This is a genomic window from Orbaceae bacterium lpD01, from assembly GCA_036251705.1.
In the GTDB taxonomy this organism is placed as follows: domain Bacteria; phylum Pseudomonadota; class Gammaproteobacteria; order Enterobacterales; family Orbaceae; genus Utexia; species Utexia brackfieldae.
Genome location: CP133959.1, coordinates 749,728 through 865,070 on the forward strand (window position 1 = coordinate 749,728; position 115,343 = coordinate 865,070).

A 115,343-nucleotide genomic window follows, 5' to 3' on the forward strand; every position below is an offset into this window, starting at 1 on the left:
CGCAGCAACTTAGCTCGCAGGTCAGTTTTGAATGGGGGGATGCCTTTGATGAGACTTCACTGGCCGCTTTACCTCAGGACCGAACTATCGCGATTGCCTCTGGTTTTTATGAGCTATTTGACAACAATGTACAAGTCATACGTTCTTTAAAAGGGGTCGCACAAGCCTTAGCCGTGGGCGGGTTTTTCATTGTCACTACGAAAATATGGAATCCTAATTTAGAATTTATGGCCCGCGTATTGTCTAGTCATAAAGATGGTCAAGCTTGGACATTAAGGCGTCGGCATCAACTTGAAATCGATCAACTACTGGCTATTGCCGGTTTTCATAAAGTGGCCCAGCGGATTGATGAATGGGGAATCTTTACCGTAACGTTAGTGCAGAAGGTGAGCCGTCATCTATAGGCTTACTGATGTTTAAGTCCCGACAATGGTGGATACCGATTGAGCAGAAATATTATTTTAAGCTAGCCATTTGGGGGGTATTGAGCGCCAATAATGAGCCACTTTATCCTGTGCCTAAAGGCGGGTTGATAACCGGGTGGGTGACGGTGAGCCGCTCATTAGCCAGACATCAGCCTCATTATTGCGCAGGAAATGATAAATATGATGTCGCTATTGCGCTATTTAGGGATATCCTATTCAGCAAAAAATCAGAAAGCGATTGGAAAACGATCAGAAAATAATCAGAAAATAATCAATGAAGTATTAATGCGCCGATCTATTTAGGAGTATAGCCAAATAAGCTTTTACCCGAGACCCGCACCAAATCCCCCAGCTTTTGCCTTGCCTATGAAAATATGCTAGGTTACCAAAACTCACTTAAAATTTTAAACATATCATAATGATAGTGATAAATGACGTATTGCATGGGCTCAATATAACATCTGCGCGGATGGTTTGCTGAGTCATGTTTTATGCGGTTATACCTGCTCATTGATGAGCATTGATTCTTCATCATTTTTTGTCAGTATTAAGATAAGGATTTGCGTTATGGAAAAGGATAATCATACGGCCCCTTTGCCCGATCAACGTGCTGTTGAACCACATGTTGATGACGTGGCACCACCAGATGTTCAGATTCAACCCTCGGCTAAACATACCTATCCCGGACAGGAGCCTTATGCGCCGGGTTCGAAAAAGTTGCCAAAAAATATCAATGCCAAACTGGAACAACTTGAACAGGTACGTTGTGATGATAATCAACAAGCACTGACCACCAGTTTAGGCGTCAAAATAGCCAATAATCAAAATACCTTATCGGCAGGCGTCAGGGGACCATCTTTACTTGAGGATTTCATCTTTAGAGATAAAATGATCCATTTCGATCGTGAGCGTATTCCTGAACGCGTAGTTCATGCCAGAGGCGCTGGTGTACATGGCTATTTTGAACTATATCAATCACAGCAGCGCTATACCAAAGCCAATTTTTTAAATGACACCAGTGTGAAAACGCCGGTTTTTGTTCGGTTTTCAACGGTGCAGGGTTCAAGAGGATCGGCTGATACGGCACGCGATGTGCGCGGTTTTGCCACTAAATTTTATACGCAGGAAGGAAACTTTGATATCGTTGGTGTCGATACGCCGTCCTTCTTTATTCAAGATGGCATGAAATTCCCTGATTTTGTGCACGCGATTAAACCTGAACCCATCAATGAAGTACCGCAAGCGCAAAGTGCCCACGATAGTTTTTGGGACTACGTCTCTTTACAACCTGAAACGCTGCAAAATGTGATGGTGGTGATGTCCGACCGAGGTATTCCACGTAGTTACAGCAATATTGAAGGGTTTGCGATACATACCTATAAGCTGATTAATCAACAGGGTGAGTCTCATTTTGTCCGTTTCCACTGGAAGCCGCTCGCGGGTGCATGTTCACTGCTTTGGGATGAGGCACAGGTGATTATGGGGCGTGATCCTGATTTTCATCGTAAAAACTTATGGGAGTCGGTCGAAGCCGGTGATTATCCCGAGTTTGAGCTCGGCTTACAAATCTTTACTCAAGCCGAGGCTGACCAATTTGATTTTGATTATTTAGATGCGACCAAGTTTATTCCGGAAGCTTTAGTGCCCGTGCAAAAAGTGGGGAAAATGGTCTTGAACCGTAATCCTGATAACTATTTTGCCGAGACCGAGCAGGTGGCTTTTTGTCCGTCTAATATTGTGCCGGGGATCGATTTTTCCGATGATCCGATGCTGCAAACCCGCGCCTTCTCTTATACCGATACCCAGCTGCACCGTTTAGGCGGCGCTAATTTTAATCAAATTCCAATCAACAGACCGGTATGCCCTTTCCATCATCATTTGCAAGATGGCTATAGCCAAACGCAAATTTCGACTAATCCGGCCAATTATGAGCCAAACTCTATCAATAACAACTGGCCCAGAGAAGCACCGCAAGCGTCAAGTGCCGGTGGATTTGATACCTATCCTCAGCCAGTGCAAGGCGAGAAAGTCAGGCAAAGAAGTGATACTTATGTGAACTTCTATGCCCAGCCGCGCCTGTTTTGGTTGAGCCAAACTGAAGTCGAACAGCAACACATTATTGCCGCGTTTAGTTTTGAGTTAAGTAAAGTTGGCCGGCCTTATATCAGAGAACGCGTTGTGGATCTGTTAACACGCGTCGATACGGAGCTGGCCAAAGCAGTGGCGAAGAACTTGGGGATTACACTGAGTCAAGTGCAGCAATCCAGAGCGATGCCGCAGCACATCAATGGCCTGAAAACCGATCCAAGCTTGAGCTTATATGCCCGTGGTGCTATGCCAGTGACGGCGCGGAAAGTCGCGATTCTTGCGGCGGATGGCGTTTGCGGTGAATCAGTTAATGCCATTAAACAAGCCTTTATGCATGCACATGTCTATCCGATGTTACTTGCCCCGCATATGGGGATGATCAATACGCAGCAGGGCGAACAGTTAAAAGTCGATGGTACGATTGAAGGTAACCCATCTGTCTTGGTCGATGCAGTGATTGTTCCGAGTGGTAACGGCAATATTGATACGTTACTGGCTGATGGCAATGCCCGTTATTATCTGTTACAAGCCTATAAACATTTAAAAGCGATAGGCCTACAGGCGGATGCCAAGAAGTTATTTGAGCGTGATCAGTTAAATATCGATGAAGGGGTGCTAATCACCGATGATGCAGCAAAACTTGCTCAGCAGCTATTGGATAAAATGACGTTTCATCGTGTATGGGCACGGGAAGCCCATGTGGCTGAGGTGCCAGCTTAATATGAGATGAGGCAAGTAGATATCGCTGCTGGATAACGAGCATAGTATATGGTTATCTCTGCGGCGAATTCACGTTAACCTAGTGCAAGGTGATCGGACTATGTCAAAACAAGATATCTATCAGATGCAAGATCCGCAAACGCAATTTTATCACGATAAGTATCCACAGCAGCCACAACCGGTCCCTGGTTTACAGTCAACCATGCAGCCAATACCGGATTGTGGTGAAAAAAGCTATCGTGGTTCGGCAAGATTAGCGGGTCGTAAAGCGTTGGTGACAGGAGGCGACTCAGGTATTGGTCGTGCTGCCGCGATTGCTTATGCCAGAGAGGGCGCCGATGTCGCGTTGAATTATTTACCAGCAGAAGAGAGCGATGCGCAAGCAGTCGCGGCGTTAATCAAAGCGGAAGGTCGTCAAGCGATTCTGATTCCGGGTGATTTGAGTGATGAGGCGTTTAACCAACAGATGGTTAAACAGGCACATCAACAGCTGGGCGGTTTAGATATTCTGGCTTTAGTCGCCGGTAAACAGCAGGCGGTTGATGATATCCTGAATTTATCCACCGAGCAGCTAGAAAAAACCTTCGCCATCAATGTCTTCTCGTTGTTTTGGACGATAAAAGCGGCACTGCCATTGCTGCCAAAAGGCGCCAGTATTATTACTACCTCATCGATTCAAGGGTATCAGCCTAGCCCGATATTACTGGACTATGCCTCAACTAAAGCCGCGATTATCGCGTTTAGTCGTGCATTAGCCAAACAGGTCGCGTCAAAAGGAATCCGCGTCAATATTGTGGCACCAGGGCCGATTTGGACGCCCTTACAAGTGTGTGGCGGTCAGCCGCAAACCGCGATTCCTGAATTTGGGATGAGTACCCCCCTTGGCCGCAGTGGTCAGCCAGTCGAGTTGGCCAGTCTGTATGTATATCTAGCCTCACAAGAGTCTAGTTATATTACGGCGGAGGTTTTTGGTGTGACGGGTGGTAACCATTGTGCTTAACGATAAACAGAATAAATAGCCTTTAGATGAAGGCATATAATCGATTTTGCGTCGATTGCATGCGTTTTTAAGTCTAACAGCGTATGAGAGCAGATATTAATTTTCGACCAATCTTTTAGAAAAATAACAAATCTCTAAAAGGTTATTTATTTAAAATTCTAAACAGGAGATGACAATGAGAATAGATTGCAAACGAATATCTTGGGGGAGCATTATCGCGGGGCTGTTTACCGTGATAGCGGTGTCGATATTACTATCTTTATTAGGGACCAGTATCGGTTTGGCGATGATTGATCCTAAGTCCAGTGATCCAACGCATGGTGTGAGTATGGCATTTATCCTGTGGAGCGTCCTGTCATTTATGATTAGTCTGTTTTTAGGCGGCTATGTAGCAGGAAGACTGGCAGCCAGCACCGGGGCAATCCATGGCTTTTTGGTCTGGGCAACCACGCTGGTGGTTTATTCCATTTTCACTGCCGTGCTTGGTATCGGCATTATTAAGATGGCGGGTAGTGCGGTGAGTATGGCAGGCTCAACGGCCAAAGAGCTCGTTTCGGGCAGCGCTTCGGCGGTGGGGCAAACTATTGCCGGCGCCGGTGACGCTTTCAAAAATACCTTTTCAAAAATTGATATTGATACGGATATCAATAATATTGATATGAAAAATGATGTCAAAACAGCACTGAAAGAGACGGGTATTGAGACACTTCAACCTGATTATCTACAAAAACAGCTAGATCAATCAGCTAAAGATCTACAAAGTGCCATAAAAAGTATTGCAATGGATCCTACTGATACGGATGAGGTGCTCGCTAATTTGCATAAACAGCTAAAAACCCGCCTTGATAGCATCACTGGTGATATTGATAAACAATCGGTTGTCGATGCGCTGCAAAAAAATAGTGATATGAATAAGCAGGAAGCTGAAAAAGTGGTGGATAACTATCTAGCTGCGCGCGATAAAATCAAACAAACCGTGCAAGATCGTTTAGATGATGCGCAGCAAGCGTTACAAAAAGCACAGGCGAAATATGAACAGTTAAAAGAGCAAGCGAAAGAGAAAGCGGCACAGATTGCATCTGAAACCGCTAAATTAACCCTGTGGACTTTCTTTGCTTTTATCCTTGGCGCTATTTTGAGTGCGGTTGCCGGCTGTATCGGGGCTCGACATACGCAACGTGAGGTCAATTACCCTCAATAAAGACCTAAAATAGTAGGCAGTTATGGCAAATACGCTTTATCTCTCCTTGGATGAGTGTTGCTGTCATAGCTGTCCTCTTTTTTGCAGGCAGCAGCTGAGATGATCTAAGCGCAATCTTGCCCTGATTCGTTAACTTCGCGCGCACTGAACTGACCAATATCGTTTCGCTAAATTCAGACTGTCTACTGATTCGCAATGTGTTCTCTGAGTGCACGTTTGCGTATGATTATCGTGATGGTTATTACTCCATAAAGGCTGCTTTTAAGCGCTGTAAGAATAGTTCGGCAGGTTTTGAAAAGATCTGATACTTTTTCCAGACAATATCCACATGAGATTCTAAGCGTGGCGTCAAAGGCCGAAAACAGAGTGGACTGTCTCCACTGGTATTCACCAGCTTATCAAGACATAACGCGTATCCCATGCCTTTTTCCACCATGGACGTGGCATTAAAAATTAAATTATAAGTGGCGATAATATTGAGTTTGGCAAGATCCCGTTTTAACCAACGTGCCAGACTGTCCGCCACATTTTTTCGTTTAGACATCATCAGTGGTAACGGCCATAAATCTTCTGCCTGAACGGTTTGCTGCTTAGCGAGTGGGCAATCTTTGCGCATTAATACGCCCCAGGTATCTGTTACCGGTATTCGCCTGGACTCATAGTGACTGATGTTGGCCGGCTCAATCAATAGACCAAAATCTAATAAGCCTCGATCAATTGACTCGGCCACTTTGAGACTATCGCCACTAAAGATATGTACGCGTATCTGTGGATAGTCTTTTTGTAAATCGCAGATAACATCGGCGATAAGTCCCATGGTATAGGTTTCTCCGCCGCCAATGTGAATATCGCCGCTGATGAGGTTGTTGGTGCTCGAAAATTCCGCCTCAGTTTTGTTCACCAGCTCGAGTATCTCCTCGGCGCGTTTGCGTAAGCGTAACCCCGCTTGCGTCAGGGTAATACCGCGTTTACTGCGGATAAAGAGTACACTGCCGAGCTGCGTTTCTAACTCACTGAGTTGTCTGGATAATGTGGGTTGGGTCAGATGTAAATACTTTGCCGCCGCTGTTACACTCTGTTCTCTGGCCAGCACTAAAAAAGCCCGCAGTGCTTTAATATCCATGATGCTCTCCTTGTCCTTTCTTTAAAGATAGCTCTCAACAGCAGCTTTAAACGACATTTTTAGACGATATCTTTAAGCGACCTCAGTAAGCTATCGTGAGTTAATCTTTGCTTTTTATGTATGCTTTTTACGTATGATAAGTCATAAAATATAACTATTTTACATGTTTAAGCAGTGAATTTATACTGCTGATACTGACAAGTAAGCATGGTTCATGCCAAAAGCGCATACTAAGCCCGGCATATCAGCAATCGAAAGTATATTGATTGTTCTGGTATCGGCTGAAATAGCAATAACCGCTAGCGCTATACGCATGCTCAACTGCGTAGATATAAATGATGTGTACCATAGCTATCATTCTGAAGGAGAATAACGATGGAAAAGGTGACGGCAGGCCGAGACGCCCTCGGTGAGTTTGCCCCCCAATTTGCTCAGCTTAATGATGATGTTCTGTTTGGTCAAGTCTGGTCCAGAGAAAAGCAGCTCTCGGCCCGGGACAGAAGTATGGTGACTGTTACTGCGTTACTGGCTAGTGGTATCTTAGATAGCGCGTTACAGTATCATTTGCAAACCGCTAAAACCAACGGTATTACCAAGCAGGAGATTGTTGAGATAATTACGCAGGCCGCATTTTATGTCGGATGGCCAAAAGCCTGGGCGGCTTTTCGGATGGCAAAAGCGATTTGGATCGATTAATCTGATTGTATGGAGGCGATATGGAGTATATCAAATTGGGTAATACGGATATAAGCGTATCACGTTTTTGTTTGGGGTGTATGAGCTTTGGTGATCCGGCCAGTGAAATGCATGCATGGACCCTCAATCCTGCCGAGAGTGAAACCATCATTAAACATGCGCTTGATTTAGGCGTCAATTTTTTCGATACAGCGAATGTTTATTCGGCGGGAACCAGTGAAACCTATCTGGGACGGGCACTGAAAAAGAGCGTCGCCCGTGACAAAGTCATCATCGCCACCAAGGTTTACTTTAATGAAGGTCATCTCGGTAAAGCGGCGATTGAGCGGGAGATTGATGCTTCGCTGCAAAGGCTAGGCACCGATTATGTGGATCTCTATATTATCCACCGTTTTGATCATCATACGCCGATAGAGGAGACCATGGCGGCACTGGACAACCTGATCAAAGTGGGTAAGGTGCGCGCATTAGGCGCCTCGGCCATGTATGGTTATCAGTTTTACAATATGCAGCTGGCCGCTGAGCGCGGCGGCTGGTCGCCGTTTGTCTCAATGCAAAATCATTACAATTTACTCTATCGTGAAGATGAACGAGAGCTGATCCCGATTTGTCAGCAACAGCATATTGCTTTGACGCCCTATAGCCCACTGGCGGCAGGTAGACTGTCGCGTCTGGCGTGGCAATCAGAGACTTTACGTAGTCAAACAGATAAAACCGCTAGCGCTAAATATGATAGTACGCAAACCACTGATGCCGATATTGTGCGTAGAGCTCATGAGCTGGCAGAAACCTATGGTGTCACCATGACACAGATCGCACTGGCATGGCAACTGGCAAAAGGTGTGACAGCACCGATCATTGGTGCAACTAAGCGCAAATATATTGATGATGCCGTCGGCGCACTGCGGGTGTCGCTCTCACAACAAGATATTGATTATCTTGAGGAACCTTATACGCCACATCGTGTGGTCGGCGCGCTTTAAACCCTAATGAGTATGAGAACAATAACTATGAAGATTATCGAACCAGCAGAATTTGAACAAGCCAATGTTTTTGGTACTGGCGCAGCGAATACCGCTTATGCGCAGTACTTTCAGGGACACTCGTTTCTTCAGCCATTAACCGATCCGACTCAAGTCTGTGTATTTCTAGCTAACGTTACTTTTGAACCAGGTTGCCGCAATCATTGGCATATTCATCACGCCACAAAAGGGGGCGGACAAATTCTACTCTGCACGGCGGGGAGTGGCTGGTATCAGGAAGCTGGCAAACCGGCGATCAGTCTTGAACCAGGATCGGTTATCACCATCCCCGCAGGCGTCAAACATTGGCATGGCGCTAAGGCCGATTCATGGTTTAGTCATATTGCGGTAGAAGTACCCGGGGAAAACACCCACAATGAGTGGTGTGAACCGGTTTCTGAGCAGGCCTATCAACAGTTGCGATAAGGTTTGCTTATTGTCTGTTGGCGCGGCTAGCCACAGGCTGGGCGCCAATATATTAAGTGGACTGATTGAGTCTATTGCTGTTGGGCTGTAAGGGCTGATCAAGATCAATATGGCTGGGATTAACCCCATTGATATCAGCTGATCATTGCGCCGTGAATTGTGGATTTGTACTGGGAGAAAATCGCAATAGTGCTCATAAACTGAGTCTATTGATGATGATTGTAGTGCAAAAGTGCAGGATTCAGTCCTGTTGATCAGTCTGTGTCGCTGATTATCACACTAACAGTGAGCAATAGCCGGATATCGTTTATGCCGCATTAACCGTTGAGGATAGGCTTTATTGGGTCAGACAGGCTATCAAGATAGATAGCTCTGTCAGCGGATTAACAGCGAGGAGCACTATCGATGATGACCTTTCGCGGTTTGCCTAATGGAGATTTCAGGTTCTGGGCTAAAATCACCCCAAATAGTGATAAACTACCGCCAATCAGGTGGTAGCTGTAAAGAGTCTCATGCAAAAAGAGCACCGAAATCACCGCTGTAAACACTGGGGTTAAGTTTAAAAATAGCGAGGCTTTATTGGCCCCCAGTTTTAATACGCCGACTATCCAGGCAAAAGGCGCGATAACCGAGGCAGGAATCCCCGCATAAAGAACTAACCAGATATTATGCGAATTTAAGGTTAACGCTTTTGCCATTAAAAAACCGGGTAAGAGCACCAAAGCGCCAAATATGATCTGCATATAGACGGAGTGCCAGCTGGAGATAGCCAAGGCCCACTTTTTGGTTAATACGCCATACAGTGCATAAGAGAGTGCTGCCGCAAACATCATCAGCTCGCCTTTTCCTATCCCCATTTCGAGTAGTTTCATCGGCTGTCCATGACTCACCAGCCACACTAAACCGAAAAACGATAACAGACTACCAATCAGCACGCCTAGCGTGGGCGGCGTTCTGAGAATAAACAGGCTTAATAAGATGGTTAATAGGGGAATAACCGACATCATAATGCCAATGGTTAACACACTGATGGTATAAGCGGCATAATAAGCGAGGCTTTGATATAACGCCATGCCGAGCAAGCCCAATACAAATAGTTTGCCTAAATAGGGATAAATTTGCTGGCGCTGACGAATCACCCCTTTTAAGATAAAGGGTGTCAGCAAGAGCCATGCCAGTAACCAGCGATAAAAAGAGATGACTGCCGGGTCAATAGCACCCGCAGAGAGTTTATTAACCACCGCATTGCCGGCCCAAATAATAATCGCAATCAACGGATATAAGTAAGCCATCTGCGAGATCCTTTTGAAACAAGATAATATGGCGCCTAGTTTAGCTGGTCTGAGTGAATTAATGTCACCAAAAGCAGACAAAAATTGCTATAATCAGACAATTTTCTAGCCAGAGTGTTATTGATCATGCAGCCAAAACAACGCTATGCGTCACGCGAGTCTTATCCTAATAGTTTGCTGTTTTTTCGCAGCGAAGACGTTAATGCGAATACCGAGTATCTCACTCATCATCATGCCTGGGGACAGATTATCTGTGTGAAATCCGGGGTTTTTGTCTTAAATGTAGCAGGGCAGCGTTTTATCACGCCGTCAGGATTTGCCTTATGGATTCCACCTCATATTCAACATTCCAGCCATAATCAAGCGCCAACGCGGTTCCGTTCGATTAATATCAATGATTGTCAGATGATGCCAACTCAGGCCTGTTTACTCAGTTTAACCGGTATCAGCCATGCAATTATTGATTCATTTTTTGATCGAAAAATCACCGTACCTCAGTCAGCGCAAGATTTACGCCTTTGTCAGGTATTAATTGACCAACTGCTGAGCGACCCCTGGCAACATACCTATTTACCCAGTAGTCACGACAAATACCTGATGCCTATTTTTAGCGCGCTGGAGCGCAATCCTGCCGATAACGCGACATTGGCCGAGTGGGCCAAGCGCGTTTATACCACAGAGCGGACACTGGCCCGTCGTTGTCAAACCGAACTGGGTATCACCTTTAACCAGTGGCGTCAGCGTCTGCGTTTTCTGTTTAGTCTCTCTTTACTCGAACAGGGTAAGTCGGTACAAGATATTGCTTTTGCGGTCGGATATAGCTCGGTCTCCGCTTTTATTACCATGTTCAAACAGATCGCTGGCGTGACACCCGATTGCTATCGACATAACGCCAGTCGTCAGCGCAGTATCAAATAGCTTATCACCCTAATAGACCGGCGTTATCTGGCCGATTAACTCGTGGCTGAGTAGGACAACCCGGGATAGGGTAAGAGGCCTCGTTGCTGGGTAGAGCATCCAGATCAAAACACAAAATCAAAAATTAATATCATAGGTTAATTGATCAAAGCGTCAGTGATAGCTGCTTTTTTATTGGGCTTTTTTAATTTTTGCCGATGTTTTAAGCTGTAGCTTATCACACAGTGGCACTCAGTTTCATCGGATGTTATTGCGTAAAATATTGAGGTAAAAGCGCCAGCTTGCCGCTGTCAATCGAGAGTATGACTTCGATGCAACCGGTTCAGTAATAAACAATATTGATTTATTCAGGATAAACCTATTATCAATAGGGCCGGTAAAAGGTCGATTTGACGATTTTTGACAACTAGGTCTACAATATCAAGCTGGTGATATGCGGTGATTGAGAAGCCGTTTATTGAGTCGATGGCTGATCTGATAGTTCATCATCCAAAGCGAAAGGAGTGTTTATGAAGAACAACAACGTGCTGGTATTGGGTGCCGGTGGCATAGGCGGGTATTTTGGTGGACGTTTGGCAGAAGCTGGGCAAGCGGTGACGTTTCTTGTGCGCGAGTCGCGACAAAAAAAGTTACAACAAAACGGTTTAACCCTGAAAAGTCAGTTTGGTGATGCCCATATCAGCGTCAAGGCGACCACTGCAAGTCAATTAAACGCGCAGTATGATTTTATTATTCTTGCCTGTAAAGCGTATGATTTAGCCGCCGCTATCGAGAGTATCGCACCCGCAGTAGGAGATTCAACGGCCATTATTCCCTTGCTCAATGGTGTCGCGCACATAGCACAGCTCAATAGCCGATTTGGCGCAGAAAAAGTGTTAGGTGGTAGCGCTAAAATTCAAGTTACGATGAGTGAACAAGGCGATATTGTGCATTTAAATGATTGGTGTGAGTTGACTTTTGGCGAGCAATCTTCTGAAATGAGTCCTCGCGTACAACGGTTTCAGCAGTTATTTGAACATGCCAAAGGGGTTAAGATAAACGCGGTTAACGATATTATGCAGCAGATGTGGCAAAAACTGGTCCACCTCTCTACGGCAGCGGCGATGACATGTATGATGCGTGCCAGTGTTGGCGAGATTGTCCGAACGCCAGCGGGGAAAACACAATTTTTAGCTTTACTCGACAACAATGCGCAAGTCGCCAGTTATCATGGTTATCCACCTAGTCAGGCTTTTATGACCCTGTATCAACGTATTTTTTCTGATCCGCAGTCAACCTATACGACATCAATGTTGCGCGATATTGAACACCATAATCGCATTGAAGCTGACCATATTATTGGCTTTATGTTGGATAAATCGATATCCGCCAATATGGATTGTCTCACATTACAGCTGGCTTATACCCATGTAAAAGCTTACGAACAGCGGCGATTATGTGCGCAAGATTAATTTTTAGGGGATATCCTTGGCCGATTGCGGCTAAACAAGCGGGTTTAATCATCGATACATCGCTATTTGTCCTAAGCGAGAAATATCATGCGAGGATAAATGAGGCACGCTAAGTACCGTATCTATGCATAAAAAAGAGCGCGGGCTAGAAAAATCTCGTCGACTATCACCAATAGCAGGGTACCTGGTTTCAGGCGCGATGATAAAAGCGCGGTAAAGATAAAACAGCGGCATAAATATATTCAATCCATAAAAACACTCAATCAGAAAACGAATACATATCACCTTTTTAGCTCATATTTTATGTATAGTGATTTATCAATAATTTTCTTGCTATGAAATAAAAGTTTGATGTAAGAAATAAAATCTAAATTTGCATCTTTAACTAATTGAAAATAAAAAAGTTATTCTAATTTCTCGATCGTTGAGATACATCTGGGCAAGACAAGACAAGGATATCAACAGACGATCCTTTGACTCACCGGTTAACGACTTAAGCATGACGGTTTTTTCAAGACGCTGTTGTCTGCCTTGCCCTGTATTAACGAAGTTCAGATAATACAGGAGGCTGATTGTAATTTGACGATATTACCCAAGCACTCAGCTAAAAGGACTATTGCAGCAAACTGCACTCAATTCTGATTATACCGACGCTTCAGCAATAAATGCGCGCAATTGTGGGGCAATCGTATTGGCTAAGATCGCAATATTATTTTTGACTAATTCATACGGTAATGCTCCGGTATCCACATGGGCCAGAAACTGCTGCTGACGGTAAAGTTGATATTGGCATTTTAGCTTGACCAGTATGGTTGTTGGTGAGCCAATTATCATGGCATTGTCAACGGCGAGTGACTGGCGTAAAAAATCAATACTGACTGAGTCGGCACGCAGTTCTTGCATCATGCCATTCAAATAGCGATAGAACTCTTCAATCGCCTACTCATCACTGTGCACACCGTATGGAACCAGCTGGTTGTACAAATTGGCATGTCTTGCGCCTGATAACCTGCCGCCGCTGCGGTTTGTCGATAAGCATCAATGGCGGTTTTAAAACTTAGCGAGCTGCCGGCGAGTGTGATTAACATCATCAGTAGTCCAAGCTTTGCTGCGGCAATCGCACTCTGGCTATGCCCACCTACCGCATGCCAGATGTTGAGTTTGTCACTCAGCGGTTTGGGATAAATATGTGCATCGATTAAAGCCGGGCGGAATTCACCTTGCCAGTTGATCGGTTGATGCTGCGCGGTCGCTTGATTGATCGTGGTCAGCAGATCGCGTTTTTCATCAAACAGAGCCTCATAATCACGCGCTGAGTAACCTAATAAATCAAAACTGCCAATATGGGAATCACGTCCCACGACGATATCCGTGCGTCCATCCGAGATGAGATCGAGGGTGGCGAAATCTTCAAAAACTCGAACAGGATCTAGAGTACTGATCACAGTGACTGAACTCATGAGCGCAATACGGGTTGTCGCTTGATCAATTGCGCCTAATATCACCGTATGGGCCGCGCTGACAAAGCCTTTTTCATGGCTCTCACCGAGGGCATAAATATCCAGCCCTAATGACTCGGCTTGTATTGCCATATCAATGAGCTGTTTGATTCATGTTTGTTCGGTCGTTTTTGTCTGGGTCAGGGGATTGGTCAAATGGGCACCAATCGATGAGATACCTATTTTAAACGAGACATCATGAGGATTACGCACTTTATTATTCCTTTTATTCCTTGCGGTTATTTTTATTTATAAGTGATTTGAGTTATTTTTATCTCATAGAAGCTGCGAACTTAAGATAGATATTTATCTAAGTCAACCTATTCAAAAAATTGGTATAAACACACGATGAGTGCATAGCGTGATGTGACTTGATTTTTTATTCGTCGAATAAACTCAACATGTCGATGCTTGATTAATTCGTCTCATAAAGATTGGCGATTTGTTGAATAATCTGACTTAACTGTTTGTCTGTGGCAGGTGACCAAATTGCCACCAGAGTTTGGATAATTCCTTTATTGCCAAGATCACTATTAAAGCAGGTAATGGGTAGTGAATGGGTCCCAAACAGATGTTTAGGTAATAGACCCCAGCCCTGTTTTTCAATAAGTAGTTGTTTAAGCAGGTTAATATCTGTGACGATTTGTATGGCATCGGCGACCTTGATTGACGCAATGGTTTGGGCTGCCGGTTGAATAAAGGGCAAAAGTTGGTTGGATGAAGCGAGCTCAAGCATTGAGATGGCGGTCGGTTTGGCCATGAAAAAATCTTGGTGTGCGTAAATCCCTAATTCGACTATACCGATGGCACGCCATTTAAAATCAGCATTAATCATACGATTGACTGCCGGATAGAGACCAATATCCGCTTGACCGGCCAGAATGATTTTTTCGCCCAGATGCCGCTCGATATTGAGCAAATTAATCTTAATTTGCTGCTCGGCAAAATAGGCGATTAATTGCTGAATGAAGCGTTGGGCTGTAAACAGGTCATAACAAATAGTGAGGGTTTTTCGGTTATCGTTGGGGATTTGTCTGGCTTGTTGATTAAAACAGTTTGCTTCATGCAGGAATAACCGTGCTTGTGCGTAGAGCTGGTGGCCCTCTTTGGTCAGTTCTAACGGGCGCTTTTGACGATTGAAGAGGATATAACCTAAGTTATCTTCCAGTGTCTCAACCAGTTCGCTGACCGTTGTGCGGCTTTTTTGTAATCTTTTCGCGGCAGTGGATAGGTTATTGGTCTCGCAAACGCAGGCAAAGGCTTCAATTTGGGCAAGAGAAAAAGGGATGCTAGACATGATCTTTTGTATGGTAATGTTGGGTTTCCCTACAATAACCGATTTGCTGAAAATCACAATCATTTTTAATATAGCCTTATTAATCGGAAATCAATAATAAGGAGTGAGTGAATGAAGATAAAAAAGGGTTTACTGGCAGCGTGTTTGACGATGATGCTACAGGTGAATGCAGCAGCGGTGAATGCTGAATGTGGCGTGGTAGACTTAACCTGTCCAGATCTGGTTGATGCCCATCCGCCTACCGTAAAGGATATGCTGACATGGGATCAGCATGACAGAGTGATTGGTTTTCGTAACGACTATCGCTCTTACACGGGGGATGTATTCAAAGCGCGTGCGGATGCACAGCCCTTACCTAAAGCATTGAAAAGATTAGCCGATACCGCTTATGTGTTTAATGATCACTCTTATACCCTGAGTGACTATCTTGTACGCAATAATGTCACCGGTCTACTGGTCATTAAAGATGGTAAGATTGCTTATGAGTATTATGGGCAGGGAAACAACAATACCACCCTGTGGACATCTCGTTCGGTTGGTAAGTCAGTGGTGTCGACATTGGTTGGCATTGCACTGAAAGAGGGTAAGATTGCATCTCTGGATGATTTAGTGGTGAAATACAATCCGGATGTGAAGGGGACGGTGTGGGAAAATGTGACGATTCGCCAGTTATTACAACACACTTCAGGCGTTGAGTGGACTGAGAATTATACCGACCCAACCTCTGATTTTGCACAGCTCACCCAGTGTGAAGCGGGTGGCCATGCCTATGCGTGCGTGAATCGATTGATTAAATCAAAAAATCGAAAGGCTGATGCGAAACCGGGCGAGGTTTGGTTATATTCATCAGGCGGCGCCTGGCTGCTAGGTGACACACTGGAAAAAGCCACCGGCGTCTCGATAGCGACTTATTTGCAGGAGAAAATTTGGCAACCTGCTGGTATGAACCGTGACGGGGTATGGCATAGTTACCAGAAAGGTCAGCATGATGTAGGTGCCCATGGTTTTAATGCGACACTGGAAGATTGGGGTAAATTTGGTCTGTTTATCGCTAATAATGGCGTATTACCTGATGGCCGCAGCGTGCTGCCGGATAATTGGGTTAAACAGGCGAGAACCTGGAATCAGGCTAAGAATTCCGTCAGCGCTAAGCATCCTGAAGGTATTTATGGCTATGAGTGGTGGAATAATAGTGTGCCAGCGAATTACTCAGGTCAGTATACCAATAAGTTAACCAGTCATGATACGCTTTGGGCATTAGGGATTTTTGGCCAAATGATAGTAGTTAATCAGCCTGAACATCTGGTTATTGTGCAGTGGTCAACCTGGCCTGAAGCTGAACCGCCTTTTGACGCTCAGCCGTTAGAAGCAGCATTAATGTTTAATGCGATTGCGGATAAATTGTATCATCAATGATTCAAAAGCTAGTCTGCTGATGAAAAGTCAGCAGACTAGTGATCTGATTATTTGATATTAATGTTCAATCTTATGGCTAAGTTGTCTCATCCTTCATTAATTGGCAAATAACCAGATACAAAAACGATCTCACACACCATGTCACTCTCTTAAGCGCCCATAACTAAAACATTGCCATTTTTTCTTACAGTTAAGCATAATATGACTCAATCTGATTTTTTTATCTGCCGCGCATATCACCTTTTCCTCTCTTCAGAACAGATAAGATTTGAATGAGTCAGGCCACTGTTAATAATGAGGCTGGTTTATTCTGTTATCAAAAACGTCACAAGATATAAGGGGTGATGTTGATAGCTACTGTTAGCCCATATTCACTATTTTAGGATAGGTTGTCAGGGAAATTAGGGTAAGTTTGAGCTAGGTCTCATTTTTAAAAATTCGTACAAATATCCTGTTAATCGTACAAATGTCTCCTATAAAATCCATAAACTTTCTTTTAAGCTTGCCAGGCAATGTCAGCATATATCAACAGGAGTAATATATGAGTATTAATCGATGGAGTCAGTGGCAGCTGATAGTGAAAGCCGCCGTGCTATCAGCATTATGTATCTCAACCTATTCGATGGCAACAACCACATCATCAGTCTCACCACCCAAATATATTTTTTATTTTATTGGTGATGGCATGAGTTTTCCACAAGCAACGGCCTTAGGGATCTATCGAGGCACCGTTGATAATCAATTTATCGGCACCGTTAAACAGCCCACACCCAATAATCCACCGAAAGCCCTTATGCCTATATTTGCCAGTTTTCCGGTATTAGGGGCCGCGACAACCTATGATGCCTCTGATTTTATTACTGATTCAGCGGCGGCGGCAACCGCGCTGGCAACAGGTTATAAAGCCCTTGATGGTGGCGTAGGGGTCGATGCGTTTAATCATCCTCATCCCTCGATTGCTACGCTATTGAAACAAAAAAATAACTATAAAGTAGGTATCGTGACGACGGTGTCACTCGATCATGCTACGCCGGCGGGGTTTTATGCTCACCAAACCAGCCGAAGTAAGTATTATGAGATTGGTCTGGACTTGATCAAGAGTGACTTTGACTATTTTGGCGGCGGTGGCTTTAAAAAACCGAATGGCAATGAGGGTAATCAGCCCAATATCATCGATTTAGCGCAACAATCGGGTTACCACTATATCCATTCTAAAGCCGATTTTGAGGCATTAACACCACAAGATGGCCAAAAAGTGTTAGCGGTCAATGCGATTTTTGATAACCCAGACGATGCCGCGCTCGATTTTTTGATTGATCAACAAAAAGATGATCTTAGCTTAGCGGATTATACTAAAAAAGGCGTTGAGCTATTGATGAATGACACCGGTTTTTTTATGCTGGTTGAAGGCGGAAAAATTGACTGGGCCGCTCATGCTAATGATGCCGCCACGCTGATTCATGATGTCAAATCACTGGAAGATGCGGTTCAGGTTGCCCTCGATTTTTATCAGCAGCATCCTGATGACACGTTGATTATTGTCACCGGTGATCATGAAACCGGCGGGTTTGGGATCGGTTTCGGCGCCACCGGTTATGATACCTATTTCAATGTCTTGTCTAGCCAAAAGATCTCCGGCGCGAAATACGCCCGGGATTATGTTCGTCATTATCGTGATAAACAAGTCGCCTTTGAACAAGTGCTGCAAGATCTGGAGGGATTATTTGGCTTATATCAAATGAGTTCTCCCAAAGCACAGGACAATCTAAGAGCGGTTTTATCGGATCGTGAGATAGCGATTATTCATAAAGGCTATTTAGAGAGCTTAGTGCCTTATGATAAGCGCCCTTACCGTAAAACCGATAGCTATATCATTGAGTACTCCTATTATGATCAGGAGCCGCTACAAATTGCGGTGACGCATGTTTTGAACAGTAAAGCGGGTCTTGGCTGGACCACCACAGCGCATACCGGGCTCCCCGCCGCGGTTTATGCCAAAGGTGTCGGTCAGGAACTGTTTAGCGGTTTTTATGAAAACACCGAAATCCCGAAAAAGATTATGTCACTGACTTTGGCTAACTAATTGATCTTAAATTCGTCAGTCGGTAATCCTTCGTATTGAGAAATACGAAGGATTCACCCTGTACAGTGAGCGAGATAGCGAGGGTTTGATGTCGATAAGTGGAATTGATTGTGCGTGCATGTATTAGGGGCAATGATAATCCAGATCATGGGTAAACACGCGGCAATTCAATCCCCGTTTATGTATCGACATTGGCCGGGCAACATCAAGTGGAACAGAAACATCGGCTTTTCTTTCCATCATCAATGAGTCATCTGTCATGAAATTATCGAAAATAATATTTAGTCATAAAATTCTGCCGACCTTAATCGCCTTGGTGATAATTCTGGTTATGCTGTTTCTGCCTAATCAATATGAAAATCCGGTGTATAAGCATCATATCAGAGTCACCGCGACAGTCTTATCGGTTGATAATTCGCTGGTCAATCATATTGGACTGATTACCTATGGCGATCAAATTGGTGAAGTTGAGGTTAGCACGGGCATCTATAAAGGTCAGCGATTTAAAGCCAGTAACATGTTATTAGGTAAGCTCGAATCAGATAAACTGTTTAAGGCTGGTGATAAGGCGCTGATTGTGATGCAACCTAACTTAGACAATAGCGAGATCGTCAAAGTGACGATGGTGGATCACTATCGATTACATTTTGAATCGATTCTGGTGATAGCCTTTGCGATATTACTGATTGTTCTAGCCGGTTGGCTGGGTGTCAGAGCGATTGTTTCATTTGTCTTTACGGTGCTTGCCCTTTGGAAAGTCTTGATTCCGGCCTTTTTAATGGGCTATCACCCGGTCATGGTGGGCATGTTATTTACCTTAATTCTCACCACCCTAATTACCATGTTGGTGTATGGTTTTGGTCGTTGTTTCCTAGCGGCTGTGTTAGGGTCTTTTTTAGGTATCATCATTACCGCCGGCATGGCGATCTATTTTGTTGATGTGTTTAAAGTGCATGGCGCCGTGATGTCTTTCTCGGAAAATTTACTCTATTCAGGGTTTTCTACACTTAATTTGAATCATATTTTTATCGCCAGTATTTTTATTGCTTCTAGCGGTGCGGTTATGGATGTCGCGGTGGATATTACTTCCGCGGTGAGTGAGGTGGTCGAAAAAAAACCGGATATCAGCAAATTTGAAGCAATCAAATCAGGCCTAACGGTTGGCCGGGCGGTGATTGGTACGATGACCACCACGTTATTATTAGCCTATTCAGGTGGCTATCTGGCTCTCTTAATGGTATTTGTCGGGCAAGGCGTGCCGTTAACCAATATTCTCAATTTTAATTATGTTTCTGCTGAAATTTTACATACCATGGTGGGCAGCTTTGGATTAATTACGGTGGTACCTTTTACCGCCATCACCAGCGGAGTGTTATTAGCCGGTTTGACATCCACCGTACGCGACTAAGTCTGCTTTAGGATCAAAGCAGGGGCAGCCCCTTCATTTGAATTGATGATGCTGCAGCAAAGTGGATTCACGAGCACCGTCAATTTCGGTCGGTGTGTAAAGCGTATGAGCGAGTAACCGATATGGATGGACTTGGTCTGTCTGGCAGATGATGTTTATCGACCAATCAATGAAGATTCACTGCTGCGCAATATACCATCAGCAATGAAAATAGCTTTATCGCGACAGGCCGCTTTGCCATGTTTTATAAGCTCATTCGTTTCATCGGTAAGTGCTTAATGATTTGCGGAAATAACCGGCAGTGATTTGATTTATTATGATACGATAACTCAAGTTTTATGACGCGTCATTTAGGGTAAGCATACGTATGAGCAGATTGAATAAAAAAGGATTTAAACAATAGGGCATTTAGGATGACAAGACTAAATATTTTGGCTGTGACTGCCTGTATTAGCGGCGTGGCATATACCTATATGGCGGCGGAATATATTGAAAAACTCGCGTTACAGGAAAACTGGCGTGTAAAAGTTGAAACGCAGGGCGCTTTGGGCATTGAAAATCCGATTGATGAATCAGATATTTTGAAAGGCGACTTAATCCTGATTATTAGCAATAAGCAGATTGATCACAAAGCTCGGTTTCAACAAAAGCGCTGCTTAGAGATCGATATCAATCAGTTTCTGTTACAGGATAAAGTGGTTTTACTTAAACAGATTAAAAAAGTCCTCAGTCAGCCGGCCGGATTTTAGGTCACGCTTTAGCCAGAAGCATGATATTGGCCGGCTAACCCGCTAATCTGGCGCACGAAATAGGTTCGCTAACGATCTTATGTAATTGACTGTATTTCATGAACTATATTTAGTGAATTATCCATAATGAACTATCTTTGATGAACTAGATTGAATCGTTAATATTGAATCGGCAGTATCATGCCTGTCATCTTCTCCTTTTGCTGATTAGATGAGGTTAAACTTTATCATAAATCTTACTGTGATACTGTTTACGATATTCCGAGGGCGACCGATCGGTTTTTTTTCGAAACACCCGGCAGAAATAGTTACTATCCTGAAAGCCGGAGGCCACCGCAATTTCTTTGATGGTGTGGTCATACTGTTTTAATCGGGTTTTGGCATGTTCAAGTCGGGTCTGAATAATATACTCATTCAAACCAATATTGCCCTCTTTTTGAAACAGTGCCGAGAGATAATTGGGCGAGATATGGAACAGCTGGGCCAATAAATTGCGGCTAATCTCCTCCTGAAAATGGTGATCAATATATGATCTGACTGCTTCAAATAAAATGGTTGTTTTGGGCTTAGTTTCGAATTGACTGGTGAGTAGTTCAAGCGAGTGACTTAACAGACTTCGGATCAGGAGATTGGCTGTCTTGTGACTACGTTTTTGATCATAATTCATTGATAACTCGATTAATGTTTGAATCATAAAGCTGCCAATTCTGGGCCCACGCCGTCCGGTATTGCACTGTTCAAGGGATAAAAACTCGGTACCATTCCAGTGTAGTAAACTCAATCCTAATTGCTGCTTACCAAATAACAGACTTAAGGTGGTCACAGGTGTTGACCAGGTCGGTTTATTCCAACTTCTTGGACAAACAAATAACATATCATTGGCGAATAAGGTCTTCTCAATCACTTGATTATCCTGATGCCAACTCATCTCCTGACTGCCCTGAACAATCATCTCAAGGCGCGGAAAATTGACCTGATAAGCCAGTTTCGGTGGCACGGCTGAATCATAACTGGAACAATAGCAGTTTTTGATGACTCTGCTTTCATCGACCAACTCCGATATCACACTCTCAATCGATAAGGGCATCATGGTATATTGCCTCGCGGTTATATTCAGGGGGGGGAAATCACGGATGCTTTGCTAAATCATATCATTTAATGAAGGCGATGGATGTCCTCATCTTCATCTATTTTCAGCAGATGGTTATCGATGCATGATGGGTATTGTGCTTCGATGCATGCAGCGCCGCCACTCATGATAGGATGCCTGAAACCGAACAAGCTATTTTAGCCAAACTGAATTGCGAAAAAAGTGCCGGTTTATCCGTTATCTGGCTTCAGCACGATTGCAGTTGTGACCATTCACTATCCTTTATCTTTGCGCGAAGCAGTGAGTGAGTTAAGCGGTGGCCGATATGATACACCCTGTTTTAGTATGAGGACGCCATAGGGTGATGACTGACCCATCTCAGTTTGACCTGGTTTATGCTTCTCAATAATTCACTCCACACATAGCCCATCATGATGAACAATCAGGCTTTCGATCCGCTGTAAGTCAAGGCGTTATTCACACAGGACAGGGATGTTTATCGGGTGAACTAATAAGTTTGTGATAGTTAGATAGTGATAGTTATCACGTTTTATAAAAAAAGATAAATTATTTTCTTTTTACGGTGTAATATATTTCGAACGAAAGTTGAATTATAAGGGAAACATATGGAACTCTATCTGGATACGGCGGATATACAAGCCGTTAAACGTTTACTACCGATTTTACCGATTAAAGGGGTTACCACCAATCCCAGCATTGTCGCCAAAGCGCGCAGACCGCTGTTTGCGGTACTGGCCGAGCTACAAGATATTTTGGGGCCGGAAGGACAGCTCTTCGCCCAAGTGATTGCCAGTCAGGCCAAGGAGATGATCAAAGAGGCGGAAAAACTCAGCGCTCAGTTCCCCAGCCTGATAGTAAAAATTCCGGTGACGGCACAAGGATTAATCGCGATTAAAACCTTAAGCGCACAGGGTATTACAACCTTAGGTACTGCGGTTTATGGTGCAGCGCAAGGCTTGCTCTCTGCGCTAGCTGGCGCCGAGTATGTGGCACCTTATGTGAATCGGATTGATGCCCAAAGTGGCAGCGGTATTGCGGTAGTGAATGAGTTACAGACCTTATTATCGCTGCATGCCCCTGATACCATGATACTGGCGGCCAGCTTTAGAACCCCGCGGCAAGCACTGGACTGCTTGTTAGCCGGGTGTGAATCGATTACGTTGCCGGTGGATGTGGCCGAGTTATTGATTGCTGATCCTGCGGTGGATGCCGCGATACAGAAATTTGCAGATGACTGGCAACAGGCCTTTGGCTCGTTAACCCTTTAAACGAAGGTCTGGCCTTTTCAGATGTTAGACTAATACTTATCCGTTGTGCTATCTTACGCTGCACGGTTAACACATCGGTACGGCTCATATCGATGAATGCCTTTTTAGCTAATACAGGCAACCTCTCTTTATGCCGATACCGCGCTATCTGAATATAAGTACTTTGTCGTCGGTTAAGTAAAGCTGCGATGTTGTGGCACAATTAAAGTAATTATGCTTTTAATCAGGTATAATACGAGCCTATTTTATGACTTTTTATCACGAAGAGCGCCTGTGAATTCATTTTCCTCCTTACCTTTAAAACAAACATTATTAGATAATTTAGCGTTAATGGCATTTACTGCCATGACACCGATTCAAGCGAAGGCGTTGCCATTAGTTTTAGCCGGCAACGATGTCATAGCGAGAGCGAAAACCGGTAGCGGCAAAACCGTTGCATTTGGTTTAGCGCTGTTATCTAAGCTGGATGTTAAGCAATTTACTACACAGGCGCTTGTCATTTGCCCAACACGCGAATTAGCCGATCAGGTCGCGAATGAAATTCGTCGCTTAGCGCGTCTGATGAGTAATGTCAAAGTATTAACATTGTGTGGCGGTGTTCCCGTTGGGCCTCAGATTGGTTCTTTAGCGCATGGCGCACATATTATTGTTGGCACCCCAGGAAGACTCGCTGATCATTTGCAGCGGCAATCGCTAGATTTAAAACAGTTAAATATGCTCGTGCTTGATGAGGCTGACAGAATGCTCGAAATGGGATTTGAAGAGGATATTAATCGTATTCTCACCGCCTCGCCAATATCTCGTCAAACACTGCTTTTCTCTGCGACCTATCCTGATACCATCATGAAAATGAGTAAAAAGATCCAGAACTCGCCGGTGATGATCGCGACTGATGAACAAAATAACGAGATTGAGCAATATTTTTATGAAATTGAGAACCATCAACGTGATCAAGCATTAGCTAAAATCATTAATCTCAACCCTTGTGAATCAACGATTGTCTTTTGTAACACTAAAGTTGCCTGTCAAAGCATCGAGTCCTACTTAAATAAACTAGGCTATAGCGCTATCGCCTTACATGGCGACTTAGAGCAGCGTGAACGAGAACAGGTATTATTTCAATTTGCCAATAAAAGCTGTGCTATTTTGGTCGCAACGGATGTGGCTGCGCGTGGTTTAGATATTAAAGAATTAGATGTGGTCATTAACTATCAAATTACCCCCGATCCTGAAGTGTATGTCCATCGAATCGGTCGGACCGGGAGAGCGGGTGCAAAAGGATTAGCGATCACCTTAGTTGCCATAAATGAAGTTGTTAAAGCCAATGCGATTGAAAAGGAATTGAACGTTAAACTCACCTGGAAATCATTAGCCAATTTAACCATTGATACCGCAAACATGGTGAGGCCAAGTATGCAAACACTATGTTTGACGATCGGCCGTAAAAATAAAGTCAGACCTGGCGATATTCTTGGGGCGCTAACCAAAGATGCCAATTTAGACAGCCAAAATATTGGTAAAATGAATATTACTGAACTGTATACTTACATTGCGATTAAACACACCGCCGTAAAACAAACGCTGTCTTATTTTCAACAAGGAAAAATTAAAGGCAAAACGGTGCGAGCACGTAAATTATAAAATGGTTAAAGTAAACAGCTTGATTGTGATTATCGGGCCTAATCAGCCTATTTATCACATGCGTGAGCAATCAACCACAGTAAGCTATCATCGCGATTGCCAGATACCCTTGTCGGCGTAGGATCTGCAGTCGCTTTGGAAAAATGTCACGGGGATAAATATCATCATCTTTACTCTCTACTCATCAATGATATGGTTATTCCTACTGAGATTGGTCGACATTGTTCGGCAATGGATAACGGCTCGTTGTTCTATCTTTCGAGAATTCAGCACCACATATCATGTCCATAATCTATTCCAATAGTTTAATCTTAAGCTCAAAAACTGAGCCTTCCCAAAAAAACTAGCATAGATATTTCTAAGATATATCTAACGTTTGAGGGGATTGCTAATCATGCTAATTACTAATCTCAATGACGCTCCATCTTCATCACTCAACCTATAAGGCTTATCTTCAGGTTGAGCAATCTATACTACTTTTTCCGATAATGGCGCCATGGCCTGCTAAAACCCACGCATAAATAATAACTCATAGCCCGATAATAATCGCGATGGACAACAAACAGAGGAATAAAGAAAAACATAGCCTTCAAATAGTACCCAAAAATCATGAATAACTTAAACCCAGATGGGCTTATTTGGGGCAAAATTCTCAGCTGATACAAGCAGAAATAAAAGTTGACTAAAAGAAAGGGGAATAATAACACGATGAAAATCAGCGCAATAGATTAGCAAGAAATAAAAAATTCGAATTTGCGCCGGATATTTTAATTGTATATTTACGATGTAACCACTTGAATTTAGATGATTTTTTTTGATATGTAAAAGAATTTGGAGCCGGAAACGTAATTCTCATTCGTGCTCCCATTATTTGATAATTAAACGAATTTTCATCGCAGCAATACTGCGATGCCCGTCATGATGTACGAATTGATTTTTTAGTATCAATCTTTATTGATTTGTATAATCAAAAACCAATCATTACTCCTAACAAACTCACGGCAAAGGGGGATTTTTCACTTTTTATAATACCTAAGTAAAATTTCCGTCAACCAGTCAAATACCTTTAACACATGAGTCGAAGTCATAGTGCGTTGTGGTCTATATAGATACATCTGCCAACATTTTCGAGGAATATCAGAAAATAATTCCATTAACCTACCGCTTTCAATGTGCTCGTTACACATATAGTCAGCAATTAACGAGCAAGTCATTCCTGACAAAGCGGCAGAGAGTTCGCTATAAGGATCATCAGTAGAGAAACGCAATTGTTTGGGGAATAAGTGTAGTTCATCATTGAGTGGCCAGCCCCATGAACGACCGGTATCAACATTGATGAGGTTACTCACTGGGAAACGTTTTTGTAGGTCCTCTAAATCTTCCGGCGGTCCTAGTTTTGCCAGTAGCAGCGGTGAAATGACGAACTTATCCTGCATTTCAACGATTTTGCGTATGATCATCAACGGGTCAGGCTCAAAACCGATACGCAAACCAATATCAATCTGATTTCCGACTAAATGTAGTTTGGCGGCATCCACGCGCCAATCTATCCGTAATTCGGGATAATCCGCACACCTTTCTGCTAAATCCGCCAGAATCGCATCGTTTTCGGGTAACCTTGGCACAGTAATGCGCACAATTCCGCTCATAGCGCTTTGTTTTTGCTTAGCTGTGGCAAACAATTTTTCTCCGTTAAGCAAATACTGCTGTGCTTGTGGCAAAAAACGCTCACCAAACTCGGTAAGCTGCATGTTGCGGGTATTGCGCACAAACAGCAGCGTTCCTAATTCCTCTTCCAATTCGGCGATCATGCGCGTGACAACCTGCGGCGATACTGACATTCGCACAGCCGTTTCACGAAATTGCAAGGTCTCAGCGGCAATGCAAAAGTATTTCAAAGCGTCCAATCGATTTAACACAATTATTCCTACTTTACGAATTATCAATTCCAGATTTATTCATTGTATCAGAGTAATCTCCCTATGATAATAAATACATCGGAGTTAACAGGCGCAAATTTGGTAAAAACTGACCATACATTTCACTAATAATTTAACGCTCAGGAGTTTCTATGGAAAACCCACTTTCCCGCAGAAAATTTTTACAGACTGGTATTGCTTTATGTGTTGGTCTTACTATCCATACCGCCACTGTAATCGCCAGTCCTCAATCCGAGACAAATACAGGAGCACTTAGCATGCAACATATTCAAGATTGGGACAAAACTTTCCCCAGAAGCAATAAAGTTGATCATCAGAAAGTTAATTTTAAAAACCGCTATGGCATCACACTAACCGGAGATTTATATACACCTAAAAATGTTGATAACCAAAACTTGCCGCAATTGTTTTAAGCGGTCCGTTCGGGGCGGTAAAAGAGCAATCCTCAGGCTTACATGCGCAGATTTTGGCCGAGCGCGGTTTTGTAACGCTGGCGTTTGATCCTTCTTTCACAGGTGAAAGCGGCGGTGAAGTGCGTAATGTAGCATCGCCTGATATTTATAGCGAAGATTTCAGTGCGGCAGTAGATTTTATCGGTTTGCAACCTTTTGTTGACCGCGATCGTATCGGCGCATTAGCTATATGCGGTTTAACCGGAATGGCAATCACTGCGGCCTCGAGCGATTCCCGCATCAAAGCATTGGCAACCTCGGCAATGTACGATATGTCACGTAGTATGAGCAAAGGTTATCATGATTACTATACGCCGGAACAACGCCAAAAAGTGGTGGATTACCTGAGTCAGCAACGCTGGGTGGATGCAGAAAAAGGCAAATTTGCCACGGGGTTGCACGAAGTACCGTTCGATGAAAGCGGCAATATCATCAAGGCCGATCGCCTTTTCCCCGATGAATTGCCTGCGGATGCTGATCCCGTATCAAAAATCTTTTTTGACTATTACAAAACGCCGCGCGGTTTCCATCCACGCTCTATTAATTCGACAACCGCTTGGACAGCAACCACGCCGATGTCCTTCTTTAGCTTTCCGCTAATGGACAACATTAAACAAATTTCACCTAGACCGATTTTATTAGTAACCGGCGATAAAGCGCATTCGCGTTACTATTCGGAGGATGTTTATCAAGCTGCCGCTGAACCTAAAGAATTGGTTGTTGTATCTGACGCCGATCATGTGGATTTATATGACAATCTGGATAAAATTCCATTTGACAAGTTTGAACAATTCTTTAAAGAAAACTTGAAATAACGGCTCTTAGAGGAGCAGTATAAAGATACTGCTCTCATTTATGGTACACCAGCGATGATTGTTGTGATCACAAGGCCGATTGTTATATATGACTCTAGAGGTTGTGATGATCTTGTCTGCCTTTTAAAAAAATACAGTGGTAAATTATTTATCAATATCAGTCATGTTTTTCATTACGGTCAAGCGCGTCGATTTTGACCATTACTTGGTCAGTAAGCTCAAAATCGAATATATCCAGATTTTCCCTAATATGATCTTGATTACTCGATCCCGGTATGGCAATGACGTTTTTTTTAGACTCCACCTGTGGATAACTTGAGCGGAGGATTTATTATGTGCTAGCGCAATCTTCGAGATAATCGGATTATTGAGCGAATCTGCTGTATATCCGCGCCCACCTAAGGGATACCAGGCTTGCACAACAATTCCCTTGCTTTGTATGTATGCAATCACAGGGTTATCCTGATAATACGGGTGTATTTAAGGTCTAAGGCGGGATAGGTGCCGAAGGAAATCTTGGCTTCCTTGCTTTGCCATGTGAAACGGCAGTACCAGCTCCTGGTGCCATTCTTGGCAACAAACAGGAACAGGTCGTCAAAATCACCGATGGCGTAAGCTTTGCTTTGGGTTTGACTTGTCGGATTGCCGTCTCAGTCAGTGGCATATCGTTCTCCCCTTGTTTATTACCATGCCAGAAGGCAGGCAAACACAGATACTCACTGGAAACACTGCTTCAAGGAACGATGTCCGATTTGCCAGAATCGATGTACGAAAAATTTCCGGACGAGAAGATATTTGGGTGGACGCCGATAGACGACCTAGGGATAATTTGGCCTTTACTTTCAGAGACCTAAAGACTATTACAGATTCCAACATACAAGATGTTGGAGCGGGAAACGAGGTTCGAACTCGCGACCCCGACCTTGGCAAGGTCGTGCTCTACCAACTGAGCTATTCCCGCTTAAAGAGGTGCTTGTGAAGAAGTGGGAGCATTATACAAAATCTATTTATACTGGCAAGTCCTTTTTTTACTTTTTTGGTGCTACTGCTGGTTTTTTGTCTTTTTCCAGCTTAAAACTTCAAAAATACCAAATAAAAACAGGCGTAATACGCGGAAACGATCCTGTGCGCGCTCTTGTCGGGTTAAGGTGGCGCTGAGTAACCAGGCTTGCAGGCCATGAGTAATCACAAAGGCGGCTAAGGCGATATTGGCAATAAAGTTGGCCGGTGCGGGGTAGGGGGCAAACAGATTCCAGACTAAAAAAGTCCAAATCAGTAGATAAATCAGGCGGCCTAGCAATATAATCATAAGGATTACTCTTTATCAGTTGAAGGTTGGTATTGAAATAGTCTGGAACAGACTTGTCCAGCTTGTTTTTGGCGATGGCGCTGCCAGCTTATCGGTAGATTGAGCGGGGCGTGATGCTGCTCTGTCTCAATATAGATCCAGGCCGCAGGCGCCAGCCAGCCATATTCGCTGAGTAAGGCGATGGTTTGCGGCACCAGTCCCAACCCAAAAGGCGGATCGATAAACACCAGATCAAACTGCATGGAGGCCGGCTTGGCCAGCCAGGTTAAGCTGTCGGTCTGTATAATGCTCATCTGCTCAGCGGCTAATTTCTGCTGATTGGCCATCAGCTGACTGGCCGCGGCTCTCTCTTTTTCTAGTAAGATGGCTTGTCTGGCGCCACGGGAAACCGCTTCAAAACCGAGTGAGCCGCTGCCAGAGAAGCAGTCCAGACAATTACTGCCATCCAGATACGGCGCCAGCCAGTTAAATAGTGTCTCTTTGCTGCGATCGGTGGTCGGCCGTAAGCCTTGACTGGACAGCACGGGCAATTTGCGGCCACGCCAGCGTCCGGCAATAATGCGAATCTCGCCTTTCAGTGCCATTGGCGCGGCAGAATGGGCGGCTGTTTTAGGCTGTGCTCTATTCGTTACTTTACGGGATGTGTTATTGCGCATTGGGCTAAGTTAATTGTTCCATATCGGGTCAGCTTGACCGCGTTGCTGGCGCGGTCAAGCGTGTTACAAACTTCATCAGAGATTAGAATAGTTCAGAAGCGTTACCATTTTCATCAATGACGCGCGTGCCGATCTCTTTTTGTGCGTAGACTTTCGGTTCGGTGCCTTTAATAAAGTATTCGGTCATCTGTTCAGATTCCGGACGGGCTAATAGACCGGTCTGTTTATCAATAGTCACTTCAATAATATTATCTGGCACAGTATCAGGTTTAACCGGCTCACCCGCCAGCGCGACTTTCATATAGTCAACCCAGATTGGATTGGCAGTTTTCGCGCCACCTTCAGCGACCACCGCTGACGGTTTATTAATACTGGTTGGTGCCTGACCTAACTGGCGGCGATGATCATCAAAGCCCATCCAGACTGTTGTGACCAGATCATCACCAAAGCCGGAGAACCAGACATCTTTGGATTGATTGGTGGTCCCGGTTTTACCGCCCACATCACTGCGGCCAAGTGCACGCGCTCGCCATGAGGTGGCCAGCCAATTGCTACCAGGTTCACCATTGACCGCGGTTTTTAAGCCGGTGCGCATTAAAAAGGCTAGCTCATGACTAATCACATGCGGCACATACACCGGCGGTACGGCTATCGCAGATTCAGGCTGGGTGGTAATCTGTTGTGGTTGGTTATCCGCGGCAGGCAGATTGCCGGTGCTGATATTGGTCGGATAATTTTCAAACGTGCGATCGGCATCAGGCAGGATTAAGCCACTATTATCACTTAGCGCTGAGGCTTCCGGTACTTCGCTATCGGTTGACACGGCGGCGTTTTCGACATTATCCATGGAGAACTGGTTGCTCTGGGTATTTAACACACTAAACTGATCAATACACTCCCGGCAGATCTGTTCTGGTACATGCTGATAAATCAGGTCACCTTCGGCATACTCAATCTTATTGATTAAGAACGGCGTCACTAAGTATCCGCCATTGGCAATCACGGTATAAGCACGCGCGACTTGCAGTGGGGTAAAGGCTGCTGAACCTAAGGCTAATGACTCATTATGCGAGATATTTTGTTTCGGGAAGCCAAATCGCTCCAGATAATCAGCGACATAATCGATGCCTATCGCTCGTACGGCCCGTACCATCATCACGTTTTTCGACAGCGCTAAACCCATTCTAAGTCTTAATGGTCCGGCATACTGGGCTGGTGAGTTTTTCGGCCGCCAGGCATCACTACCGGCACTAGAACGCATAATCGGCGCATCGTTGAGAATAGTGGCCATCGTCATGCCTTTATCGAGCGCGGCAGTGTAGATAAACGGTTTAATATTCGAGCCGATTTGACGAATCGCTTGGGTTACCCGGTTAAATTTACTGATGGTGAAGTCAAAGCCGCCGACTAAGGCTTTGATTGCGCCAGTTTCCGAATTTAATGATACTAAGGCGGCGTTGACGTTAGGGATCTGGGATAGCCACCAAACCTGATTAATATTGCGTACCCAGATCTGTTGGCCCGGTTTTAGCACATCGGCAATGTTAGCCGGTAACGGGCCTTGGTTATCATCGGTCAGATATTTTCTGGCCCAAGAGACGCCCTCAAACGGAATGGTAATGCTGTTACCCTTGGCCATCATGGCAGTGGCAGTGTTGCCACTGACCGCAGTGACGACCGCTGGATATAAGTCATTATAGTTCATGTAATTATTCAGGGCTTGTTCGATTTTACTGTCATCCCATGGCGCTTCATCGGCTTTCCAGAGCACTTTTTCCGGACCGCGATAGCCGTGACGCATATCGTATTGAAAAATATTGTTGCGCACGGCTTGATTGGCGGCGACCTGATCTTTTTTACTGATGGTGGTATAGACCACATAGCCATCAGAGTAAGCATTTTCACCGTACTTGTCGTACATATATTGGCGCGCCATCTCGGCGGCATACGGGGCTGAAAAAGCAATTTTAGCCGTGTGATAACTCACGCCCAGCGGCTCGGCAACGGCCTTATCATAGTCAGCTTGGGTAATATACTGCTGATCGAGCATACGGTGTAACACCCAGTTACGGCGAGTCAGTGCCCTGTCAGGGTAAGAGATGGGGTTGTAAGCGGAAGGCGCATTCGGTAAACCGGCTAATAGGGCGGCTTCGGCCAACGTCAGCTCTTCGGCACTTTTACCAAAGAAGGTGAACGCAGCCGCGCCGACACCATAAGATCGCGAACCGAAATAGATTTTATTTAAATAGAGCGTCAAAATCTCTTGTTTGTTAAGCTCTTTCTCCATGCGAATGGCCAGAATCATCTCTTTAATCTTGCGGGGAATATTACGCTCAGGGGTTAAAAAGAAGTTTTTGGCAACCTGCTGGGTGATAGTACTACCACCTTGCGAGAAACCGCCGGATTTTGCAGCGATAAAGACCGCACGCAAGATGCCGACCGGATCGACACCATGATGTTCATAAAAGCGTGAGTCTTCGGTGGCGATCACGGCTTCTTTGAGGTATTGGGGAATATGTTCATAGGAGAGGGGAATGCGGCGACGCTCGCCAAATGAGGCAATCAGATCACCCTCAGCACTTAGCACCTGTAGCGGAGTTTGCAAACGAATATCTTTCAGTTCTGTGACGTCGGGCAGATCTTTAGAGTAGTAGACATAGCCGACGATAGCGACCACTGCCCCAAACAGGATGCAGCCGATAAAAAATTTCAAGATAATTTTAAGCGTTTTCAATACGTTCACAATCAATCCACTAAACTGGTTTTTAATGACTATCGCGCATTATACAGAATCTTGTTCAAGCGGTCAGTTAATTTATTTTTTATTGGTGAATTGAGAAAAGCTTTTCAGTTGCTATAATGACCTTCACTTTGGTTTGTTGTTCATTTTATTCATCTTTATCGCGTCATGGCGTTTTGCCGATGCGGTATTGAGCTTGGATGAGGACAGTGGAAGTGGCCAATCAATCGGATAAGCTTGGCATTTAATCGTGATAACCTCTTGGTAGGATTATCGATAGCAAACAGGGAATAGTGCATGAAAATAGGCATAAAACAGGGTCTGCTGGTGGTGATTTTAGCGGCGCTGATAGGGGGATTAGTTTACATTTTTCTCCTTAAAAATACCGATAAAACGCTGACTTTATACGGCAATGTTGATATTCGTTCAGTGAATACCGCTTTTCGAGTGAGTGGTCGATTAGCCGAGATGCGGCAGGAAGAGGGCGACACGGTTAAGCAGCAGGCGATATTAGCCAAACTCGATCCAGCGCCTTATCGCATCGCCTTACAACAAGCGCAGGCCGAGGTTGCGCAGGCGCAGGCCGCTTATCAATATGCGCAGCAGAGTTATGCGCGTCAATTACAACTACTAAAAACCCGGGCGGTATCCCAAGATGCGATTGACAGTGCCTTGGCGCAGCGCGATCAGACCCAAGCCAATCTGGCGCAGGCGCAGGCCGCACTCGCCCAGGCTGAACTGAATCTACAAGATACTATGCTGCTGGCACCAAGTGACGGCACTATCTTAACCCGCATCGTTGAGCCGGGCGCTATCATCACTCAAGGTGCGCCGGTCTATAACCTCGCACTGGTCGCGCCGATCTGGATTCGGGCTTATGTCGATGAAGTCAATCTGGCACAGGCGATACCCGGACGAAAAGTGTTAGTCTATACCGATGCTTTTCCAGATAAACCTTATCAAGGCCAGATTGGCTTTGTGTCACCAACCGCTGAATTTACGCCAAAATCGGTTGAGACCACCGTACTCAGAACTGATCTGGTCTATCGATTGCGCATTATTGTGCCACAAGCGGATGCTCATTTACGGCAGGGTATGCCGGTGACGATTCGGTTTACCCAATAGTGGTTACGGATATGCCGCCACACGTTGCGGGTGCTCAGATTGTCTTAAATGAGGTGGTCAAGTGTTTTGGCGCGGTGCAGGCGTTAAAGCCTTTATCGGTGACGCTTGAATCTGGCGGCATCATCGGTTTAGTTGGCCCGGATGGCGCCGGTAAAACCACCTTACTGCGGATGATGGCCGGTTTACTCAAACCAAGCCAAGGTCACTTACAGGTCGATGGGCTCTCTCCTTATCAGGAGCAGGCCGCTCTACGGCAACGGCTGGGTTATATGCCGCAAAAATTCGGGTTGTACGAAGATCTCTCGGTACTGGAAAATCTGACGCTATTTGCTGATTTACGCAATATCGTCGGTGAGCAGCGCCGCGCGATGTTCGAACAGTTACTCGCCTTTACCGATTTAAGCCATTTTACTGATCGCCTTGCCGGCAAACTATCTGGCGGCATGAAACAGAAATTAGGTTTGGCTTGTACCTTACTTGGCTCACCGAAAGTCCTGCTACTGGATGAACCTGGTGTTGGTGTTGACCCTATCTCCCGCCGTGAATTATGGAAAATGGTTAACCAGCTGGCCAATCAGGGTATGCTTATTTTATGGAGCACGGCTTACTTAGATGAAGCGGAGCGTTGCGAGCGCATTTTACTGCTCAATCAGGGTGAACTTTTGTATTATGGCCAGCCGGCGGCGTTAATTGAGGATGTCAGTCAGCGCACGGTATTAGTGACAGCAAAACAGCCTTTGCGTCCTTTACTGCAAACCCTGTTAGCTAGACCGGAAATTAGCGATGGTGTGATTCAAGGTGATGCGCTGCGTTTAATTGTCAAAAAAGGCATTGAGGTTGAGTCTTTGTTTGCAGCACTGGCTGATGATATGCAGATTTCGCCCACCGCAGGCCGTTTTGAGGATGCCTTTATTGACCTGCTTGGTGGCATTAAGATTAAGTCGTCGATTCTGGCTGAGATTATGACGCCGATGCTGCATGGCGAAGATGAGATCGCTATTGAAACCAGGGCGCTGACCAAGCGATTTGGCGATTTTACCGCTACCGATAAGGTCAGTTTTCAGGTGAAGCGGGGCGAGATTTTTGGCCTGCTCGGTCCTAACGGCGCCGGCAAATCCACCACCTTTAAAATGATTTGCGGATTGCTTAATATTACCGAAGGTCAGGCGCTGGTGCTGAATATGGACTTGACGCGCAGTCCAACCTTGGTGCGGCAGCGTATCGGTTATATGGCGCAAAAGTTTTCACTCTATGATAAATTGTCGATTTTACAAAATTTGCAGTTTTTCTCAGGGGTTTATGGTTTAACCGGTAAGACGCAGCGCGCTCGTATCGATGAGATGCTGACAGCCTTTAATTTTCACCCGATAGCTCATCAGGCTACCGAGACGTTATCCCTCGGTTTTAAACAGCGCTTAGCACTGGCCTGTGCGTTAATGCACAGGCCAGATATTCTGTTTTTAGACGAACCGACCTCCGGTGTCGATCCCATCACGCGACGGGAATTTTGGCTGCATATCAACAGCTTAGTCGAGAAGGGGGTGACTGTGATGGTGACCACCCATTTTATGGATGAGGCGGAATATTGCGATCATATTGGCCTGATTTATCAGGGCAAGCTTATCGCGCTGGGTACGCCTGATCAGCTGAAAGCGCAGGTTAAAACTGCCCAGCAGCCTGAACCCACGATGGAGCAGACCTTTGTTGAGTTGGTGTTATCTTATGGAGAAAAAGCGTGATGGTGATCGCGACACGTCGATTATGGGCCTTATGCCGCAAAGAGACCTATCAGATCATTCGTGATCCCAGTAGTTGGTTGATTGCGGTATTAATTCCGATCTTGCTGTTAGTGATTTTTGGTTATGGCACCAATTTGGATGCCACGCGCATTAATGTGGGGGTAGTGGTACCGCAGCAAAGTGAGCCGGCACAGCGATTTTTACAGACCCTCAGGGGTTCACCTTTTATTACGATAAAACAGCTGACGACTGAGATTGAGCCGCTGAAGCAAGCGATCTCAAGGAGTGAGATTCGGGCGATGATTGTCCTGCCGAGTGATTTTGCCCAGCGTTACGCCGAAAATAGCGCGAATATTCAGCTGATTACCGATGGCAGTGAACCTAATACCGCCCATTTTGTGCAGGCCTATCTGCAGGGGGTGCTACAAATTTGGCAGCAGCAGACGCAGCAGGATTTAGGGCAAAGCAGTGCCAATAGTGCGGATATCAGCCTACGTTACTGGTTTAATGCTGCCGCGATTAGCCGGCGCTTTATTATTCCGGGGGCGATTACGATTATTATGACGGTGATCTGTTCTATCTTAACGTCGCTGGTGATAGCCAGAGAGTGGGAGCGGGGTACGATGGAGAGCCTACTGGCGACGCCAATGACCAAATGGGAGCTACTGCTCTCAAAATTACTGCCGTATTATGTCTTAGGACTGATTGCCTTAGTGATTTGTATGCTGTTTGCGCTGTGGGTGCTACAGGTACCTTATCGCGGTTCATGGATATTACTGTTTGTGCTCAGTAGCCTGTTTCTGTTTTCGGTGTTGGGCATGGGGCTGCTAATTTCAACTATCACCCGTAATCAGTTTAATGCGGCAATGGTGGCATTAAATGCGGCCTTTTTACCGGCGGTGATGCTATCTGGTTTTGTCTTTGAGGTGAGCAGTATGCCGGCGATTATCCGCGCCATAACCTATATTATCCCGGCAAAATATTTTGTCAGCACCCTGCAAACGCTGTTTTTAGCGGGGGATATGATGTGGGTATTAATCATCAACGGGATTTTTCTGCTCTCATTTACCCTCTTGATGATGGGCCTGGTTCTCTATAAAACCCGTTTACATTTGGATTAAGTGATGCGTAATAATCATATATTGATTGTCATTATGCGAATCTGGACACTGATTTGCAAAGAGCTACTGCTATTGCTAAGAGATAAGCAGACGCGGATTGTCTTAATTATGCCGGTTTTAGTGCAAGTTACCATTTTTCCTTTTGCCGCGACCCTCAATGTCTCTAACGCGACGCTGGCTATCTATGATCAAGATCATGGTCAGCCGGCGCAGGAGCTGATTGCCCGGTTAGCGCAAGCCGAGCCTTTTTCCCGCTTAGATTTTGTTGATTCACGCAGCGCCTTACAGTCATCGATTGATAATCAGACCGCGCTGCTGGCGGTCATTTTGCCGGCCAATTTCTCCCAGCAGCTGCTTAGTCCATCACCGGCTGATCAAACCTCGGCAGTGCAGCTCGTGTTAGATGGCCGTCACTCAAACAGCGCTCAGCTGGCCGCCAATTATGTACAGCAAATTATTGCCCAGTATCGGCAAGCGCTAGTTTGCCAGCAAACGCAGCAGTGTCAATCGACCCAGCTGGTGGTGAGAAACTGGTTTAATCCTAATTTAGATTACAAGTGGTTTGTATTACCGTCACTGGTGGCACTGATTACCACCATTGGCGTGTTAGTGGTGACCGCTTTATCGATAGCGCGCGAGCGTGAGCAGGGCACCTTTGAGCAGTTGTTGGTCTCACCCTTAAGCACCTGGCAGATTTTTATTGGCAAAGCGATACCGGCATTAGTGATTGCAATGGTTCAGGGATCGATTATTCTGCTGGTGGGGATCTTCTTTTTTCAGATTGTTTTTCAAGGCTCACTGCTGCTGTATTACTTCTGCATGCTGATCTATGGGTGTTCGTTGGTTGGGTTTGGGTTATTAATTTCCGCACTTTGCTCTACACAGCAACAAGCCTTTATCGGTATCATTGTGTTTATGGTGCCGGCCATTTTACTGTCTGGCTATATTTCACCGGTTGAGAACATGCCGGAAATTTTGCGATATATCACTTGGGTCAATCCAGTGAGACATTTTACTGAGCTGACTAAACAGATCTATCTAAAAGGAGGCTCGTTGCCGATGGTGTGGCAGAGTCTCTACCCGTTATTGGTGATTACCGTGTTTACCATTAGTCTGGCATACCTCTTTTTTAAAAAACGTATAGGATAAGATATGAATAAGCTTCATCCCTTAATTAAACAGCGTTATGCTGAAATTGGTAGTAATGAGCTTGGCTATATGCCCAATGTGCTCGACTGTGTGTTACAAAGTCTCGATACCATTGTGCGTGATGAGCGGGTGCCAGAAGAGCTGCGTGAACGAGCGGCGTTTGCGGCAGCCAATTTACTGATCAGTGATTATAGTAGCGATTTAACTGCCTAAAGGAGACTGACCCATGTCAGGCGCTCAGTTTTAATCATGAGAGAAGGCAGCATTGGCGGCCTTTTTTAGGCGCTGATGAACCCTGTTTAGGCTCGGCGAGAACTCATGATTTTGGAATAAGTGCCTTGCTAATATTAAATATGCGTTACGTTTTACTGAGTGAGAGCCGTTCGCGTTTTTTAATTGGTAAGGTGACGATAAAGCGGGTTGAGATATCGTCAGATTCAGCATGAATCTGGCCCTTTAAGGTTTCAATAATCGATTTTACAATGGCCAGACCAATACCGGCTCCTTCACCATTACGCTGCCGTGATTTATCCACACGATAGAAACGATCAAAGAGTTTGGGCAGATGCTTCGGCTCTATCTTTTTACCCGGATTACTAATCGTAAACTGGACCCATTTTTTATCGACCTCTTTTAAAGTGACATGAATGGTCTGTTCTGAGGGAGTATAGCGGATAGCATTGGAAATCAGATTGCTAATGGCGCGATTGAGCATTAAACGATCGCCTTCGATTGGGGGCACCTCACCTGCCAGTTTAAAGGCAATATTCTTATCTTCAATCAAGGGCTCAAAGTAGTCAAAGATAAAATGGAAGGTGTCTAGCAGATCAATCTCAACTAGTTCTGGCGTTAATAATTTATTATCGGCTTGTGCAAGGAAGAGCATATCAGAGATCATTTTTGAGAGCTTCTCATACTCTTCCAGATTAGAGTACAGAATTTCCCGATACTCATCGGTGGTGCGCGCATTGCTGAGGGCTATCTGGGTTTGGGTCGCCAAATTGGTGATGGGGGTTCTGATCTCATGGGCAATATCCGCGGTAAAATTGCGTTGCCGCTGAAAGACATCTTCAATCCGCGCTAACATATCATTAAAAGCCTGAATAATACCGATAAATTTGACCGGCACGACATCCAGAGGAATACGGTAGCTTAAATGTTTAGAGGTGACGCTTTCAATGCGTTTAATCAGACGTGAAATCGGTCTTTGGGTCAGATAAATAGCAATCAGGGTCCAAATAAATGAGATCATCCCGGTAATCATAATTAAGGTGGTCAGACCTTCTCGCAAGCGGTAAATATATTGGAGTTGCTGCTCTTGTCCAACCGCCGTGATAATGCTGTATTGATTGCCATTGGGCGAGTTAAAATTAGCAATCGCGATACGATAGAAGCGTCTGTTTTCATCCCAAATGGCGGTTTTGCGGGTGCTGGCTAAAAAATTAAACTGTGAAGTCTGCTGAATAATGGCTAAATTTGGACCGGGTGTATTTAAGATCACATTGCCATGCTGATCTTCGATATAGACAAATAAACGGTAGTGACTGGATAAGATCAGTGACATATTTTGTTCGATTTTATTCAACTCTTTTGGGCTACTTGGCTGCCTGACAGTTAGCTCGCTTTCTAATGAACTAATCACCGCATTGAGTTCAGAAATACTCTGGTTAATGGCATATCGTTCAAACGAGCGTTCAATAAAGTAGCTGAGAATAAACAGTAAAATTGAGGTGACGCTACACACTAAAATCGCCAGTCGAAAAGACGAAAACAGCGTATATTTTACATTAGTTTTCATCCACGATATCCAATTTGTAACCCATACCACGCACTGTATGGATCAGCTTGGGTTCAAAATTTGCATCGACTTTATTACGTAAACGGCGAATGGCCACATCAATCACATTCGTGTCACTATCAAAATTCATATCCCAAACCTGAGAAGCAATCAGCGACCTTGGCAAGACCTCTTTAGGGTGACGCAGAAAATATTCCAGCAGTAAAAACTCTTTATTGGTTAAATCAATGCGTTTATCGGCGCGTGTGACGGTGCGTTTAGGGAGATCCATGACTAAGTTAGCCATGCTCAACTGATTTTGGTAAATTTGCGGGCTGTTACGTCGCAATAGTGACTTAATTCGTGCCAGTAATTCAGCAAAAGAGAAGGGTTTAACCATATAGTCATCGGCACCCAGATTCAGGCCTTTCACCTTATCTTCGATGCTGCCCATGGCCGATAACAGTAAAATTTGTGACTCTTTTTTTGCCTCTCTTAAGGATTGTAATATTTTCCAACCACTAATATCCGGTAACATAATATCAAGGACAATCAGATCATACTCTTCTGTCATGGCTTTATGGTAACCATCTAAACCGTTATGGGTCAGATCCACTATATAGCCAGATTCGACCAGACCTTGCCTTAGGTATTCACCTGTCTTCTGTTCATCCTCGACAACTAATAGTTTCATGACTGCTCCGGTTTTAGCAATTGATTTCAACATCAGCATAGAACATCACGACCAAACTGAAGATGACAAATAAATGACAAAATTGTCATATACATGTCATGTTTGCGTTCGAATTGGACTGTTAGTATAGCACCTGAATCAACTACATAGTTTTCTAGTTAGTTTTCTAGTTAGTTTTTTCATTGTTTTATTTCCTTTCATCCATTCCTTGCATTTTGCACCCCAGCTTTTTTAGCTGGGGATTTTTTTATCTAAATTTTGTTCAGCACCACCGCGCTTTCCATATGTTCAGTATAAGGGAATTGATCAAACATTGCCAGATGTGAAATACGATGAGTTTGGCTTAAGGTTTGCATATTTTCCTTTAATGTCATTGGGTTACATGAAATATAGAGTATCTTTGGATATTGGCTAATCATGGCCAAGGTCTCAGCATCAAGTCCTGCTCGAGGCGGATCGACTAACACGGTTTGACATTGATAAGCCGAGAGATCGACACCTTTTAAACGGTTAAAACTGCGTTCGCCCCGGATCGCCTGGGTAAACTCTTCGGCTGACATGCGTAAAATCGTCACATTTTCAATCCGGTTGACCGCGATATTATATTGGGCTGATTCGACTGACGATTTTGATATTTCGGTAGCGAGTACTTGTTTGAAGTTACGTGCCAGTGCCAGTGAAAAATTACCATTACCACAATAGAGCTCTAACAGGTCACCTTGGGCATCTTGGGTGACCGATAATGCCCACTCTAACATTTTGATATTTATCGCTGCATTTGGCTGAGTAAAACTATTTTCCACCTGACGGTAAATAATCGGCTGCTGATTGACCACTAAAGTCTCTTCGATATAGTCATGTTCAAATGCCCTTTTTTGTTTAGTGGCTCGGCCAACGATCTCGACCGCGATGCCTTGACGGCTAAAATAGGCTTTGAGTGGATCAATGTGCGCAGCCCAATGATCATCGAGTTTTTTATGATAGAGCAGGCTGATGAGGAGCTGTCCACTGAGCGTAGATAAATAATCGACTTGAAACAGTTTATGGCGCAGTATCTTAATCGGTTTGATATAGGCTAACAGCAGAGTCATCGCTTGATTGATTAATTGAGAGGCGACCGGAAATTCAGTGATTTTTATGCGTTGTTTGGTTTGGCTATCAAACATAATATGATAGAGGTCATCTCCCTCATGCCAGATACGAAATTCAGCCCGCATTCGGTAATGGCTAATCGGAGACGCGAAGGCTTGTACTGGTGGCGGGGCAAATTCTGCCATCAGCGTGGTTAATCTATTGATTTTAGCGGTAAATTGGCTTTGATAAGCGGTTTGGGAAAATTCAATTGTCATAAAAGTTAGCAAGTTTAAGTAGCGTGAATGATAAAATCGTATTAAGTTATCTATTTTATGTAAAATAGCCATAAAATCAAATCACTGATTTTATCACGCGGCATTAATCAACAAATCGTTAGCATAAAGAGTAAAAAAATGGTCAGGCAGAATAGTGGACGTAGGATTCGTGAAGAAAAACAGGCAGTCGGCTATATGATAGCGCTGTATTGTCAGCGTCATCACCAACCCCGACATTCACGAAGCACACTTACCCAAAACGGACTTCCCCAAAATAGATGTCCCGAAAACAAACAGACTCTTTGTGAGCACTGTCAGGATTTATATGACTACGCGATGCAGCGTTTAACGCTCTGCCGTTTTGGTGAAGATAAGCCAACTTGTGCACACTGCCCGAAACACTGTTATCGAAAAGATTATCAACGGCACATTAGACAAGTGATGCGTTTTGCAGGGCCGCGGATGATATTTTATCATCCGCTGATTGCGATTCGCCATTTAATCCAACATCTGCAAAGTAGGAGAACCAGATGAAAAAAGCGATCAATCGAGATACTCAACTCTGTATCTCAATATCCGCCCGCCCGAGCAATTTTGGTACCCGTTTTCATAATTATCTCTATGATCATTTAGACCTTGATTATATCTATAAAGCCTTTGCGATCAAAGATGTGGCCGGTGCGATTGCCGGGATTCGTGCGCTAGGTATTCGTGGCAGTGCCGTCTCTATGCCATTTAAAGAGGCGTGTATCGAGTGGCTCGATGAACTAGATGTTTCCGCCAAATCGATTATGTCGGTCAATACGATTGTTAATACGCAAGGTTATCTAAAGGCTTATAATACCGACTATATTGCGGTTGCGCATTTATTACAAAATCCGGCGATGAATCATGATATCCCCTTTGTCTTAAAAGGCAGCGGCGGTATGGCCAAAGCGGTGCTGGGCGCACTGGCCGATAGTGGTTTTAAACATGGTATTATTTTGGCCCGTAATCAGGAGAGGGGGCAGGCACTGGCCACGCACTATCACTACCGATATGTTACCGATGAGCAGGATTTGCAACCCGCAGACCTGGGTATGCTGATTAACGTAACGCCGGTAGGGATGGCGGGCGGCCTAGAAGTCAATGATTTGGCATTCCCTGCTGAGTTAATTGCTCAGGCGCAGGTGATTTTTGATGTGGTAGCACTACCCGTTGAAACGCCGATGATTAAGCTGGCGCGTTCATTGGGCAAGACCGTGATTAGCGGCGCGGACGTCGGGGTGATTCAGGCGGTCGAACAGTTTGTGTTATATACCGGCATACGTCCATCAGCCGATTTAATTCAGCAAGCAGCTGATTTTGCTCGACAAGTTTAACCGATGACGTCTGATGAAGTGTCGCCATACACGCTAATGTTATGCTGATAAGGATGAGATGGCGTGGTGTGTGTGATGATCAGGCTAAACGATAGGATGCCGTTTAGCCTGTCAATTGGGATAGCGCTATTTACCCATAATATTGGTAACTTTAATCAGATAATTGCGCGACTCTGCCGACGCGTGATCTGAGGTTAATTTTTGATAAACCTGTTCTGGCGAGAGACGGTTTATCTCATCAACCGCTTTACTTCGGTCTTTAGAGAAGGTCATCAGTACGCTACCTGCGCCGCCATTGTAGGAGGTTATCATCGCATATTTCATCGAGATGGGGTTGCGGATACCGACTAAATAGCGGTCGCGAATCATTGCCAGATAGGCTGATCCCATATCAATATTATTCTTGGGTTCGAGTAAGAAAGAGCGTGATGGCTCGCCACTTTTTCCCCATGCACTATAGAGATCACGCCCGGCAGTATGCTGCTGGACTTGCATTAAACCTAAGGCATCAGAACGACTCACTGCAAATGGATTGTAGTTAGACTCGACTTTCATAATCGCTAAAATTAGCGCTTCATCTAAGCGGTAATTCTGCGCCGCGGTTTTAACCAATGGTAAAAATTTGTGGGCGCGCTCATCAACGTGGTTGGCCACCAGATTAATCGTTACATAAGCGATCTGTTTACCACCCGATTGGCGAGTTTTGAGTTGATTGGCTAACAGGTAATCGGCAAAACGATTGGCTCGCCATGGCCAGCGAATCGCTTCGCCCATGTTATCGACCACCTGCTTATAAAGAAAAGGTTCTTGTGTGGAATCATGTATCGCCTGACTATTTAACAGATCGACTGGCTCAGCCAGTAACAGCGTTGAGGTGATGGCGGCATAGAGTGCCGGTTTTGCGTCGGTTTCAAGTGTTTCAATCGTGATAACACCAGACACAAAATTGATATGAACGCGCGTCTGTAAGTCTTCACTATATTGAACATAATCTTTCGGACCGGCGATCAGCACCTCTTTCGACCCCCAAATATCTTGAATATTATCTGAGATTTGATTAATCAAAATATTTAAGGCATTGGTATCTTTCGTATAGACCGGCTGGGATTTTTTGGGCGTGGGCGAACTTGAACACGCCGATAAAATCAGCGCCGCAATCGTCATGGCAATCAGTTGTTTATTTGGCATAATGTTATGACTAATTTAGGTAGATTAAATCGATTTATTTCGCTTTTTCAGGGGTGTAGCCATTAATTTCGATGTCTTGCCCTTCAAACAGAAATTTAATCATCTCAGCTTCAAGCTGTTTACGATGCGCTGGATTCATCATGTTCAATTTATGTTCATTAATCAGCATCGTCTGTTTGCTCAGCCACTCAGCCCAAGCCTGTTTAGATATCTCATTATAAATGCGTTTACCCAATTCGCCCGGATAGAGCTGAAAATCAAGCCCCTCTGCTTCTTTATTTAAAAAATGACAAAATATAACTCTGTTCATAACCATCCTTTTCGCTCAATATGATATTTGATGATAATAGGAAAATTATCATCCGTTGTCTATGTAAAGATAGCGTTATTTCATAGGGAAAGCGTTCTTTTACGCTGATGCCATCTCCAGATTAGTGAACCAGCGACATTTTGGCGACCACCTCCAATAAGTTTTTCACTGGCGTTGCCAGACCTATTTTGGCTGGATGATGCAGATCATACCAACAGCCATTGCCCGGTAATGTGGGGGGCTTTTCGGTATCAATTACCCCATAAATAGGCACGATATCCAGATGAAAATGGGTGAAGGTATGGCGAAAACAGATCAGTTGCTGACGATGATGCAGACTGATCTGCGCAGTTTTAAGATAGTCATCGAGCTCCGTTAAGCTGGCAAATTGTGGAAAACAGTATAAGCCACCCCAAATACCCTGCGTAGGTCGCTGCGCTAACCAGACCGATGATTGATTCGCTAATATCAGAAAATAAGCAGTTTTTTCTGGGATAGTCTGTTTGGGTTTTTTGGTTGGATAGTCGGCCCAACGTTGTTGTTGGTTGGCCAGACAATGCTGCGCTACCGGACAGAGGTTACATTTCGGTTTGGTGCGGGTACAGATCATCGCGCCAATATCCATCATCGCTTGATTAAATTGTGCCACACGTTTGGCGGGCGTAACCGATTCACTCAGTTGCCAAAGCTGGTTTTCGACCGTTTTTATACCCGGCCAACCTGAAACTGCAAAATAGCGGGCTAGTACCCGTTTTACATTGCCATCTAAAATAGCGAAATGTTGATTTTGTGAGAGCGATAAAATCGCCCCGGCGGTTGAGCGGCCAACACCCGGTAAGTCAATAACCTGGGCAAATTGGGTGGGAAACTCACCGTGATACTGCTGAGCAATTTTTTGAGCAGCCTGATAGAGATTGCGCGCCCTTGCATAGTAACCGAGTCCAGTCCACAGGTGAAGGACATCATCGATATTGGCATTCGCCAGATCGCTGACTGTTGGAAAGTGTTCAGTAAATCGCTGAAAATAGGGGATGACTGTAGCAACTTGAGTTTGCTGTAACATGACCTCAGAGAGCCAGACATGATAGGCACTTTTTTCTATTTGCCAGGGCAGCGTTTTACGACCAAATTGATCGTACCAGTGAAGAACGGCATCAGAAAATGATGCCTGAATTGGTGGTGTCATGGGTGATTTATATCATCGGTAATAGAGAAACACTCGGATAGCAACCGAGTACTTTTAAAAATAGCGTGATCGCTGAAAGCTCTTTTAGCGCCGCTTGCATATCGACAGAGGAGAGATTACCTTGTAAATCGACATAGAACATCTCTTCCCACGGATTGCCATGAATCGGTCTGGATTCGAGTTTAGTCATGGCAATATTATGTTTGCGCAGAATCAATAATGCATCGACCAGCGCCCCTGACTGTTGTCCGGTTTTCATTAAAATCGTGGTTTTGGCCGGAATTTGGCGGGAAACATCGATAGGTTTTCTGGCAAGCACAATAAAGCGGGTAATATTCTCTTTTTGATCGGCAAAATTATGTGCCAGTACTTTTAAACCATATAGCTCGCCACCGGCTTTATTGCCCATGGCGGCAACATTGGGTTGATTAATGTTTGCGACCATTTCCATGGCTGATGAGGTGCTATCGCAGTAGATAATTTTCCAATGCGTATATTTTGCCAGAAATTGCGTGCACTGCTGGAACGGTTGTGGATGACTATAGACAGTATCGATGTGACTTAAGTCGGTATCCCCGGCGGCTAAAATGCAGTGGTCGATAGGGAGGGCCAGTTCACCAATAATATGCAAATTGGTTTTTTGTAGCAAGTCATAGACTTCATTAATTGATCCCGAACTGCTGTTTTCGACTGGCACGATACTATAGTCGACCAAACCGTCCTCAGCTTGCTGAAAAATCTCGGCAAAACTACGGCAACCACATTCGATCAATTGATCAAAATGCATATCAGCATAACGTCGGGTGGCTAAATGAGAGTAGGAGCCTCTCGGCCCTAAAAAGGCAAACTTAGCCGTTTTTTGGGTATTGGCATTGAGATGTTTTTGCAACATTTTTTGCTGCGTTAATACGCCATCTTCAATAATAATTTGGTAGAGGCGGGTAATATAAAGCTCATCAAGATGATACTTTTTGCCCTCACACAGTAACATATTGAGCAGTTGATGCTCGTGTTCGGTATCCCTAACCGGTAAATTGGCGGCAATTTTAGTCTGAATGATGTCGATGGCAAGATGGTTTCTTTCGGCTAATAACTTTAATAGCGATTTGTCTAATTCATCCATACTGTCTGTGAGTTTTTTTAATTGCATTGTCGTCATAATGAGTGATATCTAAAAACAGATTTGACTAAAATTATCGCATAAGATAAAGGCACTATACAGTGCCTTTGCAGATTATATTGAGAAATATTTATTCTGTGGCAAGATTTTTGATACTTTCATAAGCACGGCGTGCTTCTGCTTTATGTTGTGATTTATTCAGTTGTCTTTCCAGTTTACTAATTAATTCATTGATAGCGACATACATGTCATCATGTTTGGCGGAGGCGACTAAAGTTGCCCCTTTGGTTGTGATGGTCGCATCAATAATAAAACCATCAGGTTCTTTTGATAAAATAAGATGAGGATTAATGAGTTCGGCGCGCCATTTATCTAATTTAGTGAATTTCTCCTCTAAATAGCTTCTAATTGCAGGAGTGATATCCATTTGTTTACTGGTGATATTTAAACTCATAATTGATCTCCTTTTTTAGAATAACAACCGCTAATCAGTGGTTGACTTAATGACTACATTGGCAAAATATGTTTCCGTCGTCAATCATTAGTTTCCCAGTATTTTAACAAAAAATGTGCTTTTTTTAGTAAAGGTGTATCAGTGAGTCAACCTGATCTTTTTATGCCGATAATCTGGCGTTAATTAATCATCACTTGAGAATCCCAGCTCAGGCAGCAGCTGATCATCCAGATAAGCTTTATCTTGTCTCATTTGCAGTCTGCCATCAATAAACCATTTTATGACTAACGGATAGATCAGATGTTCTTGTGTCACGACTCGCTGGGCGATATCCACAACTTCATCTTCTGGGAAAATAGGCACTTTAGCTTGTAAAATGATCGGCCCGCCATCAAGCTGCTCGGTGACAAAATGAACCGTGGTACCATGTACGCTATCTTTGGCATCGATGGCGCGTTGATGGGTATTTAAGCCTGGATACTTAGGCAATAAAGAGGGATGGATATTGAGCATCTTTCCCGCATAATGTTCAACAAACGAGGCGGTTAAAATCCGCATATAGCCAGCAAGCACAATAAGATCCGGCTGATACTGATCGATAATATTAGCGACGGCAACATCAAACTGTTCACGCGTCGCATAAGTATGATGATCGATCACATGGGTTGGGATATGGGCTAACTGGGCTCTTTCTAATGCATAAACCCCGGGTTTATTACTCACTACCGCGGCAATTTGGGCCGCTATTTTACCGTTTTGACAAGCGTCAATAATGGCTTGCAAATTTGAGCCGTTACCTGAAACCAGCACAACTATTTTTTTCATCATAATCCTATCGCGTTTAATTTATCGCTTATCATCGATAAAATAGGGCCGTGATTTAAACAGCCAATTGACGTCGCTATTTTATCACTACCGTTTCCTGACTACTGGTGGCTTTTATCTGGCCTAATAACCAAGCGTGTTCACCTTGGCTATTTAAAAAGTCGATAGCGGCCTCAGCTTGGTTTGCCGGTAAAACAATGATCATACCGACGCCACAGTTAAATGTGCGGTACATTTCATGACGGCTAACATTGCCGGCTGTTTGTAACCACTGAAAGACAGCCGGCCATTGCCAACTTGATTCATCGATGATGGCTTGGGTATTTTCGGGTAATACACGCGGAATATTTTCCCAAAAGCCGCCTCCGGTTATATGGGCAATGGCATGAGGATGGCATGTCTCAAGCAGAGCGAGGATAGATTTAACATAAATTTTGGTTGGGGCTAACAGGTGATCTGCTAACGGTCTGTTTTCCAGCTGAGTGTTGAGCGGATCGGTTTGGCTAACGGCTAAAATTTTACGCACCAGCGAGTAACCATTTGAGTGGGGACCACTGGAGGCTAACGCCACAATCACATCGCCGTCTTGAACTTGAGAACCATCGATGATCTCATCTTTTTCAACCACGCCGACACAAAAACCAGCGATATCGTAGTCACCACCATGATACATGCCGGGCATCTCTGCGGTTTCACCACCGACCAGCGCACAACCTGACTGTTTACATCCTTCGGCAATCCCGGTCACAACGCGTGTGGCAATGTCGACATCGAGCTTGGCTGTTGCATAATAATCTAAAAAGAAAAGTGGCTCGGCGCCTTGGACAATCAGGTCATTGACGCACATGGCCACTAAGTCGATACCGATTGCATCATGACGACTCAGATCCATGGCTAAACGTAATTTTGTGCCAACGCCATCGGTGCCGGAAACTAAGATGGGTTGTTGGTATTTTTGCGGGATAGCACATAACGCACCAAATCCCCCCAAACCGCCGATCACTTCAGGGCGACGAGTCTCTTTTACCACATGTTTGATGCGATTCACTAATTCATTGCCGGCATCAATATCAACACCCGCGTCTTTATAGCTTAAAGATTGTTTGTCAGACACAGCAAAACCCTCGAGTTTTATTATGTAAGGTGAAATGTGTCTGTTATCTTAGCAGCGTTAAGTTATTATGGCGATAGCCCTTTTCAAGAGAATTCAATATTTTACGTTTCAGGGGGAAAGGGGCGGATATTCGCTGTCAATATAGGGCATAATCTCCGATTGCAATTTACGATAGATACGCTATAATCAGCGCCTATTTCGTGGAAATGGCTGAGTTAGAGATCGGCGTTTCTTTATTTTTATTATTTAGATGTTTTAGGAGTTATTATGTCTCTAAGCGCTGAAGCTAAAGCTGCAATCGTTGCTGAATATGGTCGCGATGCAAAAGATACCGGTTCAACTGAAGTTCAAGTTGCCCTATTAACTGCGCAAATCAACCATTTACAAGGTCATTTTGCTGAACATAAAAAAGACCATCATAGCCGTCGTGGTTTATTACGTATGGTATCTAGCCGTCGTAAATTACTTGATTACCTAAAAGGTAGTGATGTTGAGCGTTATTCTCAACTTATCCAACGTTTAGGTTTACGTCGTTAATTTCGACGGTCTATCGATAAAAAAGAGGCTAAGGCCTCTTTTTTATTATGTACAAAACAGTCCGCAAAATATCATTCGTATTAACATCAAATCCATCGTTAAGATAGCAAACTTACGCCTTTGATGACTATTGTCTATGTATTAAGACGCTGTTTTATTCGATAAAACGGGTGTTCTCCACCGTAATAGTCTCTGGATGGGATGTTTGTGTAGCATATACCCAAACGATAATTCAGCACGCCCTATCTCTTGCTTAGGCTGACCGATGAATTTAATTTTTAAAGCGTTTTATTGCGTCTGTTTTTGATGTATAATTTAGCCTGATTTTTTGCAACATCCGCTTCATGTTTTACGCGCGGCTAATGAGAGCTTTATTCTGATTGAGATCAATGAGGATAGATTTGTCATTAGTCGTGAGTATGGAGCCGGTCTTTATTATTTTATTTAAACATTAAGAGGAACTTACTTTGTTTAATCCGACTATTCAAAAATTTCAATATGGTCAACATACGGTAACATTAGAAACCGGTATTATGGCGAGACAAGCCACGGCTGCCGTTATGGTGAGCATGGATGATACCGCGGTATTTGTGACTGTTGTGGCCAATAAAAAAGTCAAAGAAGGTCAGGACTTTTTTCCATTAACGGTCAATTATCAAGAACGTACTTATGCAGCAGGTCGAATTCCTGGTGGCTTCTTTAAACGAGAAGGCCGTCCAAGTGAGGGTGAGACCTTAACTGCACGTCTTATCGACCGTCCTTTGCGTCCACTCTTCCCAGAAGGTTTTGTGAATGAAATTCAGATCATTGCCACTGTGGTTTCAGTTAATCCTGAAATTAGCCCAGATATCGTGGCATTGATTGGTGCTTCTGCGGCATTATCACTGTCAGGATTACCGTTCAATGGTCCTATCGGTGCTGCGCGCGTTGGTTTTATTGATGATAAATTCATTCTGAACCCAACCACCAGTGAATTAGCAACGAGCCGCTTAGATTTAGTGGTTGCGGGTACGAAAAACGCGGTATTAATGGTTGAATCTGAAGCTGATTTACTGACTGAAGAGCAAATGTTAAGTGCGGTTGTCTTTGGCCATGATCAGCAACAAGTGGTTATCGACAATATCAATGAATTTGTCGCTAAAGCGGGCAATGCCAAATGGGATTGGCAGCCACCTGTAAAAAATGAGACGCTTTATCAAGCGGTTGCTCAACTTGCTCAGGCGCGTTTGGGCGAAGCTTATCGTATTACTGAGAAACAAGCGCGTTATGCGCAAATCGATACGATTAAAGATGACGTTTTAGCCACATTAAAAGCACAGAATGAAGAGTTAGAAGAGAACGAAGTTTTAAATATTATTATCGATTTAGAGAGTAAAATTGTTCGTCATCGTGTCATTGCCGGTGAACCTCGTATTGATGGTCGCGAAAAAGATATGATTCGTGCGCTTGATATCCGTACTGGCGTATTGCCGCGTACCCATGGTTCATCACTCTTTACCCGTGGTGAAACTCAAGCCTTAGTCACAGCAACATTAGGGACTGAGCGTGATGCACAAACGATTGATAATTTAACCGGTGAATATACCGATCGTTTCTTACTTCATTATAACTTCCCTCCGTACTCTGTGGGTGAAACCGGTATGGTTGGCTCACCAAAACGTCGTGAAATTGGTCATGGTCGTTTAGCGAAACGAGGCGTCGCAGCAGTCATGCCTTCAACCGATGAGTTTCCCTATACCGTTCGTGTTGTGTCTGAAATTACGGAGTCAAATGGTTCATCTTCAATGGCATCAGTCTGTGGTGCTTCGTTAGCGCTTATGGATGCGGGTGTGCCGATTAAAGCCTCTGTTGCTGGTATTGCGATGGGACTTGTTAAAGAGGGTGATGATTTTGTTGTGCTTTCAGATATCTTAGGTGATGAAGATCATTTAGGTGATATGGACTTTAAAGTTGCCGGTACGAGTACAGGCGTTAGTGCTTTACAGATGGATATCAAAATCGAAGGTATCACCAAAGAGATTATGCAGGTTGCTTTAAATCAGGCGAAAGGCGCTCGTTTACATATTTTAGGTGTTATGGAACAAGCGATTAACACGCCGCGTAAAGAGATCTCTGAGTTTGCACCACGCATTTATACGATTAATATCAATCCAGATAAGATTCGTGATGTTATCGGTAAAGGCGGTGCAACTATTCGCGCTTTAACTGAGGAAACAGGGACGACCATTGAAATTGAAGATGACGGTACCATTAAAATTGCTGCATCAGATGGTGAGAAGGCACAACGTGCAATTCAACGTATTAATGAAATTACGGCTGAGATTGAAGTGGGTACTGTCTATGCGGGTAAAGTGGTGCGTATTGTTGATTTTGGTGCTTTTGTTGCCATCGGTGGTGGCAAAGAGGGGCTTGTTCATGTCTCTCAAATTGCTGATCATCGTGTTGAGAAGGTCTCTGATTATTTACAAGTTGGTCAAGAAGTTCAAGTTAAAGTACTTGAAATCGATCGACAAGGACGTATTCGTTTAAGTATGAAAGAAGCACAGGAAAAAGCACCTGAAGCAGCGGTAAGTAGTGAAACTGCTGAGTAATTGCTAATATTATCGACAAGTAAGATAGTTTTTTTTGCACTAAATGATAAATAAAATAGTTCATTTAGCGATAGCATGGTAAACTATCTTCACTTGTCTGTATTTAGTCTATCTGAAAATATCATCTCTCGTCGATTTTGTCGGCCTATCGGGATATAACTGATAATCAATAATAGCAAAAAGTGAATAATTAACGTCGTTTTGCTATCAAAAATAGCTAAGAATAACTATTGATCATGATATATTTTTTCAGATTCAGTGAATAGTGGATTGAAAAACGATATATCGTTCATATATTCAGTAAAGCGCATAGGATTTGGGAGCGGATGATGAGGATAAACACAATGAGAGTGCTATTAGTGATAATAGCTGCGTTATGTTTAACGGATTGTCAGTCATCCAGCCATTCAGCTCTCCCTGTTTTGGCGATACCAGAACAAATTAGTTATGATAACGAACTTGAATTAGCGCAAATCAGTAACCAGCTTAGTCAGTCTAAACTTGATGAGCTGACGCGTATAAAACTACTGTATCGTCGCGGCACATTATATGATTCGTTAGGTTTTCATACGTTTGCACGTAGTGATTTCATGACTATTTTAGCCATGGTGCCAACGATACCTGGGGTTTATAATTATCTGGGTGTTATCGCTGCCGGTCAGGATGATGCTGATTCGGCTTTATTAGCTTTTAATACCGTCATCGAGTTAGATCCACATGATGACTTTGTTCGACTCAATCGAGCAATTTTACTCTATAACATGAAACGTTTTGATGCAGCCAGAGAAGATGCATTGGCATTTTATCAGCAGGCGCCGCGCGACGCTTTTCGAATATTGTGGCTCTACCTTATAGAGTCTGCGGTTGACGAAAATCAGGCAAAAATATCTTTACAGCAGCGTTATGATGCCATTTCAGATCATAGTGCTTTTAGTGACAATATTGTTGCGTTTTATCTAAAACGCATCAATGAACAGGATTTAATTCAAAAAGCGCAAGCGGCTAGTTCAAATAATCTTGAACTGGCTCAGCGTCTTTGTGAAGTCTATTTTTATTTAGGTAAATACTATCTAAATAAAGGTGACGAAAAACGTGCTGAAGTGATGTTTAAATATGCATTATCAAGTAATATTTATAATTTTATTGAACATCAACAAGCATTATTTGAACTTAATTTACTGACAGAAAATAAAGTAAAATTAGGTTCTATCAATTAATTCTAATTGGAATTAATTTTGGGTCATGCCAGTTTTTAAAAAGTGAAAATAGATCTTATAGCAAGTTCTTTTTATAACTAGTGTTAGTTTCCATTATGTGAAACAAGACAAAAGCATAAAACAGTAATAATTTTATTGTTGGATTGTGTGCAAAATGATGAAAAACTTAAATAATATCTGATATTGACGATATTTTATATCCTAATCGATGCATCAAGCAGATTAGCGAACGATAGGTTAGTTTTGTATGATGAAGTTTTATATTATACTGCACATGCTGGTTATTAGTGGGGTTAGTTGTAAATTTTTCAGTTTAGTAAGCTGGCGTCTATCTGTTTTTACACGATAAACACTTATAAGCGAGTTTACATGACAAACGAAGTCTCTTTTGTTGATCTCGGTCTTCCCGAGGAAATCCTTAATTCATTAAATGATCTTGGTTTTACCAAGCCATCACCTATTCAAGCGCAATGTATCCCATTACTACTCAATGGCGATGATGTATTGGGTATGGCGCAAACCGGTAGTGGTAAAACTGCGGCATTTTCTTTACCTTTTTTAGCAACCATGGACGCGAATTTAAAAGCCCCGCAGCTTTTAGTGTTAGCGCCAACTCGAGAACTTGCGATTCAAGTTGCAGATGCCTGTACTGAGTTCTCTAAATATATGAAAGGTATTAAAGTATTAGCCCTTTACGGTGGTCAGCGTTATGACGTTCAATTACGTGCGTTAAAACAGGGTCCACAAATTGTTGTTGGTACACCAGGTCGATTACTTGATCATCTTAATCGTAAAACATTAGATCTCTCTTCATTAAAAGGCCTTGTGCTTGATGAAGCGGATGAGATGTTACGTATGGGCTTTATTGATGATGTAGAAAGCATTATGAATGCGATTCCTGAAGATCATCAAACGGCCTTATTCTCGGCGACGATGCCAGCACCAATCCGTCGTATTACTAAACGTTTCATGAGTAATCCGAAAGAAGTACAAATTAAAGCAACTAACCAAACTGCACCGGATATTAGCCAGAGCTACTGGACTGTGCGTGGTTTACGTAAAAATGATGCGTTGATTCGTTTTCTTGAAGCAGAGGATTTTGATGCCGCGATTATTTTCGTTAGAACTAAAACGGCAACACTTGATATTGCAGAAGTGTTAGAGAAAAATGGCTATAACTGTGCGGCTTTGAATGGCGATATGACACAAGCACTACGTGAGCAAACGTTAGATCGTTTACGTGATGGTCGTTTAGATATTCTGATTGCAACCGATGTCGCGGCGCGAGGCTTAGATGTCGAACGTATCAGTTTAGTGGTTAACTATGATATTCCACTTGATTCAGAATCTTATGTTCACCGTATTGGTCGTACGGGCCGTGCGGGCCGTGCAGGTCGCGCATTACTGTTTGTTGATAATCGTGAGCGCCGTTTACTGCGTAATATTGAACAAATTATCAAAAAACCGATTCCAGAAGTTGAGCTACCATCAAAAACTTTACTGGAAGAGCGCCGTATTGCTCGTTTTTCAGCGAAAATAAAACAGCAGCTAGAAAGTAAAAATCTGGATGTCTATCGTGATATTTTAACTAAATTGCAACAGGAAGCTGAGACCGATTTAGAAACGTTGGCGACTGCACTATTGAAGATGGCTCAAGGTGAACGCTTACTGATTTTACCTGCAGATCCAGTCTTTAAACCAAGTCGTGACTATGACCGTCCACAGCGTGATGATCGCCGTGACCGTCGCGGTGATAGAGGTGGTGAGCGTCGGGATCGTTTCGATCGTGAACCTGAGAAACGTCGCGAACGTCGCGATGTGGGTGAAATGGATACCTACCGTATAGAAATCGGTCGTAATGATGGTATCGAAGTTCGTCACATTGTTGGTGCAATTGCCAATGAAGGTGATATCAGTAGTCGTTACATTGGTCATATCCGTTTAAATGATGATCACTCAACGGTTGAGCTGCCAAAAGGGATGCCGACTGATTTACTGAGTCATTTTTCGAAAGTGCGTGTGTTAAACATGCCAATGAATATGACAATGTTAACGGATAGTAACCAAAGCAGTGGTGGCAATGATCGTCCATTCCGTGAAAAACGAAGTGGGAGTAAAGGTGGTGACCGTCGCAGCAGCGAGAGTTCCGCGCCAAGAAAAAGAAGTCCACGTTCCGGCGATGGCAAAAGTAGTTCAGGCCGCAAACCAGGCTCATCATATTAATTGATGATCTCAACACCACCCATCTGGGTGGTGTTTTTTTTTTGCCCTAACATCGTCTTTCTTATCGCTTTATTTCCGTCTGGTATGCTGATTTTGGCGGATTTGCCTTTAATATTCAAAAATAAAATCGTCCATTTATCTAGCCTACGATTTAAATATTCAATATAAATCATACAATTAATCTCTTTTTTATTTTTTCCACTTTGGTCTGGAAAAAATCCATCTACACATTAGCAAGTAAATCCCTTAGGTTGGTTCTCATCAAACAGCGCAACTAAGAGGGAGACTCGATTCAATAATGGATAAAAATCAATTTAGAATGATTGCTGATGATTTAGCACTCGAGAGCACGACCACACAAGTAATAAAACTGATCAATCAGTGGTTTGTTGAAGAAGGGATTACGCAAAATGAGATTCAACAGATGATGCTTCAGTCACATATTCGAGCAATGGTTGAACGGGCTAAAACATTAGAACAACTCCCTGAAGTTGATCCACAAATGTTTGAGGAGATTTCCCCCGCATCCATGACCTTGGCTCGTAGGACGGTTTCACTATTCGACACGCTGTCAATGGCTGAGGCTTATCTACTCGCGGTGCATTATGAAGTGGCACGCAATAATTTAGCTTAACGTATTTTAGCTTAACTCAAGAGGTTTATGGTATGAAAGAGATTGTGATTGTGATTGGTGATCGTATGGGAAAAGGTCAGAAAGTGGCGGCAGGGATTGAATCGGTTGCTGGTTGTCGCGCGGTTGTGGTACCGGGTATGGCTGCAGATATGAAATTAGGCGATGTCATGCAAAAAGAGAATGCGGATTTAGGTATCTCGTTTTGTGGTAGCGGCGGTGCGGGCGCGCTAACGGCCAAAAATAAATATGGTTATGAAGTGCGTTTTGGTATGCGTTCTCCTGAAGAGGGTGAAACGGCGATTGCTGAAGGTTGTAAAGTACTAGGATTTGGCTTTATGGATACGGAAGAGTTAGGTCGCCGTGTTGCCCAAGCTTATCTTAAAAAACAGGGTAATTGCTAATGAAAGACTGCCAGCAGCTTACCGTCAGAGTACAAGGCTCAGCAGATTCGAAACAACGCGCCTTTGCTTTGGCGCTTTCATCAGTGCAAAAAGAGGTCTTAAAGAACAATACCAATATTATTATTCGTATTGAACCGGTTGATGTGGCCGTTGTCAGCGCGACCGAAAAGATCACAACAGAAAAGTTCTTATTTTTCTTTTTATCTCGTCAACGAGCGAGTTATTCGATCACTTTAGATGTGACGGTCGATGTCTGTTTTATTGATATAACTAAAATTAATTTTGCAGCTTAAATAAGGGAAGCAAATATGGGGTTATTCTTTATAGCTTTGAAGTCTATCATTATCGGTGGATTGTGCGGATTTGGCGTAGGTGCTGGGGCCGCTCGAATGTTTCATGCGCCAACATCGCAAGGCATGGGTGCTTTTAGAACATTAGGTGAGCTTAACGCTTGTGAAGGCGATCCGGCGGCTCATTTCTCTTTCGGTCTCGGATTTTTCTTTAATGCCTGGGCTTCATCAGTGACCACCGGCGCATTTACTCAGGATATTGACCATCGCATCATTCCTAACTGGGGGGCGGCTATTTTAATGGCGTTTAATCGTAATGTGAATGAGACATTACATAATCCTCGCAAGATGGCCTTGATATGTACTTTAGTTGGCGCTGTGGTCGTCACATTTTTGAATTTAACCAAGTTTGCCGTGCCTGATACCTTAAAAATCACGGCGACGAGTGTGTTGGTGCCTGCAGCAAAACTATTAGTCGATATTGGGATGCCGGTGATTTTCTGGCTGGCTGCTTTAGATGCCGGTCGCCGTAGTGGATTTTGGGGTACCTTATTTGGTGGACTTGCACAGCTGATAATGGGCAATGCGGTACCTGGACTGGTATTGGGGATTTTAATCGGCAAGGGCGTTGATGATAGCGGCTGGAATCGAATCATGAAAGTGATGCTCTCAACAGTGATTATCTTATTTGCAGCGAGTGCTTATTTCCGCGGTTTTGATATGCAGTTAATTAATTCATTCCGTGATGGTCTGGCGTATTGGTTCCATCGTTAATCGCTGGTTGGCTAAGGCATATTGAGATTCAACTGAGTTTAGGAAAAAGAAGATGAATAATGAGATGAATAAAGGTTTTTGGTTTGCGGACTGGTCATTCCCGATTTTGGTCGGTCTGTTATCGTCAGGCATTTTTGCCGGTACACATATGTTTTATGTGGGCGAAGGCAGTGCATTTAATGATATTCCTTTTGTCGCGATGCTAGCCAGTGGCATCGATACCGGGGCCTATGGCGCGGTTGCCGCATTTGGTGCCAGTTTTCTGTTCGCGCGTATTATTGAGGGATCATTAGTCGGTATTTTAGATATTGGTGGCGCGTTACAAACCGGGCTTGGTTTGGGTGTGCCGGCATTATTATTAGGCGCTGGTTATGTTTTACCATTAGAAAACTTTTTCGTTGCCCTGTTAACCGGTTTAGGTTTAGGTGTCGCGATCGGTTTAATTATCATCACAATCCGAAAATTTACCATTAATGCTGGTGGCGGTTCAACCTTTGGTGCCGATGTGATGATGGGCGCAGGTAATGCCTCTGGGCGCTTTTTAGGGCCGCTTATTATTATCTCAGCGATTGCGGCCTCTATTCCGGTGGGACTAGGGTCACTACTTGGGGCGCTACTGTTTTATATCTGGAAAAAGCCGATCACCGGTGGTGCTATTTTAGGTGCCATGATATTTGGCGGTCTATTTCCGTCATTATAAGACCGATCTCGTTTGTTTAAATCGTTTTCATGATAAGCGTGACAGGCTAAGTCATTATAGAGAGTTTAATTATGTATGATTTAATTATAAAACAGGCCAAATTGATTGATGGCACGATTACCGATATTGCCGTATTAAATGGCAAGATCGCTGAAATAGGATCGATAAGCGCGCCGGCCAAAAAAGAGTTTGATCTTAAAGCACAACACTATATCAGTGCGGGCTGGATCGATGCGCATACGCATACTTTTGCCAAGTCGCCTATCTATCATGATGAACCTGATTTAGCCGGTGTTTACAGTGGAGTGACAACGGTGATTGATGCCGGCAGCGTGGGGGCGAACGATATTGACTGTTTTTATCAACTGGCCAAACAAGCTAAAACGCATGTCTATGCACTGCTGAATATCTCTAAGATCGGTTTAATTCGCCAAAATGAGTTAGCCGATATGCATGATATTGATCAGGCCTTATTTGATCAGGCGATTGCCAACTATCCTGATTTTATTGTCGGCATTAAAGCGCGCATGAGTAAAAGCGTGGTGGGACAAAATGGTTTGGCGCCTCTGATTACCGCGAAAGCATTTCAAAAGAAATACGACCTACCGTTAATGATTCATGTCGGTAATACCCCGCCGGATCTTGATGATATCGCGGAGGTATTGACTAAAGGCGATATTATTACTCACTGTTTTAATGGCAAACCTAACCAAATATTAACACCAGCGGGTGAGTTACGTGAGGCGATTAAACGCGCGTTAGCGCGCGGTGTGGTACTTGATGTTGGCCATGGCGGTGAAAGCTTTAGTTTCCGGGTTGCCGAAAAATCGAAAGCGTTAGGTATCTATCCGATGACAATAAGTTCGGATATTTATGGTAAAAATCGTACCAATGGACCAGTTTATAGCTTAGCCAATGTGATGACGAAATTTTTGTGCCTTGACTATCAAAAATCACAAATTATTGATTGTGTCACAAAGCATGCTGCAGAGATGTTACATCTGCATAATAAAGGCCAGTTAATAGTCGGTTACGATGCTGATTTAACCATTTATGATCTGATACCTGAGGCGACCTTATTATCGGATGCAGAAGGTAAGCAGCGCGTTGCTCAAGAACGATTCGTGCCGCTGGCCGCCACCATTATGGGTGAAATAGTCTTAACACAAGAGGGGAGTAAATATGACTTCAGTTTATGAGAAATATAATTTAAAAGAAGTAATTAATGCTTCTGGTCGAATGACCATTTTAGGTGTGTCAACCCCTAGACCTGAAGTAACCGAAACGGTTGCACAGGGGCTGAATGAGTATTTTGAGATGAAGGATCTGGTGAATAAAACCGGCGAATATATCGCTAAATTATTACAGGTTGATAATGCGGTGGTGGTCTCTTGTGCCTCCGCTGGGATTGTGCAGAGCATTGCTGCTTATATTGTCAAAGATGATCTGGAATTACTTTATAATCTGCATTCGTCAGATAAGTATGTCGCACGTGAGATTATTATGCCGAAAGGACATAATGTTAATTTCGGTGCCCCGGTTGATACCATGGTGACTTTAGGTGGGGGGATTGTGGTTGAAGCGGGTTATGCGAATGAGTGTAAACCAGAACATATTGAAGCGCTGATAAACCAAGATACTGCCGCTATTTTATATGTTAAATCACATCACTGTGTACAAAAAAGTATTCTGTCTGTCAGTGAAGCGGCGGCGATTGCCAAAAAACATCAGATTCCTTTAATTGTTGATGCGGCAGCAGAAGAGGATTTGCAGGCCTACTATAAAATGGGGGCGAATTTGGTTATCTATAGCGGCGCCAAAGCGATAGAGGGACCAACCAGTGGTTTAGTCATAGGTCGTCATCAGGATATTGAATGGGTTAAGCAGCAGTCGATGGGGATTGGGCGCCCGATGAAAGTCGGTAAAGAAGGCATCTTAGGTTTAACCAAAGCGATTGAGCTTTATATGACCGATCCGAAGAAAGAGTCAGGTCAGCAGATGATCGAAAAAATGACGCCCTTTATCGATAAATTGAATCAATTAAACGGCATTTCGGCGAAAGTCGTTTGGGATGGTGCAGGACGCGATATTACTCGGGCTGAAATTAGCTTTGATAGCCATGTACTGGGTAAAAATGCCGCTCAGATGGTTCAGCTAATGAAAGAGGGGGATACCGCGGTCTATTTTCGGGAATATAAAGCCAATGATGGTAAAGTTGAAGCAGATGTTCGCAGTGTTTCGTCTGCCCAACTTGATGTGATCTATCATAAATTTAAACAGATTATTGGAGCTTAATGAACATGAAACCATTTAGTCCTAATTATTATCAAGATCGCGTTTGTTTGAATGTGTTAGCCAATTCGATTGAGAATGCTAAAGCTATCTATGCGGCAGCCGAAAGTTATGTTGTGGTTGGTTTACTCTCGAAAAACTATCCTGATAATGAGCGCGCTATTGAAGATATGAGCCTTTATGCGAAAGAGATTGATAATGCGATTTCAGTCGGGCTTGGCGCCGGCGACCCGAATCAGTCACAGATGGTTGCGGAGATTTCCGCCAAGTTACAACCACAACATATTAATCAGGTTTTTACCGGCGTCGCAGCGAGTCGTGCATTGCTTGGACAAGCTGATACCGTGATTAATGGTCTGATTTCACCAACAGGTAAAGTCGGTTTGGTGAAGGTATCAACAGGACCACTGAGTTCAAAGCAACCGGACGGTGAGGTACCCGTTGAAACCGCCATTGCCATGTTAAAAGATATGGGGGGGAGCTCAGTCAAGTTTTTCCCAATGGGTGGGTTAAAAACCAAAAATGAATTTGAGTATGTTGCCAAAGCCTGTGCTGAACAAGACTTTTATCTTGAACCGACGGGTGGCATCGATTTAGATAATTATGAGGCGATTTTGCAGATTGCGCTCGATGCCGGTGTCAAAAAAATCATTCCTCACATTTATACTTCAATCATTGACGCAAAGACTGGCAATACACGTCCAGAAGATGTGCGAAAGCTGTTGGCGATCACTAAAAAATTAGTGGGATAATCGGTTGCTATGTTAAAGTGAAAGGATCGATATTTTATCTGTTGATCCTTTTATTGATAATAAATCTGCGATGAGAGATAACGCATGAGTCTGTTCCCCTATCCGCGATTAGCCTATTTATTTGATATCATTACCGATGAAATCTTGCCGCAAGAAGAGCTCGCTAAACGTTTAGCGGTCTCGACTCGCACGATTCGTACTGATGTATTGGCATTAAATGATATCTTATATGATTATAGTGCGCAGATTGCTTATGAAAGAGGGGTGGGTTATCAACTTCATATCAGTCATGCCGATAAGTTTAAATTATTTCCACGTGAACCACAGCCGTATTCCGTCATTCCACGTTCCAGTAAAGATCGTGTGCAAGCATTATTGTTGCATTTTTTAATGCATGCACAGTCGATTAAATTAGATGATATTGCTGAACAGTGGTTTATTAGTCGAAGCACGCTACAGACCGATATGGCGGATGTGCGTGAAATACTAGAAAAATATCAGCTTAAACTCGAGAATCGGCCTTATTACGGCATTAAATTATTCGGTAGCGAAAGTGCTATTCGCGCCTGTTTAATCGATATTTTTTGGCAAATGTATTCGAGTGAAGATGAGCGGGCCATTTTGCAATTGCAGCAATCACTGCTTAATGATATTGACCTTAATTATTTAAAACGAATTTTACATACCCACATCAAGCGTTTTGATATCAAATTAATGCCAGAAGGCTTGCATTATTTACTCTACAGTTGTGCGATTTCTATTTTGCGTATTACCAATGGCCATGAGCTTGATCATTTTGTCGCTAATGATATTGATGAGGTGATTCATCAGGCAGCGGTAGAGATTGCTAGTGGTTTTAATTACTTTCTGGGTGATGATGTATCGTGGGCAGAAATTGATTATTTAAGTGTGCAGATTGCCGGGCGCTGTGTTATTGATAACGCGGTAGTGATGAGCGATATTCAGCAAAATAGTGATTTGCTCATAGCCCATATTCTTGATTATCTTAATCAGACCTATAATTATGATTTGCGTAACGATTACGAGCTACTTAATGATCTGTCGACCCATGTTACTACCATGTTAATACGAGTCAAATATCAGGTTCACTCATCCAATCCTTTGCTCAATGAGATTAAACAGTACTACCCTTTTGCTTATGATATTACCTTATCGGCGCTCACCAATACCGAACAATATACCACGTACAAATTGAGTGAGGATGAGATCGCTTATTTAAGTGTACATATAGGTGTGTCTTTAGAGCGTAACTATAATCTTGGTGATGTTCGTCATCCGGTTGCGCTGCTTGTCAGTGATTCAGGTAATTCAACCTTACGCATGATTAGCGCCAAGATTAAACGCGATTTTCCGCAAATTCAGATTGCCCAAACTATATCGCTAAACGAATATGAAAAGCTGACCTATATTGGCGAAGATTTTATTATTTCAACCGTGAGGCTATCAGAGAAGAATAAACCTATCGTGAAAATTGCGCCGTTTCCTACCCCTTATCAGTTAGAACAGCTAGGACGTTTAGCGATGGTCGACAGGACGCGTCCCTATATTTTAGAAAAATTCTTTGATGAACGTTTTTTTATGATCATTGATGAACCGATGACGCAACAAGCGCTGTTTTGCCGGGTTAATCAACAGTTAATGCAGCATGGTTGTGTGACAGAGGATTTCTATCCTTCTCTGGTTGAGCGTGAAGCTATTGTCTCAACGATGTTAGGTGAGGGGATTGCCATTCCACATTCAGTTGGCCTATTAGCTAAAAGAACGACGGTGGTAACCATTCTGACACCGCAAGGCATTCAATGGGGACAAGATAAAAACGACGTGGCTTACGTGATTTTCTTATTGGCTATCAGTAAAGAGGATTATGAAGAGGCGATGGCTATTTATAGTCTCTTTGTTAATTTTGTGAAAGAGAAAGCCACCAAAAGATTACTCAACAGCCGTTCATTTCATGATTTCAAAGTGATTGCTAAAGATAGCTTGGGTCGAGCTAATTAGTTATTCGTGATAAGTGATATGTTCATTATATCACCGCAGTAGTGGTCAGTTGCCCTTTATTCTACTATGATGTTGGCTTGATATCGTGATAATAATAAGAGGTTTCCGAGAGTGAAGCGTAATCTAATATTGCTCTGTGCCGTTGTCATGCTGTTGGTAGGCGGTCTGCAACTATTCACTACCAATTCTGAGCATGATCGTCGTATTGACGCTGCGCCAGCCAGTACATCTGAGTCAAAGATGGCTGTACGCGTACCTGGTGGCGGGTTGCAGACTCATGAAAAACTTGGCGGGCATCTGATTAAACAACATGTGGCTAAAACGGAGCAGCAATTGAATCAGCGAATCGCCCGCGAGCCAATCACCAGCGCCTCGGCTTTTTATGATTTAGCCACCGCTGAAATGGCTGTTGCGCAGGCTATTAAGACTAACCAGTCGAAAATTAACGCTTACTTACAGCATCAAAACACCCATTATCTAGCCATCAATTATCGCGCCGCCAATCCTGTTGGTATTTTAGTGACTCAGCGTCATCCGACAGCAATCGCCGTCTCCGGCGTTAAGGTGATTTTGGCGCAAACCACACAAATACCGTTAGGTTATCGAATAGTGACAGGATATCCAAGTCAATGAGCATAAAACAGTCTTATCCCGCATTGAAATATTTTTTAGCCACTTATCTTCATCAGGATTTTATGCTTGAATTTGGTTGTTTTCAAACAGCGGTGCATCGGTATATTGAGCTGGAATCATGCTCAACACAGCAACAATTGATGTTAGATTTAAAGCGGATAATCGCCAGTCCGTACGACGAGGCTAAACTCACCGCACTTCTGTTTGAACAGCTTGGCTGTGAGTATGATTTTTCAGCAGAGTGGGTAAGTAGCCGGGCGTGGTTAACTTCGTTAAAAAAATTGATTTTAGCTGCGAAATCCGATTCGCTATCTTGATAATCAAACAGGCTTTGATATCCTTATTCTTAAAAGGATGCCGTTTTTTTCTGTTTTAGATTTTTCCTGATAAATCGCTATTTTTTTATCACTAACGTTGCTAGAATAGCCGACGAACATTTACCGGGAAAATGATATTTATCATGATTTCCCAATTGACTAAACGATGATTTAAAGGTATTATGCGCGCCTTATGCAGAACAGATTACCATTAACAATTGACCCAATTAAAACCGCACAGAAACGTTTAGATTATGTGGGCGTGTATCCTCGTGTACTCGCAAAACGTTTAGCTGAGTCAGTTGCTAGTGTGGACAGCGATATTGAAGCGACGCTTTCTTTCACTATCGATAGTCAGCGATTATGTGTTATTGAGCTGGATATTCGCGTTGAATTGAGTTTACTCTGTCAACGATGTAATAATCCATTCAAATATTCTGTTCACATAAAAAGAAAATATAGTCCTGTGAAAAATGATGATCAGGCAGCACATTTACCGGAAGGCTATGAGCCAGTGGAACCAAATGAGTTTGGGGAAGTTGATTTATTAGCGGTGGTTGAAGATGAGATTATTCTTGCTTTACCCATTGTTCCAGTACATGAAATCACACACTGTGAAGTGTTAGAGGCAGATATGGTGTTCGGTGAGATTCCTGAAGAAGAAAGCAAGCCGAATCCTTTTGCCATACTTGCCAGTTTAAAGAAAAAGTAAATGAGTGAGGAGTAAGGTCAATGGCCGTTCAACAGAATCGTAAAACTCGTGCTAAACGTGGTATGCGTCGCGCACATGATGCATTAACCGTTGCTAATATTTCAGTTGATGAATCAGGTAAAACACATTTGCGTCACCATGTAACAGCAGATGGTTATTTTCGTGGCCGTAAGGTTATCGTTAAATAATTAGGTGAAAAATTGGACAATCTAACCATTGCGTTAGATGCTATGGGCGGGGATTTCGGTCCCCGCGTAGCTGTTCCTGCCGCTTTACAAGTACTTGCCCTGCATCCTAATCTTCAGCTATTTCTTGTTGGTGAACCCGACGAGATGCTTTTGTATCTACCAAAAAAAGATCCTACGCTGCAAGGCCGTATTACTATTATCGCGTCATCGAGTGTGATCGATAATAATGCTAAGCCTGCGACTGCAATTCGCCATAGCCAGGGAAGTTCAATGAGAATGGCATTGGAGTTGGTTAAAAACGGCCAGGCAAACGCGTGCGTGAGTGCTGGGAATACTGGGGTGTTGATGGGGCTGTCTAAATTATTGCTGCGGCCTTTATCGGGTATTGATAGACCCGCTTTAGTTGCCGTGCTTCCTGCTCTCAATCAGCGCAAGACGGTGATTCTCGATCTTGGTGCTAATGCCGAATGTGATAGCAATATGTTAATTCAATTTGCTATGATGGGATCTATTCTCGCTGAAACGACGCTCGATATTAAAAATCCAAGAGTCGCTTTACTGAATATTGGTGAAGAAGAGACGAAAGGGCTTGATCGTATCAGAGCGGCTGCGACAGAATTAAAAGCAAATCCTAACATTAATTATATTGGTTATCTTGAAGGTAATGAGTTACTAACAGGAAAAACCGATGTATTAGTTTGTGATGGTTTTGTGGGAAATGTGACGTTAAAGACTGTTGAAGGATTGCTGAATATTTTTTTGACTTCATTTAATTTAACCTTAAAACATAAACCATGGTGGACGCGGTTACTCGCGCCGTTGTTACAGAAGCGGATATCGAAAACTTTTGGTTATTTGGATCCACAGCAGTATAATGGGGCCAGTTTGTTGGGGTTACGTAGTATTGTTATAAAAAGTCACGGTTCAGCCGGGTGCAAATCATTTGCTGTTGCAATAGAGCAAGCCATTCAAGCTGTTGAAAAAAATATACCTGAAAGGATTGCGATGAGTTTATCATCAGCATTACCGAAGAGTGAAAATAATTAATGTATACAAAAATTCTTGGCACAGGCAGCTATCTTCCTGCGCATATTCGAAGCAATGCTGATCTTGAAAAAATGGTGGATACGAGTGATGAGTGGATTTTGTCCCGTACTGGTATTCAAGAACGACGTATCTCTTCGCCTGAAGAGACAGTCGCATCAATGGCACATCATGCCGCATTACCCGCTATTGAGATGGCCAATATTGATAAAGATAAGATTGGCCTCATTATTGTGGCAACGACCTCAAATCAAAACGCCTTTCCAAGTGCTGCAACCGAGTTACAACATCAATTAGGGATTAAAGATGCCATCGCTTTTGATGTTGCAGCAGCCTGTTCTGGTTTTGTTTACGCACTCAGTATTGCCGATCAATATGTAAAAAATGGCATGGTTGAATCTGCCTTAGTGGTGGGTTCAGATATGTTAACGCGTGGACTGGATCCTAATGATCGCGGTACCGTGATTATTTTTGGTGATGGAGCAGGGGCTGTTGTACTTGGCCGTTCAGCAGAACCCGGTATCTATTCCACTCATTTACATGCAGCTGGCCAGTATGGCGATTTATTAAAATTGCCTTATGTTGATCGCCGTACGCTAAATAATCCGGATTACCTGACTATGCAAGGTAATGATGTGTTCAAAATTGCCGTAAAAGAGTTAGCGAACTTAGTCGATGAAACCTTATCTGCCAATAATATTGATAAATCAGCCTTGGATTGGTTAGTGCCACATCAAGCCAATTTGCGCATTATCGGCGCAACGGCTAAGAAATTAGGCATGGATATGAGTAAAGTGATTGTCACTTTGGATAAACAAGGTAATACCTCTGCAGCCTCTGTGCCGTGTGCGCTAGATCAAGGCGTGCGCGACGGTCGTATTGAGCGCGGTCATTTGATTCTGCTCGAAGCTTTCGGTGGTGGTTTTACTTGGGGATCTGCGCTCGTTCGTTTTTAATTTTTTAACGATGATAACATAGCTAAAGTGGTTATTTAATATTAGGATTTAGTGATGACAAAATTTGCAATGGTTTTTCCTGGTCAAGGTTCCCAATCTGTCGGCATGTTGGCCGCATTAGCCGATAAATATCCTGTAGTGACAGCGACATTTGCTGAGGCTTCAGCTGCACTGGGTTATGATTTATGGACATTAGTCCAAAATGGTCCAGCAGAAGAACTCAATAAAACCTGGCAGACACAGCCCGCTTTATTAGCGGCTTCTGTGGCAATTTATCGCGTATGGCAAGCAGAGAATGGTTCTCAGCCAGTCGTGATAGCGGGTCACAGTTTAGGTGAGTACTCTGCATTAGTTTGTGCGGGTGTGATTGATTTTCAAACAGCTATTAAACTGGTTGAGCTACGTGGTCAATTGATGCAGCAAGCCGTTCCAGAAGGGACTGGTGCAATGTCTGCGATTATTGGTTTAGAAAATGACGCGATTGTTAAAGCCTGCCAAGAGGCTGCTGAAGGTCAGGTTGTTGCGCCAGTGAATTTTAATTCACCTGGTCAAGTTGTTATCGCGGGTAATAAGGAAGCGGTTGAGCGCGCGGGTGCGTTATGTAAAGCGGCCGGTGCCAAACGTGTATTACCGTTACCAGTGAGTGTGCCTTCTCATTGTGCATTAATGAAACCTGCTGCGGATAAGTTAGCGCAGGCATTGGCGGATATTGAATTCCACGCGCCACAAGTACCGGTTATCAATAATGTGAATGTGATGGCCGAAACTGATGTGAATGCGATTAAAACCGCGTTGATTGAGCAGCTTTATAGTCCAGTTCGGTGGACTGAAATTGTTGAAAAAATGTCGCAACAAGGTGTCGACTATTTATTAGAAGTTGGACCAGGAAAAGTACTGACTGGTTTAACTAAACGTATTGTTGATACATTAAATGCTGGCGCGGTCAATGATCCTGATTCATTAGCACTAGCACTTGAAAGTACAAAATAGATTTTAAAAGAGAAGAGGATACTTATGAACCTAACCGGAAAAATTGCTTTAGTGACGGGCGCCAGTCGAGGTATTGGTCGTGCGATTGCTGAAAAATTGACAGCGAGCGGTGCCACTGTCATTGGCACCGCAACGACTGAAAATGGCGCGCTAGCTATTAGCCAGTACTTAGGTGAACAAGGTAAAGGACTCGTGCTCAATGTCACTGATGCACAGTCGATTGAAGATGTCTTGGCTGTAATCAAAGCAGAATTTGGTGATATTGATATCTTAGTTAACAATGCTGGTATTACCCGTGATAATCTCTTAATGCGCATGAAAGATGATGAGTGGCAGGATATTATTGATACCAATTTAACTTCAGTGTTCCATTTATCGAAAGCGTTAATGCGCACGATGATGAAAAAACGTTATGGCCGCATTGTGACTATTGGCTCTGTTGTGGGGACAATGGGGAATGCTGGACAAGCAAACTACGCTGCGGCAAAAGCGGGTTTAATTGGTTTTAGTAAATCACTCGCTAGAGAGATCGCATCACGGGGTATTACGGTGAATGTGGTTGCGCCTGGTTTTATCGCAACGGATATGACTGATGCGTTGACTGAAGAACAAAAAGCGATGACCTTAGCGCAAATTCCAGCGAATCGTTTAGGCGATCCTAAAGATATTGCCAATGCAGTTGCTTTTTTAGTCTCAGATGAGGCGGGTTACATTACTGGTGAAACTTTACATGTCAATGGCGGTATGTATATGGTCTAATCTGATAAAATAGTGTAAGATATACACGCATTTTGTTAGATTGGATAAAAAATAAACAATTCGGTTGAAAAATTTGTTTGCAACTTTTTCAACATTTTATAAACTAGATCAACCATCGCATTAGGCGAGTTTTTATAGGAAAAAAGAGAGTATGAGCACTATTGAAGAGCGCGTTAAGAAAATTATTGTTGAGCAATTAGGCGTTAAAGAAGACGAAGTTAAAAACGAATCTTCTTTTGTTGAAGATTTAGGCGCTGATTCTCTTGATACAGTAGAATTAGTGATGGCTTTAGAAGAAGAATTTGATACTGAAATTCCTGACGAAGAAGCTGAAAAAATTACAACTGTACAAGCTGCAATTGATTACGTTTCAGCTAATCAATAAGATCAGCACAGTTTTTATTATAGGCGGTCAATTGATCGCCTTATTTATTTCTTATGCCGTAAACCTGTTGCTTATGCATCATATTTCATATAATAAGGTTTATCTCTATCTTAATCCTTTTCAGGAGGCACAACGTGTCTAAACGCAGAGTTGTCGTAACTGGAATGGGTCTACTATCTCCTGTTGGTAATACCGTTGAGTCTACCTGGCAGTCACTTTTAGCCGGACAGAGTGGTATCGAACTCATTACCCATTTTGATACAGCCCCTTTTGCAACTAAATTCGCTGGTTTAGTGAAAGATTTTAACAGCGAAGATTATAATATTTCTCGTAAAGATGCGCGCAAAATGGATTATTTTATCCAATATGGTATCGCAGCGGGAATTCAAGCCATGAAAAATTCAGGCTTGGAAGTAACCCCAGAAAATGAAACCCGTATCGGTACGGCGATTGGTTCCGGTATTGGTGGTTTAGGTCTGATTGAAGAGAATCATAGTGCACTCATTCATGGTGGCCCACGAAAAATTAGTCCATTTTTTGTGCCTTCAACGATTGTTAATATGATTTCTGGTCATCTTTCTATTCTTTATGGATTGCGTGGTCCAAGTATTACGATTGCCACCGCTTGTTCATCAGGTGTACATAATATTGGACATGCCGCGCGTATCATTGCTTATGGCGATGCCGATGTTATGTTAGCCGGTGGTGGTGAGAAAGCCAGTACGCCACTGGGCATTGGTGGTTTTGGTGCTGCACGTGCCTTATCAACACGTAATGAAGATCCTAAAGCTGCTAGCCGTCCGTGGGATAAAGACCGTGATGGTTTTGTGTTGGGCGATGGTGCTGGTATTATGGTACTTGAAGAGTATGAGCATGCTAAAAAGCGCGGTGCTAAAATCTATGCTGAATTAGTCGGTTTTGGTATGAGCGGTGACGCCTATCATATGACTTCGCCTCCAGAAAACGGTGCCGGTGCTGCATTGGCGATGGAGAATGCGATTCGTGATGCAGGTATCACGCCATCTCAAGTTGGCTATGTGAATGCACACGGCACTTCAACGCCAGCGGGCGATAAAGCGGAAACTCAAGCGGTTAAATCTGTGTTTAAAGAGGATGCGCGCAAAGTGATGGTCAGCTCAACGAAGTCGATGATGGGCCATCTGCTCGGTGCCGCAGGTGCTGTTGAATCGATCTTTACGGTGATGGCGCTGCATGATCAAGCGATTCCACCGACAATCAATCTGGATAATCCTGATGAAGGATGTGATCTGGATTATGTACCACATACGGCCCGTCAGGTGAAAAACATGGAATATGCGCTATGTAATTCATTTGGTTTTGGCGGAACCAACGGTTCGGTGTTATTCAAAAAAATCTAATCATTACCACACGGAATATTGCTGAATATCGATATTCCGTTTCTCTTACTTTTTTCTGTACTACTTTTCATCACTGCTTTTCAGCATCACTCTATAAATGAACGGATAATTTCGTCACGTTATGTGAGATTTAACCAAGCGATATCTTTCTCGGTGTGATTTTTATCGGTCGTCAACTTTTTTCATTCATACGAGGTTATTGTCCGATAAGCCGATGATTTCCTTATCGACCTATTTTCCGCTATAATCATTGTTCATCATTCATCGTAGATCTGATATATGCTGACGGTTTATCACTCCAATCAATTAGAGCTTTTAAAATTATTAGCCGCCGAGCTCATTAAGCGTCAGCCGCTACCCTCTGTTTTTACGCCAGAGATTATGCTGGTGCAAAGTAATGGTATGGCACAATGGCTACAAATTCAGCTAGCTGAAGCGTTGGATGTGACCGCAAATATTGATTTTATCTTCCCAAGTCACTTTATTTGGCAGATGTACAATCTGGTTTTACCGGATGTGCCCGATCAAAACTATTTTGAGAAGGATATCATGAGCTGGAAGCTGATGCAGCTATTACCAGAAGTGATTGATTTACCCGAATTCTCCCTGCTCGCTCAGTATCTCTCCCAAGATAATCATGACCGAAAATATTATCAGTTAGCGATACGTATTGCTGATTTATATGACCAATATTTAGTCTACAGACCAGATTGGATAGTGCAGTGGGAGAGTGGTAAACTGAATGATGAATCCGATCAGAATGAAATATGGCAGGCTGCGCTTTGGCGTAAGTTGATCATGCAGACCAGACAGTTAGGTCAGCCATTAGCCCATCGCGCGAATATTTATCAGCGTTTTATCGAAACCTTAGCGCAAGATACCCTGCCAGAAAGTATCTTGCGTCAATTACCTAAGCGGTTATTTATTTTTGGTATCACTTCGCTGCCGCCAGTCTACTTAGCTTCGCTGTATGCTTTGGGTCAGCATATTGATGTTCATCTGATGTTTACTAATCCCTGTCGTTGGTACTGGGGAGATATTCCTGATGAGCGTTGGCTTAATAAATTATTACAAACACAGTGGCAGCATTATCAAAGCAAATTGAAACGCGGCCTGTTTAAGCAGCATGAGGCTCAATTTGACTTTTTTATGCCAACCACCCAGTCAAATCCGCTACTCGCCTCCTGGGGAAAGTTGGGACGCGATAATCTCTTTTTATTGCAGGACTATCCCAATAAACAGGATATTGAAGCGTTTGTTGATTTGGGCAATGATACGTTGCTGAGCGCGCTACAACAACACATTCTCGATCTCGATGATAAAGCGATAGTGGGTTATGATGAAAAATCTTATGCCAGTAGCCGGACCAAACAACTGGTGAGCAAAGCGGATTTTTCAATCTCATTTCATGCCTGTCATAGCGAGCTGCGAGAAGTTGAGGTGCTGTATGACTATCTTTTATCGATAGTAGAGCAAGATAAGACGCTGTCTATGCGTGATATTGTGGTGATGGTGGCCGATATTGAACGCTATGCGCCCTATATTAATGCGGTATTTGGTAATGCACCAAAATCGCGTTATTTACCCTTTACCATTTCCGATCGAAAAATTCGTTATATTGATCCGGCTATTCAGGCTTTTTTCACTTTACTGAGTTTGCCACAAAGCCGTTTTACCAGCGATGTGATTTTTGATTTACTGGAAGTGCCCGCTTTGGCGGCAAAATTTCAGATCAATGAAAGTCAATTGAAACAGCTTAGAGGTTGGTGCATTGATGCTGGTATTCGGTGGGGACTTGATGACGAGATGGTCTCAGATCTGGGATTACCAAGCTCAGGTCAACATACCTGGCATTTTGGTTTAACGCGGATGCTACTAGGCTATGCCATGAACAGTCATCTGGGTGACTGGCAGGATATTGTCCCATTTGATAATACCAGTGGATTGGCGGCCGAATTAGTGGGTAAACTGGCTGAGTTTTTATTCTTTTTGGTTAAATGGCGGCGGCTACTCACCGAAAAACAGACGTTAAGTGAGTGGCGGCTGTTTTGCTATCAACTACAAGATGATCTCTTTTTGCGTACTGAAGAGAGTGAACCACTGCTATTGTTGATTGAGCAAGCCTGGCAAACACTGATAGATAAAGGAATTGAAGCTGGTTACGATAAACCGTTGGCGATTACCGTTTTACACGATGCATTGCAAGCCCAGCTCGAACAGACACGTATTGAACAACGTTTTCTGGCTGGAAAGATCAACTTTTGTACCATGCTGCCGATGCGTTCAATTCCCTTTAAGGTTGTCTGTTTGCTTGGTATGAATGAGGGCGTTTATCCGCGAACAACGTTACCGGTTGGTTTTGATCTGATGATCAAACATATGCAGCGCGGTGATCGAAGCCGCCGGGATGATGATCGCTACTTATTCCTGGAGGCGATACTTTCAGCCCAAAATCAACTGTATATCAGTTATATTGGCAAGGCGATTACCGATAATAGCGAGCGTTACCCTTCGGTATTGGTCGATGAGTTAAGAGACTATTTATCACAATCGTTTGTGTTAAAAGGAGATGAGAAGCGCAATATCGATGAGAGTGCGCAGCGCTTATCTGAGCACTTAACCATTGCTCATGCGCGTATGCCTTTTAGTGCGGCTAATTATAGGCAAAATCCCGATCACTATCAGATTAAAAGTTATGCCGATGAGTGGTTACCGGCTGCGCAGCGGCAAGGGCGAAAAATGATTTTTGATTCAGTCCTGACACCCTGGCAGGCCAAACAGATTTCACTCGATGAGCTAAAGCAGTTTTATCGCCATCCCGTGAGGATGTTACTGCAAAAAAGGCTCAATATCTATTTTGCGCTATATGATGAAGAGCTACCCAATGCGGAATCTTTTGATATAGACGCTTTGTCTCGTTATCAGTTGAATGAGCGTTTGCTGGCCCAGTTAATCAAAGACGAGACTGGTGTTGCGCAGATGATTAAACTGATTAAAGCGGAAGGTAAAATACCTTATGGGGCCTTTGGTGACTTACTGATTGCGCAGCAATCTGAGGAGATGCAAGTACTGGCGGATAAAGTACTGGCAGAAAAGAACAGCACCGAGAGGTTGGAAGTAAATATTGATCTCTCAGCCGGCGTGTTACAAGGCTGGCTTAGTGACATACAAGCCGATGGTCTCTTGCGCTGGCGAGCCAGTAAACTCTCTATTTATGATGGTATGTCGCTGTGGCTGGAACATTTAATTTTAACGCTGATACGCGCAGATTATCTGGGCGAGTCTCGCTTATATGGTCGCGATAACAGTGAGTGGCGTTTTAAGCCAATATCTCGAGAGCAAGCTTATACGGAGTTAGATAAGTTAGTGACTTACTATATACAAGGGATGAGCTCGCCGCTATTTTTACCACTTAAATCAGCCTGGAACTGGTTAGAAAGTTGCTATGATGATACGTCTCAGACGCTATTAAAAGATGAGGCAGCGATGCTTAAGGCGCGTCAAAAATTTAATCATCTTTGGGTCGATGGCTATCAAATAACCGGTGAGTGTGATAACTACTATTTACGCCTTTTTCCTGTCATCGATGATGCACTGATGGATAAAATGGCACAAACAGCGCAGCAGCTACTTTTACCGCTTCGTCAGGCAAGGATCACATCATGACCTTTATTGATACCCATTGTCATCTTGATTTTCCTCCCTTCATCGATGATATGACCGCTGTAGTGAAACAGGCGCAGCAGGCAGGAGTAAGCGGGTTAATTATCCCGGCGGTATCGGCTGAACGGTTTGAGTTAGTCTGCCGCTTAGCTGAACAATATCCACCGATTTTTGCTGCAGTGGGTTTACACCCAATTTATACTCATCAACCGCAGGATTTACAGCAGCTAAGTGAGCTATTGACGCGCCATTTCGATAAAGTGATTGCCATTGGTGAGATTGGTCTTGATCGGTTTGTTGCGCAGCCCAGTATTGATGAGCAGCAGATCTATTTTAGCCAGCAACTGGTACTGGCTAAGACGTATGCGTTACCGGTTATCTTACACGCTCGTCGGACGCATGACTTGCTATATAAAGCACTGAAACAGGCTAGATTACCGCGTCTAGGCGTGCTACATGGATTTTCTGGCAGCTATGAACAAGCGATGCAATTTGTGGATTTAGGCTATTTAATTGGTATTGGTGGCGTGATTACCTATCAACGTGCGAATAAAACGCGACAAGCGGTTGCTCGTTTACCGCTTGAGGCCTTGGTGTTAGAAACGGATGCGCCGGACATGCCGCTATCTGGTTTTCAGGGCCAACCTAATCGACCTGAACGTATTGTGCAGGTGTTTGAAGCGCTCTGCCAACTTCGGTCAGAGTCACCTGATCGGATTAAAAACCAAATTGCCACCAATACTCGAACGCTATTTAAGCTATCCATTTAGTCATAGATTGACGCGATATTCGCCGGTCGCGTTTTAAAACGACGATGTAGCCACATATATAAATCTGGTGCTTTCATGATCTCTTTTTCGATCACCGCATTCATGCTTTTCGCTGACTCTGCGGCATTTTCAACCGGAAAGTGAGTAATGCTATCGGAGATGGAAATGGTGTAGCCGCTACCATCTTTATTGCGGATAGGGGCAAAGGCAATCACCGTGGGGTTAGCCATTTTCATCAGCAGGTGGGTACCGATCGTGGTTGCCGCATCGGGCATCGCAAAGAAGGGCACAAACACGCTATTTTTAAGGCCATAATCATGATCTGGTGCATACCAAAGTATCTCATTCTCTCTTAATGCCTTAATCATCTTTCGGGTATCGTGACGATCAATAAAGGCTTTGTTCGATTTTAAACGACCTTTTAGCTGAACCCAGTCTAATAAACGATTGTTATGAGCACGGTAAACACCAATACCTTCATGACACTGGCCTAATATTCGGCCGCCTAGTTCTAAAGTTAAAAAATGGATACCGACTAATAGCACGCCATGTTGCGATTTGACTGCTTTATCTAAGTGTTCTAAGCCTTCGATCTTGCCCCATTTTTGAATACGCTTATCTGACCAAAACCAGGCCATGCCAGTTTCAATCAGTCCCATACCGACTGACTCAAAATTATTAATCACGCGTTTATCGATCTCTTGCCCGGATAACTCCGGAAAACAAGCATGCAAATTCTTTTTCGCAATTGAAGAACGGCGTTTGAGAAATGGCATAGACAAACGCCCCAATATTTTACCAATATGAAGTAATACAGGGTAAGGAAGTTGTACGAGTAAATAAAGTGTCCCGATACCAATCCAGGTTAACCAATAACGGGGACGGAGTAGAGCAAAAGAAAATTGAGGGGTCATGACGCTGTTGAGCCTATTTATTTTATTGTTTTTGTATCTGTAAGAAATTAGAGTGCCATTTACTGACTAAGTTCAATTTTTAATAATAAAAATAATGATTTATTTTAATCGAGCTAAACAAATCGTGAAAATTTACCTGCATGTGTTCTGATGATATGAAAATATGATAGGCTTTCGCTAAAATTGCGCGGTATAATGGCTGAATATTCAGCTAGTTTAGTGGCATTAATCTGCGCTTAATTATTATTGATTAGACTGAAAGTGACGCTCAGATGTGCGACTAGCACGATTTAATTGCATATTAATTTCCAATCATCGTTATTGATGGCTCCACATTTATGATGAAGTGTGTCGGCATGATGAGATGATATAAGTTTACGTAAAAAATCGGTAATTTGATTTTGGGTTAAACAGAAATATAATATCATCACACTTTTTTGAAACTATAGCTTATGTCAAATAATAATAATGAATCTATTACGCCGTTGATGCTTCGAATGATGCCATGGATCGCTGCCGTGGCATTTTTCATGCAAACACTCGATACCTCGATTCTCAATACTGCCTTACCCACTATTGCACATGATCTCAACGAATCACCCTTAAATATGCAATCAGCGGTTATCTCTTACGCACTTACGTTAGCGCTCTTTATTCCGGTGAGTGGTTTTTTAGCGGATAAGTTTGGTACGCGCAATGTTTTTGTCACTGCGGTCTCGCTTTTCTCGTTAGGTTCACTCTGTTGTGCGTTATCTCAATCCCTGATTTTCCTCGACTTATCCCGAGTTTTGCAGGGCATTGGCGGAGCAATGATGGTGCCGGTCACCAGGCTTGCTTTGATTAAATCATTTAAACGCAGTGAATTTTTAGCCGCCTTAAATGCTTCAACGATTCCGGGATTAATCGGTCCGGTTGTCGGCCCCGTGTTAGGGGGATATTTAGTTGAAGAGGCAACCTGGCACTGGATTTTTTTAATCAATATTCCGATCGGTGTGATCGGTATTATTACCGGGATCAAATTTCTGCCTAACCTTAAAGGTAAGAAGTCATCCTTCGATTTTACTGGCGCGGCGCTGATTTCATTGGCGGTCATTGGGACGACATTAAGTCTGGAATTTATCAATGAAGGGGTGAATATTTATCTCTCCTTATGTCTGTTTATCGGCTGTCTGTTTTTATTATATGGTTATGTTGTTCATGCTCGTCGCGCTACTGAGCCATTGTTCTCGCTTGAGTTGTTTCAAATTAATACCTTTAAAATAGGGCTGTTAGGGAATTTAATTAGCCGTTTAGGTATTTCAGCGGCCCCTTTCTTAGTGCCTTTATTACTTCAAGTCGCTTTTGGTTATTCAGCGATAACTGCCGGTCTGATGTTGATGCCAATGGCAATAGCCTCATTAACCATGAAGACGTTTGTTCCGCCGATATTAAGACGTTTTGGATATCGACGAGTGCTGTTGGTCAATACCGTGATTGCTGGCGTCATTGTGATGAGTTTATCTGTCTTAAATGAAAACTCATCGCTGATTATATTTGCCATGCTGTTATTTTGTCTGGGGGCGGTTAACTCCTTACAGTTCACCTCAATGAACAGTATCACACTGGCTGATCTTAAAGGTGATCTAACTAGTAGTGGTAATAGTTTGATGGCGGTCAATCAACAATTAGCCATTAGTTTTGGGGTGGCTTGCGGCGCGGTTCTGGTCCGAGTTTTCAGCCAAAATCTGGATATATTTCATCATGAAGTGAGTGATGCATTCAAAGCCAGTTTTATTGTCTTAGGCGCGATTACTTTATGTTCTGGTCTTATTTTCCGTAAACTAAAACCGGAAGATGGCGTCAATTTAACGATTAGACATGCAGAAAACGATCAACATTAAGAGGCAAAATATGCAATATCAAATTATTCCTGTCACGGCATTTGCAGAAAATTGCTCAATTATTTGGTGTGAGAAAACCAGACAAGCCGCGATCATCGATCCTGGAGGCGAAGCAGCGTTACTGATTAATGCCATCACGCAATTGGGTTTGAGTGTGGATAAAATTCTCTTAACCCATGGTCACTTAGATCACGTCGGCGCGGCAAAAACCTTAGCTGAACATTATCAAGTTAAAGTATATGGCCCAACGATGGCCGATAAATTCTGGTTGGATAATTTACCTCATCAATCGATGCAGTTTGGTTTACCTTTTTGCGAGGCCTTTGTACCCGATTATTGGTTGAAAGAGGGCGATGAAATGACTTTAGGTGATGAACAATTGTCGGTGATTCACTGTCCCGGTCACACCCCCGGACATGTCGTGTTTATGGCGCATTCAGCTAAATTAGCCTTTGTTGGTGATGTGTTATTTAAAGGCAGTATCGGTCGGACAGATTTTCCGCAAGGTAACTATCAAGATCTGATGCATTCGATTAAACAAAAATTACTGCCGCTGGGCGATGATATTACTTTTATTCCTGGACATGGACCGGTATCCACCTTCGGTGATGAGCGTATGACGAATCCCTATATTATTAAAGGCTAAGTTGTACTTTTTATACTATCGACTTGTCGTGTGACATCATAAACGTGGTCAAAGTCGCCGTGATTAAAGGATGATCATCCAGTGATGCGGCTAAGAGTGATTAAAAAATCGGCCAATGATGATTTTTTTATTATTCGACTATTGACAATAATCGACGAAATCTTTAATATTCGCGCTACCAATTTGTTCCTCCATAGTTCAGTTGGTAGAACGCCGGACTGTTAATCCGTATGTCACTGGTTCGAGTCCAGTTGGAGGAGCCAAATTTCCCTCTCTATTTTGTTCATTTGGCACTTTTTCAGATTTAAGCCTGTTTTATTCTCTTTGTTACATTATCAAAACGATTATTTCGAGTGATTTGTTACCTTTTTTACTTATTTTTAGACTGTATCCACGACCTATTTGTTTTATCGGCAGCGCCAAAAGCCGCGTATGATTTAATCCGATTGAACTATCTGAATATCATTATTTATTTATTAAACTAATGCAAATGGATATTTTTATGCCTATAATAAGGTTGTGCTGTACTGATTTTCTTGATTTGCTTTATCTCTATTTTGCGATAATGGAAATAGGCAGTATACGGTATATAATAAAAATAATTTCACTATAAATAGGTCAATAAAAATGATAAATCTATTTCAAAGAACAAAACCGAGTACACGTTGTTATTCACTTGCTGTATTGATTGGTATCATTGGCGGCATTATTTCCGCGTTCGTGAAGTCGGGTACCGAAGAGCTCATGCCACCTCGTTTACCAGGTGCAATTCCACCGCCAGTCGATTTACTTAAACAGATGGGGATTGATGTCACCAATATGGTTTACACTTACTCTGAGCAAGTCGTTAATTATGGTGGCAATGGTGTTCATATTATCTTTTCTATCGTCTGTGCCGTCTTTTATGGTGTTGTTGCCGAAATTTTTCCAAAAATTAAATTATGGCAAGGTTGTCTATTTGGCCTAATCGTTGCGATTGGCTTTCACGGCATTGTTTTACCTGTTTTACAGCTCACGCCGCCAGCCTGGCAGTTACCGGTCGACGGTTTACTATCTGAATTTTTAGGCACGTTACTTTGGGTTTGGGTCATTGAAATTGTCCGTCGTGATTTACGTAGTCGATTCACTAAAAAACCTGATCCAGAATTCCAATAACGTATGATTCGTTTGCGCTCATTCAATCGTTAATGGATTGACTAATTGAGCATAAATAGCGTCATCAATGCAGCTTGTTTTGGTTAGTCTTGTCTGACTAAAACAAGTTGTCAACAATTACTCTTCTCCTCCTATTACCGCCTAAACCTGTTAATCGAACTGTCGCTGCGATACGCTCTGCTTAATCAGTTATTAGCGTCACTCACTGATTGAGCATCGCCCAGTCTGATACTGTTTGCTATCTTGCTACTTGAACTGAGATGTGCGTATAACTGTCTGACTAGTATCAATATCAGTCTGATGGTAAAATACCCTTTGTTCAGATCTCGTGATGCGAATGAATTCCAGATATTGATTAACTTGTTTTTTATAGTTGATTCAGTATATAGTAAGGCACTTTTCAAGAAATAATTGAGATACAATCTATGATAATTCAACCAAAAATTCGTGGTTTTATTTGTACTACAACGCACCCGGTTGGCTGCGCTGAAAATGTTAATCAACAAATTGCTTATGTAAAATCAAAAGGCAAATTAGCTAATGGCCCGAAAAAAGTGCTGGTTATTGGTGCTTCTACTGGTTATGGTTTAGCTTCGCGAATTAATGCGGCTTTTGGATCTGATGCAGCGACTATTGGTGTCTTTTTCGAAAAACCAGGTACAGAGACAAAACCTGGCTCAGCAGGTTGGTATAATTCAGCGGCTTTCGATAAAGCGGCTAAAGCAGCAGGTTTATACTCAAAGAGTATTAATGGTGATGCTTTCTCTAATGAGTGCCGTAAACAAGTGATTGATCTGATCAAAAAAGATTTAGGTCAGATTGATTTAGTCGTTTACTCGTTAGCTTCGCCTGTGCGTAAAATGCCTGAAACCGGTGAACTGGCTCGTTCAAGTTTAAAACCCATTGGTCAACCTTATCACTCAGTTGCACTTGATACCAATAAAGATGTGTTAGTGGAAGCAACCGTTGAACCTGCAAATGAGCAAGAGATTGCTGATACCATTAAAGTGATGGGCGGGCAGGATTGGGAACTTTGGATGAATGCCTTAGAAGATGCTGGTGTACTTGCTGATAAGGCACAAGCGGTTGCTTACTCTTATATTGGTACCGAATTAACCTGGCCAATTTACTGGCATGGTACGTTAGGCAAAGCGAAAGAGGATTTAGACCGAGCAGCACAAGCGATTGATAAAAAATTAGCCGCCAAAGGGGGACATGCTTATGTCGCTGTCTTAAAATCGGTGGTCACGCAAGCTTCTTCTGCGATTCCGGTTATGCCACTTTATATCTCGATGTCATTTAAAGTGATGAAAGAGATGGGATTACATGAAGGTTGTATCGAACAGATTCAGCGTCTGTTTAGTAGCAAACTTTACGCAGCTCATTTACCGGAAACTGATGATCAGCATCGTTTACGCCTGGATGATTGGGAACTACGTCCTGAAGTGCAGGAAGCTTGTCGTCAAATCTGGTCTCAGGTTAAAGATGACACGATTAATGAACTAACTGACTATCAAGGTTATAAGGCTGAGTTTTTACGTCTATTTGGCTTCGGTTTAACTGGCGTTGATTATAACGCTGATGTCGATCCGGTGGTTGGATTTGATGTGGTTGAGCTAAACTAATCTGCGCCTAAGCCAATCTGATATTAAGCCCGTTAAAGATGATTTAACGGGCTTTTTTATTCTGTGTACCCTCGCTTTTATGCCGCTTAATCAGCAGGCATGTACAAGATGCTATTAATTTCTGATCAGGCAATTATATTTAATATCGGTATTATGCTAGAATAGCCCGAATTTTATAAGAGACTATCTCCCCAATATCACGCGTCTAAGTCCGATAATTGAGGCTGGTGAATTACTGCCACGTGATACAGGAACGATGCCAGAAACTAACTATGAATTTATTAAAATCACTTGCTGCCGTCAGCTCAATGACGCTTTTCTCCCGAGTATTGGGATTTGTGCGTGATGCCATTGTGGCGCGATTTTTCGGTGCCGGTATGGCGACCGATGCTTTTTTTGTGGCATTTAAACTGCCTAATTTACTGCGCCGAATTTTTGCCGAAGGGGCATTTTCACAGGCTTTTGTGCCGATTTTAGCCGAATATAAGAGTCAGCAGGGTGAAGAGGCTAGCAAAATCTTTATCTCTTATATCGCCGGTTTATTGACACTCATACTGGCTTTAGTCACTATCGTCGGCATAATTGCTGCGCCAATTGTGATTATGATTACGGCCCCTGGATTTACGCAGCCGATGGAAAAGTTTGAGCTATCAGTGCTAATGCTAAGAATCACGTTTCCGTATATTTTTCTGATCTCGCTTGCTTCATTAGTGGGCGCGATCTTAAATACCTGGAACCGTTTTTCGGTGCCGGCCTTTGCACCGACTTTTCTCAATATTAGTATGATAGGTTTTACGCTGTTTGCTTCGCCCTATTTTCATCCGCCTATTTTAGCTTTAGCGGCTTCGATACTGGTTGGGGGAGTGCTACAAATCTTATATCAGCTCCCTTACTTGAAAAATATTGGTATGCTGGTACTGCCGCGGATTAATCTTAAAGATAGCGGTGTTTGGCGGGTGTTAAAACAGATGGGCCCGGCGATTTTAGGCGTCTCGGTTGGCCAAATCTCTTTAATTATTAATACGATCTTTGCCTCATTTTTGATTTCAGGTTCGATTTCCTGGATGTATTATGCCGATCGCTTAATGGAGTTTCCAGCCGGCGTTTTAGGGGCAGCATTAGGGACTATTTTATTACCTTCAATGTCACGCGCTTTTGCCAGAAGTGATTTTGATGAGTACTCACAGCTGCTCGATTGGGGGCTGCGTTTATGCTTTTTGCTGGCATTACCGGCCGCCGTGGCTTTAGGGATTATTGCCAAACCGTTAATTGCGACCTTATTTGAATATGGCAAATTTACTGCAACAGATACGGCGATGACGCAGCAAGCGCTGGTGGCTTATTCAGTCGGATTATTGGGGTTAATCTTAGTCAAAGTGCTGGCACCGGCTTTTTATTCGCGTCAGGATATAAAAACGCCGGTTCGTATTGCGATTGCCACACTGATTTTGACTCAGGTGATGAATTTGCTCTTTATCGTGCCGCTAAAACATGCGGGATTGTCGCTTTCTATTGGGATTGCAGCCTGTTTTAATGCCGGACTGCTATTTTGGATGCTGCGGCGTAAACAGCTGTATCGACCTCAGCCGGGTTGGTCGGCTTTTCTAGGTAAAGTGATCTTTTCTGTGCTGATGATGGCACTGGTATTGTGGTTGATGTTGATGTGGTTACCAGACTGGTCTGCTGGCGGCATGTTATCGCGCTTAGGTCGATTATGTTTATTGATTATCGCTGGCGTGACTGCCTATTTTGGCGCATTAGTTTTATTGGGTTTCAAATTGCGTCATTTTGTAAAACGTGTCCATTAAACCCAGAAAATCATTTATGATATGACGAGCGATATCAAGTTGCTGCGTGATATCAAGGTCTCAATGTTAATCATTGAACGATAACTTTTATGCAGAGTGATAGAAAATAATTTTATGGCAACCAAAAAAACAAATCAGGCAAACTACCGTGATAATCAAGATGCGCAGGTGCATAACCTGAAGGTCCCTCCGCACTCGATTGAGGCTGAACAAGCCGTCTTAGGGAGTTTGATGTTAGATAATCAGCGTTGGGATCATGTGGCTGAGCAGATAACCGAATATGATTTCTACTCCAGACACCATCAGATGATCTTTACTGAGATGCAGTCTTTAGTCAGTAAAGGGATTCCGATTGATTTGATTACCCTTTCTGAAAGCTTAGAGCGCCGTGATGTGCTTAATGATGTGGGGGGGTTTGCCTATTTGGCCGAGTTATCCAAAAATACCCCGAGCACCATTAATGTGGTGGCCTATACCGATATTATTCGTCAGCGCGCTATCATGCGTGAGCTGATCTCGGTATCCAATGAGATCGCCGATAGCTGTTACTCACCAGAGGGGCGTGATAGCGAAGATCTGCTTGATCATGCGGAAACTAAGGTGTTCCAGATTGCTGAAAAACGCGCCTCTAGTGGTGAAGGGCCAAAAAGTATCACGACCGTACTGGAAGATACGGTTGCCCGTATTGAAGAGCTGTTTCAAAAGCCGCATGATGGGGTTACCGGCGTTTCCTCTGGGTTTATTGATTTAGATAAAAAGACCGCTGGATTACAGCGTTCTGACTTAATTATTGTGGCAGCACGTCCATCAATGGGTAAAACCACTTTTGCGATGAACTTATGTGAAAATGCCGCGATGATGCAAGAAAAACCGGTATTAATTTTTAGTCTTGAGATGCCTGCAGAGCAGATTATGATGCGTATGTTGGCCTCGTTATCTCGAGTCGATCAAACCCGCGTAAGAACCGGTCAATTAGATGATGAGGATTGGGCGAGAATATCGAGTACGATGGGGATTTTATTAGAAAAGAAAAATATGTATATCGATGACTCCTCTGGCCTAACGCCGATGGATGTCCGTGCACGTGCACGGCGAATCTATCGTGAACATGGTGGTCTGAGCATGATTATGGTCGATTACTTACAACTGATGCGGGTACCGAGTTTATCTGATAATCGTACCCTTGAAATTGCGGAAATCTCTCGCTCACTCAAAGCGCTGGCGAAAGAGCTGGAAGTGCCGGTGGTGGCCCTGTCTCAGCTCAACCGTAGTCTTGAGCAGCGTGCTGATAAAAGACCGGTCAACTCAGATTTACGTGAGTCAGGTTCGATAGAGCAAGATGCTGACGTGATTATGTTTATCTATCGTGATGAAGTTTATAACGAAGCTTCTGAACAGAAAGGTATTGCGGAAATTATTCTGGGTAAACAGCGTAATGGTCCGATTGGTAAAGTGAGACTGAAGTTTCAGGGGCAGTGGTCACGTTTTGATAATTATACCAATGCTGACTATTTTGATGATGAATAATAACCAGAGGATAATCCATGTCAGTTGCTACCGTTGAAGTTGATGTTGCTGCGCTGCTGCATAATGTGAATTGTTTTAAACGGCAGGCACCCCATAGTCAAATTTGGGCCATCATCAAAGCGAATGCTTACGGACATGGTAAGACTGAAGTTGCCCGATTTTTACAAAAACAGGTTGATGGATTTGGTGTTGCACGTCTGAGTGAGGCATTAGAGCTGCGCAGTGTCGGCATCATTGCGCCGATTTTACTGCTGGAGGGCTTTTTTCCGGATGAGGATATCACGTTACTTGAGCGGTACTCCTTACAAACGATGATACATAGCCCCGAGCAAATTGAACGTTTGCGTGAACTTAAGACCAGTTATCCACTTAACGTGTGGTTCAAACTCGATTCCGGCATGCATCGCTTAGGATTTAGACCTGAACAGGCGCGACACTATTTTAACTTGCTTGCTGCCTGTCCGTCGGTGGCGAAACCCATCAATATTGCCAGCCATTTTTGCTGCGCTGATGAGCTGGATAATCCTTATACCACGGCACAGATTCAGGTTTTTGATGACTTTATCGCTGCAATTGATGATCCGGCTTTAGTGGGACTACAGTCACTTTGTGCCTCAAGTGGTCTGTTTGGATGGCAAACTGCGCATCGCGATATTGTGCGTCCAGGTCTGGTTTTATACGGTATTTCTCCTTTTGATTATCAGATAAAAGATAAAGCAACCGGTGCAGCGCTGGGCTTACTGCCGGTGATGACGTTAAAGTCGATGTTAATTGCGGTGAGAGATCATAAACAAGGTGAGGGCGTTGGATACGGCCAAACTTGGCGTAGTCCGCGAGATACCCGATTAGGTGTCATTGCCATGGGTTATGGTGACGGATATCCCAGAGGCGTACCGGCAGATATTCCGGTGATGATTAATGGGCAGTTATTGCCGATTGTCGGTCGTATCGCTATGGATATGATTGTGGTTGATTTAGGTCCAGATACATCGGCGCAAATCGGCGATGAAGTGATCTTCTGGGGACCGGACTTACCGGTTGAGAAAATTGCTGCATTAAGCGGTATGAGTGCTTATGAACTGGTTGTTCATTTGACCAGTCGGGCTAAGTTAGTTTATAAATTTTAAGCGCTGATAAGGGCTTTGCTGTGATCATGTCGTCATTGTGAAGCTACGCAAACATGACCTGAAGCGGAACTTTTTAACCTCTGCGCCAGGATAGTTTGTGACTTTTCCGACAATTATTTTTATCCGATTATTTTCTGATAAATAAGCTAATGCACTCTACTGAGAGTTCTTGTACAATGAAGTCCACTTTATGAAAAGATGTTAATATTGAATCAATATGTTCACTCGATTAATTAAATTCGTGCTCTTTTTGGCTATCTTAATCGTTATTGCCATCACTGGTGCTTATTACTATTTACAGCATTTTGCCCAACAAAAAATACAGCTCACTGCCAATCAACAGCTCTTTACTGTTGAACGGGGGATGAGTATTACACGCCTTGCGGCGCAGATGCAATCGCAAAAACTGCTTGAGAATGCCAAGCCTTTACCCTATTTACTACAATTTGAGCCTGATTTACGTCATATCAAATCAGGGACTTACCAATTAACACCGGATATGACGGTGCATGATTTTTTAACCTTGCTTAATTCAGGTAAGGAGATTCAGCTCTCGATTCAGTTTGTGGAAGGATCAAGAGCCAAAGATTGGTTAATCAAGTTACAGTCACAGCCCGATATTAAAAAAGTGCTGACAGATGATTTAACCCTCGCGCAAATTGCCGAGGAGATCGGCTTAAAAGGTCAGTCATTAGAGGGGTGGCTCTATCCCGACACGTATCATTACACCCCAAACTCGACCGATCTTGATATTCTAAAACGTGCTTATCAGCGTATGAACAATGAGTTACAAACAATTTGGTTGACCCGAGATGAGAATCTGCCCTATCAATCGCCTTATGAGCTACTGATTATGGCATCGATTATTGAAAAAGAGACCGGGCTGCGTGATGAACGTAGTTTAGTGGCGTCGGTATTTGTGAATCGTTTGAAACGAAAGATGAAATTACAAACCGATCCGACGGTGATTTATGGCATGGGTGACCGGTATGATGGCAATATAAGGCGACGAGATTTAACCGATAAAAATTCATATAATACTTATGTGATTGACGGTTTACCGCCAACCCCGATTGCGATGCCCAGTAAGGCATCTTTGCTTGCGGCTGCACACCCGGCACAGACCAGCTATCTTTTCTTTGTGGCCGATGGTCGAGGTGGTCATGTATTTTCAACCAACCTCAATAGTCACAATCAAGCGGTGCAAGCGTATTTAAAAATTATCCGTAGCCAACAAGCACGCTAGAATAGGAATCAGACATTATGCCCAAAGGCCAGTTTATCGTTATTGAAGGATTAGAAGGTGCCGGTAAAACGACGGCGATTGCCACTGTCGCCAGTGTGCTTAAACAGCGTGGTATGACTGATTTGGTGTTTACCCGCGAACCGGGTGGAACGCCTTTAGCTGAAACCCTGCGGACTTTAATTAAGCAAGGTATTGAGAATGACCCGTTGACCTATAAAGCCGAGTTACTGATGTTTTATGCTGCCAGAATTCAGTTAATCGAAAATGTGATTATGCCCGCGCTTGCGGCTGGGAAATGGGTTGTGGGTGATCGGCACGATCTTTCCACTCAGGCTTATCAGGGCGGGGGCCGTCAGATTGATCCTGAATTCATGGCGATGTTAAAGACCGGGGTATTAGGCTCATTTAAACCGGATTTGACACTTTATCTTGATTTACCCCCTGAACTAGGCTTAACCAGAGCCAAACAACGCGGTGAACTTGATCGTATTGAACAAGAGTCATTAGCGTTTTTCCAGCGAACGCGTGAGCGTTATTTAAGCTTAGCTTCGCAAGATAGTTCGATTATCATTATTGATGCCGCACAGTCGCTGGATAAGGTGACTGAGGCACTGATCGTTTCCCTTAATCAATGGCTGGATACACACATTGTCGGTTAATATACAACAAGACTATTTTTGGCTACACAGCGCTTATTCGCAGCTGATGCAGCCCATATTACAGCAGCGCGCTCATCACGCTTGGTTGATTGGTTATGTGCATGGTTGTGGTGAGCAGCGATTGATTCAGCAGTTGATTGCTCGCCTGTTATGCTTGTCGCCAAAGGGGGAATTACCCTGTGGCCACTGTCATAGCTGTTTACTGGTTGAGGCGCAAACGCATCCTGATTATCATCATCTGATGGTTGAAAAAGATAAAAAATTTATCAGTGTTGAACAAGTTCGGCAGCTCACCGAAAAAGTGTATGAACATGCTCAGCAGGGCGGGGCGAAAGTGATTTGGATCGACAATGCGGTATTGATGACCGAGGCCGCGGCTAATGCGCTGTTAAAAACACTGGAAGAGCCGCCGGCGAACACCTATTTCATTTTAACCGATAATCAAGTGCAGCGTTTGATGCCAACTATCCGTAGCCGCTGTTTTCAATTTATGATTGCCGCACCTGAGTTAGTGGTAGGGATGAAGTGGCTTCAGCCACAGTATCCTGACTACAGTGAAAATCAAATTGCGACCGCGCTACTGCTCAATGAGCAAGCGCCGCTGGCCGCAGCACATTTATTACAGCCAGAACATTGGCAGATACGATTACAGTTTTGTCAAACATTAACTGAGTCGTTAAAGCAAGGGATGTTTTGGCCCTTACTGTCAAAAATTACCACTACCGAGCAGGCGATATGGGTGATTGATTGGTTTTGCTCTTTCTTACTCGACGCATTAAAAGCAAAAAATAGTGCGGGTCGATTTGTGACCAACCGAGATCAGGTTCCACTGATTCGTTTATTAGCCCAATCTGAGATAGAAAAAATTAATCATTGGTATGACATCTGGTGTGAGGCGTCATTAAAGTTAACGACAATTTCAGGCCTCAATCAGGAGCTTATCATCGCGGATTTATTAGCCCAATCCGAAATAGCCCAATAAGCCAGACTAGCGCGAATGATATTGAGATACAGGCCGAAGATAATTATAGCCATGCGCTGATTCGTTGCTGGGGTGCTCAATAACTCAATGACTGACGTGCTTTTATGCAGCGCGCTTTTTGGGTATAATCATGCTATCGATAATGTTGGCGATACTGACATTCAAATATAAAAATAATAGATCGGATCATCGCGCGACTTAACTTAAAGATCCGCGTGATGTTATCCAAAGAATTTTAAGGTATAGATGTGAGTTATTTATCTATTGAGTTTGCGGTAAGTTTTATCGTTTTTTTCGGTATTTATTGGGGATTGAAACGGCACATTGTGCTGCAAAATAGTCTATTGCTAATAGTCAGTTATGTGATTGTGGGACTATTTAATATTCATTTTGCGCTGATTCTGGCTGGCTATACGATCATCATTTATTTACTCTCAATCGGTATTGCTCATAGTTCCGCTCCGCGTGGCTGGCTAGTACTGGCTTGCATTGTGGCCGTGGTTAATCTGGCTATCTTTAAATACTGCGATTTTTTCCGTGCCGAGTTGCAGCTATTATTGAATGCAGTCGGTTGGCATCTGTTATTACCGAGTGCTGAGATATTGTTACCGATCGGGATCTCATTTTACACTTTCCATTCAATCAGTTATTTAGTCTCATTATCAAAAAAAGAGCTCAAACCGGTCTCATTTTGGGATTTTGCCCTCTATCTCTCTTTCTTTCCCAGTATTGTGGCGGGTCCAATTAATCGGGCCAAACATTTTTTACCACAGATTCAGACCACGCATATCAGAACGTTATTAGAACCCTATCGCGCTTTAACATTAATCTTATTGGCCGTGATAAAGGTCTATTGGTTAAGCTCAGCTTTAGCCGATTATTATGTGAATCCGATATTTGATAGCCCACAAGAGTACCAATCATTTGATCTGATTTTGGGACTGTATGCCTATGCGATTGAGATTTATTTAAATTTCTCGGGATATACTGATTTAGTTACCGCTATTGCGCTACTGCTGGGTTTCAGACTACCGATAAACTTTAATTTACCCTATCTAGCGATTAATCTGCGTGATTTTTGGCAGCGCTGGCATATCAGCTTGTCGACTTGGATTCGTGATTATATCTATATCCCCTTAGGCGGCAGTCGGATTAATGTGACGCGAACACAGATCAATGTCCTGATTGCGATGTTGCTCTCCGGACTCTGGCATGGCGCCGGTATGAATTTCTTATTATGGGGGGCGATTCATGGTATCGGGTTGGTGATGCTGAATGTAGCCGATCGGTTATTGGGCGTTAATGTTATCGCCAGACGTTCGGCATTAATTGCCAAATTATTTACCCTACACTATGTCTGTTTTGCCTGGTTATTTTTCCGCAGTGCTTCCTTGAGCGATGCACTCGATTATCTGCAGGCAATAGCACATAATATGACGGATGTAGCCATGAAATATAACTCGCTTCTCACGATAATTATCTTGCTTATTGCCTACTGTTTTTATCCCAAATGGTCTACTATTCCGACCTATTTTTCGCGCTTCTTAGCCAAAATGCCGTGGTTTATTCTGCCGGTTATTTTCATCTGTATTCTGTGGTTGGTTATCTATTTAGCGCCATCGGGTATTCCTCAATTTATTTATGCTGGATTTTAAGGGGAAACCAATGTCGATATGGCGTATTTTTTATGTGTTGTTGGTGACCTTGTGTGGTTTACTCTTCTTATATCAGCAGTCGATTGAGATCTATTGGCAGCAAACCTATCATACTGCGTCGCCATTTGTGTTTGTCGGCAACCGAGCGCAGCAAACCGGACATGAAGGGCAGACTACTGGCGAAAAAATAACCCAGTCTCTGACTGACTCACTGAACCAGAATGAAGCGCTATTTTCACGTTGGAATCAGCAACTGATTCATGTCATGAACGATCGATTAGGATTAGTGGATGCGGATGATGATAACACCGTGACGCAGGCGCCTGAGATTGTCGCGCCGCATCAAGTTATGGCGCCGCCACATCAGCACCAAAAGACGCTAAAACAAACACGTCAAATCAATCATGATAATACCTCAGTCGCTATTCATAGTCAGGCGGCGGTACCGTCAGACGCAACCTTACAACCCATCACACCATCAACCGCGTCAGCGGCGTCTGCCAATATTGCAGAAAAAACACCAGTATTGCATCCTGGGGATAAGTTATTTTTTGTCGGTGATTCGTTAATGCAGGGCGTTGCCCCTCGGGTAAAACGACGTTTATATAATCATTACAAGATAGAGAGTATCGACCTGAGTAAACAGAGTACCGGGCTCTCCTATCCGAAAGCGTTTGATTGGCCAAAAGTGATCGAAGAAACGCTAGCCTTGCAGCCGAATATCAAAGTAATGGCGGTTTTTTTAGGACCGAATGACCCATGGAATTTTCCTATTCCTAATCGTAAGGATTATCTTAAATTCAAATCGACAGAGTGGGAGCAGGTTTATCGATCTCGGATTGAACGTATTTTACAAGCAGCTGCAAAGCACCAAGTTGCCGTTATCTGGTTAGGCGCACCCTGCATGCGCGCAACCAAGTTACATCAAGATATGCTCTATCTCAATCAGTTGTATCGATCCGAAGTGGAAAAATTTGCTGGACAATATATTCCAACCAGTGAATTATTAGGCTGTAGTGATGCGCAGTATGTTAATTTTGTCGCTACTGCGCGGGGCAATATTAAAGCCAGAATTGATGATGGTATTCATTTTACCGTTGCCGGTCAGCGCATTTTAGCGAGCAAAATCATGGCTGAACTGACCATCGCACCATCACAGCAAGAGGCCAAAAATGAGTAGGATAATGCTGTTATGGGCAATATGGCTGATGAGTTTATGGCTCAGTAGTAGCGGGTTTGCGCAAACAACCGAGCTCGAGTTAGCCCCCAAGATGTATACGGGTATCGTTGATTTTGGTGATCCCAATGTGGCAAAACTCAGCGCGCGTTTTAGCAAACTAGAACATCATTCGGTTGAGAACGACGTGGTTGTGATTACGCAATTCGGTGACTCTCACTCAGCTGCTGATTTTTTTACTGGTGAGCTGCGCCGATTAATGCAGGAAAGATATGGTGATGCCGGTATCGGTTGGGTTACGCCCATGCCTGTGCCGGGCCAATACCATATTGGCCTGAGCTGGAAAACCCAACATTGGCAGATTGTCAGTAGCCGTAATGTGCATGATCGTCTCTATCCGATGGGCGGATATATTGCGTCACCGACGAAAAATAGCAGTGTTTTACAAGTGATACCACAGCAATCTCAAGCTGCAGAGAAGTGGACAGTGAGTATGCGAGTAAAATTGCTCAAACGCAATGCGCTACAGGTCTTTGATGCGAAAGAGACACGACTGCCACTACGTTTACCTACCCGTTTAAATCAGTGGCAATCGGTCAATTTTGTGACGACTATGCCATTCCAAATTAAAACTACCAATATGGGTGTTGAGCTTGGGAGCTTTTGGCTACAAAAACGTCATCAGGCCGGAGTGATTGTCTCTCCCATTGCGACCAATGGCGCAAAATTGTCACTTTGGCAGAAGTGGTCTGCTGACTGGTTTGATGAATTGCCGTCAACTAAAAGTGATCTGGTGATCTTAGCTTATGGTACCAATGAGTCTTTTGAGTCGACACTGAACTTAGCTGAGTACCGGAAAAATCTGATATACAATATTGCACAGATTCGAAAACAGTTACCCCGTGCGGTGATCTTGTTATTCAGTTCTCCTGACACACTGCTCAGTAGTGTCTCTGCGCCAGCGTCTTGTGATGCGCGTCATCCACCAAGTTATCAGGCGGTAAGACAGATTCAACAAGAAGTCGCGCAATCAGAAAGACTCCTATATTGGGACTGGCAGACTGCGATGGGCGGTAATTGTATTATCGAAAAATGGCGTATGATGGATTTGGCCAGACCCGATCTGGTGCACTTAACGCGCACGGGCTATGTCCAAAGTGCCACGACGTTTTATCAAGATTTACTTAAACTTTTGCGGTAATCCGCTATACTCACGCTATCTGATTTTGTTAGGGCGTGTTATTGTTTAATAAGATTATTTATCAATTGATTAGTATTATGAAATAGGAATAATTATGTCATCACCAATTATTGTTGCCGTCGATTTTGCTGATATCAAATCAGCATGGGAATTTATTGATAGAGTGGAACCTGCCGATTGCCGGTTAAAAGTGGGTAAAGAACTCTTTACGCATGGTGGGCCCGACTTTGTGAAACAGGTGCAACAAAAAGGCTTTGATATTTTTCTCGATTTAAAATTTCATGATATTCCGAATACGGTTGCTCATGCGGTTGCATCGGCTGCCGATCTGGGGGTGTGGATGGTTGATGTGCATGCTTCTGGCGGGAGTCGAATGATGCAGGCTGCTAAGGATGCACTTTATACTTTTGGTCAGGATGCTCCGTTACTGATTGCCGTCACTGTATTGACTAGCATGGAAGAGAGTGACTTAAAAGAGATTGGCATCGAACTTTCCCCACTTGAACAAGCGACTCGTTTGGCGACACTGGCCAAAAACTGTGGTTTGGACGGCGTAGTCTGTTCTGCGCAAGAGGTGCAAAGTTTTAGAACACGTCTGGGCAGTGATTTTAAATTAGTCACACCGGGTATCAGGCCCGTTGGCTTTGGTGCCGACGATCAGCGCCGAATTATGACCCCACAACGGGCACTGGCTGCCGGTTCTGACTTTTTAGTGATTGGCCGACCTATTACTCGCGCCGCCGATCCTGCTGCCGCGCTAAAAGATATCTTAGCGACGTTAGCGTGATTAAATAAGGTTAAAACTACATCGTGATAACGATAGATTAAGAGTGAAATAATGCCGAATAAACAGGAAAGTACCTTAGTTTATTCGACTGAAACCGGTCGAATAAAAGCCGATAAACCGGAGGTCTCGAGGCCAAAAGGTGATGGTATCGTGCGTTTGCGCCGTGAAGTTGCTGGACGTAAGGGCAAAGGTGTCTGCGTGATTAGCGGATTGGATTTGAGTGATGTTGATCTCATCAAACTGGCGGCTGAGCTGAAAAAAAGTTGTGGCTGTGGTGGCAGTGTGAAAGCGGGATTGATTGAAATTCAAGGTGACAAACGGGATCTGCTTAAAACCTTATTGGAGCAAAAGGGCTTTCAGGTCAAACTGGCTGGGGGCTAACCGACTAAACTTGGCCCGCCTTGGATAAAAAGGTTTGGTGACAGATTGGGGGTAGCGTGAGTGATTATTGAATAAGTTACAGGCAAAATAAAGGCAGGGTAAATTTATTTATCCTGCCTTTATTTTATTCTGCAACTATCACATCATAGGATTTAGTGATTACTCATTGCACGCATTTTATTCGATAATTCACGACGCTCTTTTGAGATTTCCGCATTGGTAATAATGAAGTCGTCGACACGATCATCATAATCATTTTTCATATTGGCAATAATGGCCATAATCTCATCGTAACTCATACCCGGTTTGATATAGTCACTTAAGTTTTCAAGTAACAATACACGTTTTTGGTTATCACGGATTTTCTTTTCATTATCAGCAATCTCACGTTTCAACTTATTTCTACGGCGAGATAAACGAACGTATTCTAGAACATCTTGGAAGGATGATTTGGTCGTTTTTTCCATTGTGAGCCTCTTCTTGTTCACTTAATTAACTTGTTTTATATCAATTAGTATATAACGAACTATACTAAATGTTGAGCATTAACTTCCAATAATGAGGTTAATTTTATATCAGCTAAACACCAGTGTGAATTATCATGATTATCTTTAGCGGGGATCACGATAGATTTCATGCGTGCCGCTTTTGTGGCGGTCATGCCGGCAACTGAATCCTCAATGGTAATACAGTTAGTTGGTCTGACGTGAAGGGCCTGCGCGGCATTTAAGTAGACTTCAGGATGCGGTTTACCATGGGATAAAGATTCGGCAGAGACTCGGACATCAAAATAATCGGTTATATTTAAGACATCTGTCACGGCTTCAATAACCCGCATTGCCGATGATGAGGCTAGACCAATTTTTAGCCCTTGTGCTTTAAAGAAAGCTAATGACTCAATGACACCGGGTAATATCGGTTTGCTGGCGATAATTTTTGCAATGGTGACATCGATAATACGATCAGCCATTTCGGTTGGATTGATCTTCTTTTCAGGTGCGGTTTTACAAAACATCTCAACCACTTCGTTAATACGCATACCGGTTGTGATGAGATTATACTTGCGAAAAATTTCGTCGCGATTGAGACCAAATAGCGGGAGAACTTCAGCTTCGGCTTGCTCCCAAAGTGGTTCAGAGTCAACTAATACGCCGTCCATATCATAAATTACGGCTTTTATTTTAAACATATCATGCATGATGAGATCCCTTGTGCGTCATCTTTTACTGCCAGTAAAACAATCGCCTGATACTATAACATATAAAAAAAGCAGATTATTCATCTGCTTTGCTTATATTTCAGTTTAAGCTAAAAAACGTGGGATATTTTTCTCATATTGGCTGATAGCGTCTTCATGCTGCAATGTCAGTCCAATATTGTCTAAGCCATTTAATAAACAGTGGCGTTTAAATGGATCAAGGTTAAATGAATAGGTTTTACCGCCGGCGATGACAACCTCATTCTCTAAATCAACGGTAAACTCAATCCCTTCTTGTGCTTCGACAAGTTTGAATAAAGCGTCCACATCCTCTTCAGATAAGTTAACTAATAGCAGCTGATTATTGAATGAGTTGTTATAGAAAATATCGGCAAAGCTTGAGCCAATAATGGTTTTAAAGCCATAATCCGCCAATGCCCAAGGCGCATGTTCGCGCGATGAGCCGCAACCAAAGTTTTCACGGGTTAATAAGATACTCGCACCTTGGTAACGGGGTTTATTCAGTACAAAGGCGGGGTTTGGTTTTTGGCCGGCATCATCAAGGAACCGCCATTCATGAAAAGCATGCTGGCCGAAGCCAACGCGCGTCACCTTTTGTAAAAATTGTTTCGGAATAATGGCATCCGTATCAACATTCGCCGCATCAAGTGGAACAACTAATCCAGTGTGTTGGGTAAATTTAGCCATGAATTTATGCTCCTTAAAATGATTGACGAATATCAGTAAAATGACCGGTAATGGCAGCAGCGGCTGCCATTGCTGGGCTGACTAAATGGGTTCTGGCATCACGACCTTGACGACCTTCGAAGTTACGGTTACTGGTTGAGGCGCAGCGATCACCTGGCGCTAGCTTATCATCATTCATCGCCAGACACATAGAGCAGCCGGGTAAACGCCATTCAAAACCAGCTGCAATGAAAATCTTATCTAATCCTTCTGCTTCTGCCTGTGCTTTTACTGGGCCAGAGCCTGGCACGACTAACGCTTGTACGCCCGCAGCGACTTTACGGCCTTTAGCAATTTCAGCGGCAGCACGTAAGTCTTCAATGCGAGAGTTTGTACACGAACCGATGAAGACTTTATTAATTTTAACTTCTGACATTTTAGTCCCGGCCGTTAAGCCCATATAAGCTAAGGCTCTTGTTGCCGAGTTTTTCTCGATAGGATCACTAAAATCGTTGGGATTAGGCACCACACTATTGATACCGGTAACCTGACCGGGATTGGTCCCCCAGGTTACTTGCGGGGCTATATCATGGGCGTCTAAGGTGACGACTTTATCGAAATGGGCACCATCATCGGTTTTTAAGGTTTTCCAGTAAGTGATAGCTTCGTCTAATGCAGGTCCTTTCGGCGCAAATTGACGACCTTTAATATATGCAAAGGTTGTCTCGTCCGGCGCAATAATGCCGGCTTTCGCGCCCATCTCAATGGCCATGTTACACAAGGTCATGCGTCCTTCCATCGATAGCGCCTTAATCGCATCACCACAAAATTCAACTACATAACCAGTGCCGCCAGCGCTAGTTGTTTTACCGATAATAGCCAAGATAATATCTTTCGCGGTGATACCTGAAGCAACCTGTCCCTTCACCTCAATCTTCATGGTTTTAGCGCGACCCTGTTTTAGGGTTTGGGTGGCCAATACATGTTCAACTTCTGAAGTCCCAATACCGAACGCTAAGGCACCAAAAGCGCCATGGGTTGCGGTATGCGAATCCCCACAGACAATTGTCATCCCAGGTAAAGTCATGCCCTGTTCAGGACCGATGACGTGCACAATACCGCGTAAAGGACTTTGAATATCATATAATAAGATACCAAACTCTTTGGCATTTTTAGCCAGTTCAGTTAATTGAATACGAGCCATTTCACTACATGCACTTAATTCATTACTTTTGGTTGAGGTATTGTGATCCATGGTTGCAAATGTTTTGTCTGTACAGCGTACTTTGCGGTGCATTGCTCTTAAACCATCAAATGCTTGTGGTGAAGTGACCTCATGCACTAAATGGCGATCGATATATAAAATAGGCGTCTCATTCGGCGCTTCGTAAACAACATGCGCATCATATAACTTTTGATACAATGTTTTGGGTTTAATTGTCGACATTGCCTTGTTCCTTATATTTTTTAGCATCATTGCATTATGCTGAAATTAAAATTAAATTTATTATTAAATCCGCGCTGATATAGATATCATCGCGACCTAGATAAATTGACAGATGGCATCACCCATTGCATCGGTTGAGATATGCTGACCGCCATGGGCAAGATCGATAGTGCGATAATCATTTTCTAATGCTTTATTGACGGCCGCTTCGATCATCGATGCAATATCATCGCGTTTTAAGCTATAGCGAATCAGTAATGCCAACGAAAGAATTTGTGCCGCTGGATTCGCTAAATTCTTTCCGGCGATATCAGGTGCGCTGCCGCCTGCCGGTTCATATAGGCCAAAACCATGCGCATTTAAGCTGGCAGAAGGTAACATACCCATTGAGCCAGTTATCATGGCACACTCATCCGATAAGATATCACCAAACAAATTAGAACATAAAATGACATCAAACTGGCTTGGATCTTTAATTAACTGCATCGTGGCATTATCGATATACATATGTTCTAGTGTCACATCGGGATACCCTTTAGCAACCTGGCTGACCACTTCGCGCCATAAAATGGAGGTTTGCAGTACATTGGCTTTATCAATTGACGTCACTTTTTTCTTACGTAAACGCGCGGCTTCAAAGCCCATTTTGGCGATACGTTCTATTTCAAACCGGTGATAAACCTCGGTATCAAAAGCGCGCTCTTGAGGACCACTGCCTTCACGGCCTTTCGGCAGACCAAAATAGATTCCACCAGTCAATTCACGCATACATAAAATATCAAAGCGACGTTTAGCAATATCCTCTCTTAATGGACAAAGCTCTTCTAAACCTTGATATAATTTAGCCGGGCGCAGGTTAGCAAATAGTTTAAAATGTTTACGTAAGGGTAACAGTGCGCCACGCTCAGGCTGTTGATCTGGTGGTAAATTCTGCCATTTAGGTCCACCGACTGAACCAAATAAAATCGCATCGGCTTTTTCACAACCGGCTAAGGTTTCCGGCGGCAATGGCATACCATGAATATCAATCGCTGCACCCCCTACATCATATTCACTGGTGGTAATCGATAGTTGATATTTATGTCGAATAACATCAAGTACTTTATAAGCTTGTTTCATGACTTCAGGGCCAATACCATCACCAGGAAGTACTGCGATATGATAAGTTTGTGACATAGTATCCTCGGATTATTTGTTTATTCAGTTAATTTAATATCTTGTTTAGTCTGCTTTTAATCTCTATTACTACTCTGATCGGTTATCTCTGATGTAAACGCTGTTTTTCTTGTTCTATCTGGGTTGCACGATAAATATGATTAAGGGCATTGACTAAGGCTTTGGCTGACGCTTCGACAATATCAATCGCTAAACCGACACCGTGGTAGCGACGTTGATGATACTCAACGACAATATCGACCTGACCTAAGGCATTCTCACCTTGACCTTTTGAAGCTAACTGATATTTTTCAATCGAAACCGGAATCTGCACAATACGATTAATCGCTTGATAGACTGCCTCAACCGGGCCGTTACCAGTTGCAGCATCAGAGCGTTTTTCACCATCGATAATTAAGCTGACTGATGCGGTTGAAACCACCGTTGAACCTGACTGTACATTAAAATAATCTAACTCAAAATGCGACTCATCGTCTTTTAATTTATTCATAAATATCAATGCTTCTAAATCGTAGTCAAATACCTGACCTTTTTTATCCGCTAAAGCTAAAAATGCGCTATAGATAGCATCTAAATTATAGTCATTTTCTTGGTAGCCTAATGCTTCCAAACGATGTTTGACGGCAGCACGACCAGAACGTGAGGTTAAATTTAATTGAATCTGATTTAAGCCAATTGATTCTGGCGTCATGATTTCATAAGTTTCACGGTTCTTTAAGATACCATCCTGATGGATACCTGACGAATGCGCAAAAGCATTACTACCAATCACGGCTTTATTGGCTGGGATAGGGGTATTGGCTAATTGGCTAACAATTTGACTAGTGCGGTAAATTTCTTGGTGGTTGATATTGGTGTGAACATTTAAAATATTTTGACGAACTTTGATCGCCATAATGACTTCTTCTAAGGCACAGTTACCGGCTCGCTCGCCTAAACCATTCATCGCCCCTTCAATCTGTCTGGCACCTTCTTGTACCGCGGTAATTGAATTGGCGACAGACATCCCTAAATCATCATGACAGTGCACTGAGATAACTGCTTTATCAATATTGGGCACACGATTAAATAACGTTTTAATGATCTGACCAAATTGGTAAGGCACTGTATAACCGACCGTATCTGGAATATTAATCGTGGTCGCGCCGGCAGCAATCGCCGCTTCAACAATGCGACATAAATTATCAATCGGCGTTCGGCCAGCATCTTCGCACGAAAACTCGACATCATTGGTGTAGTTTCTTGCGCGTTTAACACTTTTAACTGCACGTTCAACCACATCATCAAAGATCATGCGTAATTTATCTTGTACATGTAATGTGGACGTCGCCATAAAGGTATGAATACGAAATGCTTCGGCCACCTTTAAGGCTTCAGCGGCCACATCAATATCTTTGTCAACGCAGCGTGCTAATCCACAAACTCGGCTGTTTTTTATTTGTCTGGCAATGGTTTGAACTGATTCAAAATCACCTGGTGATGAGACTGGGAAACCAACCTCCATCACATCAACCCGCATTCTTTCAAGCGCTAAAGCGATTTCTAGTTTTTCTTTAACGGTTAAGCTGGCTTGTAAAGCTTGTTCACCATCACGTAATGTGGTATCGAAAATAATAACTTGATCGCTCATATGTTTTCCCTATTTAGTTTAGCGCGACGAATTTGGGTAAAAAAAAACCCGCATCATAACGCGGGTTTCTTGGTGATTCGTCTGAGTTTTTATGTTTTTAACTCTCCGAGCACAAACAATCCGCGCAATTCAATGCGAGGAGCAGGCTGAGGTGGAGTTGGGTTACGTTTAACATAAAAATCCCTTTTATCAGTATTAATATACTTTGAAAAATAATTGTTAATATTTTTATCAAATTGTCATTACGGTGTCAAGCAGCAATTTTATTTAATCTGTTATTTTTCCTCTAAGATCAGTATTTTAGTCTGAATATCAACCAACTTGGTTTATTTATGATTCTGATTTCCTTACCAGCAATGCATCGTGCCAATTCACTTGTTGACTCGATTTTCTGATCTGAAGTTTGGTTTTCGACCACGGTCTATCTATTTGTGAGAGTAACAGCTGTGTATAGGGATGCGCTGGCGAATCAAAGATTTGATCGCGTCGTCCCTGTTCAACAATTTTTCCTGCTTTCATCACAATGACCTGATGACACATCGCATAGATCACCGCTAAGTCATGGCTAATAAATAAGTAACTGAGCTGATACTTTTGTTGTAATGATTTTAATAACGTCATGATCTGCATTTGTACCGTGCGGTCAAGCGAGGAAGTGGGTTCATCAAGGATAAGTATTTGCGGCTTTAAAATCAGTGCGCGGGCAATCGCAATGCGTTGGCGCTGGCCACCCGAAAATTCGTTTGGATAGCGGTGACGCGTATTAGGATCTAAGCCAACTTCTTGCATAATATTCATCACCGCTTGCGTTTGCGCATCATGATCCAGTTTATGGTGAGCGATAAGTCCCTCACTGATAATTTGTTCGATGGTAAACCTTGGATCGAGCGAAGAGAACGGATCCTGAAAAACAATCTGAATCTGTTTTCTAAAGGGTTGCCATTTTTTGGCATTAAGCTTATGGAGTTCATGTCCGTCATAGGTGATTTCACCAGAAGCTTTGAGCAATTTAAGTATGGCTAAAGCTGTGGTGCTTTTGCCTGAACCGGATTCTCCGACAATACCGACAGTTTCACCTTGATGCAGCGTAAAATTGACATTATCTAAAATGCTGTTCTTTTCCTGTCTGAAGAGTTTGCGTTTACCGGTCACTGCCACACTCAAATGGGCAACATTGAGTAATATGCCTGAATTGGCCGGTAACGGTACCGGATCACCAGTGGGTTCACTTGCCAGTAATAGTTTGGTGTAGTCATGCTGTGGCTGTAAAAAAATGCGGTGACGGCTATTCTTTTCAACCACTCGTCCCTGTTTCATGACCACCACTTGATCTGCCAGTTTTTTGACAATATTGAGATTGTGCGTGATAAATAGCATACTCATGCCAAGTTCGTGTCTTAATGCCTTCAGTAAATCAATAATCTGTGCTTGTACCGTGACATCAAGTGCGGTAGTCGGTTCATCGGCAATCAGTAATTTAGGATGGGTTAAGATGGCCATCGCAATCATCACGCGTTGTCGCTCACCGCCGGAGAGCTGATGTGGATACGCGTTCAGACGCTGTTTGGCATTGCGAATACCGACACGATCAAGATAGGTGATGATTTCAGCCCGCGCATCGGTACGGTTCATGCCACGGTGGATCGCTAAGACTTCATACAGCTGTTTTTCAACGGTATGGAGTGGATTGAGCGAGACCATCGGCTCTTGGAAGATCATACTGATATGATTTCCACGAATCTGACGAATTTGCGCATCACTGGCTGAAAGCAGTGATTGATCGGTGAATATGATATCACCACTTGGGTACTGCACGCGATGTGCGGGCAGCAATTTTAAGATAGATAATGCCGTGACACTTTTACCTGATCCGGACTCTCCGACTAAGGCGACCGTTTGTCCTGTCTGGATATCAAATGAGACATTACGAACCACTGAATGGCTTGTCGGTCCCTGTCTGAAGGCGATACTGAGTTCATTGATGGATAAAAGGGTCATGATGTGCGGATTCCTTTATGCGGATCAAATGCATCGCGTACCGCTTCACCAATAAAAATCAGCAAAGAGAGTAATGAGGCGACAATGATAAAGGCACTGATACCAAGCCAAGGTGCTTGTAAATTATTTTTACCTTGTAATAGCAGCCGGCCTAGCGAAGGCGAATTTAATGGTAAACCAAAGCCGAGAAAATCGAGGGTGGTCAAGGTGGTGATCGCGCCACATAAGATAAACGGTAAGAACGTCAGGGTGGCGACCATTGCGTTAGGAAAAATATGTCTGCGCATGATTTGGCTATCGCTGACACCGAGCGCTTTTGCCGCGCGAATATAATCAAAATTACGGGTACGTAGAAATTCAGCTCTGACGACGCCGACTAAGCCCATCCAGCCAAATAAGATGGTAATGGCTAACAACCACCAAAAATTAGGCACGATCACACTGGACAGCAAAATGATAAAAAATAGCTGTGGCATCCCGGACCAGATTTCGATAAAACGCTGTCCTAGCAGATCAATTTTGCCGCCATAAAAGCCCTGTATCGCTCCCACAATAATGCCGATAAGTGACGTGCATAGGGTTAATATAATGGCGAAAAACATCGAGATACGAAAGCCATATAAAATATTGGCAAAGACATCGAAGCCGGTATCGGTGGTACCAAGCCAATGGGTTGCTGAAGGCGGCGTCGGAAAAGTGCCATCGGCATCATAAGCGAGGGTATCATAACTAAATCGTACCGGGGCCCAGATGATCCAACCATCCTGATTAATGTTATGGATTATCGCCGGATCGAGATAATTGGTTTCGGTTTCAAACTGACCATCAAAGGTGGTTTCAGGATAGTTAACTAAAATAGGCAGGAAATAACTCTCCTGATATTTGATTAAAATAGGTTTGTCATTGGCAATCAGCTCCGCAGCTAAACTGGCGATAAAGAGCAGGCTAAAAATCCACAAAGACCAGTAACCCCGGCGATTATGTTTAAAACGTTGCCAACGCATCTGATTGACCGAGTAGTGGGTTGTTTCACTCATTTAGCGTGCCTCAAAATCAATGCGGGGATCTATCAGCATATAGGTTAAATCACTGATGATGCTGGTCAATAATCCAATCAAAGTAAAGATATACAGTGAACCGAAGATAATCGGATAATCACGTTGTAATACCGCCTCATAACCAAGTAAACCAAGGCCATTGAGCGAAAAGATAATTTCGACTAACAGTGAGCCGGTAAAGAAAAGGCTAATAAACGCGGCCGGAAAACTCGATACAATTAACAGTGTGGCATTACGAAAAACATGCCGATAGAGGATCTGTCTCTCGCTCAGCCCCTTTGCTCGGGCGGTAACCACATACTGTTTTTGGATCTCATCTAAAAAGGCATTTTTTGTCAGCATGGTTAGCGTGGCAAAACCACCAATTGCAATGGCGATAGTGGGCAAGGTGATATGCCATAGGTAGTCTTTAACTTTACCCCACAGGCTCAGCGTATCGAAGTTATTCGATACCAGTCCCCTAAGCGGGAAGAGATCCCAATAACTACCGCCAGCAAATAGAATAATTAACAGAACGGCTAATAAAAATGCGGGCACAGCATAGCCGACGATGATCATGATGCTGCTCCAAACATCGAATCTGGAGCCATCTTTGACGGCTTTTTTTATCCCCAGTGGTATCGAGATTAGATAAACCAGCAGTGTGCTCCACAGTCCTAAAGATAGCGATACGGGTAAGCTTTTCCAAATGAGTCCAAGAACAGAATCACTTTTAAAGAAGCTATCACCAAAATTGAAACTGAGATAATTCTTGAGAGTGTCAAGATAGCGTTGCCAAATCGGCTTATCAAAGCCATATTGCTGCTTAATTTGCGCGATGATTTGGGGATCAAGACCACGCGCACCACGGTATTGACTCTCTTGTGTTGCCGATTTTGATGCTACCGGCATACTACTTTCACTGCCGGGTAGCAGGCCACCAGACTGTGGTCCCATTTCCATTATCGCGATAGCTTGATCGACCGGACCACCTGGGGCAATTTGAATGACGAAAAAATTAATGGTTAAAATCGCCAGTAATGTCGGAATAACCAAGAGTAAGCGACGAATAAGATAATGCAGCATTATGAGGGATTCCTGTTAACGTCGATCACTGGGTAGTGTCTGGGCTTTTTGATTGTCATACCACCAGCTTCCAATACCCAAGGTATTTTTAGGTTTTATTGCTGGCATGCTGATTTTATGCCAATAAGCATACCGGATATAGCGCGGATACCACATCGGTATCATGGCATACTCATGCGTCAGGACGCGATCTAGCGCCCGTCCGAGCGAGATCAATTGCTGGGTATGACTTTGATTTTCGCCGATTTGTTCAATTAAACTATCGATAGCTTGATTATGTAAACCTGAGCTATTCCAGCTAGAGTTGAGATAATCGCTCCCCCACACAATGCGCAGTGAGGTGGAGGGAAAAGGGTAGGCATAGTAAATTGTTGGCATCATGTCATAATCCCTTTTTCTTAACCGGGCATTGAGCTGTGAATAGTCAATTGCACTGATTTGCATGTCGATACCCAGCCGTTTTAGATTTTGCTGGAAGGGTATCACATACTGCAGGCTGGCCCCCATGTAGACCAGCAGCTCAAAGGTAAAGGGTTGCTTGGTTTGCTGATTAATTAACTGTTGGTCTTGAATAATCCAACCGGCTTGGGCTAGCAGATCTCGGGCTTTTAACAGATTTTCGCGGTTAAATCCGTCACCACTACTCGGCGGTAGTTGATAAGTCGAGGAAAAAACGCTATCCGGAATGGTACCTTGATAAGGCTTAAGTAACTCGAGCTCTTGCTGATCTGGTAATCCGGTTGCCGCATAAGGCGTATTTTCAAAATAGCTCATTGGTCGCTGAAAACTATCATAGTAAAAGGTACGATTTAACCAGGCAAAATCAAAAGCCAGGCTAATCGCTTGACGGACTCTGATATCGGTAAAAATCGGTTTTTGAAGATTGAAGGCTAACCAGCGTGAGTCTGGCGCTGCCGTTACCGGTGACTCCTGTTTGATAATGTAATGTTTATCGAAGTTATCACCATGATACTGAGTAAACCAATATTTAGGTTGTGCTTCGACACGCAAATCATAAGCACCGGCTTTAAAAGCCTCCAGCGCAACATTATCATCCAGATAATATTCATATCGAATGGTATCGAAATTATTTTGTCCAACGTTGACGGGGAGATCTTTGGCCCAATAGTCGGGTACGCGCACATATTGAGCATATTGACCCAGCTTATAATCCCCCACCCGATAGGCCGCACCGCCTAGGGGGGGAAACGGTAACGGATCATCCAGACGGTGGTACTGCCAAAAATGCTGAGGCAGTATTTTCAGCCCACTTAGCAGGCCAATCATTTTTTCCCGATCCGGCTCTGGGAGCTCAATTCTGACCGTCTCTTGATCCAGCGCTTTGATGGTGACATTCTGGTAATAGGTACGGTATTGCAGTACACCTTCGGTCATAAATTTATGAAAGGAAAATTCGACATCCTGCGCAGTGACAGGGACGCCATCATTAAAGGTGGCGGCTGGATTGAGTTTGACTTCTGCCCATTGATAATCAGCGGGATGGGTTGCTGATAAGGCTATCAACGGATAGTAACTGCCATCTTCATCTTCAGACATGGTAAATAGCGTATCATAGAGTTCGCCTGAATTTTGTTCTGGTGCACCGCGGCTTGAAAAACGATTAAAATTGTCAAAATTCGCCACAATCGCTCGTCTGAGTGTGCCACCTTTTGGCGCAGCAGGATTCACATAGTCAAAATGTTGAAAATCCGCGGTATATTTTGGGGTACCAAGAATAGAAAAGGCTTCACTGGTGATCAGTTTTTCCTGAACTGATGGCTCAGCTTGACTTTGGATAATCGGATCGTCAGGGATAAGTTCAACTATCTCTTCCGCACTAATCAAGGGGGTATACTGGAGGCTGGCTATCAGTATTACCGTCTGAATAAAATAAGCCTTTATAAATTTATACATAAATATCAACTAATTCCGTTTATTTGATAGCTTAATGATTTTTTTTGCCAAAAATCAGGACTAAGCGAGGCATTTTGTAATTGTTTTAGTATGCTTAAATAGTCATGTCGATTGATATTGATAGCCCCGAGTGACGCTGTGTGCGGATTCATCACCTGACAATCAATTAACTGACCACCATGATGCATGAAATAATCGCCAAATACAATTAATGCTAATTTAGAGGCATTTGGACACAGGCTAAACATCGATTCACCACAAAACAGTTGGCCTTGGGCGACACCGTATAATCCACCAATCAGCTGTCTATTTTGCCAAACTTCAATGGAATGCGCAAAACCTAAATGATGAAGCTGAAGATAGGCAGCGATAATTTCAGGGGTTATCCAGGTTTCATTCTCTTCGCGTGTTGCTGCGCAGGCCTCAATCACCCCTTTGAAATCATGATTGAGGGTGATTTGATAATCGGTTTTTCGCATAAACTTTAACATTGAGCGGCTGATATGGATCTGCTTTGGCGGTAGCACCGCTCTAGGATCGGGTGACCACCATAAAATTGGTTCATCGGTTGAATACCAGGGAAAGATGCCCGCTTGATAGGCGATCAATAGCCGTTGGCAGGTCAGATCACCTCCCGCAGCTAATAAACCGTTGGGCTCTTGTAACGCTTGACTCGGTGCGGGAAATGGGGTGTGCTCAGTTAACCAGATAATGGACATCGTTAAATTGTTATGTATCGTTGTGATGTAACAAAAGTGATCTCATTATACACGCATTTAAGGAGTATGATGCTGAATAAAAATGCAGATAAAAAATCCTATTGTATTAATACTGAGGTTGACCTTGAGATTGATTATTTCAGGCATATAATCATTTATTTTTGGCTATCTCTGGAAACTGTCTTTATCTGCTTTTAATCGGTAAAACAATATTATTGGCCAATCTGTTTTTAACTTAACCTAACTAATTTTCGGCGGATATGACCCAAATATTTATCTATTTATCTATTTATCTATTTATCGCTAATGGACGTTATTTAAAATCAATCATTTCAATGCTTATTATCAGTCGCAGATCTATGAGTTTTGTAAGGGATAATAAAGTGCTGTTTGATGGCTTGATGTATGGCATATCTCGTGGTTAATAGCGAAAAAACACATTATCGCAATAAGGCATTAATGTGTTTGCTATGAATAAGCTGAATTTAAGATGTGGCGGTATAGTGGCCTTCATCAAGTCGATAGACACGATCAAACATTTGATGCTGGGTAAGCCGATGAGTCACCATCAATAGCGTCTTATTCGCATAGACCTGACCGATAAGCTGAATAATTTGGGCTTCGGTTTCACTATCCAGACTTTCAGTCGGCTCATCCATCAGCACTAATGGGGCTTGGTGAAGTAGTGCTCTGGCAATACCGATACGGCGTTTTTCGCCGCCTGAAAGTGTGCGGCCACTCTCACCGAGCCAGATTGATAAACCGGCTTCGCTATCGAGCAGTTTATCGAGTTCAACCTGCTTTAATACCTCAATTAACTGCATATCGGTTGCCTTGATATCGCCAATCAATAAGTTATTACGTAAGGTATCACTTAAAATATCGATGCGTTGTGGCACAACGGCCATCATGCTGCGCAAAGTCGGTTCATCAAATGCCTTAATATCAATACCATTAAGTAAAATTTGACCTTGCTGAGGATCCCAGTCACGGGTGATTAATTTTAAAGTCGTTGATTTTCCGCAACCGGTTTGACCGATCAGCGCAATATGTTGGCCGGCATCAACCCAAATGGATGCATTATCTAATATGGGAGCCATTTGCTTGGGATAGTTGAAACAAATATTCGTTAGCGTGACGGCAATCTTATCGCTAATGGCAGGTTTGCCTTCGGTGGGAAAGAGGATGGTCGATTTTTGCTCAAATAATTGTGTCACGCGCGTGGCAGAGGCAATCACTTGACCTAAATAGACAAACGCACCGGGTATCGGCGCCAGCATTTCACCACTGGCAAGACAGATAAACACAAATAGCGCGCTGATCGGCGAATCATAGTGGTCAATTCCGCCAATACACAACCAAAGCACGGCGGCGGTTAACAGACCGATAATCATTAAAATTAAACTTTGTGCCAGACTATTTAACGTCGATTGGCGTTTTTGGCTTACCAGCCACTCGGCTTCAGCCGCATCCAATTGTTGACGAAAACGTGCTTGTGCGCTGAATAAGGTTAATTCTGCTTGTCCTTGTAGATAGCCGACAACATGCTGGCGATAATCACTTTTTTGCTGAGCGAGTTGTTGACCAATCGGTTTACCTGCGCGATAAAAGATGAACGGGGTTATCAGTATTGTTGCGAGCAACACAATCGAGATAAGGCAAGCCAATGAGTAGTCGAAATAGCTTAAGCTAACAAAAATGGTAGCAGTCACGAGTAGCGCCGAAATTAATGGCGAGAGTAATTTGAGATAGAAGTGATCTAAATGATCGATATCGGCAATAAAGCGATTTAATAGATCGGCTTTTTGATATTGCTGGAGCTGCGCCGGACTTAAAGGCAGAATTTTATTAAACGCCAGTGTGCGCAAAAATGAGAGAATTTTAAAGGTGGTATTATGGCTAACCAATCTTTCGGCATAGCGTGACACGGTTCTTAAGATCGCCGCACCTCGCACCCCAGCGGCTGGCAGCATATAATTAAAGGTATAAAGTCCCGCAAAACCAACCGCAGCTGTTGCCGCTAAAAACCAACCCGATAAACTGAGCAGAAATAGACTTGCCAGTAGTGTGACCAAAGCGAGTAGCATACCCAGTAACATACTCGCAATATAGCGACGATAGAGTTTTAAAAAGGGCAATAAGACTTTCATGATTTGACCTTTTGGATGTGTAAATGGTTGTGTTGTAACTGCCAAATTTCATCGACATCGGTCAGATCAGCTGTTTGATGTGTTACGGTGATAACGGTATAACCTTTGGCTACTTGATGCAGAGCTTGATTAATCAGATCACGGCTGTGATTATCTAAACTGGCGGTGGGCTCATCGAGAATCAAGAGTTGGCTTGATTTGAGTAATGCTCTGGCCAGTGCAATCCGTTGTGCTTGTCCAACCGATAGGCGTGTACTATCGTCCCCAATTGGGGTATCGAGGCCTTCTGGCAAGCGCGCGATAAATTCAGCTAAATGTGCTTGTCTAATGACTTCATTAAGACGGGCTTCATCACAGTTTGGATTGGCTAATAAGAGGTTTTCTCGCACGGTATTAGCCGGTAGATAAGGATTTTGGCCAAGCCAGCTAATCTGTTCGCGCCAGGCTGAGAGATCGAGCGTATTGAGTTCAATACCATTGATGGTTAGTGATCCTTGATAAGGCAGGAAACCTAATAGTACGTTAATTAACGAGGTTTTTCCCGCGCCACTTTTACCCATCAGCGCTATATGCTGCTGGGCTTTGAGTGAAAACGAGATTGGGCCGAGTAGCGGCTGACCGTCGCTTGACAGAATCACTAAGTCTTGCGCCTCGATTTGTCTTAAATCTTCGACCGCGGCAGCTTGGATTGGTTTATTTGACTGATTGATAGTGGGTTGCTCTAAAAACGTTTGTAAATTATCGGCAGCGGCTATCGCTTGTGCTTTCGCATGATAGAAGGACCCTAAATCACGTAACGGCTGAAAAAATTCAGGGGCAAGAATCAGGGCAAAAAATCCAGCAAATAGTGAGACGGGGAGACTATAGGCGCCAAAGTGCAGCTCACCTAAATAAGAAAAACCAAAATAGACGGCGACAACGGCAATTGATACTGAGGTGAAAAACTCTAATACCCCAGATGATAAGAATGCCATACGTAGGACTTCCATGGTTTTTTCTCTGAAATCCTCTGAAGCCTGATGAATTTCATCCGCTTGTTGCTTACCTTGGCCAAACAGACGAATGGTATTGAGACTTTTTAAACGGTCTAAAAAGTGACCGCTGAGGCGACCTAGCGCTAAAAAGTGGCGACGATTCACATCGGCTGCCCCCATACCCACTAAGACCATAAATAGCGGTATGAGCGGGGCTGTTATTAACAAAATTAGTGTGGCAACCCAGTTGATCGGGAAAATCGCGATAACGATTAATATAGGCACCATCGTGGCTAATTTCATTTGTGGCAAATAACGTGCATAAAAATCTTGTAAGTCTTCAATTTGCTCAATGAGCAGGGTACTCCAGTTACCGGTCGTCTTTTGACTAAGATAAGCCGGTCCCATCAACTCAAGTTTATCCAGTACCTGTTTACGTATGCGTCTACGTAGCTCTAAACCAACATGAAAATTGATCTGTTCACGCAGATAACTCACCAGCGCCTTACCTATGACCATGACAATGAAGATCAGGATATAGGGGAGTAAGGTTGCGGGTTTAGCATGATCAATGATCAGCAGCTGCAGGATTGTCGCCAGTAACCAGGCCTGTGCAATAATCAAGATAGCCGTACATAAGCCGGCAATCACAGAAAGGCGCAAGCCAGTTTTATCTAAACTGGCTTGTTGTTTTAACCACTTCAGCAGCTGTTTTTGCTTTATTTTATCCAGTGACATTATTGAATATTTAATCCATCTAGATAGAGTTCAGCATCAAGTGCGGCCATACAACCAGTTGCGGCTGAGGTAATGGCCTGGCGATAGATATGATCCATCACATCACCAGCGGCGAAAATACCGGGAATACTGGTTTGGGTTGCATTCCCTTTAGTGCCAGAAAGTACCTTAACATAACCACTATCGAGTGCTAGCTGACCCTGGAAAATATCGGTATTGGGTTTATGTCCAATCGCGATAAACAGTCCCATCACGTTAAGTTCTTTCGTCTCATTGGTATTAACTGTGCTACGAATGCGCACGGCATTGACACCCATGGCATCACCAAGTACTTCATCCACCGTTTGATGAGTATGTAAAATAATTTTGCCTTCCTGAATTTTTTGCGTCAGGCGTTCGAGCAAGATTTTTTCCGCTCGAAATCCATCGCGTCGATGAATCAAATGCACTTCACTGGCAATATTGGCCAGATATAAAGCTTCTTCGACTGCGGTATTACCGCCACCGACGACGGCAACTTTTTGGTTTCGATAGAAAAAACCATCACAGGTGGCACAAGCTGATACACCGCGGCCTTTGAACGCCTCTTCTGAAGGCAGACCAAGATACTGGGCTGAGGCGCCGGTAGCAATAATTAAAGCATCGCAAGTATACTCAATACTGTCACCAAATAACCGCAATGGCCGCTGACTAAAATCGACTTTAGTAATATGATCAAGAATAATTTCGGTATTGAAACGTTCAGCATGTTCCTGCATTTGCACCATTAAACTTGGACCGGTTAAGTCTGGTGCCGCGGCAGGCCAATTTTCAATTTCGGTGGTGGTGGTTAACTGTCCGCCTTGCTGTGTTCCGGTAATCACGACCGGTTTTAAATTGGCACGCGCAGCGTAAATTGCTGCAGTATAACCCGCTGGTCCTGATCCTAAAATCAACAGTTGTATATGTCTGGTCGTCATTTGTTACTCCACAATATCAGCATTCTATGACGTTAGTCTAACACTAATGCTATGAACAAAATATCCAGGAGACTTATTTTTTGTGATGAATTTATTTATCAAATTGATAGGCAAGATTAAATAATCGCTATTTTTTGATTTGGGTCATGCCTTTAGTGCGTCAAGGAATCGCCGGTCGCTGTTTTATCGATCGCACCGAGGATTGAATATTTGCCATCGCGTCAATATTCTCGGTGCCATCATAGTAAAACTTATTCCGTGTTAGTGCGCCATGGGGCGACTTTAGATAACAGTAACATACCCGGTATGGCAAGAAAGAAACAGAGCCAGAAAAACTGTGTCCACCCCATAGCATCGACCATAAATCCGGTCATCGAGTTAATTAATGTACGTGGAATCGACGCAAAACTGGTAAACAGGGCAAATTGTGTTGCGGTATAGAGCGGATTGGTGGTTTTGGCAATAAAAGCCACGAAGGCTGCGGTGCCGAGGCCAACACCTAAGGCTTCAAAGGCAATGACTAGCGCCAGCATCATTAACTGCACTGAATGGATCTGTTCAAAGGGTCCTTCCATTGAGAGCCAGACAAAACCTAAAATTGAGACTGCTTGAATGACACCAAATAGCCATAGTGCCTTATTGATGCCTATTTTTAGCATCAATATTCCGCCCAGTAATGCGCCAATAATACTCGGCCATAGTGAGGCATGCTTGGCGACTAAACCAATATCCATTTTGGTAAAGTTCATTTCTAAATAGAAGGGGGTCGCCAGTGATGTGGCCATACTATCCCCTAGCTTATATAAAAAAATAAAAGCCAAGATCAGTACCACACTCTTCCAACCGTTGCGCTCAACAAAATCCATCAGCGCTCGGCCAAAAATAGATTTAAGATTTTCACGATTGGGGCTGATATTGGTCGGTTCTTTGATCCACAACGTGACGATGATAGCCGGCAGCATAAAGCAAGCGGTGATCATAAAGACGGATGACCAGGGTAAGAAGTGCGATAGGATGAGTGAGAGCGATCCTGGTACCAGCCCTGCCAGACGATAGCTATTAATATGGATACTATTGCCCAGACCCAGTTCATTATTATTTAACAGTTCACGACGGAAAGCATCAATAACGATATCCTGAGAGGCCGAGAAAAAGGCAATGGCAAAACTCATCACCGCAATTAACATGATATTGAGATTCGGTGAAAAGAAGCCCATCGACCCAATCAGTAAAAATAGTGCTATCTGCGTAATAAACATCCAGCCGCGTCGTCGGCCCATGTTGAGTGGAGAAATGCCATCCATCAAGGGGGCCCAGAAAAATTTCCAGATGTAGGGAAGCTGCGTTAAGGTAAACGCGCCAATTGTTTTAATATTGACCCCTTCGCTATCAAGCCAGGCCGGTAATAGTTGTAACAATAGATAGAGTGGTAGACCGGAAGCGAACCCGGTAAAAAGACAAATCACCATTTTACGGATAAAATCAGTATCAAAGCGCGGCGTCGGAGAATGAAGATGAGTGTCTGATGCGGTTTTATCGGCTAGGTTATTCATGCAAAGTCTATTATATAAAGTGATAAGATGACAAATCGATAGCAATAGTCTACCTTATCTTGCTTTTATTCGCACTGATAAATCCGGCTTATTTTATCTAAAAGCGTAATTTAAGATGGGTGAGTGATAGTGCGTGATTGGCTGTTATTGATAAAGGTTTATCGCAACGAGACAGCAGGGTATTTAATGTGGATATTTATCGCTGGATTACATTTAATGTAACAAGAAAAAAATTGGTGGGTCGTGAAGGATTCGAACCTTCGACCAACGGATTAAAAGTCCGCTGCTCTACCGACTGAGCTAACGACCCAAATGATGATGGTGGGTGATACCGGGATCGAACCAGTGACCCCCTCCTTGTAAGGGAGGTGCTCTCCCAACTGAGCTAATCACCCCAAAATCTTTGGTTTGTTTATTCAAACTACACGGTTAGGTTGGTGGGTGATACCGGGATCGAACCAGTGACCCCCTCCTTGTAAGGGAGGTGCTCTCCCAACTGAGCTAATCACCCGAACCGTGTGGATGTGCATTATAGAGAACTCGACGTATCAGTCAACTTTTTTTTGCCATTTTCTCGAAAAAAATGGTCTTTCGGTCTAAATTTAATCAATTATGCTGTGATCTGTTTCGCAACGCCCCGTTATTATCCAATTTTAAGCCACTACTATGATTATATTGATATTCATACTTTTTTAATTAGGTTGCTTAGCTATGCGAGCAGTATCACTATTAGTCGGATTAGATATTCAAGATCAAGTTATCATTGTGGTGATAGTGGCTAAAAAACATCCCGAACAGGTTGTTTGTCAGTTTGAGGTGTTACTTTCGGCACCAGTGTTAGCTTATGGGCAGTTAATTAATCCCTCATTATTGGCGGATAAATTACACGAGATTGTTAAACAGTTACCGATTGGCTGTGAATATCTGCTCTGTCTGGCGGAAAATCAAACGCTAACCCAACATCTGGCACTGCCTAAAGGCATTGCACCACACGAATATGACATGATTGTCGCTACATCACTGCCGCGATTATTTGCGTTGAATGAGCGTGAAATTGTTTATGATTATATTGCCGATGAGACCGGCCTGACTATTACGGCGGCTAAGAGGCAAACTATTACTGGTTGGCAGAACTTGTTTAGCCAACTAGCCCGACGCTTAGTGTGTATCAGTGTTAAACGTCCGCTAAGTGAGATTGATTTTACCGATAAATCGCCATTTTTTTATGCCCAGCAGCTGCTGATTACTCATGATAGATGTTTAAATTTTTTGCCCTGGCGAGCGAAGTTATATACTTTTCGCCGATCCTGTTTTTTACTTTTTGGTCTGTTATATCTGATGATAGGGCTGATTTTTTTAATCTTGATTGGCCTACATTATCGCGAGCTTTTACGAACTCAAATGGTATTAGTTACGCAACGCAATGATGAACTGCAATTAAAAAACACGCAACTTGTTAATCTGGTCACATTAAATGAGCGGGTGGCACAATTTAAACAGATGCAGAAGGCAAGTGTAGCCATACGACAATCATCAGCAATGCTATTAGCGCATTTTATTCATATCGCCAAGGCATTGCCTGAACAAGTCTGGTTAGAAAAATTGGATTATGACAATTTCATTTTTCAGTTGACCGGTAAAAGTCTGACGGAAGAGGGGATATCGCGATTTATGGCTCAGCTCTGTGTTCCCTCGATGAAAAGAGATTGCCAGCTTAATCTGTTACAGCAGCCCGATATCAGCGGATTTACTTTTGAGATTGATATGGTAATCCAACATCAAAAGGAGAATGATCATGCTGATGCACTATTTTAAACTATTAG

The 115,343-nt window shown here is 43.4% G+C and carries 105 protein-coding genes and 5 tRNA genes (2 of these 110 only partly in view); 68 read left to right on the plus strand and 42 right to left on the minus strand.

The genetic code is table 11. The features are described from left to right. From RHO15_03365 to RHO15_03385, 5 genes are all read left to right on the plus strand, one after another. Nucleotides 1-404, plus strand: partial view of a class I SAM-dependent methyltransferase family protein gene (locus RHO15_03365; protein WVD64564.1) — the 3' end only. It extends 1,285 nt beyond the left edge of the window; 404 of the gene's 1,689 nt are visible here — the last part of the coding sequence; its start codon lies beyond the left edge, outside the window; the stop codon is at nucleotides 402-404. A gap of 8 nt (nucleotides 405-412) precedes the next feature. Continuing rightward, nucleotides 413-685, plus strand: a complete 273-nt coding sequence (locus RHO15_03370; protein WVD64565.1) for a hypothetical protein — start codon at nucleotides 413-415, stop codon at nucleotides 683-685. A gap of 307 nt (nucleotides 686-992) precedes the next feature. Next, complete coding sequence (katE, locus tag RHO15_03375) at nucleotides 993-3,233, plus strand: catalase HPII (GenBank protein ID WVD64566.1); 2,241 nt, start codon at nucleotides 993-995, stop codon at nucleotides 3,231-3,233. A 100-nt stretch (nucleotides 3,234-3,333) separates the two neighbouring features. Then, the gene (locus tag RHO15_03380; GenBank protein ID WVD64567.1) at nucleotides 3,334-4,233 is read left to right on the plus strand and encodes an SDR family oxidoreductase; all 900 of its coding nucleotides are present in this window, start codon (nucleotides 3,334-3,336) and stop codon (nucleotides 4,231-4,233) included. Between the two features lie 175 nt (nucleotides 4,234-4,408). Continuing rightward, complete coding sequence (locus tag RHO15_03385) at nucleotides 4,409-5,434, plus strand: hypothetical protein (GenBank protein WVD64568.1); 1,026 nt, start codon at nucleotides 4,409-4,411, stop codon at nucleotides 5,432-5,434. Nucleotides 5,435-5,675: 241 nt separating this feature from the next. On the opposite strand, the gene RHO15_03390 is transcribed toward RHO15_03385, so the two are convergent. After that, nucleotides 5,676-6,557 (minus strand): LysR family transcriptional regulator, encoded by an 882-nt coding sequence (locus RHO15_03390; protein ID WVD64569.1) that lies wholly within the window; start codon nucleotides 6,555-6,557, stop codon nucleotides 5,676-5,678. A gap of 375 nt (nucleotides 6,558-6,932) precedes the next feature. On the opposite strand from RHO15_03390, the gene RHO15_03395 reads away from it, so the two are divergent. Genes RHO15_03395 through RHO15_03405 form a run of 3 tightly spaced genes read left to right on the plus strand, consistent with a single transcriptional unit; the run spans nucleotide 6,933 to nucleotide 8,701 of the window. Continuing rightward, the gene (locus tag RHO15_03395) at nucleotides 6,933-7,253 is read left to right on the plus strand and encodes a carboxymuconolactone decarboxylase family protein (GenBank protein ID WVD64570.1); all 321 of its coding nucleotides are present in this window, start codon (nucleotides 6,933-6,935) and stop codon (nucleotides 7,251-7,253) included. A 20-nt stretch (nucleotides 7,254-7,273) separates the two neighbouring features. Continuing rightward, nucleotides 7,274-8,236 (plus strand): aldo/keto reductase, encoded by a 963-nt coding sequence (locus tag RHO15_03400; GenBank protein WVD64571.1) that lies wholly within the window; start codon nucleotides 7,274-7,276, stop codon nucleotides 8,234-8,236. Nucleotides 8,237-8,263: 27 nt separating this feature from the next. After that, complete coding sequence (locus RHO15_03405) at nucleotides 8,264-8,701, plus strand: cupin domain-containing protein (protein WVD64572.1); 438 nt, start codon at nucleotides 8,264-8,266, stop codon at nucleotides 8,699-8,701. Between the two features lie 383 nt (nucleotides 8,702-9,084). On the opposite strand, the gene RHO15_03410 is transcribed toward RHO15_03405, so the two are convergent. Beyond that, a complete protein-coding gene (locus tag RHO15_03410) occupies nucleotides 9,085-9,993 on the minus strand; it encodes a DMT family transporter (protein WVD64573.1) in 909 nt (302 codons plus the stop codon). 126 nt (nucleotides 9,994-10,119) lie between these two features. Here RHO15_03410 and RHO15_03415 point away from each other — a divergent pair, with 126 nt between their 5' ends. Both RHO15_03415 and RHO15_03420 read left to right on the plus strand, forming a co-directional pair. Then, nucleotides 10,120-10,911 carry a helix-turn-helix transcriptional regulator gene (locus RHO15_03415; GenBank protein WVD64574.1) on the plus strand — a complete coding sequence of 264 codons (792 nt, stop codon included), beginning with the start codon at nucleotides 10,120-10,122 and terminating at the stop codon, nucleotides 10,909-10,911. A 509-nt stretch (nucleotides 10,912-11,420) separates the two neighbouring features. Continuing rightward, on the plus strand, nucleotides 11,421-12,362 hold the full coding sequence (locus tag RHO15_03420) for a ketopantoate reductase family protein (GenBank protein WVD64575.1): 942 nt from the start codon (nucleotides 11,421-11,423) through the stop codon (nucleotides 12,360-12,362). Nucleotides 12,363-13,004: 642 nt separating this feature from the next. On the opposite strand, the gene RHO15_03425 is transcribed toward RHO15_03420, so the two are convergent. From RHO15_03425 to RHO15_03435, 3 genes are all read right to left on the minus strand, one after another. Then, on the minus strand, nucleotides 13,005-13,268 hold the full coding sequence (locus RHO15_03425) for a hypothetical protein (protein ID WVD64576.1): 264 nt from the start codon (nucleotides 13,266-13,268) through the stop codon (nucleotides 13,005-13,007). A gap of 5 nt (nucleotides 13,269-13,273) precedes the next feature. After that, nucleotides 13,274-13,972, minus strand: a complete 699-nt coding sequence (locus RHO15_03430; protein ID WVD64966.1) for an LLM class flavin-dependent oxidoreductase — start codon at nucleotides 13,970-13,972, stop codon at nucleotides 13,274-13,276. Nucleotides 13,973-14,276: 304 nt separating this feature from the next. After that, a complete protein-coding gene (locus tag RHO15_03435) occupies nucleotides 14,277-15,158 on the minus strand; it encodes a LysR family transcriptional regulator (protein WVD64577.1) in 882 nt (293 codons plus the stop codon). Nucleotides 15,159-15,269: 111 nt separating this feature from the next. Between RHO15_03435 and RHO15_03440 the strand changes: the two genes are divergently transcribed. The 4 genes from RHO15_03440 to RHO15_03455 all read left to right on the plus strand — a co-directional run bounded on the left by RHO15_03440 (nucleotide 15,270) and on the right by RHO15_03455 (nucleotide 20,814). Then, nucleotides 15,270-16,574, plus strand: a complete 1,305-nt coding sequence (locus RHO15_03440) for a serine hydrolase (protein ID WVD64578.1) — start codon at nucleotides 15,270-15,272, stop codon at nucleotides 16,572-16,574. A gap of 541 nt (nucleotides 16,575-17,115) precedes the next feature. Continuing rightward, the gene (locus tag RHO15_03445; GenBank protein WVD64579.1) at nucleotides 17,116-18,657 is read left to right on the plus strand and encodes an alkaline phosphatase; all 1,542 of its coding nucleotides are present in this window, start codon (nucleotides 17,116-17,118) and stop codon (nucleotides 18,655-18,657) included. A 259-nt stretch (nucleotides 18,658-18,916) separates the two neighbouring features. Continuing rightward, nucleotides 18,917-20,065: a YibE/F family protein gene (locus RHO15_03450; GenBank protein ID WVD64580.1), complete on the plus strand. Its 1,149-nt coding sequence runs from the start codon at nucleotides 18,917-18,919 to the stop codon at nucleotides 20,063-20,065. 413 nt (nucleotides 20,066-20,478) lie between these two features. Continuing rightward, the gene (locus RHO15_03455; protein WVD64581.1) at nucleotides 20,479-20,814 is read left to right on the plus strand and encodes a fructose PTS transporter subunit IIB; all 336 of its coding nucleotides are present in this window, start codon (nucleotides 20,479-20,481) and stop codon (nucleotides 20,812-20,814) included. Nucleotides 20,815-21,031: 217 nt separating this feature from the next. Here RHO15_03455 and RHO15_03460 read toward each other — a convergent pair whose 3' ends face one another. Further along, complete coding sequence (locus RHO15_03460; GenBank protein WVD64582.1) at nucleotides 21,032-21,904, minus strand: AraC family transcriptional regulator; 873 nt, start codon at nucleotides 21,902-21,904, stop codon at nucleotides 21,032-21,034. Nucleotides 21,905-22,530: 626 nt separating this feature from the next. On the opposite strand from RHO15_03460, the gene fsa reads away from it, so the two are divergent. Continuing rightward, entirely contained in the window at nucleotides 22,531-23,193 is a 663-nt protein-coding gene (fsa, locus tag RHO15_03465; protein WVD64583.1) for a fructose-6-phosphate aldolase, read from the plus strand. A 273-nt stretch (nucleotides 23,194-23,466) separates the two neighbouring features. Continuing rightward, nucleotides 23,467-24,834: an ATP-dependent RNA helicase DbpA gene (gene dbpA, locus RHO15_03470; protein ID WVD64584.1), complete on the plus strand. Its 1,368-nt coding sequence runs from the start codon at nucleotides 23,467-23,469 to the stop codon at nucleotides 24,832-24,834. A 1,016-nt stretch (nucleotides 24,835-25,850) separates the two neighbouring features. Here dbpA and RHO15_03475 read toward each other — a convergent pair. Beyond that, nucleotides 25,851-26,753 (minus strand): LysR family transcriptional regulator, encoded by a 903-nt coding sequence (locus tag RHO15_03475; GenBank protein ID WVD64585.1) that lies wholly within the window; start codon nucleotides 26,751-26,753, stop codon nucleotides 25,851-25,853. A 152-nt stretch (nucleotides 26,754-26,905) separates the two neighbouring features. Here RHO15_03475 and RHO15_03480 point away from each other — a divergent pair, with 152 nt between their 5' ends. Beyond that, nucleotides 26,906-27,187, plus strand: a complete 282-nt coding sequence (locus tag RHO15_03480; GenBank protein ID WVD64586.1) for a hypothetical protein — start codon at nucleotides 26,906-26,908, stop codon at nucleotides 27,185-27,187. A 53-nt stretch (nucleotides 27,188-27,240) separates the two neighbouring features. Continuing rightward, entirely contained in the window at nucleotides 27,241-28,041 is an 801-nt protein-coding gene (locus RHO15_03485; GenBank protein ID WVD64587.1) for an alpha/beta hydrolase, read from the plus strand. Between the two features lie 487 nt (nucleotides 28,042-28,528). On the opposite strand, the gene RHO15_03490 is transcribed toward RHO15_03485, so the two are convergent. The 5 genes from RHO15_03490 to RHO15_03510 form a co-directional block, all read right to left on the minus strand. Continuing rightward, nucleotides 28,529-28,705, minus strand: a complete 177-nt coding sequence (locus RHO15_03490; GenBank protein WVD64588.1) for a hypothetical protein — start codon at nucleotides 28,703-28,705, stop codon at nucleotides 28,529-28,531. Nucleotides 28,706-28,926: 221 nt separating this feature from the next. After that, a tRNA-Gly gene (locus RHO15_03495) sits at nucleotides 28,927-29,002 on the minus strand. Nucleotides 29,003-29,083: 81 nt separating this feature from the next. Then, nucleotides 29,084-29,350 (minus strand): DUF1145 domain-containing protein, encoded by a 267-nt coding sequence (locus tag RHO15_03500; GenBank protein ID WVD64589.1) that lies wholly within the window; start codon nucleotides 29,348-29,350, stop codon nucleotides 29,084-29,086. A 5-nt stretch (nucleotides 29,351-29,355) separates the two neighbouring features. Continuing rightward, nucleotides 29,356-30,006: a 16S rRNA (guanine(966)-N(2))-methyltransferase RsmD gene (gene rsmD, locus RHO15_03505; protein WVD64590.1), complete on the minus strand. Its 651-nt coding sequence runs from the start codon at nucleotides 30,004-30,006 to the stop codon at nucleotides 29,356-29,358. Between the two features lie 82 nt (nucleotides 30,007-30,088). Then, nucleotides 30,089-32,749, minus strand: coding sequence for a transglycosylase domain-containing protein (locus RHO15_03510; GenBank protein ID WVD64591.1), 2,661 nt, complete (start codon nucleotides 32,747-32,749; stop codon nucleotides 30,089-30,091). 294 nt (nucleotides 32,750-33,043) lie between these two features. On the opposite strand from RHO15_03510, the gene RHO15_03515 reads away from it, so the two are divergent. The 5 genes from RHO15_03515 to RHO15_03535 are packed head-to-tail and all read left to right on the plus strand — an operon-like array spanning nucleotide 33,044 to nucleotide 38,093. Continuing rightward, nucleotides 33,044-33,871 (plus strand): efflux RND transporter periplasmic adaptor subunit, encoded by an 828-nt coding sequence (locus RHO15_03515; protein WVD64592.1) that lies wholly within the window; start codon nucleotides 33,044-33,046, stop codon nucleotides 33,869-33,871. Nucleotides 33,872-33,882: 11 nt separating this feature from the next. Further along, nucleotides 33,883-35,610 (plus strand): ATP-binding cassette domain-containing protein, encoded by a 1,728-nt coding sequence (locus RHO15_03520; protein ID WVD64593.1) that lies wholly within the window; start codon nucleotides 33,883-33,885, stop codon nucleotides 35,608-35,610. Further along, entirely contained in the window at nucleotides 35,610-36,731 is a 1,122-nt protein-coding gene (locus RHO15_03525) for an ABC transporter permease (GenBank protein ID WVD64594.1), read from the plus strand. The genes RHO15_03520 and RHO15_03525 overlap by 1 nt, the downstream gene beginning before the upstream one ends. A gap of 3 nt (nucleotides 36,732-36,734) precedes the next feature. Further along, nucleotides 36,735-37,880, plus strand: a complete 1,146-nt coding sequence (locus RHO15_03530) for an ABC transporter permease (protein ID WVD64595.1) — start codon at nucleotides 36,735-36,737, stop codon at nucleotides 37,878-37,880. Between the two features lie 3 nt (nucleotides 37,881-37,883). Further along, entirely contained in the window at nucleotides 37,884-38,093 is a 210-nt protein-coding gene (locus RHO15_03535; GenBank protein WVD64596.1) for a YaeP family protein, read from the plus strand. A gap of 145 nt (nucleotides 38,094-38,238) precedes the next feature. Here RHO15_03535 and RHO15_03540 read toward each other — a convergent pair whose 3' ends face one another. The 3 genes from RHO15_03540 to trmA all read right to left on the minus strand — a co-directional run bounded on the left by RHO15_03540 (nucleotide 38,239) and on the right by trmA (nucleotide 41,700). Then, on the minus strand, nucleotides 38,239-39,678 hold the full coding sequence (locus RHO15_03540) for a heavy metal sensor histidine kinase (protein WVD64597.1): 1,440 nt from the start codon (nucleotides 39,676-39,678) through the stop codon (nucleotides 38,239-38,241). Then, a complete protein-coding gene (locus RHO15_03545) occupies nucleotides 39,668-40,351 on the minus strand; it encodes a heavy metal response regulator transcription factor (GenBank protein ID WVD64598.1) in 684 nt (227 codons plus the stop codon). The genes RHO15_03540 and RHO15_03545 overlap by 11 nt, the downstream gene beginning before the upstream one ends. Before the next feature lie 251 nt (nucleotides 40,352-40,602). Further along, nucleotides 40,603-41,700, minus strand: a complete 1,098-nt coding sequence (gene trmA / locus RHO15_03550; GenBank protein WVD64599.1) for a tRNA (uridine(54)-C5)-methyltransferase TrmA — start codon at nucleotides 41,698-41,700, stop codon at nucleotides 40,603-40,605. A 138-nt stretch (nucleotides 41,701-41,838) separates the two neighbouring features. On the opposite strand from trmA, the gene RHO15_03555 reads away from it, so the two are divergent. Then, nucleotides 41,839-42,234 carry a nitrous oxide-stimulated promoter family protein gene (locus RHO15_03555; GenBank protein WVD64600.1) on the plus strand — a complete coding sequence of 132 codons (396 nt, stop codon included), beginning with the start codon at nucleotides 41,839-41,841 and terminating at the stop codon, nucleotides 42,232-42,234. Next, nucleotides 42,231-43,061 carry a shikimate 5-dehydrogenase gene (locus RHO15_03560; GenBank protein WVD64601.1) on the plus strand — a complete coding sequence of 277 codons (831 nt, stop codon included), beginning with the start codon at nucleotides 42,231-42,233 and terminating at the stop codon, nucleotides 43,059-43,061. The genes RHO15_03555 and RHO15_03560 overlap by 4 nt, the downstream gene beginning before the upstream one ends. Nucleotides 43,062-43,187: 126 nt before the next feature. Here RHO15_03560 and mltC read toward each other — a convergent pair whose 3' ends face one another. The 7 genes from mltC to purM form a co-directional block, all read right to left on the minus strand. Further along, entirely contained in the window at nucleotides 43,188-44,249 is a 1,062-nt protein-coding gene (gene mltC / locus RHO15_03565) for a membrane-bound lytic murein transglycosylase MltC (protein WVD64602.1), read from the minus strand. Nucleotides 44,250-44,283: 34 nt separating this feature from the next. After that, nucleotides 44,284-44,559, minus strand: coding sequence for an oxidative damage protection protein (locus tag RHO15_03570; protein ID WVD64603.1), 276 nt, complete (start codon nucleotides 44,557-44,559; stop codon nucleotides 44,284-44,286). A gap of 121 nt (nucleotides 44,560-44,680) precedes the next feature. Then, a complete protein-coding gene (mutY, locus tag RHO15_03575; protein WVD64604.1) occupies nucleotides 44,681-45,745 on the minus strand; it encodes an A/G-specific adenine glycosylase in 1,065 nt (354 codons plus the stop codon). A 7-nt stretch (nucleotides 45,746-45,752) separates the two neighbouring features. Next, on the minus strand, nucleotides 45,753-46,904 hold the full coding sequence (gene pheA, locus RHO15_03580) for a bifunctional chorismate mutase/prephenate dehydratase (protein ID WVD64605.1): 1,152 nt from the start codon (nucleotides 46,902-46,904) through the stop codon (nucleotides 45,753-45,755). Between the two features lie 91 nt (nucleotides 46,905-46,995). Next, the gene (gene raiA / locus RHO15_03585) at nucleotides 46,996-47,319 is read right to left on the minus strand and encodes a ribosome-associated translation inhibitor RaiA (protein WVD64606.1); all 324 of its coding nucleotides are present in this window, start codon (nucleotides 47,317-47,319) and stop codon (nucleotides 46,996-46,998) included. A 183-nt stretch (nucleotides 47,320-47,502) separates the two neighbouring features. Next, nucleotides 47,503-48,144: a phosphoribosylglycinamide formyltransferase gene (gene purN, locus RHO15_03590; GenBank protein WVD64607.1), complete on the minus strand. Its 642-nt coding sequence runs from the start codon at nucleotides 48,142-48,144 to the stop codon at nucleotides 47,503-47,505. A 76-nt stretch (nucleotides 48,145-48,220) separates the two neighbouring features. Continuing rightward, nucleotides 48,221-49,258, minus strand: coding sequence for a phosphoribosylformylglycinamidine cyclo-ligase (purM, locus tag RHO15_03595; GenBank protein WVD64608.1), 1,038 nt, complete (start codon nucleotides 49,256-49,258; stop codon nucleotides 48,221-48,223). 267 nt (nucleotides 49,259-49,525) lie between these two features. Here purM and rpsO point away from each other — a divergent pair, with 267 nt between their 5' ends. From rpsO to RHO15_03615, 4 genes are all read left to right on the plus strand, one after another. Then, nucleotides 49,526-49,795, plus strand: a complete 270-nt coding sequence (gene rpsO / locus RHO15_03600) for a 30S ribosomal protein S15 (GenBank protein ID WVD64609.1) — start codon at nucleotides 49,526-49,528, stop codon at nucleotides 49,793-49,795. A gap of 467 nt (nucleotides 49,796-50,262) precedes the next feature. Then, nucleotides 50,263-52,386 carry a polyribonucleotide nucleotidyltransferase gene (pnp, locus tag RHO15_03605; protein WVD64610.1) on the plus strand — a complete coding sequence of 708 codons (2,124 nt, stop codon included), beginning with the start codon at nucleotides 50,263-50,265 and terminating at the stop codon, nucleotides 52,384-52,386. A 344-nt stretch (nucleotides 52,387-52,730) separates the two neighbouring features. Beyond that, a complete protein-coding gene (gene nlpI, locus RHO15_03610) occupies nucleotides 52,731-53,603 on the plus strand; it encodes a lipoprotein NlpI (protein ID WVD64611.1) in 873 nt (290 codons plus the stop codon). Nucleotides 53,604-53,972: 369 nt separating this feature from the next. Beyond that, entirely contained in the window at nucleotides 53,973-55,826 is a 1,854-nt protein-coding gene (locus tag RHO15_03615; GenBank protein WVD64612.1) for a DEAD/DEAH family ATP-dependent RNA helicase, read from the plus strand. Here RHO15_03615 and RHO15_03620 read toward each other — a convergent pair. Further along, entirely contained in the window at nucleotides 55,823-55,999 is a 177-nt protein-coding gene (locus RHO15_03620; GenBank protein WVD64613.1) for a hypothetical protein, read from the minus strand. The two genes, RHO15_03615 and RHO15_03620, sit on opposite strands and share 4 nt — an antisense overlap. Before the next feature lie 125 nt (nucleotides 56,000-56,124). Between RHO15_03620 and RHO15_03625 the strand changes: the two genes are divergently transcribed. The 21 genes from RHO15_03625 (at nucleotide 56,125) to RHO15_03725 (ending at nucleotide 75,484) form a co-directional block, all read left to right on the plus strand. Next, nucleotides 56,125-56,460 (plus strand): hypothetical protein, encoded by a 336-nt coding sequence (locus tag RHO15_03625; protein WVD64614.1) that lies wholly within the window; start codon nucleotides 56,125-56,127, stop codon nucleotides 56,458-56,460. A gap of 32 nt (nucleotides 56,461-56,492) precedes the next feature. Beyond that, the gene (locus tag RHO15_03630; GenBank protein WVD64615.1) at nucleotides 56,493-56,861 is read left to right on the plus strand and encodes an SFCGS family glycine-rich protein; all 369 of its coding nucleotides are present in this window, start codon (nucleotides 56,493-56,495) and stop codon (nucleotides 56,859-56,861) included. Next, nucleotides 56,861-57,154, plus strand: coding sequence for a DUF4312 family protein (locus RHO15_03635; protein ID WVD64616.1), 294 nt, complete (start codon nucleotides 56,861-56,863; stop codon nucleotides 57,152-57,154). The genes RHO15_03630 and RHO15_03635 overlap by 1 nt, the downstream gene beginning before the upstream one ends. Nucleotides 57,155-57,169: 15 nt before the next feature. Continuing rightward, the gene (locus RHO15_03640) at nucleotides 57,170-57,925 is read left to right on the plus strand and encodes a DUF4311 domain-containing protein (protein ID WVD64617.1); all 756 of its coding nucleotides are present in this window, start codon (nucleotides 57,170-57,172) and stop codon (nucleotides 57,923-57,925) included. 52 nt (nucleotides 57,926-57,977) lie between these two features. Beyond that, a complete protein-coding gene (locus RHO15_03645) occupies nucleotides 57,978-58,625 on the plus strand; it encodes a DUF4310 family protein (protein ID WVD64618.1) in 648 nt (215 codons plus the stop codon). Between the two features lie 71 nt (nucleotides 58,626-58,696). After that, on the plus strand, nucleotides 58,697-59,824 hold the full coding sequence (locus RHO15_03650; protein ID WVD64619.1) for an amidohydrolase/deacetylase family metallohydrolase: 1,128 nt from the start codon (nucleotides 58,697-58,699) through the stop codon (nucleotides 59,822-59,824). Next, nucleotides 59,808-60,920 (plus strand): DgaE family pyridoxal phosphate-dependent ammonia lyase, encoded by a 1,113-nt coding sequence (locus RHO15_03655; protein ID WVD64620.1) that lies wholly within the window; start codon nucleotides 59,808-59,810, stop codon nucleotides 60,918-60,920. Before RHO15_03650 ends, RHO15_03655 begins: the two co-directional genes overlap by 17 nt. Beyond that, nucleotides 60,920-61,669 (plus strand): KDGP aldolase family protein, encoded by a 750-nt coding sequence (locus tag RHO15_03660; GenBank protein WVD64621.1) that lies wholly within the window; start codon nucleotides 60,920-60,922, stop codon nucleotides 61,667-61,669. The genes RHO15_03655 and RHO15_03660 overlap by 1 nt, the downstream gene beginning before the upstream one ends. A gap of 84 nt (nucleotides 61,670-61,753) precedes the next feature. Then, nucleotides 61,754-63,688 (plus strand): PRD domain-containing protein, encoded by a 1,935-nt coding sequence (locus RHO15_03665; protein ID WVD64622.1) that lies wholly within the window; start codon nucleotides 61,754-61,756, stop codon nucleotides 63,686-63,688. A gap of 111 nt (nucleotides 63,689-63,799) precedes the next feature. Continuing rightward, entirely contained in the window at nucleotides 63,800-64,321 is a 522-nt protein-coding gene (locus RHO15_03670) for an RNase A-like domain-containing protein (GenBank protein ID WVD64623.1), read from the plus strand. Then, the gene (locus RHO15_03675; GenBank protein ID WVD64624.1) at nucleotides 64,318-64,638 is read left to right on the plus strand and encodes a contact-dependent growth inhibition system immunity protein; all 321 of its coding nucleotides are present in this window, start codon (nucleotides 64,318-64,320) and stop codon (nucleotides 64,636-64,638) included. Before RHO15_03670 ends, RHO15_03675 begins: the two co-directional genes overlap by 4 nt. A 193-nt stretch (nucleotides 64,639-64,831) precedes the next feature. Further along, complete coding sequence (gene yceD / locus RHO15_03680; protein WVD64625.1) at nucleotides 64,832-65,350, plus strand: 23S rRNA accumulation protein YceD; 519 nt, start codon at nucleotides 64,832-64,834, stop codon at nucleotides 65,348-65,350. Nucleotides 65,351-65,370: 20 nt separating this feature from the next. Beyond that, nucleotides 65,371-65,538 (plus strand): 50S ribosomal protein L32, encoded by a 168-nt coding sequence (gene rpmF, locus RHO15_03685; protein ID WVD64626.1) that lies wholly within the window; start codon nucleotides 65,371-65,373, stop codon nucleotides 65,536-65,538. Between the two features lie 12 nt (nucleotides 65,539-65,550). Next, nucleotides 65,551-66,585, plus strand: a complete 1,035-nt coding sequence (gene plsX, locus RHO15_03690; protein ID WVD64627.1) for a phosphate acyltransferase PlsX — start codon at nucleotides 65,551-65,553, stop codon at nucleotides 66,583-66,585. Further along, nucleotides 66,585-67,538, plus strand: coding sequence for a beta-ketoacyl-ACP synthase III (locus RHO15_03695; GenBank protein WVD64628.1), 954 nt, complete (start codon nucleotides 66,585-66,587; stop codon nucleotides 67,536-67,538). The genes plsX and RHO15_03695 overlap by 1 nt, the downstream gene beginning before the upstream one ends. A gap of 54 nt (nucleotides 67,539-67,592) precedes the next feature. Next, nucleotides 67,593-68,528 (plus strand): ACP S-malonyltransferase, encoded by a 936-nt coding sequence (gene fabD / locus RHO15_03700; protein ID WVD64629.1) that lies wholly within the window; start codon nucleotides 67,593-67,595, stop codon nucleotides 68,526-68,528. 24 nt (nucleotides 68,529-68,552) lie between these two features. Next, the gene (gene fabG / locus RHO15_03705) at nucleotides 68,553-69,287 is read left to right on the plus strand and encodes a 3-oxoacyl-ACP reductase FabG (protein WVD64630.1); all 735 of its coding nucleotides are present in this window, start codon (nucleotides 68,553-68,555) and stop codon (nucleotides 69,285-69,287) included. Nucleotides 69,288-69,438: 151 nt separating this feature from the next. Continuing rightward, on the plus strand, nucleotides 69,439-69,672 hold the full coding sequence (gene acpP / locus RHO15_03710; GenBank protein WVD64631.1) for an acyl carrier protein: 234 nt from the start codon (nucleotides 69,439-69,441) through the stop codon (nucleotides 69,670-69,672). Between the two features lie 134 nt (nucleotides 69,673-69,806). Further along, a complete protein-coding gene (fabF, locus tag RHO15_03715; protein WVD64632.1) occupies nucleotides 69,807-71,051 on the plus strand; it encodes a beta-ketoacyl-ACP synthase II in 1,245 nt (414 codons plus the stop codon). 279 nt (nucleotides 71,052-71,330) lie between these two features. Beyond that, nucleotides 71,331-74,717 carry an exodeoxyribonuclease V subunit gamma gene (gene recC / locus RHO15_03720; protein WVD64633.1) on the plus strand — a complete coding sequence of 1,129 codons (3,387 nt, stop codon included), beginning with the start codon at nucleotides 71,331-71,333 and terminating at the stop codon, nucleotides 74,715-74,717. Continuing rightward, on the plus strand, nucleotides 74,714-75,484 hold the full coding sequence (locus tag RHO15_03725) for a TatD family hydrolase (GenBank protein WVD64634.1): 771 nt from the start codon (nucleotides 74,714-74,716) through the stop codon (nucleotides 75,482-75,484). Before recC ends, RHO15_03725 begins: the two co-directional genes overlap by 4 nt. Here the strand turns inward: RHO15_03725 and lpxL are convergent. After that, entirely contained in the window at nucleotides 75,481-76,398 is a 918-nt protein-coding gene (gene lpxL, locus RHO15_03730; GenBank protein WVD64635.1) for an LpxL/LpxP family Kdo(2)-lipid IV(A) lauroyl/palmitoleoyl acyltransferase, read from the minus strand. The genes RHO15_03725 and lpxL overlap by 4 nt on opposite strands. A gap of 497 nt (nucleotides 76,399-76,895) precedes the next feature. On the opposite strand from lpxL, the gene RHO15_03735 reads away from it, so the two are divergent. The 16 genes from RHO15_03735 (at nucleotide 76,896) to yciH (ending at nucleotide 94,254) form a co-directional block, all read left to right on the plus strand. Next, a complete protein-coding gene (locus RHO15_03735) occupies nucleotides 76,896-78,278 on the plus strand; it encodes a DHA2 family efflux MFS transporter permease subunit (GenBank protein WVD64636.1) in 1,383 nt (460 codons plus the stop codon). Nucleotides 78,279-78,288: 10 nt separating this feature from the next. After that, nucleotides 78,289-78,924, plus strand: coding sequence for an MBL fold metallo-hydrolase (locus RHO15_03740; protein WVD64637.1), 636 nt, complete (start codon nucleotides 78,289-78,291; stop codon nucleotides 78,922-78,924). Between the two features lie 187 nt (nucleotides 78,925-79,111). Next, nucleotides 79,112-79,187 (plus strand) — tRNA-Asn (locus RHO15_03745). Nucleotides 79,188-79,551: 364 nt separating this feature from the next. Further along, complete coding sequence (locus RHO15_03750) at nucleotides 79,552-80,079, plus strand: DUF1440 domain-containing protein (protein ID WVD64638.1); 528 nt, start codon at nucleotides 79,552-79,554, stop codon at nucleotides 80,077-80,079. A 425-nt stretch (nucleotides 80,080-80,504) separates the two neighbouring features. Then, the gene (locus tag RHO15_03755) at nucleotides 80,505-81,704 is read left to right on the plus strand and encodes a trans-2-enoyl-CoA reductase family protein (GenBank protein ID WVD64639.1); all 1,200 of its coding nucleotides are present in this window, start codon (nucleotides 80,505-80,507) and stop codon (nucleotides 81,702-81,704) included. Between the two features lie 272 nt (nucleotides 81,705-81,976). Continuing rightward, nucleotides 81,977-83,512, plus strand: a complete 1,536-nt coding sequence (murJ, locus tag RHO15_03760) for a murein biosynthesis integral membrane protein MurJ (protein ID WVD64640.1) — start codon at nucleotides 81,977-81,979, stop codon at nucleotides 83,510-83,512. Nucleotides 83,513-83,626: 114 nt separating this feature from the next. Then, complete coding sequence (gene dnaB, locus RHO15_03765) at nucleotides 83,627-85,039, plus strand: replicative DNA helicase (protein ID WVD64641.1); 1,413 nt, start codon at nucleotides 83,627-83,629, stop codon at nucleotides 85,037-85,039. A gap of 17 nt (nucleotides 85,040-85,056) precedes the next feature. After that, nucleotides 85,057-86,166 carry an alanine racemase gene (alr, locus tag RHO15_03770; GenBank protein ID WVD64642.1) on the plus strand — a complete coding sequence of 370 codons (1,110 nt, stop codon included), beginning with the start codon at nucleotides 85,057-85,059 and terminating at the stop codon, nucleotides 86,164-86,166. Nucleotides 86,167-86,383: 217 nt separating this feature from the next. Then, the gene (gene mltG, locus RHO15_03775; protein ID WVD64643.1) at nucleotides 86,384-87,412 is read left to right on the plus strand and encodes an endolytic transglycosylase MltG; all 1,029 of its coding nucleotides are present in this window, start codon (nucleotides 86,384-86,386) and stop codon (nucleotides 87,410-87,412) included. Between the two features lie 17 nt (nucleotides 87,413-87,429). After that, the gene (gene tmk, locus RHO15_03780) at nucleotides 87,430-88,071 is read left to right on the plus strand and encodes a dTMP kinase (GenBank protein WVD64644.1); all 642 of its coding nucleotides are present in this window, start codon (nucleotides 87,430-87,432) and stop codon (nucleotides 88,069-88,071) included. Then, the gene (gene holB / locus RHO15_03785; GenBank protein WVD64645.1) at nucleotides 88,061-89,053 is read left to right on the plus strand and encodes a DNA polymerase III subunit delta'; all 993 of its coding nucleotides are present in this window, start codon (nucleotides 88,061-88,063) and stop codon (nucleotides 89,051-89,053) included. The genes tmk and holB overlap by 11 nt, the downstream gene beginning before the upstream one ends. Before the next feature lie 248 nt (nucleotides 89,054-89,301). Beyond that, on the plus strand, nucleotides 89,302-90,708 hold the full coding sequence (locus RHO15_03790) for an MBOAT family O-acyltransferase (GenBank protein WVD64646.1): 1,407 nt from the start codon (nucleotides 89,302-89,304) through the stop codon (nucleotides 90,706-90,708). A 10-nt stretch (nucleotides 90,709-90,718) separates the two neighbouring features. Then, nucleotides 90,719-91,888 (plus strand): SGNH family hydrolase, encoded by a 1,170-nt coding sequence (locus RHO15_03795; GenBank protein ID WVD64647.1) that lies wholly within the window; start codon nucleotides 90,719-90,721, stop codon nucleotides 91,886-91,888. Then, on the plus strand, nucleotides 91,881-93,086 hold the full coding sequence (locus RHO15_03800; protein WVD64648.1) for a GDSL-type esterase/lipase family protein: 1,206 nt from the start codon (nucleotides 91,881-91,883) through the stop codon (nucleotides 93,084-93,086). The genes RHO15_03795 and RHO15_03800 overlap by 8 nt, the downstream gene beginning before the upstream one ends. 94 nt (nucleotides 93,087-93,180) lie before the next feature. After that, nucleotides 93,181-93,873, plus strand: coding sequence for an orotidine-5'-phosphate decarboxylase (gene pyrF, locus RHO15_03805; GenBank protein ID WVD64649.1), 693 nt, complete (start codon nucleotides 93,181-93,183; stop codon nucleotides 93,871-93,873). A 51-nt stretch (nucleotides 93,874-93,924) separates the two neighbouring features. Continuing rightward, nucleotides 93,925-94,254, plus strand: coding sequence for a stress response translation initiation inhibitor YciH (yciH, locus tag RHO15_03810; protein WVD64650.1), 330 nt, complete (start codon nucleotides 93,925-93,927; stop codon nucleotides 94,252-94,254). A gap of 152 nt (nucleotides 94,255-94,406) precedes the next feature. Here yciH and tmaR read toward each other — a convergent pair whose 3' ends face one another. The 18 genes from tmaR to RHO15_03900 all read right to left on the minus strand — a co-directional run bounded on the left by tmaR (nucleotide 94,407) and on the right by RHO15_03900 (nucleotide 114,031). Next, nucleotides 94,407-94,721: a PTS system regulator TmaR gene (gene tmaR, locus RHO15_03815; protein WVD64651.1), complete on the minus strand. Its 315-nt coding sequence runs from the start codon at nucleotides 94,719-94,721 to the stop codon at nucleotides 94,407-94,409. Nucleotides 94,722-94,780: 59 nt separating this feature from the next. Beyond that, nucleotides 94,781-95,452 (minus strand): hexitol phosphatase HxpB, encoded by a 672-nt coding sequence (gene hxpB, locus RHO15_03820; protein WVD64652.1) that lies wholly within the window; start codon nucleotides 95,450-95,452, stop codon nucleotides 94,781-94,783. Nucleotides 95,453-95,557: 105 nt separating this feature from the next. Next, nucleotides 95,558-96,160 (minus strand): 3-isopropylmalate dehydratase small subunit, encoded by a 603-nt coding sequence (gene leuD / locus RHO15_03825; GenBank protein ID WVD64653.1) that lies wholly within the window; start codon nucleotides 96,158-96,160, stop codon nucleotides 95,558-95,560. A gap of 13 nt (nucleotides 96,161-96,173) precedes the next feature. Beyond that, nucleotides 96,174-97,577, minus strand: coding sequence for a 3-isopropylmalate dehydratase large subunit (leuC, locus tag RHO15_03830; GenBank protein WVD64967.1), 1,404 nt, complete (start codon nucleotides 97,575-97,577; stop codon nucleotides 96,174-96,176). A gap of 105 nt (nucleotides 97,578-97,682) precedes the next feature. Then, on the minus strand, nucleotides 97,683-98,762 hold the full coding sequence (gene leuB / locus RHO15_03835) for a 3-isopropylmalate dehydrogenase (GenBank protein WVD64654.1): 1,080 nt from the start codon (nucleotides 98,760-98,762) through the stop codon (nucleotides 97,683-97,685). An 82-nt stretch (nucleotides 98,763-98,844) separates the two neighbouring features. Continuing rightward, complete coding sequence (leuA, locus tag RHO15_03840) at nucleotides 98,845-100,392, minus strand: 2-isopropylmalate synthase (GenBank protein ID WVD64655.1); 1,548 nt, start codon at nucleotides 100,390-100,392, stop codon at nucleotides 98,845-98,847. A gap of 330 nt (nucleotides 100,393-100,722) precedes the next feature. After that, nucleotides 100,723-102,390, minus strand: coding sequence for a microcin C ABC transporter ATP-binding protein YejF (yejF, locus tag RHO15_03845; protein ID WVD64656.1), 1,668 nt, complete (start codon nucleotides 102,388-102,390; stop codon nucleotides 100,723-100,725). After that, nucleotides 102,387-103,427: a microcin C ABC transporter permease gene (locus RHO15_03850; GenBank protein WVD64657.1), complete on the minus strand. Its 1,041-nt coding sequence runs from the start codon at nucleotides 103,425-103,427 to the stop codon at nucleotides 102,387-102,389. The genes yejF and RHO15_03850 overlap by 4 nt, the downstream gene beginning before the upstream one ends. Then, nucleotides 103,428-104,513 carry a microcin C ABC transporter permease YejB gene (locus tag RHO15_03855; GenBank protein WVD64658.1) on the minus strand — a complete coding sequence of 362 codons (1,086 nt, stop codon included), beginning with the start codon at nucleotides 104,511-104,513 and terminating at the stop codon, nucleotides 103,428-103,430. A gap of 15 nt (nucleotides 104,514-104,528) precedes the next feature. Beyond that, complete coding sequence (locus RHO15_03860) at nucleotides 104,529-106,427, minus strand: extracellular solute-binding protein (protein WVD64659.1); 1,899 nt, start codon at nucleotides 106,425-106,427, stop codon at nucleotides 104,529-104,531. Between the two features lie 5 nt (nucleotides 106,428-106,432). After that, nucleotides 106,433-107,146, minus strand: coding sequence for a leucyl/phenylalanyl-tRNA--protein transferase (gene aat / locus RHO15_03865; protein ID WVD64660.1), 714 nt, complete (start codon nucleotides 107,144-107,146; stop codon nucleotides 106,433-106,435). Between the two features lie 485 nt (nucleotides 107,147-107,631). Further along, nucleotides 107,632-109,296, minus strand: a complete 1,665-nt coding sequence (gene cydC, locus RHO15_03870) for a cysteine/glutathione ABC transporter ATP-binding protein/permease CydC (GenBank protein WVD64661.1) — start codon at nucleotides 109,294-109,296, stop codon at nucleotides 107,632-107,634. Beyond that, complete coding sequence (gene cydD / locus RHO15_03875) at nucleotides 109,293-111,008, minus strand: cysteine/glutathione ABC transporter permease/ATP-binding protein CydD (protein WVD64662.1); 1,716 nt, start codon at nucleotides 111,006-111,008, stop codon at nucleotides 109,293-109,295. The genes cydC and cydD overlap by 4 nt, the downstream gene beginning before the upstream one ends. Then, on the minus strand, nucleotides 111,008-111,967 hold the full coding sequence (trxB, locus tag RHO15_03880; protein WVD64663.1) for a thioredoxin-disulfide reductase: 960 nt from the start codon (nucleotides 111,965-111,967) through the stop codon (nucleotides 111,008-111,010). Before trxB ends, cydD begins: the two co-directional genes overlap by 1 nt. Nucleotides 111,968-112,218: 251 nt before the next feature. Next, on the minus strand, nucleotides 112,219-113,520 hold the full coding sequence (locus tag RHO15_03885; protein WVD64664.1) for an AmpG family muropeptide MFS transporter: 1,302 nt from the start codon (nucleotides 113,518-113,520) through the stop codon (nucleotides 112,219-112,221). 234 nt (nucleotides 113,521-113,754) lie between these two features. After that, a tRNA-Lys gene (locus tag RHO15_03890) sits at nucleotides 113,755-113,830 on the minus strand. Nucleotides 113,831-113,839: 9 nt separating this feature from the next. Further along, nucleotides 113,840-113,915, minus strand: a tRNA-Val gene (locus tag RHO15_03895). Nucleotides 113,916-113,955: 40 nt separating this feature from the next. Continuing rightward, nucleotides 113,956-114,031 (minus strand) — tRNA-Val (locus RHO15_03900). Nucleotides 114,032-114,231: 200 nt separating this feature from the next. Between RHO15_03900 and RHO15_03905 the strand changes: the two genes are divergently transcribed. Both RHO15_03905 and RHO15_03910 read left to right on the plus strand, forming a co-directional pair. Continuing rightward, a complete protein-coding gene (locus tag RHO15_03905; GenBank protein WVD64665.1) occupies nucleotides 114,232-115,335 on the plus strand; it encodes a hypothetical protein in 1,104 nt (367 codons plus the stop codon). Further along, nucleotides 115,316-115,343, plus strand: the 5' end (the start) of a protein-coding gene (locus RHO15_03910; protein ID WVD64666.1) for a hypothetical protein. It continues 473 nt past the right edge of the window; only the first 28 of its 501 coding nucleotides appear in the window; its start codon is at nucleotides 115,316-115,318; the stop codon falls past the right edge of the window. The genes RHO15_03905 and RHO15_03910 overlap by 20 nt, the downstream gene beginning before the upstream one ends.

Coding starts and splice junctions, on each gene's coding strand:
- RHO15_03370 (WVD64565.1), top strand. CDS start 413: ATGTTTAAGTCCCGACAATGGTGGATACCGATTGAGCAGAAATATTAT.
- katE (WVD64566.1), top strand. CDS start 993: ATGGAAAAGGATAATCATACGGCCCCTTTGCCCGATCAACGTGCTGTT.
- RHO15_03380 (WVD64567.1), top strand. CDS start 3,334: ATGTCAAAACAAGATATCTATCAGATGCAAGATCCGCAAACGCAATTT.
- RHO15_03385 (WVD64568.1), top strand. CDS start 4,409: ATGAGAATAGATTGCAAACGAATATCTTGGGGGAGCATTATCGCGGGG.
- RHO15_03390 (WVD64569.1), bottom strand. CDS start 6,557: ATGGATATTAAAGCACTGCGGGCTTTTTTAGTGCTGGCCAGAGAACAG.
- RHO15_03395 (WVD64570.1), top strand. CDS start 6,933: ATGGAAAAGGTGACGGCAGGCCGAGACGCCCTCGGTGAGTTTGCCCCC.
- RHO15_03400 (WVD64571.1), top strand. CDS start 7,274: ATGGAGTATATCAAATTGGGTAATACGGATATAAGCGTATCACGTTTT.
- RHO15_03405 (WVD64572.1), top strand. CDS start 8,264: ATGAAGATTATCGAACCAGCAGAATTTGAACAAGCCAATGTTTTTGGT.
- RHO15_03410 (WVD64573.1), bottom strand. CDS start 9,993: ATGGCTTACTTATATCCGTTGATTGCGATTATTATTTGGGCCGGCAAT.
- RHO15_03415 (WVD64574.1), top strand. CDS start 10,120: ATGCAGCCAAAACAACGCTATGCGTCACGCGAGTCTTATCCTAATAGT.
- RHO15_03420 (WVD64575.1), top strand. CDS start 11,421: ATGAAGAACAACAACGTGCTGGTATTGGGTGCCGGTGGCATAGGCGGG.
- RHO15_03425 (WVD64576.1), bottom strand. CDS start 13,268: ATGATGCAAGAACTGCGTGCCGACTCAGTCAGTATTGATTTTTTACGC.
- RHO15_03435 (WVD64577.1), bottom strand. CDS start 15,158: ATGTCTAGCATCCCTTTTTCTCTTGCCCAAATTGAAGCCTTTGCCTGC.
- RHO15_03440 (WVD64578.1), top strand. CDS start 15,270: ATGAAGATAAAAAAGGGTTTACTGGCAGCGTGTTTGACGATGATGCTA.
- RHO15_03445 (WVD64579.1), top strand. CDS start 17,116: ATGAGTATTAATCGATGGAGTCAGTGGCAGCTGATAGTGAAAGCCGCC.
- RHO15_03450 (WVD64580.1), top strand. CDS start 18,917: ATGAAATTATCGAAAATAATATTTAGTCATAAAATTCTGCCGACCTTA.
- RHO15_03455 (WVD64581.1), top strand. CDS start 20,479: ATGACAAGACTAAATATTTTGGCTGTGACTGCCTGTATTAGCGGCGTG.
- RHO15_03460 (WVD64582.1), bottom strand. CDS start 21,904: ATGATGCCCTTATCGATTGAGAGTGTGATATCGGAGTTGGTCGATGAA.
- fsa (WVD64583.1), top strand. CDS start 22,531: ATGGAACTCTATCTGGATACGGCGGATATACAAGCCGTTAAACGTTTA.
- RHO15_03480 (WVD64586.1), top strand. CDS start 26,906: ATGGAAAACCCACTTTCCCGCAGAAAATTTTTACAGACTGGTATTGCT.
- RHO15_03490 (WVD64588.1), bottom strand. CDS start 28,705: ATGCCACTGACTGAGACGGCAATCCGACAAGTCAAACCCAAAGCAAAG.
- RHO15_03500 (WVD64589.1), bottom strand. CDS start 29,350: ATGATTATATTGCTAGGCCGCCTGATTTATCTACTGATTTGGACTTTT.
- rsmD (WVD64590.1), bottom strand. CDS start 30,006: ATGCGCAATAACACATCCCGTAAAGTAACGAATAGAGCACAGCCTAAA.
- RHO15_03515 (WVD64592.1), top strand. CDS start 33,044: ATGAAAATAGGCATAAAACAGGGTCTGCTGGTGGTGATTTTAGCGGCG.
- RHO15_03520 (WVD64593.1), top strand. CDS start 33,883: ATGCCGCCACACGTTGCGGGTGCTCAGATTGTCTTAAATGAGGTGGTC.
- RHO15_03525 (WVD64594.1), top strand. CDS start 35,610: ATGGTGATCGCGACACGTCGATTATGGGCCTTATGCCGCAAAGAGACC.
- RHO15_03530 (WVD64595.1), top strand. CDS start 36,735: ATGCGTAATAATCATATATTGATTGTCATTATGCGAATCTGGACACTG.
- RHO15_03535 (WVD64596.1), top strand. CDS start 37,884: ATGAATAAGCTTCATCCCTTAATTAAACAGCGTTATGCTGAAATTGGT.
- RHO15_03540 (WVD64597.1), bottom strand. CDS start 39,678: ATGAAAACTAATGTAAAATATACGCTGTTTTCGTCTTTTCGACTGGCG.
- RHO15_03545 (WVD64598.1), bottom strand. CDS start 40,351: ATGAAACTATTAGTTGTCGAGGATGAACAGAAGACAGGTGAATACCTA.
- trmA (WVD64599.1), bottom strand. CDS start 41,700: ATGACAATTGAATTTTCCCAAACCGCTTATCAAAGCCAATTTACCGCT.
- RHO15_03555 (WVD64600.1), top strand. CDS start 41,839: ATGGTCAGGCAGAATAGTGGACGTAGGATTCGTGAAGAAAAACAGGCA.
- RHO15_03560 (WVD64601.1), top strand. CDS start 42,231: ATGAAAAAAGCGATCAATCGAGATACTCAACTCTGTATCTCAATATCC.
- mltC (WVD64602.1), bottom strand. CDS start 44,249: ATGCCAAATAAACAACTGATTGCCATGACGATTGCGGCGCTGATTTTA.
- RHO15_03570 (WVD64603.1), bottom strand. CDS start 44,559: ATGAACAGAGTTATATTTTGTCATTTTTTAAATAAAGAAGCAGAGGGG.
- mutY (WVD64604.1), bottom strand. CDS start 45,745: ATGACACCACCAATTCAGGCATCATTTTCTGATGCCGTTCTTCACTGG.
- pheA (WVD64605.1), bottom strand. CDS start 46,904: ATGACGACAATGCAATTAAAAAAACTCACAGACAGTATGGATGAATTA.
- raiA (WVD64606.1), bottom strand. CDS start 47,319: ATGAGTTTAAATATCACCAGTAAACAAATGGATATCACTCCTGCAATT.
- purN (WVD64607.1), bottom strand. CDS start 48,144: ATGAAAAAAATAGTTGTGCTGGTTTCAGGTAACGGCTCAAATTTGCAA.
- rpsO (WVD64609.1), top strand. CDS start 49,526: ATGTCTCTAAGCGCTGAAGCTAAAGCTGCAATCGTTGCTGAATATGGT.
- nlpI (WVD64611.1), top strand. CDS start 52,731: ATGAGAGTGCTATTAGTGATAATAGCTGCGTTATGTTTAACGGATTGT.
- RHO15_03615 (WVD64612.1), top strand. CDS start 53,973: ATGACAAACGAAGTCTCTTTTGTTGATCTCGGTCTTCCCGAGGAAATC.
- RHO15_03620 (WVD64613.1), bottom strand. CDS start 55,999: ATGATTTATATTGAATATTTAAATCGTAGGCTAGATAAATGGACGATT.
- RHO15_03625 (WVD64614.1), top strand. CDS start 56,125: ATGGATAAAAATCAATTTAGAATGATTGCTGATGATTTAGCACTCGAG.
- RHO15_03630 (WVD64615.1), top strand. CDS start 56,493: ATGAAAGAGATTGTGATTGTGATTGGTGATCGTATGGGAAAAGGTCAG.
- RHO15_03635 (WVD64616.1), top strand. CDS start 56,861: ATGAAAGACTGCCAGCAGCTTACCGTCAGAGTACAAGGCTCAGCAGAT.
- RHO15_03640 (WVD64617.1), top strand. CDS start 57,170: ATGGGGTTATTCTTTATAGCTTTGAAGTCTATCATTATCGGTGGATTG.
- RHO15_03645 (WVD64618.1), top strand. CDS start 57,978: ATGAATAATGAGATGAATAAAGGTTTTTGGTTTGCGGACTGGTCATTC.
- RHO15_03650 (WVD64619.1), top strand. CDS start 58,697: ATGTATGATTTAATTATAAAACAGGCCAAATTGATTGATGGCACGATT.
- RHO15_03655 (WVD64620.1), top strand. CDS start 59,808: ATGACTTCAGTTTATGAGAAATATAATTTAAAAGAAGTAATTAATGCT.
- RHO15_03660 (WVD64621.1), top strand. CDS start 60,920: ATGAACATGAAACCATTTAGTCCTAATTATTATCAAGATCGCGTTTGT.
- RHO15_03665 (WVD64622.1), top strand. CDS start 61,754: ATGAGTCTGTTCCCCTATCCGCGATTAGCCTATTTATTTGATATCATT.
- RHO15_03675 (WVD64624.1), top strand. CDS start 64,318: ATGAGCATAAAACAGTCTTATCCCGCATTGAAATATTTTTTAGCCACT.
- yceD (WVD64625.1), top strand. CDS start 64,832: ATGCAGAACAGATTACCATTAACAATTGACCCAATTAAAACCGCACAG.
- rpmF (WVD64626.1), top strand. CDS start 65,371: ATGGCCGTTCAACAGAATCGTAAAACTCGTGCTAAACGTGGTATGCGT.
- RHO15_03695 (WVD64628.1), top strand. CDS start 66,585: ATGTATACAAAAATTCTTGGCACAGGCAGCTATCTTCCTGCGCATATT.
- fabD (WVD64629.1), top strand. CDS start 67,593: ATGACAAAATTTGCAATGGTTTTTCCTGGTCAAGGTTCCCAATCTGTC.
- fabG (WVD64630.1), top strand. CDS start 68,553: ATGAACCTAACCGGAAAAATTGCTTTAGTGACGGGCGCCAGTCGAGGT.
- acpP (WVD64631.1), top strand. CDS start 69,439: ATGAGCACTATTGAAGAGCGCGTTAAGAAAATTATTGTTGAGCAATTA.
- recC (WVD64633.1), top strand. CDS start 71,331: ATGCTGACGGTTTATCACTCCAATCAATTAGAGCTTTTAAAATTATTA.
- RHO15_03725 (WVD64634.1), top strand. CDS start 74,714: ATGACCTTTATTGATACCCATTGTCATCTTGATTTTCCTCCCTTCATC.
- lpxL (WVD64635.1), bottom strand. CDS start 76,398: ATGACCCCTCAATTTTCTTTTGCTCTACTCCGTCCCCGTTATTGGTTA.
- RHO15_03735 (WVD64636.1), top strand. CDS start 76,896: ATGATGCCATGGATCGCTGCCGTGGCATTTTTCATGCAAACACTCGAT.
- RHO15_03740 (WVD64637.1), top strand. CDS start 78,289: ATGCAATATCAAATTATTCCTGTCACGGCATTTGCAGAAAATTGCTCA.
- RHO15_03750 (WVD64638.1), top strand. CDS start 79,552: ATGATAAATCTATTTCAAAGAACAAAACCGAGTACACGTTGTTATTCA.
- RHO15_03755 (WVD64639.1), top strand. CDS start 80,505: ATGATAATTCAACCAAAAATTCGTGGTTTTATTTGTACTACAACGCAC.
- murJ (WVD64640.1), top strand. CDS start 81,977: ATGAATTTATTAAAATCACTTGCTGCCGTCAGCTCAATGACGCTTTTC.
- dnaB (WVD64641.1), top strand. CDS start 83,627: ATGGCAACCAAAAAAACAAATCAGGCAAACTACCGTGATAATCAAGAT.
- alr (WVD64642.1), top strand. CDS start 85,057: ATGTCAGTTGCTACCGTTGAAGTTGATGTTGCTGCGCTGCTGCATAAT.
- mltG (WVD64643.1), top strand. CDS start 86,384: ATGTTCACTCGATTAATTAAATTCGTGCTCTTTTTGGCTATCTTAATC.
- tmk (WVD64644.1), top strand. CDS start 87,430: ATGCCCAAAGGCCAGTTTATCGTTATTGAAGGATTAGAAGGTGCCGGT.
- RHO15_03795 (WVD64647.1), top strand. CDS start 90,719: ATGTCGATATGGCGTATTTTTTATGTGTTGTTGGTGACCTTGTGTGGT.
- RHO15_03800 (WVD64648.1), top strand. CDS start 91,881: ATGAGTAGGATAATGCTGTTATGGGCAATATGGCTGATGAGTTTATGG.
- pyrF (WVD64649.1), top strand. CDS start 93,181: ATGTCATCACCAATTATTGTTGCCGTCGATTTTGCTGATATCAAATCA.
- yciH (WVD64650.1), top strand. CDS start 93,925: ATGCCGAATAAACAGGAAAGTACCTTAGTTTATTCGACTGAAACCGGT.
- tmaR (WVD64651.1), bottom strand. CDS start 94,721: ATGGAAAAAACGACCAAATCATCCTTCCAAGATGTTCTAGAATACGTT.
- hxpB (WVD64652.1), bottom strand. CDS start 95,452: ATGCATGATATGTTTAAAATAAAAGCCGTAATTTATGATATGGACGGC.
- leuD (WVD64653.1), bottom strand. CDS start 96,160: ATGGCTAAATTTACCCAACACACTGGATTAGTTGTTCCACTTGATGCG.
- leuB (WVD64654.1), bottom strand. CDS start 98,762: ATGTCACAAACTTATCATATCGCAGTACTTCCTGGTGATGGTATTGGC.
- leuA (WVD64655.1), bottom strand. CDS start 100,392: ATGAGCGATCAAGTTATTATTTTCGATACCACATTACGTGATGGTGAA.
- yejF (WVD64656.1), bottom strand. CDS start 102,390: ATGACCCTTTTATCCATCAATGAACTCAGTATCGCCTTCAGACAGGGA.
- RHO15_03850 (WVD64657.1), bottom strand. CDS start 103,427: ATGAGTGAAACAACCCACTACTCGGTCAATCAGATGCGTTGGCAACGT.
- RHO15_03855 (WVD64658.1), bottom strand. CDS start 104,513: ATGCTGCATTATCTTATTCGTCGCTTACTCTTGGTTATTCCGACATTA.
- RHO15_03860 (WVD64659.1), bottom strand. CDS start 106,427: ATGTATAAATTTATAAAGGCTTATTTTATTCAGACGGTAATACTGATA.
- aat (WVD64660.1), bottom strand. CDS start 107,146: ATGTCCATTATCTGGTTAACTGAGCACACCCCATTTCCCGCACCGAGT.
- cydC (WVD64661.1), bottom strand. CDS start 109,296: ATGAAAGTCTTATTGCCCTTTTTAAAACTCTATCGTCGCTATATTGCG.
- cydD (WVD64662.1), bottom strand. CDS start 111,008: ATGTCACTGGATAAAATAAAGCAAAAACAGCTGCTGAAGTGGTTAAAA.
- trxB (WVD64663.1), bottom strand. CDS start 111,967: ATGACGACCAGACATATACAACTGTTGATTTTAGGATCAGGACCAGCG.
- RHO15_03885 (WVD64664.1), bottom strand. CDS start 113,520: ATGAATAACCTAGCCGATAAAACCGCATCAGACACTCATCTTCATTCT.
- RHO15_03905 (WVD64665.1), top strand. CDS start 114,232: ATGCGAGCAGTATCACTATTAGTCGGATTAGATATTCAAGATCAAGTT.